Origin of the sequence: Flagellimonas sp. MMG031 (assembly GCF_040112705.1) — a bacterium.
In the GTDB taxonomy this organism is placed as follows: domain Bacteria; phylum Bacteroidota; class Bacteroidia; order Flavobacteriales; family Flavobacteriaceae; genus Flagellimonas.
This window is the reverse complement of the sequence record NZ_CP157804.1, coordinates 1,213,604-1,328,946: the sequence shown is the minus strand read 5'-3', so window position 1 is coordinate 1,328,946 and position 115,343 is coordinate 1,213,604. Positions and strand designations below refer to the sequence as shown.

Below are 115,343 nucleotides of genomic sequence, written 5' to 3'. Positions count from 1 at the left end.
CAAAAGGCCATTTTTCGCATTCAGCAAAAGGCAGGTTCCATCTTGGATATTTCCTCCGTTTATGAAAACCCGGCGGTCGGATTCGATGGGGAACCTTTCCTGAACATTGTCATTTCCGTTTTGACTCCCCTGCCACCAAAGGAATTACTGGATACCATTTTACAGATTGAACGGGATTTCGGTCGAATCCGAAATGAAGGCGGTGGGTACCGCTCCCGCACACTGGATATTGACATTGTTTATTACGGGTCGGAGGTCATTAACCATGAAGATTTGGTGGTTCCCCACCCCCACATGCAGCACCGGAACTTTGTTCTAAAACCTTTGGCCGATATTGCCCCGCAATTTTACCACCCCGTGCTGTCCAAGGATACGCGGAACCTATTGCAAGAATGTAGTGATCGAAGCCAATTCACCAAAACAAAGCACAAACTGTTCAAGGACAGGTCGGGGCTGTTTTCACAACTACAGCTCATCGCCATAGAAGGCAACATTGGTGCCGGAAAAACCACCTTGTCCAAGATGATCTCGGATGACTTCAACGCCAAATTGGTGTTGGAACGCTTTGCGGACAACCCCTTTTTGCCCAAATTCTACGAGGACCAAGCGCGCTATGCCTTTCCTTTGGAAATGTCCTTTTTGGCGGATAGGTATCAACAGTTTATGGATGACACCTCCCAGTTCGATCTTTTCAAGAATTTTATGGTAAGCGACTACGATATTTTCAAATCGCTGATTTTCGCCAAGGTCACCCTGCAAAAAGAGGAGTTCAACCTATACCGAAAGGTTTTTAGTTTTATGTACAAGGAGGTAAAAAAGCCTGAAATTTATCTCTATCTCTACCAAAATACCGAACGGTTGTTGGCCAATATCAAGAAAAGGGGGCGCGATTATGAACAAAACATTGCCCCTGAATATTTGGAGAAGATCAATCGTGGGTATTTGGATTTTATCAAAAGTAACCCCACACAGAACAGTATTATTCTGGATGTGGGCGAACTCGACTTTGTTAGCCATCCCGAGGATTACGAATTCATCATACAAAAACTGGAAGACCACATCCTTTCCTCAAACTTTTAAGAGAATTTTTAGAAAATGTTTGGATATAACGAATGGTTTTATTTTATTAGCACCCTCAAATTGAGAAACTAACTAACTCAGACTTTACATAGGGCCCTGTTTTGCAGGGCCTTTTTTATTTTTTGGCATTTTGTTTGGACCATAAATCCCATACCACCACCCCGGCACTTACCGAAATATTCAGGGAATGTTTGGTCCCGAACTGGGGAATTTCCAAAACGGTATCGCTAGCGTTGACCACTTCCTGTGAAACCCCCTTCACCTCATTTCCAAAAATCAAAGCAATGGTTTTCGTCGCGCCAACCTCAAAATCGTTCAACATAACAGCATTCTCCGCCTGCTCCACGGCAACAGTTTGTACTCCTTGCCGTTTAAGTTCCTGCACCACCTCCACAGTGTCCTTTCGGTATTCCCAATCCACGCTTTCGGTGGCGCCCAAGGCCGTTTTGCGAATATCCTTGTGCGGTGGGGTCGCCGTAATGCCGCAGAGATAGATCTTTTGGACCAAAAAGGCATCGGCCGTTCGGAATACGGAGCCAATATTGTTCAAACTTCGGATATTGTCCAAAATGATGATGATGGGTGATTTTTTTGCTTCCTTGAAACCATCCACATCCAACCGATCTAACTCACTATTTTCCAGTTTTCGACTCATTTTTTAAACATTGGGGTCAAAATATCAACAAAAATTTTTGATGGCTGATGAAAACTATATATTCGTTTGCAGCAGACACATGGCTTGGTCCTATTTGATTTCATCTTCAGTGAAGTCGAAAGATTGACAAAAACATCTCGACTGCGCTCGATGTGACAATGAATTCCATAATGATAAATTCCCAAGCAGGGCAAAAATAACAGAATTAAATCGCTTTGGCAGCCAAGAAAAAGAATACAAAGGTTACCCCGTTAATGCAGCAGTACAATGCCATCAAGGTAAAACACCCGGATGCGCTGTTGCTGTTCCGTGTAGGTGACTTTTATGAAACCTTTGGGGAGGACGCGGTAAAGGCCGCGAAAATATTGGGCATTATCCTTACCCACAGGAACAATGGGGGGGACAAGACCGAACTGGCCGGGTTTCCGCACCACTCCCTGAACACCTATTTGCCCAAATTGGTGAAAGCGGGACAGCGCGTGGCCATCTGCGATCAGTTGGAAGACCCCAAACAGACCAAAAGCATTGTAAAGCGTGGCGTCACCGAATTGGTGACTCCCGGAGTTGCCTTGAACGATGACATCCTCACCGCCAAGAACAACAACTTCTTGTGTGCCGTCCATTTTGGGCGGAATAAAATGGGTGTTTCCTTTTTGGACATTTCCACTGGGGAATATCTGTGTTCCCAAGGATCAGCGGAACAGGTGGACAAACTGCTCCAAAACTTTTCGCCGAACGAAATTTTGGTCTCCAAAAACCATAAAAAGGATTTTGTGGAGTGTTTTGGTAAGCATTTCCATAGTTTCTTTTTGGAAGATTGGATTTTTCAGGAAGATTATGCCCAAGAGCGCTTGAACCAACATTTTGGTACCAAAACCCTAAAGGGTTTCGGCATCGACCACCTCAACCAAGGCATTATTGCTTCGGGGGCGGTGCTACACTATCTTTCCGAAACCCAGCATAGCCAACTCAAGCATATCAACAACATACAGCGGATTGCAGAGGAGGAATATGTGTGGATGGACCGCTTTACCATCCGTAACCTGGAACTTTATCATTCCTCCCATCAAAATGCGGTGACCTTGTTGGACATTATCGACAAGACGCTGTCCCCCATGGGCGGACGCCTGTTAAAAAGATGGTTGGCCCTTCCGTTGAAAAATGTGGAAAAGATCCGGCAACGCCATGAAGTGGTCGCCCATCTAAAAAGCGAGGAGTCCCAATTGAACAGGATTCAGGGCCACATTAAACAGATGGGCGATCTGGAGCGTTTGATCTCCAAATTGGCCACGGGAAAAATCAACCCCAAGGAAGTGGTCCAACTCAAAAACTCATTGGAAGCGGTGGTGCCCATCAAACAATTGGCCCTCAACAGCTCCAACACCTCCCTACAACATATCGGGGAAAGTTTGGACGATTGCGAAGCCCTTCGGTCCAAAATAAAGGAGGTACTCAATGAGGAGGCCCCGGTGAACATTGCCAAAGGCAACACCATCGCCGAGGGTTATTCGGAAGAACTGGACGAATTGAGGGGACTGGCTTTTTCCAGCAAGGATTATCTGGATAAAATGTTGGAACGGGAAACCAAGGAAACTGGTATCACTTCCCTAAAAATCGCTTCCAACAACGTTTTTGGATATTATATTGAAGTTCGGAATACCCACAAGGACAAGGTTCCCGAAGCTTGGATTCGAAAACAAACCTTGGTCAATGCGGAACGCTACATCACCGAAGAACTCAAGGAATACGAGTCCAAAATCTTGGGTGCCGAGGAACGCATTTACCATTTGGAACAGCAGCTTTTTGAACAGTTGCTGGTCTGGATGCAGGAATATATTTCTCCAGTGCAGCGCAACGCCCACCTGATCGCCCAATTGGATTGTCTTTGTGGCTTTGCCCAGTTGGCCAAGGAGAACCACTATGTGGAGCCGATGGTAAACGATTCGACCACGATTGACATCAAGGAAGGAAGGCACCCCGTTATCGAAAAACAATTGCCCATTGGTGATGCTTATGTGACCAACGATGTACTGCTCAACCGCGAAGAGCAACAAATCATCATGATTACCGGGCCTAACATGAGCGGTAAATCTGCCTTGTTACGGCAAACCGCATTGATCATGCTCTTGGCCCAGATGGGCAGTTTTGTGCCCGCTACGGAGGCACACCTTGGTGTGGTGGACAAGATTTTTACACGGGTCGGGGCCAGTGACAATATTTCGATGGGCGAATCGACCTTTATGGTAGAGATGAACGAGACCGCTTCCATTCTGAACAACCTCTCGGAGCGCAGTTTGGTGCTCTTGGACGAAATTGGTCGTGGCACCAGTACCTATGACGGTATTTCCATCGCTTGGGCCATTTCGGAGTATTTGCACGAGCACCCCGCGAAGGCAAAAACGCTATTCGCTACGCATTACCACGAGCTCAACGAAATGACCAATACGTTTACCCGCATCAAAAACTATAATGTTTCCGTAAAAGAGTTGGAAGACAATGTCCTCTTTCTCCGAAAATTGATACCCGGGGGCAGCGAACACAGTTTTGGAATCCATGTAGCGAAAATGGCGGGAATGCCGCAACAGGTGATTCAAAAGGCGAACAAAATCCTTAAAAAACTGGAGAAATCGCACTCCAGTGAGGAGATGACGGACAAGCTACAGGCCTCCCAAAACGAGATGCAGCTGAGTTTTTTCAATTTGGACGACCCTTTGCTGGAAAGATCAAGGAAGAAATTTTGCACTTGGACATTGATACACTGACACCTGTGGAGGCATTGATGAAGCTGAACGAGATCAAGCGATTGTTGGGGAAAAAGAAAAAGGCATCTTCCTAAAAAAATTCTTTTATTTTAATAGAAATATTATAAATTTGCATCCGCGCTTGGGAAAAGTGAAGCGTTCTTTAAAAATGCGAAAATAGCTCAGTTGGTAGAGCATCACCTTGCCAAGGTGGAGGTCGCGGGTTCGAATCCCGTTTTTCGCTCGACTTCGACTCCGCTCAGTCACCACGGGTGGAGTTTTTTTTTTACATACAAGTCCTGTCATGCCTACGGCAGACAAGCTCGAGTGGTGTAACCTGCCTGCCGGCAGGCAGGTTGGTAGACAGATTTTGAAAATTGGGTGATGTTCTATACGTACGCTTTGAATAGTGTAAAAAGAAACTATATTTATGTCGGAATAACTTCCGATTTGGAAAGAAGGCTGGAAGAACACAACTCAGGTAGAAATAAAACAACAAGGGCTTATAGGCCTTTTGTTTTAATCTTTAAAAAAGAGTTTAAAACAAGGTCGGAGGCCAGGGTTGAAGAGAAGAAGTTAAAATCTGGGTATGGAAAGGAATTCTTAAAGAATTTGGTTCTTAGCCAGAGTGATGAAAATATTGAACGTTAAGTCCAGTCTTGCCTACGGCAGACAAGCTCGAGTGGTGGAATTGGTAGACACGCCGGACTTAAAATCCTGTGGGCATTTTGCCCGTGCGGGTTCAAGTCCCGCCTCGAGTACTCGAAACCCTGTTAATCTTTTGATTTTCAGGGTTTTTTGTTTTTTAAAACAGTACTGTCCCAAATTTTTAGTCATCCAACGGACTTCTAACATTTAATAAGTTGGGTTCTGAAAACCGGGTGTAAATCATTGCAGTTGATGGCTATATCTCTTCGAGTAATCGCCATCAACGGGCCTTGTACATTCCACCTCATGACCCATGAAAGTTTTTTCTATCTTTAACTAGGGCAATAGGCAAAAGCCAAAGCCATCAACTGCACTTATACCGAATGAGGCGAAACGATGGCTCCCCGTGAGGCACGCCTCACTCGCCATAAACAAGGCCCGTTACCACCAATTAAAACGAACAGAAAAAAAAGAATTAAATTGAATGAATAAACAACCAAAACCAGACTCGAAAAAATACACAGACTTAATATCCGAAATACAAAAAGGACAAATTAAGATTCCGAAATTTCAGCGAGATTTTGTCTGGAGCATTGATAAAACAGCCAAATTATTAGATAGTATCTTAAAAGGCTATCCAATTGGAACTTTTATACTTTGGGAAACAAATGAACGACTTAATGATATTAAAAATATCGGGAATCTTGAATTGCCACCAATTCCAGACGATATTAAAGTTCAATACGTTTTGGACGGACAACAAAGAATTACATCATTGTATGCCGCATTTTTAGGTGCTTCAATACAAAAAGAAGGCGAGAAAAAAATTACAAACTATGGTTCTATTTTTGTTGATTTAGAGGGCGACATTGACAATAATGATGAACAAATCATAGTTTCAGAACAACCAGAAAGCACTTTCATAACCTTGAATGAAGTTCTTAATTTCAACGATAATTTACTTGAAATAAAAGAGCGTTTTTCAGATGAACAATTCAAAAAAATTCATCAATATTCTCAAACATTTTCAACATACGACTTTTCAACAGTCGTACTTCGCAAAGAGGATATAGATTCTGCTATAGAAGTTTTTACTCGAATAAACACAGGTGGACAAACACTTACATTGTTCGAAATTATGTCTGCAAAGACATACGATGAAGAGCAGAAGTTCGATATGCAGGCAAAATTCCAAAAACTACTTAAAGAACTTGAGGTAAGTAAATACGATACGATTTCAAGTACGGTTATACTTAACGTATTGAGTTTGATTTTAAGCAAAAATAAAGAGTGTAAAAGAAAGGTTGTTTTACAACTGGACAAACAAAGCATAATAGACATTTGGGATGATGTTATTTCGGCACTAAAAGAGAGCATTGATTATTTACGCTCAGTGTACAGAATTCCTGTTTCCACTCTTTTGCCTTATGATGCTCTTTTAGTCCCATTTAGTTACTTCTTTTATTTCCAAAAAGAGAAACCAAAAGGAAAACAAATCAAGTATTTGGAAGAATTCTTTTGGCGTATTTCACTATCATACAGATATTCAAGTTCAACAGAGTCTAAACTTGCACAAGACATCAAGCGGATTGACCAAATTCTTCAAGAGCAAAGACCAAATTACGATGAAATAAAAGTCTTCTTAAACTCACCAAAAGATTTAATCGACACAGGGTTTAGTGCAGGAAATAGTTATTGTAAAGCTGTTATTTGTCTTTTAGCTTACTTTGAGCCTAAAGACTTTAGAGATAATGGTAAAGTCATTCTTGATAATTCTTGGCTCAAAATGGCAAACAGTAAGAACTATCATCATTTCTTTCCTAAATCGTATCTGCGAAAACGTGGTATTGGAAATGAAAACAGTATTGTTAATATCACTTTAGTTGGAGCGGATTTAAACAAAAGAAAAATCAGAGCAAAAGCACCTTCAATCTACATTCAAGATTTTATGGACGAGAATGAAGGTTTGAGGAAATCCATAAAATCCCACCTAATTGACAACATAGACGAATTTGGTATTTACAGCGATGATTATTCTGTATTTTTAGAAAAAAGAGCTAATTCGATTTTCAAAGCCTTAAAAAACCGTATCGAGCTTAAAAATGAAATCCCAGCAGAGGATACGGAATTAAAAGAATTAGTCTTAATTGGCGAAAACGAAAAGTTGGAATTGAAATCAACGTTGCGTTACGATATACGAGAAAACACAGTCAATAAAAAATTGGAGTTTGTAATTGCAAAAACCATTTCAGCTTTTCTAAATAGTGAAGGAGGTATTTTAATCATTGGCGTTGACGACGATGGAAATGCTTTGGGACTTGACAAAGACTGTGAAACTCTTTCAAAGAAAGACATTGACGGTTTTGAATTGCATTTAAGAAATATCATATCAAAATATTTAGGTTCAAGCTTCGAGAAATATCTGAAAGTTAGTTTTCCGACTATTGATGAAAAGACAATCTGTAAAGTTCAAATACTAAAAAGTGGGAAACCTGTCTTTGCGACTTTCGAGGGAAATGAGAACTTTTATGTTAGGATTGGAAATTCATCAGTTCCGAAAAACAGAGCAGAACAAAGCGAATATGAAAGACTACATTGGAATTAAATAACTGGTGGCCAAAAACATATAGAAATAATAGCGGTTTAATCGCTAAAACGAAAATGAATTTTATAAATCAAACGACAGTAACAAACAGTAAAGTAAGTGCATAAAATTCGCTACTATTCTTATACGTTACCATTACCTCAATTTATCAAAACCAATACAATGATGAACAACCGTAGAACCTTCCTTCAAAAACTGGGCGTTTTCTCGACCCTATGCCTTACGGGAATGCACAATTCATTGGGGGCAAATAATGCAATAAGAGACACCGATGGACTGATCATAAAAGCCAATGAAGGGGAAGTTCGCTATATAGGAAATACCCGTAAAGCCAAGGTGAACATTAAGGTTTCAAAAACACCTGATTATAGTCCTGAAATATCTTTACTTACCGAGTTAATCACTCCAGAAGATGGAATACCCACCCACAAACATCTTAATGAAGATGAATTCTTATTTGTTCAAAAAGGAACTGTAGAAATCACATTGGGAGATGATATTCAAACGGGTGAACACGGAGACCTCATTTATGTTCCAAAAAATACTTGGCATGGATTTAAGAATACAGGTAAAGAAGATGTCACACTACTTTTTGGTTATTCACCATCAGGTTTTGAAGACTATTTCAGACAAATTGGAACGGTGCGAATAGATGAGGAACTGGGCTTTACGAGTGAGGATTGGATACGAACAAACAAAAAATATGGCGTAGTTTACAAAAGTTAATAGTCACTAATACTCCAACCCATAATAATCGGCAACTTCATAAAAATCCGAAATATCCACCCCCGCCTTTTTTAGTTCCTCTTTCACAGTCATACCTTCTGAAGACACCCCTTCTTCGCCCTCGACCACCACAAACCTGAGGTTCACTGTGGTATCAAAAGTGGAAAACAAAACCGCTTCACCCAAGGCAATCCTCGAAATATTCAAGATATTAGTAGAGTTGTTATAAGGCATGGTCAACCAAGTGTCCACAGGCACCGTTACGTTTTTAAAATATCCGAAAACCACCCCATGATCCAAAATATCCTGAGTAATCCCTGGAACCGAAAAACTTTGGTACCCTTGTGTGATCTCTTGATCTTCAAATAGGTAACTTCTCACATTCGCATTCCCGTCTTCACCGGGTTCGCCCTGTATTCCTTGCTCTCCTTGTGGCCCCATGGCCCCATCTTCCCCGTCGCTACAGGCATAAATGGCAAATGCGGCAATACACACATATACTAATCTTGAAATTTTCATATCGTTGAGGTTTATGGTTTACTTCTTAGGTTCCGGTTGTACCTACCGCTACCTGTCTGAATTACAACGGTTTCAAGGACGATTTATTACCTTATTGTAAATCAAATGGTTACAATAACAACAATCCAAACCATTCCGTTTCAAAAACCGAATCGTACCTTTAGGTACAAAGAGGTTCCTTTTGTCCAAAACACACACATACGCCAACCGATTTCGACTCAAAGATTTCCCTTACCTACTTTGGGATACCTATACCGCGTGGAGCAAGGCCCGCCCGTGGCGTTTGAGTGCAGTAGTGGCCTATTGTGCGGTGCTTTCGTTGCCTGCGCTATTGGTCATCATCATCAACATTGTGGGTGCCATTTGGGGCGTGGACATCGTACAGGGCCGATTGACGGATGAGTTTTCCGTTGCGCTCGGGCCCAACGCTGCCCAAACCATTGAAGAAATTGTACAGGACACCCAAAACAAGGACAAGAATCTAATTTCTACCCTTATCGGTATTGCCACCCTCCTTTTTGGTGCCACCGGGGTCTTTTATCAATTGAAAATTTCGCTGAACGAGATATGGCGCATCAGGACATCCAAAGGATTCGACTTTTGGAAACTGGTCACCGAGCGGGCCAAAAGCTTTGCCTTTATCCTCGTCATCGGTTTTTTATTATTGATCAGTTTTATCGTCACCGCTGCCATTGCCGCTCTCAACGATTATCTAAAAAGCTTGATCAGCGAAGCGGCCATTTATTTGGCTTACACTGTCGATATTTTTTCGTCCATTGCCATTATTACGGTCATGTTTGCCTTGATGTTCAAATTCCTGCCCGATGCCAAGATCAAATGGCGGGCCGTTTGGTTCGGCGCCTTTATCACCGCCGTGCTATTTGTTATCGGGAAGTTTTTAATGGGGCTCTACTTTGGCGAAGCGAAACCTGGCTCTACCTATGGAGCCGCTGGCACCATAGTTTTGGTGTTGTTATGGGTTTCCTATTCCTGCCTTATTCTCTTTTTTGGGGCACAGTTTACCTATACCTATGCCAAAAAGTACCATATCTATTTTGAGCCCTACAACGAGTTGGACCCTTAAACCAACGCTAAGGGTTCCGTTTTCCTTCCACCACGATTCCCTTCCACCCCATCAGGGCATTATAGCTGCCCGAATCATTGGGGACAAATTCAAAAGATTCGGCCGCCTTTGGGTCCTCAAAGAAAACGGTCGGGCTTTCCGCCTGTAATTCCCCAACTTGTTCTCCCTCTTGAAATAATACCAGCTTTCCATTAGCGACCCTTACCTCCAATACCAACCCATCAAAATCGGCAAAGGTGTAGAAACCCGCATAAGGTTCCAGTACTTCTGGCTCCACTGCTATGGCTTTTCGGTTGATTTCCTGTGGAAAGGCAACAGGCTGCGATTTGAGCATCTTAGCCATGTCGTCGATAGCGTCAAAAAAAGGCATTTCGTCATAATTGGCCAGCAAAACAAAATCAAAATGGTTTTTCAGATCGGTGTACACCTGTGCCCGAATGCCTTTGGAACCGCCATCCTTGGCAATAACACCTTCTTCATTGGTTAAGAAAGAAGCTATAGGTTCCTGTTTGATATGATCCAGAAAGATCTTTAGATCTTCGGCCGTCGAAAAGATGCGTGCCGTCCGAAATTCATCCTTTTGGATATTGTCCACAGTAACCAATTCCCCGTCCTTGAGCATGTGGTTCTGTGCCATTTGATGGATGTTATGCTCCTCAACAAAAAAGTGTGCTCCACTGGAATCCATCCCCAACGGCTTGAAGATTTCGTCCACCAAACATTGCGCAAAGGGCTTGCCATACGTTTGGGAAATAATATGGCATATCAATTCGTACCCCACATTGGAATACTGCGCATCGGTACCCGGCTCAAACAAGAAGGTTTGCTGTTTTGACAGTTCAACAATATCCTCTGGCTCCAACTGGTATTCTTGCCCCTCGAATCCTACCAGTTCCCTAGGTAGTCCAGAGCGATGCTCCAACAACATGTTCAACGTAATCTCATCTCCTTTTGGAAAGTCGGGTATAAACTGATTCAAGGTCTGGTTTTTGGAGAGCTTGCCCTCCAATTCCAATTGCGCCAGCAGGTAATGGGCCATGAGTTTGGAAATGGAATGGATATCGAACTGGTAATCCGGGGCAACATATGAAGTACTGTTGGGTGACATCTTTAAATTGTAGGCTTTGTTCAGCAAAAGCGTATCGTTTTTGTACACCAACAGCACACCGTTAAATTGTTGCAGCTCCGTCAGCTTCGTGAAATAGGTATCCACCGAATCACGGACTCGCTCCATTTGGGGAGAAAGTACCACTTCGCCTTTCTCAGCGTGCTCGCCGCAGGCAGCCATCACCAAGATTCCCAAAAGCATCAAAATATATCTCATCATCACTTTTCTTTTGGGCAAAGAACCAAAAAACCAGCTTTCAAAAATTGTAAAAATGGAAACCTATTGATGGCGCAACAAAAACTCGGGCAAATTATTGAAAAACTCCAAGGGAGCCACGCCGCACACTTTTTTAAAATCGTTGATAAAGTGGGGCTGATCAAAATATCCATAATCATAACTGAGTTCAGTAAATGAAACCTCAGCATGCTTGGCCCTGTACTTTACCAAATCCAAGATGCGAACCGTGATAATGAACTTTTTGAGGCTGTACATCACCTCTTTTTTAAAGATTTTGCCCAAATACTGCCTAGACCGTTGAAACTGATCGCTCAATTCGTTCACGGTGACCATTCCCCTTTTTTCATAAATAGTTTCACAAATGGTACGCACCAGTTCCATGGACGGGGTAAGCTGCTCCAACGCATTTCGCATAAAAGCTTCGGCCATCTCAAAACGTTCTTCTTGCTTAGCGCTAAATATATCGTAGTGAAACGGTATCAAACCACTGTGCAGCTGCGAAACGTCGACAATCCCAACTTGTTCTACATTGGAAAAGAAATGTGCATTCGCCCATGGTTGCAGCTTAATGGTAAAAAAGGTTAGGGAGTTGGTTGCTTCAATTCGGTAAGGCGGATGGAGCTGATGGATGGTAAAAATGCTACTCTCAATGGGCTGGACGTGTTGGTCCGGTCCATGATAAAAAAGCCCCTCGGCCTCCTTGAAGAACACAAAATCATAACAGCAATCATCGATGATCGGAATCCGACCCGACCTTTCAGCCATATGGATGTAGTAGCTCTCCCTAAAAAGGGCATCCAAAGGGGGGTGGGGATGATGATTGGAGAGAATCAAGGATTAGTTTTTGAACATGTAAGATACGGACTATTTGATGCGATTTGCAACACCCAAAAAATGCATCCGTCAGATCAGAAGGGGCATCCGTCAGATCGGAAGGGGCATCCGTCAATTGGCGCACTAAAAAAATACTGTATTTACCTTTCTTTACCCCTTTAATCTTTAAAAATAATTTTATGAAAACAATGAGATTACTTAGCATGGGGCTTTTGGCCGTATGCATTTCGTTGACCTCCTGCACCCCTGAAGATGGAAAGGACGGTCTTCCTGGACCACAGGGTGAACAAGGAATTCAAGGGCCTCAAGGTGAACAAGGACCACAAGGGGAAGCGGGTCAAGACGGTGCCAATGGTGAAGGTTTTGATGAACTCACCAAATATGGAGAAATCACCGTAACCCTTCAAGGAACACGTCCAGATGGTGAGGCTTTTGAAGACACCAATACATTTAAGTTTACCAGTAATGAAGATTTTGTGGGTGGAAATTCTATAATTGAAAATCAAGAAGGAGATAATACGTACCATGAATTCAGAATGAGGCGATTTTTATCCTCTCCCGACCAAGATGTAAATCAATCCCTCTTCAGAATATACTTAAATATGGAAAATTTGGGTACCGAAAACGAAACCCATGTACCGACAACAAATGTAATTATACGTTACACAGTTGTTGGGAACGATAATAAGTATTTTACTTTAAATCACACTTTCCAGTTCGGACAACCAGGTATATCAGATTTAGAACTAACCGATTTGGTCTGGAATGATGAAACCAACAACCTTACCTTTTCATTTTCATTTACCGTGGATGCTGAATATAACAATTCAGATCATGAACTTACCGTTTCAGGTGATGTGGATGTGTTCCTATTGGAGCCAATCCAACCCTAATCGCATTTTAGCCTAAGCAACCAGTTAAGTTAACCAATTTATAAAAGAGGCTGTTTAAAAAGCTGTAACATTTGAACTCTGTCAGGTTAATCGATGCCGAAACCCATTGATTAATCAATGTGTCTAAAGTTCTCGACTGCGCTCGAACTGACATGTAAACTGCTTTTTGGAACAGCCTCTTTGTTTTTAGCTTAAAAATCTAGGTCAACAAATTACCGTCTTCATCCCATTCGGCGATGATGCCGCGCTTGCTTTGGTCCACACACTTGGCCAACCATTCCTCATCATAGGATACCCCATGCTGGTCCAAAACATCCTGGGGCACACCGTCCCACACATTGGGCTGGTTGCCTTTGTACCCGATTTCCTCTATCCCAATTTTGCTTGTATAAAAGCCTGTCATGGTCAGGTTGCGCACCAAGGAGAAAAAATTTACCTCAAAAGGACGCTCATTACTGGGAATTTCAGGGTCGTAGTAAGCAATTCCATCTAAAATTTCCTTTTGCTGTGCTTCCAAAGCACTTTTGAACTCCGTTCCATATTCGGTGTTGCTCTTGTGGTCCAGCCACATGATTCCGCCCCTCAAGTCGGGTTGCAGGGTCTCCTCGTCCTTGCTCATAAACTCGATAAAGCTCACCACATCCGCATCCGATGCACCTTTAAACTCATCCGAGGGTGGCAGTATCAAATCACAAAGGATCGTGAGCGTTTCCTTCTCGTGCGGATTCAAAAATTGCTCGTCCTGCAGTTCATGGATCAATTCGGTCTCCAACGGCACCCTTCCCGGGTAGGTGATCTTAGGTGCCTCTACCAATTCTGTTCCTTCCGTGGAAGGTTTGCATCCGTGAAGTGCCAATCCTCCGGCAACAGAACCCAATACAATCGATTTTAAACTCTTTCTTCTGTCCATTCCGTTAGATATTTTGTTGTTTGAGTTGTTCCACAATGTACTCCGAGGCACGCATCGAGAGTGCCAGTATCGTCCAGGTACAGTTCTTGTCTGCCTGCGACACAAAGGGCCCAGCATCTACGATAAAGACGTTGTCCACATCGTGCAGCTGTTGGTATTTGTTCGTCACCGAAGTCTTGGGATCGTCCCCCATCCTGGTCGTTCCCACCTCGTGGATGATGTTCCCCGGGTTGTGCAGTCCATAATTGGTATCCTTTCCGGGCTTCTTGCCCAGAGGTTCCCCACCCATATTGATCAAGATTTCCTCAAAGGTGTCCTGCATGTGTTTGGCTTGGTTGATCTCGTACTGACTCCATTTATAATGAAAGCGAAGCACCGGGATACCAAACTCGTCCACTGTGGTAGGGTCGATTTCGCAGTAATTCTCTTTTCTGGCAATGGATTCTCCACGACCTGCCATGCCCACAACCGCTCCGTAGTATTTTTTGGCATCACTTCGCAGCACATCGCCATAACCGCCTACTTTGGTCCCGAAGAACTTATTGAACTCGTTTACATTAAAGCCAAAACCATAACTAGGCATGCCCATACCGCCCCATACCTCGATATGGTACCCTCTTGGGAAGTCCAGTTTGGAATTATCGCCCCACCATGGCGAGTACACGTGCATACCACCTACCCCATCTTCGTTGTAGGACACTTTGCGGTTCATCAGGTCTGGAATAAAGGCTGCCCTATCCGCTCCCGTAGAGTCGTGCAGGTACTTGCCCACGATATCGCTGCTATTGCCCAGTCCGTTGGGATGCTGCTTGCTCTTGGAGTTCAAAAGGATACGGGCCGAACTACAGGCCGACGCTCCTAGCACAACCACTTTTCCTTTGAGTTTATATTCTTTTCTATCTTCTTTGTTGATGTAGGACACACCTGTGGCCTTGCCCTCTTCGTTGGTGGTCACTTCCCGCACCATGCAGTTTAAAAACAGGTCTATTTGACCACCATTTTTCTGAGCCGGGAAGATGAGACAAGTTCCCGCAGAAAAGTCGGCATACACTTGGCAAGCACGGTTACACTGTCCGCAGTAGAAGCATACCCCGCGTTCGTTATTGATTTTCTTGGTGAGCATGGACATTCTTGAAGGGTAGACAGGAATATTACTTTTTCTAGCTCCCTTAATATAGAACAGCTCATGCAACCTTGGTTTTGGGGGTGGCAAAAAGAAGCCATCCGGGTCGTTGGGAAGTCCTTCGTTGGTGCCGAATACCCCAATCAACTTGTCTACTTTATCGTAATACGGCTTTACGTCCTCATAGCTGATGGGCCAATTGTCTCCGTGCCCGTCTACATCCTTGTGTTTGAAATCCTGTGGGCCAAAGCGCAGCGAAATCCTTCCCCAGTGGTTGGTCCTGCCCCCGAGCATACGCGAACGGAACCATTCAAATTTAGTTCCATCCTTTTGCGTGTAAGGCTCGCCCTCAATGTCCCAGCCACCGTAGGCGGCATCAAAATCGCCAAAGGGACGGAAACGGGTACTTTTTCCTCGACGAGGACTTTCGTAAGGCCACTTCAATTGGGTTTGATGTTCGGGCATGGCAGGGTCATAAAAAGGACCTGCCTCAACTACAGCTACTTTCAGACCGGCCTCGGAGAGTACCTTGGCCGACATTCCTCCACCAGCACCCGACCCCACAATAATGGCGTCGTAGACCGTCGAATTCTCAATTATCTGCATTGGTTTTGTTTGGTTTAGTTAATTTTCTGTAAATCATATGATTGCCCAAAAAGGAAATGAGACCATCTGATTCAGGTTTCTTCTAGTTCGTTTTAAAGATACTTTTTCTCTACATAAAACAGCAGGCTTTTTTCGAATTTTCCGGTCAGTTCCCTTTGTGGCAATTGATTAAACAACAGCACACTTTCGTAAAAAAAACATATCTTCCAGCTTTGAAAAATTAACCAACAAACTGCATGAAGGCATTGCTCAAAGCACTTGGACCTGGTCTACTGTTCGCCAGTATGGCCATAGGTACTTCCCACTTGGTATTGTCTACAAAAGCCGGCGCACAATACGGATGGGTCATGATCATTCCCATCATCTTGGCTAATTTGCTCAAATACCCTTTTTTTGAGTTTGGTATTCGGTATACCACGGTTACGGAAAAAAGTTTGATCGAGGGCTATGCCAATCTGGGCAAAACCTATTTATGGATCTATGCCTTTGTCACCTTGATTTCCACCTTTACCATTTTGGCAGCACTTTATGTGGTTACCGCTGGGCTATTCATGAACCTATTTGATGTGACCTCAGTGGGCGCTGGGGCCATTTCGTTGGGACTGTTCGTTTTTATCAGTTTGATTTTGATTATTGGGAAATACCGTTTTCTGGAAAATTCCCTCAAAGCGGTCATTACCATTCTTTTTATTGCCTTGCTGGTCACCACCATCCTAGTTTTGCAGAAGGGCCCGGTACCGAATAGCGAATCCTATCAACGGCCAGAAATCTTCAACGAAGTGGGCATTCTCTTTTTGATAGGGCTTGTGGGATGGATGCCCACAGCCGTGGAAGCTTCGGGCTGGGTAAGCTTATGGGGCATGGAGAACTTAAAAACGATGAAACGAAAGCCTTCGCTCAAACTTGCCCTTCAAGAATTTAACGTAGGTTATATCCTGACCGCTGTTTTGGCCGTGTTTTTTATGATCATTGGTTGGATGACCCTTTATGGTACGGGTACGGAATTGAGCAATAATTCCGTTGTGTTTGCCGATCAGTTGGTGAATCTGTTTACCACCCACATTGGGAATTGGGCCTACTTCTTTATTGCCGTTGCTGCCTTCGCGACCATGTTCAGCACTTGTATGACGGCGCATGATGCCATTTCCAGAGTTAGCTTGGACGTGCTCCAAAAATTATATCCCCAAAAGAACATATACAATGCCAAACACGCGTTTGCCCTTATGGTGCTTGTAATGGCGTGGATCAACTGGATCGTTATTAGCCTGTTCAGTGCCAATATGGGCCAATTGGTCGCCTTGGCCACTTTTGTATCCTTCGTATTTGCGCCATTGCTCGGTTGGATGAACCTAAAAACCGTGACCGGAAAAGATATGCCTATTGCACACAAACCCAAATTGGGACTACGGGTACTCACCTACTGCGGTATGATTTTCCTATCCCTTTTTGCGCTGTACTATTGTTGGATGCTTTTGATGTAAACCTACCTAGTCGAACAATACATTATCGTTAAGGACCACGATAAGGGAACGTTGGTTCTTTTTGTGCAGGGATTCCAAACAGAACACACCATTGGTGCAATTGTTCAAAATGTTGTCCTCTCCGTAGCCTATCGAATAGAGAATGGTCGATGCGGGAACTCCCTGTTCCACCAGATATTTTTTGATGTTATCCGAACGTGCCTGGGTCAGTCTAAAATTGGTACTGCTTCCGCCACGACTATCCGTATAGGTTTCAATCCGGAGCTGGGCCTCTGGAAAGGCTTCCACAAATTCTACCACTTTATTAAGCTCGTTTTTGATTTCATCCGTCAACTGTGTGGAACTGGTGTTAAAGTAGAAATTGTCCAGTTTCACCACTTTTTGGCCTTCCCGTTCTTCCACCAAATCATCATAAAAGGCAAGGGGAACATCAAAAGTATTATTGGCCAAAGCATCAAGCTCCTCTTCCCCGAATTTTTTGATAAAACGTGAATAGCGTTCCCTGGATGCATCAATCACCAATTCGCTCTCATATGGAATTTCCAACCGATATTGCCCTTCTGCATCCGCGGTGGTTGCCGCCAACATTTCCCCGTTCATATCCCAGAGACTTACCGAAGCATTGGGAACCACTTGACCTTCTTTGCTGGAACTTACCACCGTACCTTTAAATGTTATGGTCTTTAATCCCGGCTTCTCGTCCACCTTAAAGCCATAAATATCATCCTTTCCTTTCCCTCCCGGACGATTGGATGCAAAATAGCCCAAGAGACCTTCCCCTTCGTTCCGAATGATCATACCAAAGTCATCAAACTCCGAATTGATGGGCTCTCCCAAATTGATGGGGATACCGAAACCTTCGCCCTCGATATTGGATTTGTAGATGTCCATCCCCCCTAGTCCGTAAAAAACGTCAGAGGCAAAATAAAAGCTGTTCTCAAAAATATAGGGTGCAATCTCGTTGCCGGAAGAGTTGATGCGCGGTCCCAAATTGATGGGTGCCGACATCACCTGTCCGTTGTTCGTATACACAAAATAAATATCGGTACCTCCGTAACCATCTTCAAAATCCGCCGAAAAGAAGAGTCGGCCACTGGCATCATCATAAAATGGATAATAAAACGAAGTGCTCAGGTCCTTCAGTAGCAATTGGTAGGAGCCCCCTATATTTTGCTTGGCGATGGCCAAGGCATTTTTCCCGTTGGCATCAAAAGCGAGTTCGCCATCTTGGGTGTTGGACAGTACGTAGAACACACTGTTCAGCTCCGCTGAAAAGGACGGTGTGGCCTCGTGATAGTCGGTTTCTTGCAGCGCTTGAAAAGATTGAACCCCAGTGATTTGACCCGTTGGCTGTATCTCGGATTCATAAATATTGAAATATCCCTCGTTGCCGGGTTCGTAGCGCAACTTTTTGTTGACCTGTCTACCACTGGAAAACAAAAGTTTATTCGAAAAGAAACTTGGCGCAAAGTCAGTCTGGGGGCTATTACCGTCCAGATTGAAGATTTCGTAGTCCAATTGGTCTTCGTTGGAACCATTTTGCAGCAGTTGATTGTTGAACTCCATGTTCTCCATCAGCTCTTTGGGGAAAGACGAAGAAATCTGGTTCAAAAAGTCCTTGGTTCCATCGGCTTCGGGAGTTTTGGAAAGGCTTTGCAGCATTTTGTTGTAATGATGGGCATCCATCACCGAGTCCTTTTCATAAATGGACTGGTAGGCGTTTGCAGCCTTCTGATAATTGTTCGTTTCAAAATAGGCATCGGCAAGATTGAGAAACTGTTGTTCGGTCAACGTTCCTTCGGATAACTGCTTTTCGTAGGCCGCTACTGCCTTTTGGTACTCGTACTGAAAAAAGAAAACATCGCCCTGGGACTTCTTTTTTTGACCGAAGCTGAAAAGCATGCCCAGTACAAAGGCCCAAAGTGTCAGTCGTATGTTTTTTGCCGCGTTCATGTTAGAAGAATCTAGGGGAATCAATCTGTTTTCCTTTATTTTTTGAGTTCTTGTTTTTTGATTTATTGTTTCCGGAGCCAAAACCGCCCCTTCCAATATAAAATTTTAGGATGGCCTCGTGGGAACCTCCACTGAATTCGCCCAAGCTATTGGTATTATAGTCGTAGGCATATCCGATAAACATACCGTTGGAAATCTGGAAACCGGCCAAACCGCTCACGGCATTGTCAATTCGGTAGGATGCACCTATGGTCAATGCATCGATAAATTGGAAATTGGCCGATAGGTTTACCGTAACCGGGGAACCTTGGAGGTAATTTACCAAAAATGCGGGTTTAAACTTCGTCTGTTCACCCAATTCGAACACATAGCCTCCAATGGCATTCACCTGCATATTGTCCTCTACAATGGTCGCCACTTCGTTATTGTAAAGGGCATTGGTCAAAAAGTTGGGCACGGACACCCCAAGGTACCAATCCTCTTCATGGTACATAAAAAGTCCAGCACCGACCGTTGGGTAAAAGCTATTGAAAGTCCCTCCCAAAATGGACCCATCGGAAGGGTTTTCAAAAGTCCCTTTGGAATAATCTATGTTGAGCGAGGAACCTCCAGCGTTCAGTCCGAACGAAAGTTTGGTCTCGTCGGACAATTGAATCTGATAGGAATAGGCAATATCAAAAAAAGTCTGGGTCGAAGGTCCTAGCTGATCATTTACGATATTGATGCCCAATCCCATCTTCTCGTTGTTGAAAGGAATATTGGCGCCTCCTCGAATGGTGGTCGGTGCACCGGGAATATCCACCCATTGCGCTCGATAGAGCCCGATAATCTCCGGACTTTCCACGGTACCCACATAGGCCGGGTTAAAACTCCCAATATTGTACATGTATTGGGTATACTGTGGTTCCTTTTGGGCAAAGGTTTGACCCAAGGCCATGCAAAAGGCCACAAAAGCTATGATATATTTTGACAAAGCTGTTGTATCTGGCATTTTAGTTGTCTCTTACAATTTGAATCCATCCTTTCACCACATCGGTACCATCACCATTGAGGTCCAGGATATAGAAATAGGTCCCTTTGGGCAAATCTCCGTTCTTACCTGTTCCGTCCCACGAACTATCGTAACCATCCATTTGGAACACACTGTTGCCGTAGCGATCGAAAATTTCTAATTTATTATTGGGATAAAGTCCTTCTGGGTCGACAAATTTCAACCTATCGTTTACCCCATCACCATTGGGTGAAAAAATATTACAGATGGTTCCCGGGTCCTCGCATTGACTTCGGTTCACCGTTACCGATACAGTGCTTGAATTATTATCGGGGACACCGTCATTAGGGAACGAAGATGCCAATATGGCTGTGTTCTCCAAGTTTCCGGCTTCCACTGTATTAACTGTGATTTCGAGCGTAACCTCCTCCTCTGCGGTTAATTCGTCAATCGTCCATTCGCCCGTATTCTCGTCATAACTTCCTTTGGAAGGTGTACTGGAACGGTATTCGAATCCGGCAACCAAAATATCGTTTACTACAATATCCAACACCCTGTCCATAGTTGTATTCTGAACAGTAATGGTAAAGATTACTTCAGCATTCAGCAATACTTCATTTCCATTGACCTCCTTTGTAATGGCCAAATCGATATCCACTGGGTTACAATCGGGTGTCAAGAAAGGATCACAAGCATCCAAAGGGTCGGTGGCGTTTTCTGGAACGGCCTCGGTGCTCGGGTCATCCACGACCAAAACTTCCTCTCCATCGGTTAGGCCATCGCCATCGGTATCTGCATCATTAGGATTGGTACCGAGCTCCGTTTCTTCACCATCCGTGAGTCCATCGCCATCGGTATCCACGGTACAATCGCTCACCGAAATGGTCACTTGTACCGAAGTAGGCGTACACGGAGCTTCAGCAGTTGTTGTGTATTCAAAAACATAGTTGCCTACGGGCAGTCCCGTAAAATCGACATTGTTTTCGGACCCAATACTGAGCGTACCGTTGGATGGGTCGGTAACCAAAGCCCATGTTCCCGGGTCGGCTCCCGTCAAGGTGTTGTCCAAATCAATCACATTCGGCCCTCCATTACCAGCTACATTGCACGCAGTTGTATTTGTAGGCGTTCCTGCATTGGGTGAGTCGGTTATGGTAGCCACCACTTCCACACGCTCCGATTCGCAACCATTGGCCCTAGCTGTGACGTAAAAAGAGGTGGTTTCCGATAGTGTATTGGTAGTGTAGGTAGCACTGGTTCCTACAATATTGCCGCCAGTTGGGGCATCGTACCAAGTATAGGTAATGGTGCTGGCATCAGCAACGGAAGCTGTTGCCGATAGCGTCAACTCCGCCGAACCACAACTGGTATCTCCAGAGGTGGTATCGATGGTCGGGGTAAAGTTGCGGACCAAGGTAATGGCCAATACCGGACTACCGCAATCGTTGGTTTCATCATAATAAAATCCGTAGTAGGTTCCAGGCTCCACCACAGTGCTGCTAATCAAATGGGCCCCTGTTTCCGAAGGAACATCGCTAGTACTCCACGTGAGCTCCGTGCCTGCTGGGGCCGTACCACTAACGTAGGTATCCAAATCGGTATTGACATCATCACAGAATTCGATGGTGGTATCACTTCCGTTGAACACGGGTGCCGTATCTCCTGCATTGCAGGGAAGGGAGCAATCGATTACTGTGATTGTCAACTCTACGGTATCATTTACGCAAGGCGCTACTGCGGTATTTGTGGTATAGGTAAATACATAGCTACCCAAAGGCTGACCATCAAAATTTATAGTATTATCTGGATTAATGGTGATGGAAGACCCTGTTTGTGAACTGGTCAACGCCCAAGATCCAGAATCCTGTCCTGTAATACGATTATCCAAATCAATGAGCGTACTTCCCCCGCTTTCCGTGGTGTTACACACATTACCTCCCGTGGTGGTACCCGCATTAGGGGCTTCGTTTACGGACAATGTTACCGTTACTGTATTTGGACTGGCACAATCATTCAAACTATCGTAATAAAAACCATAGTAGGTATCCTGATTGGCCACTTGTGTACCCGTTATGACACTGGACCCCAAATAATCCCCAGTTTGACCGGAATCGGGATTGGTACTCCAAACCAACTGGGTTCCCGCTGGTCCAGTTACATCCACATAATCATCCAGATCTTTGCTAAAATCGCTAAATAAATCGACACAGAATTCAGTACCGGAATCATTGAGGCTGGGTACTGATGAGCCAGCTGCACAAGCATCATCATTATTGATGGTTACCGTTGCCGTGTCCGAGATACCGACGGTCAATGTCGTATTTCCTAAATTGGCCATAGAAACCTGAAGCGTTTCGTTACCTTCAATGAGCGTATCTGGGGTTGGTGTTACTTCAAATGTCTGAATTTCTCCGGCTGTACCAGAAAACGTCAAGGTTTCATTAAGGACCGTGTAATCGGAGTTTGCCGTCGTGGCGGTTCCATCGGATGACAATACGTCTACTGTAAATCCGCCCGCAACTTCATTGTTTAAGGTGGCCGAAACAGTTATGGGTCCATCATCCTCGTTACCATTTGCATTGGAGATGGTTACTGCTGCGCTATCATCATCAATATTCTCTACAGAAACGGTTTGATCGGGAACACCCAAATATGAAATTGCGCTTCCCAAAGCTACGCTCACATCGACATCATAAGCTTGAATACCGTCTACAATGGCGTCGTCCACACCTGTTACCGTTACGGTCTGTGGTGTATCCCAATTCGCTGTGGTAAATGTTAAGGTAGATGGTGAAACCGTACCCTCCGTAACATCACTGGATGTAATATTAAAAACCACATTACTGATCAAGGTTCTACGATTAAGCACCACGGTAAAGGTGTCCGTGCTACCATCTTCAGAAGTGGATGTATCCCCATCAGATTCGACAATGGTAAATCCAGCCACATCATCATCCGAGTTTGTTACCGAAACTGTATCGGTTAAATTATCAAAAGCGTTATCACTGGCGCCATTATTTACGGTAATGTCAATATCGAAAGTTTGAGCACCATCTATAACAAAATCATCCTCCCCAGTCACCGTTATAATTTGTGGGGTATCCCAATTGGCCGGGGTAAACGTTAGAAGTGAAGGTGAAACGGTAGCCTCGCCAGTGTCCCCGGACACAATATCAAAAACTACATTGGATGTTGGTTGTACATCCAAAACCACGGAAAACGTATCCGTTGCCCCATCTTCCGAGGTGTTAGTAGTCCCGTCGGTCTCCACAATGGTAAAGCTCGCAGAATCGTTGTCGTTGTTGGTAACCGGAACGGTTTCCAAAAGCCCGTCAAAATCATCATCGCTAGCACCATCATTCACGGTTACATTCACATCGAAAGACTGGTTCCCGTCAATCACGGCATCATCGACCCCGGTAACGGTAACTTCTTGAGGGCTATCCCAATTTCCTGTGGTAAATGTCAAGGTTATTGGTGAAACCGTGCCTTCAGCAACATTGTTAGATGTGACATTCAAAACAACATCCGTTGCAGGTTGGGCATCCAAAACCACATTGAAGGTATCTGTTGTGCCATCCTCTGATGTAGTAGTATTCCCATCAGTTACTATAATAGTAATACCTGCTATATCGTTGTCCGTGTTTTGTGCATTTACAACTTGTGACAACCCATCAAAATCATCATCACTTGATGCATCAACCACGCTAATAGTGACAGTAAACGGTTGATTGCCATCAATAAGATTATCGTCCACTCCCGTAACCGTAACAATCTGTGGGGTATTCCAATTTGCATTGGTAAAAGTCAACTGGCTTGTATTGACAGTACCCTCGCCCAAATCGCCGGAAACAATATTTACCACTACATCACTTGCCGGTTGAGCTCCCAAAACGACGGTAAAAGTATCCGTTGTTGCGTCTTCTGACGTTATGGTGCTCTCGTCTGTTTCAACAACGATTAGCGAAGCGGTATCGTCGTCCACATTGTCTACGGATACCGTTTGGTCAGCCAAAAGATCAAAGGCATCATCGCTGTTCGCCGCATCGACGCCTATCGTTATATCGTAGGTCTGGTTACCATCCGCCAGTGCATCGTCCACACCAGTGACAGTGACCGTCTGCGGGGTATCCCAGTTTGCATTGGTAAAGGTCAGTGTCGCCAAATCGACCGTGCCCTCCCCCGGATCTCCCGAAGAAACATCAAAAACAACATCGGTAAGCGGCTGTGCGTCCAAAACCACCGTGAAGGTGTCAGTGGCACCCGCCTCAGAAGTGGCGGTAACGCCACCCTCTTCCACAATGGTGAACCCGGCCACATCGTCGTCCGCATTGTCGACGGATACCGTTTGGTCAGCCAAAAGATCAAAGGCATCATCGCTGTTCGCCGCATCGACGCCTATCGTTATATCGTAGGACTGGTTACCATCCGCCAGTGCATCGTCCACACCAGTGACAGTGACCGTCTGCGGGGTATCCCAGTTTGCATTGGTAAAGGTCAGTGTCGCCAAATCGACCGTGCCCTCCCCCGGATCTCCCGAAGAAACATCAAAAACAACATCGGTAAGCGGCTGTGCGTCCAAAACCACCGTGAAGGTGTCAGTGGCACCCGCCTCAGAAGTGGCGGTAACGCCACCCTCTTCCACAATGGTGAACCCGGCCACATCGTCGTCCGCATTGTCGACGGATACCGTTTGGTCAGCCAAAAGATCAAAGGCATCATCGCTGTTCGCCGCATCGACGCCTATCGTTATATCGTAGGACTGGTTACCATCCGCCAGTGCATCGTCCACACCAGTGACAGTGACCGTCTGTGGGGTATCCCAGTTTGCATTGGTAAAGGTCAGTGTCGCCAAATCGACCGTGCCCTCCCCCGGATCTCCCGAAGAAACATCAAAAACAACATTGGTAAGCGGCTGTGCGTCCAAAACCACCGTGAAGGTGTCAGTGGCACCCGCCTCAGAAGTGGCGGTAACGCCACCCTCTTCCACAATGGTGAACCCGGCCACATCGTCGTCCGCATTGTCGACGGATACCGTTTGGTCAGCCAAAAGATCAAAGGCATCGTCGCTGTTCGCCGCATCGACGCCTATCGTTATATCGTAGGTCTGGTTACCATCCGCCAGTGCATCGTCCACACCAGTGACAGTGACCGTCTGCGGGGTGTCCCAGTTTACATTGGTAAAGGTCAGTGTCGCCAAATCGACCGTGCCCTCCCCGGGGTCTCCAGAAGAAACTTCAAAAACCACGTCCGTAACTGGCTGAGTGTCCAGAACCACCGTGAAGGTGTCAGTGGTTCCCGTCTCTGAAGTGGTGGTAACACCCCCTTCTTCAACAATAGTAAAGCTTTGTCCAAACCCGATACCCGTACCGAGAAGTAAGAAAAAGAAAAATATTAAGCGACCACGACCCATATTGGAGCATGATAGCAATGAGGTTTTTTTAAGCAGCGATTGCATTATTTATTGCGTGCGTTTCAGTTATGTTCTTCTTGCCTGCGTGTAGTTGGTAGTTTGGGCGAATCAATATTACAAAAAAGGCGAGGAACAAGCCTCGCCTATTAGTTTAAATCTCTATTTATTCGGATGAAGTGTTTTCCAATTTTAGGAAACAGTTGCTGAACTGGTTTCGGCTTCCCTATGGATTTTTTTCACCAAACCTTGCAAAACCTTGCCCGGCCCAACTTCCACAAAGGAAGTAGCACCATCATTGACCATTTGTTGCACGCTTTGCGTCCATTTTACTGGGGCCGTTAATTGTAGGATCAAATTCTTTTTGATTTCCTCGGCATCCGACACCGCAGTGGTCGTCACATTTTGATAAATGGGACAGCTGGGCGACTTAAAATCCGTGGATTCAATGGCAGCTGCCAATTCTTCCCGTGCCGGCTCCATCAATGGCGAGTGGAACGCTCCGCCCACAGGCAATAACAGGGCTCTCCGTGCTCCGGCTTCCTTCATTTTCTCGCAGGCTACGTTTACCGCATCCACCTCACCGGAAATTACCAATTGCCCGGGACAGTTATAGTTGGCCGGAACCACGATACCTTCAACTTCGGCACATATCTTCTCCACTATCTCGTCGTCCAGTCCCAAAACCGCAGCCATGGTACTGGGCTGAATTTCACAAGCCTTTTGCATAGCAAGGGCACGTTGGGATACCAGTTTAAGGCCGTCTTCGAAATTCAAGGTGCCATTGGCCACCAATGCGGAAAATTCGCCCAAAGAGTGTCCGGCCACCATGTCAGGTTGAAAGGAATCACCCAATACCTTGCTCAAAATCACAGAGTGCAAAAAAATAGCGGGCTGCGTTACCTTGGTCTGTTTCAGGTCTTCATCGCTGCCCTCAAACATGATATCCGTAATGGAAAAGCCCAAGATTTCATTGGCCCTTTCAAACAATTCCTGTGCTTGGGAGTGATTTTCGTAGAGGTCCAAGCCCATTCCTACAAATTGTGCTCCCTGTCCGGGAAAAATATATGCGTTCATAGTTATCTAGTTTTTTGAGTGGGACAAAAATAGGGAATATTCTTTGATGCTTCTTTTCGAAGAGACCATGGTTTGTTCCCTCCCAAATTCAAGTTGACCATTATTCTTCCTTGAACCAACTGGAATATTTCACATAATTATTGGCAATCCTGTCTATTTCACCTTTGGATAGTTCTGGGCTGATATCCTTTAGTTTCCTTGCGGGCATCCCAGCATAAATACTTCCCGCTTCCACATGGGTCCCTTGGGTCACCACCGCTCCAGCGGCGATAATGGAATTGCTTTCCACCACACAATCGTCCATAATAATGCTTCCCATGCCCACCAGAACATTATCTTTTATAGTGCACCCATGCACAATGGCATTGTGGCCTATGGAAACATTGTTCCCGATGGTGGTCGGGGATTTCTCGTAAGTACAATGGATTACCGCACCATCCTGCACATTGACCTTGTTTCCCATTTTGATAAAGTGGACATCGCCACGTACCACGGCGTTGAACCAAACACTGCATTGGTCGCCCATACTCACCTCGCCTACAATGACAGCGTTTTCGGCAATAAAACAGTCTTTTCCTAACTGTGGGGATTTTCCCCTCACGGGTTTGATAATCATTGATTATAAATTTTACTCTTTAACAAAGAAACGCATCTCGACTGCGCCTGTCTGCCGACAAAGGCAGGCTCGATGTGACAATTTATTGAAAATACGATAATAAATCGGCCTTTTTGGATGCCGACACCGAAAGTTCCTTGCCATTGCTTAGGACTACACTCCCGCCCTTTCCCTTTTTGTATTTGACTACCTCGGAAACATTCACCAAATAGGATTTATGGATACGGGCAAAGGAATACGACTGCAGTGCATCCTCAAAATATTTCAAGGTCTTGCTCACTACAATTTTCTTCTTTTCCAGATAGATTTCGGTGTAGTTATCGTCGGCCTTACAAAAATAGATGTCGGATACTTCCAGCACCTGAAAGCCATCCTGTTGCGGCAAGGTGATTTTCCCTTCCGCCCTAACCGATCTGGCCTGAAGAACCTGTCCTTCTAGCGCATTCTCTTTTTCCTTGATGGCCCTCACATAGTCAACCGCCTTGACCAACTCATCAATATTGATGGGTTTCATCAAATAATAGGCGGCGTGGTGGTTCAGGGCATCCATGGCGTATTGGTTGTAGGCCGTCACAAAAACCGTTTCAAAGCTACGTTCGGGAAGCTGGTCCAAAAGGTCAAAGGCATTGCCAAAGGGCATTTCCACATCCAAAAACACCAAATCGGGCCGGTGTTTTTTGATTTGGGCCAAACCTTCTTCAATGGTAGCTCCTTCACCTAGCAGGGTCACATTTTCGCAATACTTGGCCAAATAGCTCCGAAGGATTTCCCTGCTATTGGCCTCATCTTCCACAATTACCGCTTTCAGTTCCATCATTGTTTTTTGAGTTTTAGCGATACCCTCGTGCCTGTTTGGTCCTTGTACAGATCGGAAATGGAAACCTCAACACGGTTTTTGTACATATCGTTCAAGATCTGGATTCTTTTTTTGATGTTCCCCATTCCCTTTGAATTCTGCTTTTTTTGATTGCTGGTCTTTAGTTCGGCGGATTTTTTTCTACCGATACCATCATCCTCGATACAGATTTCGAGCATATCCGAGGTGACCTGTTTTACCTTTATTCTTAGGGACCCTTTTTCTTCCTTATAGCGTAATCCATGCCAAATGGCATTCTCGATGTAGGGTTGCAACAACATCGGCGGAATCTGAAAAGCATCCACATCCACTTCCTTATCCACTTCAATGTCATAATCGAACTTATCGGCAAATCTGGAGTGCTCCAACTTCACATACAAACGCAACAATTCCAATTCCTTGGACAAGGGAATAAAATCCTCTTCGGAATTTTCAAGCACACTGCGCATCAACACGGAGAATTCGCTTAAAAAGCGATTGGCACTGCGCTCATCGCTTTTGGCAATGTACGTATTGACCGAATTCAGCGCATTGAAAATAAAATGGGGATTCATCTGTGTTCGGAGCGATTTGAGTGCCAACAGATTGTTCGCCAGTTTTTGCTGCCGATTGCTTCGGTAATATAAAAATGCCGTAAGCGCCATTAAGGCGATACCAAAGATCAAGGAATAAATGATCCACTTTTGTCGCTTGCTGGTCTCCTCGTACAACTGTTGCTCGGTTACGGCGAGACTGTATTTGCTCTGGCTGAGTTCCCGCTCCTGTTCCAAACTGCTGATACGGTTCTGGGTATTGGCGATCTCCCGATTGAAACGGGCCGCCCTCGATATTTCCTGTTCCTTGCGCACGTAGAGGCTATCCACCACCGCCACATAATCTTGATAGGACTCCAGCGCCTTGGTGTAATCGCCCTTATATTTATATACTTCGGACAATTTTCGTGTAGCATCCTTTTGCACGACCAAATCATCGTCCCTGTCAGCTTCCACAATACTTTTCTCCAGATAGGGAATGGCTTCGTCCAATTTATCCTGAGCGATGTAAGCATTGGCAATTTTGTAGTTGATGCGCTGCGAAGTAATGGTATCCCTAGTGCTGATGGCCTGACCAGCAGAGGCCACACTGGACCTTGGCATTTGTTTGAGTTCGTCCAGATTACGTTTTCGGATTTGGATTTCGTCGGCATACCGACTTTTTTGATTGTAGAAATCGGCCACTTTTTCGCTTTCTTGCACAAATCGTTCCGGTGCCATCTTCTTGGACAGGTCCAATGAATTTTGATAAAAGCCTTCGGCTTCCAAGGTCCTATCTTCCACCGCAAAGGCATCCGCCAATTTGGAATTAAGGTCAATCTCCTTTGGAGAGATCTGATTTTTTTCGGCAATGAGCAGCCCTTGTCGATAATACTCCTGTGCCAATTTTAGATTTCCCAATTCCATTTGAGCATCGCCTAAGGTCTCAAAAAGTTCTATCCTCTGATAAGGCACCATGTTTTTCGTCTCCACCAAAGGTTCCAAAATGGAAACCGCATTTTCAAAATTGCCATTGAGCACATAGGCTTTGCCCAATAATATTTTGGTTCGGTTGGATTCCTGGGCCTCCAAGGCATCCTTAAAGTTGGTAATGGCCAGATCATATTGTTCGTGAAACATATAAATCTCGCCCAATGTCCGAAGGGAGGAAGAAAATTCCTTTCTGTTTCCCATGCTTCCCAGAGGCTCCATGGAACGGGCAATAAAATCGATGCTTTTTTCCAAATCGGTTTTCTTGTAGGCTTCTGCAGAATCCAGAAAACGTTGATGGTCTGCAAGGTTGTTTCGGGAACTGACCGTTTCACGTTTTTGACGGGCTTGCCCCACGGCACCACCGTATCCTTCGACCAATATATCTATATCTTCGCCGGATTTGATTCTATAACGCACCGTTTCAAGTTCGGAACCTTCTACAATAAGCATATCCCCCACAGAGGCCCTGATGCTAAACTCCCCTATCCCATTGGTCGTGGTGTAAGCTCCCTTGTCCGTAGAAACCTGAACCCCTTGGATGGGGACACGATTTTCCATTCCCTTTACCGTACCCTTAATGAGCAGCTGACCTTGGGTATTGTTCGCCTGTGACCAAGCCGAAAGGGCTGTCATCAATACCAAAATGGATATGTAAATTCTTTGAAGCATAACTAAGGTAAACATACTGCTTCCCAAGCACTTTAAAAAATGCGTTACTTCAGATTTTGATCCAAAAAGAGCCGAATTCTACCTACTTACGAAACCACTGGTCCCGTTCCCTCAATTAAAGGGAACCTTCGCTCATTCCCGATTTTATTTGGAAAATGTTACGGATACATTTACCTCAACATTAAAATTATTGCATCATGAAACATATTAAACAGATGGTAAGCTCAGCCTTTTTGGTACTCTTAACAGGAACAACTTATGGTTGTAACCTAAAGGCACATACCCAAGAAACCACTACTTTGACCACTAGGTATGCGGAAGCACAACCCAAGGAACAATACGTTAAAATCGCACTTTTGCTGGATACCAGTAACAGTATGGACGGACTAATTAACCAAGCAAAGGCCCAACTGTGGGACATTGTGAACGAATTCACCCATGCCAAATGCGGCAATGATCTGCGGCCATCGTTACAAATTGCTTTGTATGAGTATGGCAACGACAATCTTTCTTCCCAAGAAGGCTACATTAGGCAGGTTCTAGGGTTTAGCAAGGATTTGGACGAAATCTCCGAAAAGCTTTTCTCACTGACCACAAACGGCGGGGAAGAATATTGCGGGCAAGTTATCCATACGTCGCTAAAGCAATTGGATTGGGGCAAAAATGCCGATGACCTTAAAATGATCTTTATTGCCGGCAATGAGCCCTTTACCCAAGGAAAACTCAACTTTGAGGATGCGGCTGCCAATGCCAAGGAAAAGGATGTCATAGTCAACACCATTTTTTGTGGCAACTACGAGCAGGGCATTTCCACCATGTGGAAACAAGGAGCTACCCTAACCGGTGGGGAATACATGGCCATAGACCATAATCGCCAAGTGGTGCATATCGCAACGCCATACGATGATGTGATCATCCGATTGAACTCTAAACTGAACAATACCTATGTTTCCTACGGAGCCATGGGCAGGCAGAAAAAAGAGCTTCAATCCGTCCAGGATGCCAATGCCGCCGCCTTGGAAGAAGTCGTAGTGGTAAAACGCGCGGTAAGCAAGAGTTCCCGATTGTACAAGAACTCACAATGGGACTTGGTAGATGCTGCCGAAGCGGATGCGACCTTTATTTCGGAACTGGAGGATGAGGAGCTTCCAGCAGAACTTCAAGGAAAATCCGAAAAGGAGATCAAGGCTTACATCAATCAAAAGAAAGCGGAACGGGAGGACATCCAAAAACAAATCCAGGAACTCAATGCCAAACGCGAAGCGTATATCGCCGAACATCAAAAAGAAGAGACGGGAGAATTGGAAAATGCCATGCTATCTGCCATTAAGGCCCAGGCTTCCAAGAAAAATTACCGGTGGGAAAATTAGGAGCAGCTCCCTTATCAAAATTATCAAATCAAGCGCAGTCGAGTGCCTATGCAGTTCTCGACTGCGCTCGAACTGACATTTGGCGATAGCCTTTCTAATTGTTGGCAGCGGGGCAATAGCAATCGTAACGTTTTCCTTGATCGCTCTGGCCAAAGTCGTACCCCAAGGTGATTTGATGGAACCCACCGTTATCAAAACGGATATCACCGGATTGGTACGAATAGTTGTAAGAAAACATAAATCGATTCACATTGACGCCGATAATCGGTGTGAACAACTGTAAGCGCTGTTCTCCGAACGTGCCGTTGGTCTGGAATTGGGCACCATCAAAACTGCGACGGTACGATAGCCCTGCCCATACGGTACCAAAACTCACATCCCGGTACACCTTGGCATTGAAATCCACCGTTTTTTCGCGGGTAAACTCCGTCATCTGAAACAATATGGAAGGTTCTATTCGGGTCGTGTTTCCAAAAACATAGCCCACGGAGAAGAGGTAACGTCGCAAATTATCGAACTCGGCCAAGGTGTATAAATCGCGTCCACTGCCCAAAACGTTCAAAATTGCGGCGTGGGCGTAAAACTCAAATAAATTATAGGAAACGCCAAGGTCCATGTTAAAGTAACTGGCCGTATTCTTCACCCCGGTCACCACTGGATCGGGGATTACCGATCTAAACTCGGTCTCGTCCAGACTGCTTAATATCACGCCAGCACTCAAACCAAAAGACAACTGGTTGAGCGTACGAAAATCACCTCCAAGCTGCAAATGATGCGCATAGGTGGCCTTGAACCCCGTTTGGGAGTGGTAACCGTTGGAATCATTAAATAGAATGCCCCCAATACCACTGCGCTCCCCTACCCTCGAATTGATGTTTAACGTTTGTAAGCTCGGTGCCTCATCTACATTGAACCATTGCTTCCTTGCCGTAAGACGAATCTTGGTACCCTCGGCAATACCGGCCATTGAAGGATACACCAGATAATAATTGTCCGATAAATAGTCGAAATATACCGGAATTCCCTCCTGTGCCTTTATGGTAGACCCAAAACAAAGGATGATTATAATTGAGGTTAAGATACGTCTCATGTGACGACTGGGGCTAATGGTTGTTGAATACAATAAAACAATAAGATAACGGAAAGCACCGTACATTATTATAATATTTTGCTGCGCATTCCAACTATTGGTATTTTTGCATAAAAGATAAAAGATGAAAGAGTACAATATTACGGTTGTCCCTACCAACAACCCCAAGATCATCAAAATGGAAGCCAACCATTTTTTGGTAAAGGGCAACTACGAATATAAGAACATCGATGAGGCCAAAGATTCGCCTTTGGCACAGCAGCTTTTCTATCTACCTTTCGTCAAAACCGTTTACATAGCCAGTAATTTTGTGGCCTTGGAACGTTTTGATATTGTGGAGTGGGACGATGTTAAGGACGAAGTGGCCCAACAGCTGGTGGAATACCTTAATGCGGGGGAACCCATTGTTAATGAGGTGGATGTAAAGAAAAAACAACCCATCACAGTATATGCCGAAGTTACGCCAAACCCGGCGGTGATGAAATTCGTTTCCAACAAGCGTATTGTTCCCTCAACCTACGAATTCAAAAATATTGATGAGGCCAAGGACTCTCCGTTGGCCAAAGAGCTTTTCCATCTGCCCTTTGTGAAGGAGGTATTTATGGACGAAAACTATGTCTCCATCACCAAATACGAAGTGGCCGATTGGGAAGAAATCAATATGCAGTTGCGTGAGTTCATCCGTGATTACTTGGCGGACGGCAAAGAAGTGGTGACGGCCGAAGCCATTCAAAAAAGCAGGGAAACGGTGGAACAAAAGAACACCCAGACCCAGTATGATGATACCTCACAGCAGATTATTGATATTTTGGAAGAATATGTAAAGCCTGCCGTGGCCAGCGATGGCGGAAACATCCTTTTCCAATCCTATGAGGAGCAAAGTGGAACGGTTAGCGTTATCCTTCAGGGGGCGTGCAGTGGTTGTCCATCTTCCACCTTCACCCTTAAAAACGGTATCGAAACCATGCTAAAGAACATGATGGGCGAAAAAATCAAGGAAGTCGTTGCCCTAAACGGGTAATTTCCAGTTAACACTCCTGTAATCCGTTCAATTTTTCCTATCTTAAAGGAAATCTAAAAATTATATTGACCATGGCAGTTTTAAAAGTTATCGAAGTATTGGCAAATTCCAGCAAAAGCTGGGAAGACGCAACCAACAAAGCTCTGGAGCAAGCCTCAAAATCAGTCAAAAACATTCGCTCCATTTACATTAATGAGCAAAGTGCTACAGTAAAGGATGGAAAGATTGACGACTACAGGGTAAACGTTAAGATTACCTTTGAAGTACAATAATTCCTTAAAAGGATCGGTAATGCGTCCAAAGTGGCGCATTTTTTTATGTGTTAAAATGCCCTAATAATGAAAAAAGTACTTTTCTTCATACTCATCGGAACCGTAGTACTGAGCTGTAAACCAAAAACTGAAGAAGTGAGCTACAAACATACCAACGCCCTCATCCACGAGACAAGTCCCTATTTGCTCCAACATGCGCACAATCCAGTCAACTGGGAAGCATGGCATCCGGATGTTCTAAAAAGAGCCCAAAAAGAGGACAAACCTTTGTTGATCAGTATCGGTTATGCGGCTTGCCACTGGTGCCACGTTATGGAAGAGGAATGCTTTGAGGATGAGGCAGTCGCCAAAGTGATGAACGAAAATTTCATCAATAAAAAATAGATCGCGAAGAACGCCCTGATGTAGACCAGATTTATATGGATGCTATTCAAATGATATCCGGTCAGGGTGGGTGGCCGCTCAATATTGTCGCGCTTCCCGATGGAAGGCCTTTTTGGGGCGCCACCTATGTACCCAAGGAAAATTGGATAAAATCCTTGGAACAATTGGTAGAGCTTTACAAAACGGACAAACCAAGAGTAATAGGATATGCATCCGACCTAGCCAATGGGCTAAATGCCATCAACTTAGTGGAAACAGATACCGATAGTGAACGGTATTCCCAAGAACAGTTGGACACTGCGGTGAACAATTGGACCCAGTATTTCGATACATTCTTGGGGGGGCACAAGCAGGCACCCAAATTTATGATGCCCAATAATTGGGACTTTTTATTGCACTACGCCACCACTGCACAAAAACCAGAAATTATGGACTTTGTGGACACCACCCTTACGCGTATGGCCTATGGCGGGATTTACGATCATGTGGGCTGTGGGTTTTCCCGATATGCAGTAGATGTGAAGTGGCACGTGCCCCATTTTGAAAAAATGCTGTACGACAACGGCCAACTCGTAAGCCTTTATGCGAAAGCCTACGCCGCCACCCAAAACCCATTGTACAAGGATGTGGTGACCGGTACCTTGGAATTTGTGCAAGAGGAGCTTTTGGACAACAGCGGTGGATTTTATTCTTCCTTGGACGCAGACAGCCTCGATGAACATGGCAACCTGGAGGAAGGCGCCTATTATGTTTGGACCGAAGCCGAACTCACCAAACTTTTGGGCAAGAATTATGACCTCTTCAAGGCATATTTCAACATCAATTCCTACGGGCATTGGGAAGCGGACAACTATGTTTTGATACGGGACAAAAGTGATCTTGAAATTGCGGAGCAATTCAATATTAAAATATCTGAATTAAAGACAACCATTAATGAGAGTCTTTCGGTTTTAAAAAAGGAGAGGGAAAAACGCTCAAAACCCCGCCTACGATAAAATCCTGACCTCGTGGAACGGATTGATGCTGAAAGGACTGGTAGATGCTTATCGTTATTTGGGGGAAGAGGCCTATTTGGACCTTGCCCTAAAAAATGCAGCTTTCATTCAACGGGAAATGGTTAAAAAAGATAATTCGCTTTACAGAAATCATAAAGAAGGAAAAAGTAGCATCAACGCCTTTTTGGATGATTACGCAACGGTAATCGACGCCTATGTGGCCTTGTACGAGGTCACTTTTGACGAACAGTGGCTCGGATTGGCCAAACGATTGCTCGACAATACCAAGGAACACTTTTTTGACAAAGCTTCGGGCATGTTCTTTTATACTTCTGACGAAGACCAATCCCTTATCCGAAGAACCATTGAGGTGGACGACAATGTGATATCCTCTTCCAACTCCATGATGGCCATCAATCTGTTCAAACTCCATAAACTTTACCCTGATGAAGGTTACGGCAGCTTGTCCGAACAAATGCTGAAAAACGTTCAAAAGGACTTTGACAGAAGAGCCCAAAGCTTTTCGAATTGGTTGCATTTGGTGCTGTTCCAGAATCATAATTTCTACGAAATTGCAGTAATTGGTGAAGACTACAGGACCATGGGAAGGGAACTTGCCCAAGCCTACTTGCCCCAAAGCATTTTGGCAGGGTCCAAGGGTGAAGGGAATCTAGAATTGCTGAAAAACAGGGATGTACCCGGAAGAACACTCACTTACGTCTGTATCGAAGGGGCCTGTAAACTCCCCGTGGATAGCGCGGGAAAGGCTTTAGAGCAATTATAAAAGGGTCTTAAGATTAACAATTGTTTAAAAACCTTTTCTTTTATTTCAGTTGAATATTAATTACGTTTCCATTTAAACAAAAAACCATTATGGAAGAACTAGAGAATTACCAAGATTACATTGATCAGGCCATGGAATGGGCCATAAGCATTTTACCGAGCCTTATTACGGCCATCATCACCTTTTTTATTGGTCTTTGGGTCATCAAATTTTTCAATCGGATGGTCCGCCGCTTTTTCGCGAAAAAAGATTACGATGAAACCTTGGAGTCTTTCTTACAAAGCTTTATCAGCATTGTTCTAAAGGCATTGCTCTTTGTCCTGGTCATTACCCAACTGGGCGTTAAAACCTCATCCTTGGTCGCTATCGTTGGTGCAGCAGGTTTGGCTATTGGTTTGGCCCTTCAAGGCTCTTTGGCCAATTTTGCGGGAGGAGTGCTCATACTCATCTTTAAACCATTTAAAGTAGGTGATTGGATTTCTGCCCAAGGTGTGGACGGATCGGTAAAGGAAATTTCCATTTTCAATACCAAATTGAGCACCTTCGGCAACCAGATTGCCATCATTCCAAACGGACAGCTTTCCAACGGAAACATTGTGAACTACAATATGGAAGATACCCGCAGGGACAAAATTGACGTGGGTATTGGCTACGGGTCCAACATCAAGGAAGCCAAGGAAATATTATTGAAAATCTGTGCGGACAACCCGAACATCAATACCGAGCCAGCACCGGAAGTTTACGTGGGTGCATTGGCCGATAGTTCGGTAAACCTAACGCTACGTTTTTGGGCTAACAACGATGTATTCTGGCCAGCACATTTCGATGTGATCGAACAAACTAAACTGCGCTTTGATGCAGCAGGAATCGAAATTCCATTCCCGCAACGGGTGATGCACAAAGCCATGGAGGATTAACCTTTCTTCTTTTGCTGGAGTACAAAGTCCTTGAGATAGTATGGCTCAAAATAGGCCACATCCTCAAATTGTTGCGACTTGAACTTCTCAAAAGCAATAGTGGCCATCTCCTTTGCAGATGGTACCACATCAGGATTAAAGATAAAATTGGGGTGTTGCAAGACACCCCTACATTTTTCCGCCCCACTTCCCACGATATGGACCTTGTTTTCGCTGACATAATCGGCGAATGAAGCTTCATCGATAATCTCTGCACGGGTTTCCCGCACTTCATGGTAACGATGGTCATACACACAGGAATACACTTCCATTCGCCTGGCATCCAGCACAGGAATCAACAATTCACCCGGATGCAGGTCTACTTGGCGGGCCATATTTTGCAGGGTCGGGGTCGAAATCAAGGGAACATCCAAAGAAAAACAAAGGCCTTTGGCCGCGGATACTCCAATGCGCAACCCAGTATAGGAACCCGGTCCTTTGCTTACCACTACGGCATCAAGGTCCATAAATGACAAAGAAGCCTCTTTCAAGGCTTCTTTTATGAATACGTGCAATTGCTCTGAATGTGAATAGTTCACCGCGTTGTTCTCTTTTAGGACGACAACTTGGTCATCCTTGGAAATGCCCACGGAGCAATTGGTGGTCGCTGTTTCTAAATGTAGTAGTATGGCCATAGCGGCCACAAAGATACTAGTTTAATGAGATTGGCATACCAAAGTAGAACTCCAATATCTTCAAACGAAAGATATAATCATACTTGGTACGGATCACATTGGCGCGCGCATCGTCCAATCGGGCTTGTGCCTGACCAAAGTCAAAAGCGTTCAAAAGTCCAACATCGAAACGGTCCTTGGAATATTGATACGCCACTTCACGGGCCTCAAGGGTCTTTTGGGCCGCCTCATAGGCTTTTGAAAACGTCCTTACATCCACATACGCCTGATTGATGGCTGTTTCCAGTTCCAATTTTGTGGATTCCATTTGCAATTGGGCTCGGTCCAAATCGATTTTAGCGCGTTTCACGTTGTTTCGAGTACTCCAACCATTAAAAATGGGAAGGGTTAACTGTGCGCCATACGAAATACCATCGTTGATCCATAACTGATCAATAAATCCAATGAACTCACCTGTAAGCGGATCCCTGTTTTGATCGGAATACCTTGTATTGTAGTTAAAGAACGCACCAACCGTTGGATAGTAAGCCCCTTTCGCAATTTGTACATCCTTCTCCGCAACCTCAATATTTGCCTCCGCCAATTTGATGTCATTTCTGAATTCAAGGGCTTTTGCAAAGATGGATTTTGGGGAATTGGACAAAATATCGGAAGGTGGAACTTCAAAAGACTCATCGGCCACATCGAAGTTATCATAGTCGGTAATCTGTAGTAGTTGTGCCAAATTGATCCTGGAGATGGTCACCAAGGCTTCATTATTGATTACTTGCTGTTCTTGGCTCGCTGCGGTTGCTTCGATTTCCAACAAATCTCCCCTCGGCACCACTCCAGATTCCACCAACTCCTTGGTTCGATTCATATCCTGCTCGGTAACCTTAAGTTGTGCTTCCGAAACTTTAAGGGCCTCCTTATTGCTAATAACCTGTAAATAGGCGTTTGCTACGTTCAATCGAATATCGTCCTTAAGATCGTCCAAACGGTATTGATTGGATATCGCATTCAACTTGGCACGATTTAAACGGTTGATGTTTCGCAAACCGTCAAAAAGGGTTACCTGTGAGGTTATATTCGCCGATGAGGAAAGGATGGTCCCCGTTACCAACTGGTTGGTGGTAGGATCTAGAATAAGACCCGTATTTCCAGAAATGTTGGTATTGGCAGTCAAGTTGGGCAATAAATTTCCCAATGCATCGGATTTGTCGATTTTCGCATTTTCCAAATCCAGCTCAAACTGCTCAATGGTGAGGTTGTTCTCAACAGCATAGGTGACACATTCTTCCAATGTCCATTTCTTGACCTGTGCGCTTATGGAAAAAACGGCACAAAAAAATAGTAGTATTGAAATTTTTGATTTCATTCGTTTTTTGATTTTGCTCATTAATATTGGTTGGCCTGTCTTATTCTTCGTCAGATCGCTTCTCCAACTTGTTCCAAACCTTGATTTTGTCATCCTCGGTAATACCCGATACAATTTCTACATCGATACCGTCGCTTACACCCAATTCCAAATCCCTGCGTTCAAACTCGTTCTCGGCCACCTGTACTTCTACATAGGGTTTCTCGGTTTCCTTATCGAACTGGAGCAATGCTTCTTTAATAGACAGTACGTCCTTCCGCTCTTCCAATACAATGGAAGCATTGGCACTATATCCGGCACGTACGTATGAGGTACTATCACTAGGCGTTACGTCAAGATCACCTTCTATCTTAAATTGAACGGCACCTTCTTCCTCAACACCTTTTGGGGCGATGAACTTTAACTTGGCGTCGAACTTTTGCTCTTCCAAGGCTCCCAAACTTATTTCCAAAGGCATGCCCACGCTCAACTTGCCTACTTCGGCTTCGTCCACCTCTCCCTCAAAGATCATTTTGGACATATCGGCTATGGTAGCAATGGTAGTACCTTCGTTAAAGTTGTTACTTTGGATTACCTGATCCCCTTCTTTTACCGGAATCTCCAAAATAGTTCCAGATACGGTAGCCCTAATATTGGTGTTGGCACTGGCAGAACCTCCTGCAGAACCTTTTCTAATAATTTGATAATCGGCCTGGGCGTTTTTCAACTCCTGCAGGGCTTGCTCGTAAGTCAGCTTTAAGTTGTTGTAATCTTGATTGGAAATAACACCCTTGTCAAAAAGAGTTTTGTTCCGGTCATATTCCAATTTGGCATTGTTCAGTGCCAACTCGGCGTTTCGAACCCTACCGGCCGCTTGGTTCAACGATTGTTCGTTGGGAACCACCTTGATCACGGCAATCAGGTCTCCAGATTTTACTTGGGCACCTTCTTCCAGCATTATTTTATCAATGATTCCGGAAATTTGGGGTTTGATGTTGATCTCGTCCTCGGGAATCACTTTACCGGTTACGATGACTTTATTTACAATGTCCTTCTTTTCTGCTGTTTCGGTTTTATACAGCTCTACAGGAGTACTGTTCTGCTTTAAAAAGTAGACTACAGCGGCCAAAATACCTATGACCACTACCCCTATTAATCCGTACTTTACATACTTGTTCATTCTTGCTTATTTGATTTCGTTATTTAATTGTATTGATGATTATTCTTCCCTTAATGCGTCTATGGGTTTAATTTTTACTGCACGGTTGGCAGGCAATAGGCCAATGAGCACGCTCAGACCTACCATTAAAATAAATGATACGATGAACTGCGGCACACTGATCATGGGTTTCACGAACGGGAAATCATCCCCGCTGCCAAACATGGCGTCCAACGCCGACAATACCCCTACTGCGATGGCAAAACCGACCAAGCCAGCAAATGCAGTCAACACAATGGCCTCTACCACAATCTGACGCTTCACAATGACCGGGGTTGCCCCTAGTGCCCTACGAACGCCTATTTCCTGGGTACGTTCCTTTACCGTGATCAAAAGGATATTACTGATGGCGATGACACCCGCGAGTAGGGTAAAGATCCCTACGAAAAATGAGAACCCTTTGAGCACCATGGTAAACCCGGTAATATTGTTGAATATTTCGGACATATCGAAGCTGCCTATGGCACGTTCGTCATCCGGATGTATATCGTATTTGGCTTTTAAAATGCTTTTGATTTGGGCCTCCACAAACGGCACAGGCGTATTCTCTTCAACGGCAATGGCCATCCACCCCATACGATCGCCTGAATTAAAGGCTTTTTGAAAGGTACTGAACGGGATGAACACCGCGTTCTCACCATCAATATTGATGTTGTTGTTGGGTTTATAGATGCCCACTACGCTAAAATATACCCCATTGATACGGATTTCCTCGCCAATTGCTTTTTCCCCTTTGTCGAAAAGGAGCTTATAGGTTTCTTCCCCTATGACACAGACTTTTTTGGAATCCTGAATATCGGTCTGGTTTAAAAACCGGCCTTCCACCAACTTCTTTTTGGTGATATTGTCAATTTCAGGGTAATCCCCATAGACCGCAGAACCACTAGTACGTCCGTTTCGGTAGACACTCACGGTACCTCTATGGCTAGCCAACTCAATACGTGGGGCAAGGACTTCGATTTCAGGAATCTGTCTTTTCAGGATGTCCGCATCCTCCAACTTGTATCGGATTCTTCTTCCACGCTCAAAGCCCTTATAGGGTTCGGAGGTGGATTGACCCCAAACAAACAAGCTATTTGAAGCTGTACCGGCAAAAAGTTTGTTGAACCCGTTGCTCATCCCGTTGGCAGAACCCAACAACAGCACCAAGATGATCATAGCGAAGATAACCCCCAACATGGTCAAAAAGGTCCTGAACATGTTCTTGCCCAGGGTATGAAAAATTTCTATCCACAAGTCTTTATCAAATAACCACATAACTATTTATCACTTAGTGCAACAATGGGTTTAACGTTTGCGGCCTTCATAGCCGGCAACAAGCCAGCCAATACTCCTGCAATGATCAATATGATAGTGGCCGTAACCACTACCGAAAGGCTTACGGATGGGTTACTGAAAGCGGGTGCTTCTATCATAGGTCCTATGGCAGCCAGAATCATCCAAGCAAAAGCCAATCCCACGAAACCAGAGATGGCCGTGATGAAAACAGATTCCAACAACACCAAATTTATAATCTGGCGCGGTCTGGCACCCAATGCTTTTCGCACCCCGATTTCCTTGGTTCGCTCCTTGATGGTAAATACCATAATGTTACCGATACCCACGATTCCAGCAACCAAGATCAAAAATCCAACACCAATACCAATAGCTTTGAGCACCGCGGTAAAACTGCTAATGTTATCATAAGCCTCGGCATAGTTCCAAACATAAAGTCCAGCTTGGTCTTCAGGAGCTATTTTGTAACGGCGTTTCATTAAGGTTTCCAATCGCTCCGAAAACTCCAATGACGTAGAAATATCATAGGTTGGATTATAAGTCAGGGCAATCATATTTATATTATTGGTATTCCCATATATTCTTTGATAGGTACTTATGGGAGCATAAATCATTCTCTCAGCATTGTCGTCCCCATCATCGGTAAAGATTCCAATGACCCTGAACGGCAATCCATTGAACTCCACAAATTTCCCTAAAGGGTCTTCGTCCTTAAAGAGGTCTTCAGCAACTTTTCTCCCGATAACGGCCACCTTGGCCTTATTCACAATATCGGCCTCGTTGATATACCTACCTTCCATTACCAAGGTTTTTTCTATAGCCTGATGATCGGGGTGGACGGCCTGGACGGAGTACGATCCTGTCTCATCCTTATATCTTGCTGTTGCATTGGCATAATATCTTGCGCTTATAAACTCAACATCGTTGGGAAAACTTTGCGTGATGTATTCCAAATCATCATTCTTCATTTGTATTCGTCTACCTTCCTCAAAACCGCCGTATGCTTTGGATGTGGTTCCTGGGCGAACAAAGATGGAATTGGTAGCGTCATCGTTGAACTGGTTGTAAAAACCATTTTCCATGCCGTTCACAGAGGCAAGGAGCATTACCAAAATAAAGATGGCCCACCCCACAGAGAAACCTGTCAAAAAGGTTCTCAGCTTATTGGTCTTCAGCGTGTTGAAAATTTCCTGCCAAACGTCGCGATCAAACATACTGTTCCGCTCTTACTTGTTCTACTTTTTTATCTTCCACAATTACCCCATCCTTTAGGTGCACAATACGTTTGCACATGTGGGCAATATCTTCTTCGTGGGTTACCACCAAAATGGTGTTTCCGTCGTCGTTAATTTTTTGGATAAGGTCCATTACTTCGTAAGACGTTTTACTGTCCAAAGCACCGGTGGGCTCATCCGCCAAAAGGACTTTGGGTTCAGCAGCCATGGCACGGGCAATGGCCACCCTTTGTTTTTGACCTCCGGAAAGCTCACTGGGCAAATGTCCTGCCCATGGTTTTAGTCCTACGCGCTCCAAATATTGCATGGCTTTTTCTTGTCGCTCCCTTCTGGGTACCTTTTGGTAGTACAACGGAAGGGCAACGTTCTCCAAAGCGCTCTTATAGTTGATTAGATTAAATGACTGGAATATGAATCCCAAGAATTTGTTTCGGTATTGGGCTGCCTTGGTCTCGCTCAGATTTTTGATTGGCACGCCATCCAAGGTGTACTCCCCTGAGTCGGCTCCGTCCAGCATTCCCAAAATGTTCAACAAGGTGGATTTACCTGATCCCGAAGATCCCATAATGGCCACAAGTTCGCCTTCCTCTACTTTAAAATTGATTCCCTTTAAAACATGAAGGGAATTGCTTCCCATTTTATAGGATTTATGAAGATCTTTGATTTCTATCATGATTGATGATGTTAGCTATCTTACGTTTACCTCTGCAAGTAAGACATTAAAGTTGTTAAAATGTTACAAGATTTTTTACTTTTTTTTCGAAAGGGTGGTTTTTAATGCCTATTCCTTGGCCAATGCGTTCCATACCTTGACCTTGTCACTGGCTCCCAAACCTGACTTGACCTCTACGAATATGCCATCGCTCACGCCAAGCTCCACCTCTTTCCTTTCGAATTGCTGGTCGGCTGTTTCCACTTCAACATACGGTTTTTTGGTCTCATCATCAAATTGCACCAAGGCCTCCTTTACGGCCAACACGCTATCGGCCCTTGCCAAAATAATGGAAGCGTTTGCACTTAGTCCAGCGCGAATAAAAACGGTATCATTCTTCCTGAGGGTTCCTTTGATCTCAAACTGAATGGCTCCATTTTCCTCCTTGCCTTTAGGAGCAATATAGTCGAGCACAGCGTTGAACACTCGGTTTTCAATGGCACCTACCGTAATTTCCAAGGGAAGGTCTTCCTTGATTTTCCCCACCTCCGATTCGTCTACCTTTCCTTCGAAGATCATTTTGTCAACATCGGCTATGGCTGCAATCGTGGTACCCTCATTAAAGGTATTGCTTTCGATGACCTGATTGCCCACTTCCACGGGCACTTCCAAAACCATTCCGCTTACGGTGGCACGTATCAAGGTATTGGCCGAATTGCTCAAACCGCTGGTGGTACCCGTCTTTACAATATCATATCGCTGATTGGCCGCGGCATAGGCTTGCTTGGCCTGGTCGTAGGACACTTCCGCCCTTTCCAGGTCCGCTTTTGGGATAACGCCCTTGCCAAATAGATTGGATTGGCGCTCGTAGTTCCGTTTTTGATCGTCCAAATTGATTTTGGCCTCGTTAATGGCGTTCTTGGCATCATTGAGTGCAGAAAGATTGGGCACTACCTTGATTTTTGCCAACAGATCACCAGATTTGACGTAATCGCCACCTTCCACATAGATTTCCTCGATTACGCCCGAAATATTAGGTTTGATCAATACCTCTTCCAAAGGAAGGATGCTTCCCGTAGCCACGGCCTTTTTCACAATGGTCTGTTTGGACGGTGTTTCGGTTTCGTACACCACAGGGTCTTCCGCATTTTTTTGATAGAGATAGTACATGGAGCCACCGAACACTATTACGATGAGCAACAAGATGACAATGGTTACCGATTTTTTCATTTTACGTATTGTTAATTGATTGATTCTTATTTTTTATTCTGTTCGCAATGCTTCAATAGGCCGGACCTTTATGGCGCTCTGTGCAGGAATGAACCCGGCCAGAAGCCCTGATACCATCAAGATGGTGAGAGCACCCGTTACCACGCCCACGCTTACACTTGGATTCATGAACATATCCACGGGCCCTACGCTATCCAATAGTGAGTTGATACCAAAAATGACCAACGAGCCAAAAATAATCCCTACCATCCCCGAGATCAGGGTCAGGAAAATGGACTCCATTAAAATTTGCTTTTTAATGGACCATGGCTGTTCTCCCAAAGCCCTTCGGATACCAATTTCCTTGGTACGCTCCTTTACCACGATGAGCATTATATTGCTTACCCCAATAATTCCGGACAGCAGCACCATGATGCCCACAATGTAGGCGACTCCTTTTAATGCTCCGAAGAGGCTCTCCACACGATTGTATTGCTCGTACAGATCAAAGTAACCGACGGCACGGGTATCTTCAGGATGGACTTTGTGGCGTTTTTTCATAACATCCACAATCTTATCCTTTAGTTGGGAGATGGAGCTACCATCGTTCGCCGTAATCGCCATCCAACCTACATCCTCTCCGCGGTTGAATGCCTGAGAAAAAGAGGTAAAAGGCACGAAAATCTCCTTTTGGCCCTCTTCGCCCCCATCACTGGTGTTCTTTTTATAAGTACCGATGACCATAAAGTTGACTCCCTGTATCTTGATGTAGGTGCCCAGTGCCTCCTCGTCCTTATCATAGAGGTCGTTCTTTACCCCCTGACCTATAATGGCCACTTTTCTTTTTTCCTTGATGTCGTTATAATTCAAAAACCGGCCCGAGGTAACTGTCATGGGATCCTGATTGATAATTTCCGGATAATCCCCATACACATTGAACGCTCCGGTTCGGGTACCGCGCACCACATTATTATTACCGCCAAACCCACCTAATTGATTCCGCGGTGAGATAAACCTAAGGTTGGGCACATTGTCCCGCAATGCCTGCACATCGCCTATCTTAAACTCAAAACGTCGCCCCTTGGGCAAGCCCTCGTGGCCCTTGGTGGTGGCACGGGTCCACATAAACATGGTGTTGGTGGCAATGTTCCCAAAATCCTGTTTGATACCATTTTCCAAACCCTTGCCGGCCGCCAACAGTACGATAAGGATAAAGATGCCCCAGCAAACACCAAAGGCCGTAAAAATGGTACGCCACACATTGGTGGTGAGCACCTCTATAATTTCACGCCATCTATCTTTATTGAACATATCGGTTAGGTTATTCGTCCCTCAAGGATTCGATTACTTTTACTTTTGCAGCGCGGTACGCGGGCACAAAACCGGCCAAGGTTCCAGCCACGATGAGCACAATTACGGTAGAAAAGGCCACATTGAAATTGACGGAAGGGTTCATGATGTAGTCCACTTCGATATGGGGACCTACAAGTTCCAACAATGCCATGCTGAAGATTAGTCCACCAAAGCCCGAAATTGCGGTCACAAAAATAGCCTCATGCAGAATCATGGCAATGATTGACCATGGCTTGGCACCCAAGGCTTTTCGAATTCCTATCTCGCGGGTACGCTCCTTCACTACAATCATCATAATATTGCTTACCCCAACCACCCCAGCGATAATGGTGCATACGCCCACGAACCAGAAAAACAGTTTTATATTATTGGTAAGGCCGTAGTAACGTTTGGCCTCTTCCATGGCGCTCCATACCTCAATAGCACCTGTATCGTCTGGAGCCACCGTATGGGTCTGCTGTAGGTATTGTTTTAGGTCATCCTTAAAATTTACTGCCTGGGCCACCGCAGCATCAAAATTATCCACCGGAGGCAAGGTAAAGGACATATTATTGATTCTGTTGCCACCATTAAAAGTGCGTTGCGCCGTAGAAATGGGTATGAATATATTCTCTTCTTCCCGCTCGCGCATTTCTTTAAAGACGCCAACAATTTTAAAAGGAATGCCAGAGATATCGATAAACTCCCCGATAGGCGTTTCGACGTTGCCAAAAACATCTTTCTTTATTTTGTTCCCGATGACGGCCACTTTTCCATTGGAAATTTCATCTTGGTAATTAATGAACCTTCCCTCGGCCATTTGGGCATTATCAATAAATTGAAAGTCGGACCCTACACCTTGGACGCCATAAATCAAGGCTTCCTTTCCGTAGTTCACGCTGACGCCCCGAACAAATATCCTTCCAGAGCTGTACTCAATATCATCGTTGAACATGGCACTGGCCTTGTCGTAATTTTCGTTGACCAGCTGAATGCGCCTTCCGGGATTGAGTCCTTTGTATTCCTTTGAAGTCACTCCAGGCCATACCCATACGCTGGTGGAGGCATCTTGTTTGAATTCGTTTTCGATACCATTGCGCATGCCTTGCCCAAATCCCAAAAGAATGACCAAAATAAAGATACCGGAGGCTACGGAGAGACCGGTCAAAAAGGTACGTAGTTTGTTCTTTCGTATGGTGTCAAATATTTCTTGCCACCGCTCCAAGTCGAACATAGGTCAGTGATTTTGATTGATGAACGCCTAAGCGTATATCTATAAGACAATCAAAGTCGCAAAATGTTACAGTTCGGGTCGAAATTTATGGGAATAGAGCGGGTTAGGCCCGCATTTTTCGGTAAATGAAGTAGAAAAGTCCGGCTACCAGCACATAAGGCACCGCCATCAAATACACGATACCATTGTTGATACCTTCGGCCGTTCTGCCATCGGCCTCACTTTCCACCACTGCGCGACACATAGCGCACTGGGCATCCGCTACGGTAGGGAGTGCCAATAGAAGGATAATGATGAGGAAGAATCGTGTTTTCATAACAAATCAATAGGGATAATAAGGTGAAATCATCAGATAGACCAAAACCCCGGTTACTGCCACATAGAGCCAAATAGGAAATGTAAACTTTGCCCATTGCCTATGGCTTTCAAAATCATCCAAATACACTTTGGAATAGGTGATGAGCACCAACGGTATTACGGCAATGGATAGCACAATGTGGGTCATCAATATAAAATAGTAGATGTATTTGATCGGGCCCTCACCACCAAAAACGGTCGATTCCGATGTCATGTGATAGGCTACATACATTACCAAAAACAAGGCTGAAAGCACTATGCAAGTGGTCATTAATTTTTGATGCGTCCCTTTCTTACCATTTTTTATGGCTATGACCGCTACAATTAAAAGAATGGCGGTAAGTCCATTTATGCCCGCGTAGACCGGCGGAAGAAATGACAAGGGTTCTGCATCGGGAATTTTATATCCGAACAATAGGGCAACCACCAGGGGGATTGCAATGGAGATAACGGTAATCCATTTGTTGAACCGTTTTTCCTTTAGGGTAAGTTCATCGGTCATTCTGCCAATAGTTTTTTAATGTCCTCTTTCAAAATGCTTATCTGCTGGGTCTCTCCATCAGAGTTGACTCCTTGCTCCTCGGTTATGGTTCCACGATAATAGATCAATGGGTTACCAAACTCATCTTCCCGCGAACGAATATACCCATTTTTGTCAACCAACGCGAACATCCCAGAGTGCTCAAAGCCGCCTGGCGCCTCTTGGTCCTCGTTTGCAAAAATGTAGAATCCTTGCTGGGCCAATTCGTATATTTTGTCCTTATCACCAGTCATCAAATGCCAGTCCTTATCCGTGATTCCGAATTTGTTGGCATACGCGGTCAGTACGGTGGGCGTGTCATATCTTGGGTTGATGGTAAATGAGGCTACGCCAAAATCTTCACTGTCCTTGAAGGTTTCCTGCAATTCTACCAAGTTCTTGGTCATAATGGGGCAAATCGTAGGGCAAGTGGTAAAGAAAAACTCGACTACGTACACTTTTCCCAGATAATCCTTATTACTGATCAGGACACTATCTTGATTATAGAACTCAAAATCGGGCACCTTGCGTTTTTCCCCTTGATTGACCACAAAACCTACTTTCTTGTTCTTGGAAATACTGCTCATACGGTCGTTCTCGACCACTGTACCACCTTTTACCCGTTTTGTGATTTCGTAGACCGCAAAGGTCCCGAAAATCAATATGATGGCGGATACCCAGATATACGTATACTTCTTCTTACTATTTGATCCTGTCGGCATTGTTCTTTTTTAAGGCCAAACGATATTCTGCCAAGATAATCTTGACATCGTCGACCATTTTGTTATTCAGTTCCGCAACGGACGAGGTGTCGAACCCATATTTGGTCCCTTCATCCTCATCATCCGTTCTACCCCTTAGCTTTAGGTCTTTGTCGATAATAAATACATAGGGGGTGGACAACTGGTTGTCCAATTCAATATTGCTGTCCAAGGAGCTAAAAAGACTCTTGATCTCCGCTTCTGAACCGTAGGCGAAGTACCATTTATCCACATTGGAGAGTTTGCCCAATTCCGCCTTCAATTCTTCCACTTGCTCCTGTTTGCCTTTTGGCACCACCATCACCATTTGAAAATCGTTGAACTCCCCAAATCTTTTGTAAATTTTTTGGTTCAGGTTAAAGGCGTTCCCTTGCATGGCCCCGATGTCCGTACCAAAAAAACCAAGAACCGTTATCCTGCCTTTCATTTGATGCGTCGGGTCCATTTGGGAAACATCCATCACATTTTCGGTAAGAATGGGCAGGCGGCCAAAGTTATTCACTCCGGAAGCAAAAAAGAGATAAACCACCACGGGGAGTATAAAAAGTATCCCTAAAACTATTTTCTTTTTCATAGTATTTCAGCCATACAAAAATAAAAAAAGACGGTTGGAAAACCGTCTTTTAAATTTGTTAAATACTTGTTTAGAAGTCCCAAGTCACGAATCCTTCTGTGAAAACGTTATGGATATAATCCGCCTCGAAAAGCAAAATGAATATCAAATAACAGATAAGGAAAACAGGGACCCAAACAATTACCCTTCTCAATGAAGTTTTTTCATCCCTTAGGTGCATAAAGTCCCATGCAATGTAATAGGCCTTTACTAATGTGAGGATAATGAAAATCCAGTTGAGCAACTTCATCCCAAGGAAGTAGTTGTCCGTTAAAAACGCTGGCTTAACAATACCCAATGCCACCTCAATGGCGGTCACAATGGAAAGGAAGATAAGTACGCCCCAAATCTTTTGGGTATTCGACTTAAATTTTACCAGTCCTCTAAAAATCTCAAGTTTATGTTCGTGTGCCATTTATAATCAATGTTTTTATACCAAGTAAAAGAATGTAAATACGAATACCCATACCAAATCCACAAAGTGCCAGTACAGTCCAACCTTTTCTACCATCTCATAGTGGCCTCTGCGTTCGTAGGTTCCCAAAATCACATTAAAAAAGATGATAATGTTGATCACTACGCCCGAGAATACGTGAAAGCCGTGGAATCCGGTGATAAAGAAAAAGAAATCGGCAAACAGTCGGTGTCCGTATTCGTTATGGATCAAATTGGCACCTTCCACCACTTGATTGGCTTCCAATATTTTCGCCAAGGATTGCTTTCTATCCAAAACTGTTTTTTCGCCTTCTTCGTTCAATATTTCGGTGCGGATCAGAATATTGGGGGTTGCCTTGAATCCTTCCACAACTTCGTTTAAGGAGTAGGACGTTCTATATCCCTCTGATTGATACCAAATTCCCTCGCTGGCCTCGTGTTTTACCCTTTCCTCTGGTAAGGTTTTTGCAAAATCCGCCAATGCTGCTCTCTTACCGGTTTCGGCATTTACAAACTGAAGGATTCTACCTGAGTTGGTCTCAACCGCTCCGTAATCCCCCTTGATAAAGGTTGCCCATTCCCAAGCCTGTGAACCAACGAAGATGGCACCACCAATAATGGTCAGGAACATATAAAGAATGACACTTTTTTGTTTCATCTTGTGCCCTGCATCCACGGCCAATACCATGGTTACGGAAGACATAATCAGAATAAAGGTCATAAAGGCTACGTAGTACATGGGCGCTTCTACACCATGCAAGAACGGAAAGTGGGTGAACACTTCATCGGCTATGGGCCACTGTTCAATGAACTTAAATCTAGAGAAACCATACGCTACCAAAAACCCAGAAAAGGTCAAGGCATCCGACATGATAAAGAACCACATCATCATTTTTCCATAGCTAGCACCTAGGGGCTGATTTCCGCCTCCCCAAACGCTGTCTTCTGTACCGGTACTTACCGTTGCATCCATAAAAAAGGTCGTTTTATTAAAACTTTCACAAATTTACATTTTTTGATGTATTGTAAAAGACAAACTTGAGTGAAAACTGCTCCAAACAAGTTTTATTTCACGAAATACATAAATAGAATTAGATATACCCAAATAAAATCCAAAAAATGCCAGAAAGTGGCGCCAAGCTCCAATCCCAACATATTTTCCGGGGTATACTTATTTCTGAGTTGCTGCACCAATACCACCGAAAGTGATATGAGACCTGCCACTACGTGGGCAATGTGCACTGCTGCCAACAAAAATACGTAGGACATCTTAATATTGCTCGTTGGACCCGTAAAATAATATCCATTTTCCAGCATCTGGGAAAACCCGACAAACTGGAGGGATATAAACGCAATCCCCAGGACAAATGTGACCACCAAGAAGAGGGTTCCCATTTTTTGATTGTCCTTTGAGACAGCCTTTTTTGCCAATAAATAGGTAATGCTGCTCAAAACTATGATTGCCGTACTAATGTAGAAGGCGCTTGGCAAATCCAAATCGCTTACCCAATCCTCCCGTTTGCTGCTGACAATATAGGCACTGGTCCAACCAGCGAAGCCCATGATCAAACTCACAATACCGAACCAGAGCATCATTTTCTTTGCCCTTCTGTTCTTTTCCTTTGCTGTTCCTTGGGTTAAATCCATTATTAACTTATAAACTTATCTATTACGTATACAACTTGAATCAATGATATGTAGGTGACGCTGGCCAACATCAACTTTCTTGCCGAGGCATTGTCCCGGTTTTCATACAGTTTGAAAGCGAAGAACAACATCACCAAACCAGATAGCAATACAATGACGGCTGCAGGTATGGAGAGATGCAATCTTCCCGTGAATCCGAAAACGGGGATAATGGAAATCACGATCATCCAAATGGTATATAGAATGATTTGCAATGCGGTTCCTTTATCCTTGTTCCCTGTGGGCAACATTTTAAATCCAGCTTGCTTGTAGTCCTCATCCAACATCCAGCCCAATGCCCAGAAATGGGGAAACTGCCAAAAAAATTGAATCATGAACAAGGTGCCAGGCTCTATGCCAAAATCGTCCGTGGCGGCCACCCATCCCAACATAAAGGGTATAGCCCCGGGGAAGGCTCCCACAAAAACCGCAAGAGGCGATTTCGTTTTTAGGGGCGTGTACACACTGGTATACAAGAAAAGGGATATGGCACCGAACATGGCTGTCTTCGGACTAAGTGCCAAAAGGGACAGCACGCCGAGAACCGTCATTAAAATGGCAACCACCAACGCGGTCCGTACCGACATTCGGCCAGAGGGTATGGGCCTATTTCGGGTGCGTTTCATAAGGGCATCCAAATCCCGCTCTATAATTTGGTTATAGGCATTGGATGCACCCACCATGCAATATCCTCCGAACATCAGTAATAAGAGAGACAACAAATCAATCTGATAGGCCCCCAAGAGATATCCTGCAATGGAAGAGAACACCACGCTAACGGCCAACTTGGCCTTGGTAATCTCCTTAAAATCGGAAAATAGTAAGGAAAGCGTGTTATTTTTTACGGAACCTACGGCAGACTTCATCCACAACTATATTGGCTGGCAAAGATAACGCCAGAGCCTATCTTTTGCAACCAAAGCTCACGTTTTATGATTCTTATAGCAATTGAACAAAAAAAAAGCCCGAACAGCAAACTGTTCGGGCTTTTTCCATTCCTGCCTCAACAGGAATTTATAAAGTTTTATTGCAACTTAAAGGTAATTGGAATACTGAATGGCACTTTAACCGGACGACCTCGTTGTTTTCCAGGGGTCATCTTTGGCAATTTTTCAATGATTCTTCTTGCCTCGGCTTCCAAGTTTTTATCTGGACCACGCATTCTAATGTTACCGATGCTTCCATCTTTCTGAATCACAAAAATAACACTAACCCTACCTTGAACTCCCATTTCTTGGGCGATTTCTGGGTAGCGGAAGTTTTTACGAATGTGGTTCTGCATCATTTCTTGGAAACATGCCTTTTTATCCTTGGCGTTCTCACAACCTGGAAAAACAGGCACATCCTCAATTACGGCGAAGGGTACGGAAATGTCTTCTTCCACTTCTTCCACTTCAACCTCTTCGATTTCTATAACTTCTTCTTCTTGGCTTGTTTCGGTAGACTCGATTACGGTCTCTTCCACTTCTTCTTCATCCTCTACAACCTCGATAACTTCGGGGGCAGCAGGTGGCGGTGGTGGCGGTGGAGTCTTTATCTGCTCTGTCATCGGCACTTCTTCGTCCAACTGATCTTCAACATTCATCGAAATGTCGTAGTTATTGGCCTTGTCGTACTTTTTCCACTCCATGGCTCCGTAGACCAATGCCAAAACAGCAGCCAATCCTATAACAAAGTACAGGGTACTGTTTCTTCCTACGTCTGCTTTCGGGTTCTTTTTTGGTTCCATCCTTTTTCTCCTTTTCTAAATTTAGTGTTTGCTAATTTAATTATTAATTGGTTAAATAAACAATTAAAATTTCCATTTTAACGGGTTTTTCTTGGAAAAAACCCACCGAATTAGTCCTATTCCTGCAAATGCTCCCAATGTATTTGCAAAAACATCGCCCAACTCGGCCATACGATCTGTGGTCAGTGTGTACTGTAATATCTCAATAAGTATACCATATATAATGGCCAAAACCAAAACAATCCTAGTGGTTTTGACCAGACCAAGGTTTCCCATGGTTCTTTCCCTTACACTCATGCATCCTACAAAGGCGAACACCAAATAGAATATAAAGTGGGTGATTTTATCGGCATAGGGAACATTAAAACTCCCCGGGTCCAAGTCCATGGCTGGGAAAGAAAATAAGCTGAGCATGGTGATGACCACTACCCAGCTTATAAATAATAAGGTATATCCAATTGTTTTACGCACCGATCAATTCCTTGTAGTCGTCGGCACTCATCAGACCGTCGACCTCCGAAGGGTCACTTATTTTAATTTTGATCATCCATCCATCACCATAAGGGTCGGTATTCACCTTTTCAGGTTCGTCTTCCAAGGACTCATTGAACTCCACGATTTCCCCACTTAGTGGCAAAAACAAATCGGAAACGGTTTTAACAGCTTCCACAGTTCCAAACACTTCCTCTTTGTCCAAGGTTTCGTCCAAAGTCTCCACTTCCACATAAACAATGTCACCCAATTCACTTTGGGCAAAATCCGTGATTCCTACGGTAGCGGTATCTCCATCTATCTTGACCCACTCGTGGTCCTTGGTGTACTTTAATTCTGATGGTATGTTCATTACTCTATTTTTGAATTAGTAGATGGGCAAATGTAACTGATTGCCGAAAGCTTTTCAAGCAAACATGTGGACAAAATACGAGAAAAATGGATTCTACCGGTAATTAGTTGCCAAAGTTGTACCGCAGGGTAAAGCCTGCATTGATCGTGGTCTGTGGAAATGCGGTGGAAACGGCAAATTCCGAGAAAGCATGATCGTAAAAGAAAAGGGCATTCAAACTTTTGCTCAAGGCGTAGTCCGCGGTGAACTTTACGGACATCAACCGTTGTCCGGAAGTAATCTGGTTGTTATCGATATCCAAATTGCGGATGATGGTAATGTTATCGCGAAGCGAAACGTCCGCCTTCAAGTTAAGGTCGCCTTTGAGCCTTGTCTTTTCACCTCCAATATTGGTCACAAACTTGACATCCTTGAAACGATATCCCAGTCCCACGGTGTATTCGTCACCGTTGATTTCCGTTAGAAGATTATTGTCGAAACTTAAGGACAAGGTTCGGCTGGTGCGAATCTCTCCCAAAAAGCTAAAGGAATTCTGCATTTCAAAATCCACTCGAATCAAAGGACTGAACTCATCGGTCAGCACCACATTGTTGATGAGCGTCTTTGGAAGCAAGTCCCCATTTTCAGGGTCAAACGTGGTATTCTGTCGTTCCAAATTGGTCTGGAAAGAGTTTACACTGTAGGCGGCACGATACCCATGGCTCAAGGAAAAACGCTTGAATTTCTTTTTGAACCATCTGTTCTTCATCAAACCGGTGTACTTTACATTCCAGTTGGGAATCGGGATTTCACGAAAGGCATCCATATTTACCCGGTTTACATCCTGACCCGTATAGGCTGCAAAGAATGCAGGCAATAATACATCTTGTTGTGTTTTGCCGTAGCGTTCAGGGAAACCATCCTCATCCAAGGTTCCAGGTGTTTCTCCCCTATCCGATACCAATCGGTTCGCTATGGTTATTCTATTTTGTTTGAATTGCTCAAAGGTTTCAGAGTCAAACTCATCGCTCTTTCGGAATACGGTACCGATCATGACCGTTGAAATACTGAAGTTGCCCATTTCGTTGATCAGACCATCTTGTCCATTGGCCCATTCCCCGGGGCTATAACTTTCCTGCAAGGAGCTCATAAAGTTTCTATCCGCATTCAAATCGATGGTCAAATCCTGAGTGGGCTGTGCGGTTGCCGTAATATTGAGCTGCTTGTTGGTATTTTGCATAAACTGGCGGCTATATTCGGGGTAATCCGTCAACCATCCATTACGCGCGGCCTCGAACCGGACATCGGCCTGACTTCCGAAAACAAAGCCCAAGGTAGGCCTCGTGGTACCAATAAATCCGATGGATTGGGTGTATCCGGGCAATACGGTTCCGCGGTTTTCACTGTAATTCACATTGACCCGCTTTACCATAGTAAGCACATCCACCAAGGTATTGAAGCCTTTACTGGTCTTTTTGGGAGCATTGTCATCCTCACCGTTGGCGGGATTTCCTGCTTTGTCCCTTCGCACTGCAGCTTGCGTAGCGGTTACCTTCCCGTCGCGTTTTTTAAGTCCCAAGAAATCGTACAGTCGCTGCATGCTCATGTTGGCCGTGAGGCTATGGGTACTTGCATTTTGCACCACATTGATGTCCTCGTTGGCCACTTCGCGCAATGCATCACCACCACGCTGCCAGTCAAAATTACTGGTGTAGGTATATTGAGCGTTGATAAAATTGAGGAACGGTATTTTACTAAAGGGCAGTTCGTAATTCAATTGCATCTGTTGGGCGTGCCTGTTGGGTTCACCTACATCAAAAAATCCGTCCCAAAGATTTAGGGTTTGGTCGATTCCAGAATCAGGGTCGTCATCCACATTAAAGTAGTTCCGGACGATGTTATTGTTGGACGCGGTTAAATTCAACCGCAAGGATTTCGTCAAACTGTAGTTAAGGGCATATTGCCAATTGAAGAGATAATTACGCTGTTGCAATAAGGGCAGTTCCAACGCTTCAACCCCTGGCTCCAATACATCCCTGTATCGCTGTTGATTAAAGGAACGGTTGTAATTGGCGTTTACGGACAAACTTGTGGGCAGGGCATTAAAGTTCAAATCCTTGAGCCATTGCCAGTACTTGCCCGTGAGTACAGAATCTTTTTTGGCAAAGGGCGCTACAGGTGCGGGTTTAAAGTTATGGTTGTACACAAAACCCGTGGTCACGTTTTGGTCCCTAAGTTCGGCCACCTCAAAATCTCGATGGTCGGTCTCGTTGTAGGAATAATTAAAGGTGAAGTTCTCCACATCGAAGAAATTCTCCTCGGCTTCTTCTCCCCTATTTTTCCTTACCCCGATAAGGTTGATGCTGGTCCGCTTGGTATAATCTTCCGCCTGCTCTTTGATGGTCTCGGCCTCTTCGGCGGTTGCGGCTGCCGCAATTCTGTCATCCAAACGCAGATCATCGTATACCGGGTCAAATTCCGGCGTGATCAAGGTTTCTGAAATCCCGTAGTTGAAGGGCAATTGCAGGTTCCACTTTTTAGGAAATAATTGGCCTACGTTCACGTTGGTCACCACGTCATACGAAATGGCATCCTCCAAGGCACGTTCAATCGGGGTTTGGTCGATGGAACCAAAACCTGAAGTGCTTCGGCTTCCGGTTGCAGTGACGTTGGCAAAATCGGCCATATTGGCGTCCAAGGCAGCGGTTGCGGCCCAACCTCCGCTGTTCTGAAGACCGGCCAAACGCAATTCGTTGAACCAGACTTCGCCACGGGCCGGAAGGTCGTCAATGTTCTTGACACCTACCATCATGCCCCGGATACTTCCCAGCGACGGATTACCTCGAATCCCGATCCTGATTCTTCCCAAGGTACGGGGCGCAAATTCGTCAACCAGAACGGCTTCGCCATCCACAATTTCATAATAGTTGATGTCATCCAAAGTTTGATCGGATATCCCCTTTGACTTTACCTTGTTCAAATCGCTGAGGGCGACATCTATCTCATTGACATCGGGCCAAATTTCCTCGGCCGATGTGGAACCAAAGGGCGTAAATTGAAGCGGAAGCTCTATCTGATAAAAATTTTCCGTGAAATCGGTACCTATTCGTAAGAAACCGACCAAAGGCGTATCGCTATCGGAATAATCCGTATTGAATATTTTTTCGGCGTGCATGAACATTTTTAAGCGCTCGTACTGGCGGACATCAATGTTCACATTTTTGAACACCCCACGGGAATCCTGGGACTCCAAATTCTCCACCACAAAGGAAAGGGATTGCTCGTTCTGACGGATGATGGTGTTATTGTTGTTCAATTGCTCGCGGATAACACCTGGAGGCAAAACGTAGGGAATAGGCTGTCTACCAAAATTCTCCTCAATATTCACCGTGTTCACATCGGTTACCGTTGCATCATCGGAAGGGTCGTTGTCCACATCGGGTTGCAAAGATCGGGTGAATGTCCTCCAATCACCACGAACCAAATCCAAGGTGGCAAATCGCAGTACTACATCATCCGAAAAGCCGGTAAGATACATCCGCATGAAGCTGATGGACCTAAAATCGGAGATTCCGCCTACGGCATCGGTGAAGTCGCTCAGCGGGATTTTATACTGGATCCATCTGCGGTTCAATTGGGTCCCATTGGGCAATGTTGGGGTCAAACCTTCGCGGATATCGGTCACGTACTTATCATCAACCGTGGTATTGGGTTTTATCTGGATGCGATACTCGTAATAACTGTTTACGGTATTCATGGTCAAATCGCGGTCAATATCCTCCACATCGGGCAAGGTGGTGGAACCTCGATTGGTATTGGTTACGGCAACGGGTGAGTTTCCTTCCGTATTGTTAAAATCCAAATACCGCTCCAAGATGCTACCTTCCCTATTCAAATAGTAGCGATAGTTATCCAAGGCAGGGTCTTCTGCTGGGCCATTGTAGATGGTGGCCTCGGCAGCGTCATCATACCCATCCAGACCAAGGTCTTGGGCGGCCCTGTTGGTTTCATCGGCATCAAAGGCATACACCAAGGATTGGGTAGAGGGCACTTGACCCCAAATGGTTTCCCTCGGAATCTCATTATTGGTGCTCGCGGGCAAACCGTTTTCGTATTGTTTCCTTCCGTCCCTTAGGATGTCCTCCGATATATTACCCAAATTGAGCACCAGTTCACCCACGTTGGCATCGGTAGTTTCCCCGTCTATGTAGGGATCCAATACCCAAAACTGGACAAATTCCACGTTGGATTGCTCAAAATTGGTACTGCTCAAAGGCCGCATGATTCCACCCCATTTTGCATCAGGGGTTTCGGTTTCAAAACTTGGGTTGGCATTGTACGGTCCTTTTTGATTGGGATAGTACACAATATCCAAAGTACTCTGCACCTGGGTCTGCCCTTGGGCAATATCGGTTTCGGTAAAGACCTCATCAATAAATACGCGACGCGTAGCGTTTGAGGAAATATCGTTATCGGACATTCCAGTAGGGCGTTGGTTCGTGTAAAAAATAGGGTCGATGGTGTACCAGGCCATTTTTGCCCTTTCAAAACCTACATCTATTCCAGTTCTATCATTGATAAATTCCACTGGCGGACTCGCCAAGCTCCATCCCAAGGAAGAACGGATATCAATCAGTGCCTGGGCTCCTTCAAAATCATCCAAATACGTGGTGGTCTCACCTCTAAAATCGGCATTCTTTGGTGAATTGGGCCTTAAGAAAGCCACTTCGCCCCTCAAAGATAAATTGGAGGGCACATCGGTATCAATGTTCGGTAATTTATTGGCCAATCGGGTCAGAAATGGTATTTCCGTGCTAAAATTACCATTCAGCCCAAAAATGGTATTGTTGACTGGCTCAATGCCATAGTTTGATTTTTGGGTCAACGGGCGTTCGTTCAAATTGAGAAGGGTTCCGCCCAAAACAAAGTTCTCGTTGAACTTGTGCTCCACATTTACCCCGGCAAAACGTCGGGTCTGCTGACCAAACACTGCATTGTTCTCCACAGAAATATTGATGGGTGTATTGGATGCCTCCAAACTAGGGTCCAAAAGCTGAACCGTTCCTGCCTGATAGTTCACGGTATAATCGATACCCTCCTGCAATTGACGCCCACCTGCCGTAACCGTAACGGAACCCTGCGGCACGTTGAACGCTCCAATGGGAATTCCGTTGTTGGATTGTGAGGTGTACCGACCCTTGATCTGGAATCGGTTTTTTTCCGCATCTTGTAACGATGCCGCCTTGGTCTTGGCATACATATTACGGAACACATATTTTCGTTGGTTCGGATTGTACCCTTGATCCTCTTCCACATCGTAGACCCCACCTCCCAAACGTTCAAAAAGGTATTCCCCGAACGGTTCCACCTTGGTAAAAATAATCCGTCCCGATTGGGAATCTACGGTAATGCCTTCCACATAATCAAAAAATCCGTCTCCGCCGGCCTGCACATCGTTGTAAATGTTCAAACGGTCCAAATTGAAAACGTTGAGCAAAATTTGGTCTTCTAACCCGGATGGCCAACCTGCGTTGGGGTCAACAGGGGTGATATAGTTTCTTGGCGTTGGATCGGAGTACAGGATGTTGAGTTTAAAATCTTCTTGGCTCAATTGATAGGCTCCTGTGGAATAGATATTTTTCATCATCAAATCCCAAATGGGATCTTGAACATTGGTAATGTTACTTTTGAGCAACTTCAATACCAATGCATTGTTTTCTATCAAATTGGAATTGGGCGGTACGGTGGTGGCGTCCACCCCACCATTGGCAAATTCCCCCACTTGAAATACCTGCCCACCAAAGGTGTATTGAAAGGCTACACCCAACACCTCATCGTTGCTCAAACTTTGACTAAGCGAGATATATCCCAATTGAGAGTCGAACTCATAATCCCGTCCGGGTTCCAGCTTTCGGGCATTTTCCAGAATGGCATAATCAAATCCTTCGTTTACACTGTACCCGGGAACATTGAAACCGGATGCTGCGGTGGCGATATCCCGTATGGCAGGTGTTAGGGCACCGCTCCCGATTTGATTGGGATCATACGCGTTGGCCGCATTCTGTGGAAGTCCTGTTGCTACCGCCGAACCATTGAAAAAGCCTGCTGGGTCTCCGTTGTTGATACCGATACGGGTATTATCGGAAAGGGCCTCTCCCAAATCTTGGATGGCCACTACATTTCTAACATTCTGTGTCTGCTGGTTTCGGTTGGTTACCCAAACCTCCAAGCGGGTAATCTGCACCTGGGTCTGGATAAAGGGATAGAATTCCAAGGCCCTATCGTAATTATCTCGAAAATAGTGCGCCAAGAAAAAGTGACGGTCCTCGTCATAATCCAAAGCGGTCAGGGCAAATTCGTTGACCGTGCCACCGCCCTGTGCTACCACGGTATTGTTTTGGGAACGCTGTTCGGAAAAGACGGCCGTAACCGTAGTTTTTCCAAATTGAAGTTGTGTTTTAACCCCAAAAAGACTCTGAGCCCCAGTGATCAGGGAACTGTTGAGTGGCATGTTCACGTTACCGACTTCAATTTTACGTAGGATATCGTCCTCGGTCGGGGTGTAATCCAGTTTTACCAAGTTCTGAAAATCGAATGTAGCCTCTGTGTCATAATTGGCGGTCACCTGAAGGCGCTCCCCTACTTTACCGAGCAAACTCAAACTGATGCGCTGATCAAAGTCAAAAGAAAGGTTGGTCCGGTTTCTGGGCGAAAGCGCTGGGTTGTCATTTTTTTGCCATAAAATTCCAAGATCCATGGCAACGGACCCTTGGGGAATCACCTCAATGGTGTTTCCGCCAAAAATGGTCTCAAAAAAGTTATTGTTGACATAGAAATTGGGCAGCAAGTTTTTACGTGCTTCATCACTTCCGGCCTTTTTGCCGGAATAGGCATCGGCCTTTTGTTTGAAATAGGCTTTCATTTGCTCCTTTTCCACCAAATCGTAGTACTGTTCTGGCGTAAGGATTACTGGGTAATTTACATTGAAATCGCCAACACTTTCCGTGTACACATAGGTATTGGTCTTGGGGTCGTAGGTATACTTGGCAACAATGCTGTCCGGATTCTCCAAAATAAGGCGGCCAAGCTCAACTCCAGTTTTTGTGGAATCCTGAGCTTGTTCATTGGTTTCCTGTCCCAGCAAAGTGGAAATGGACAGCAAACAAACAACAAAGAAAATGTACTTAAAACGTGTTGGTTTAAGTATTGGTTTTGCCCCTTTTTTCAAACTAGTTACAAATTTTTCAGCGCCAGTTTAATAATGTTCTCTACGCTTAGCGAGGCATCTTGGGAAACTACCTTGTCGACCACCTTTTCGGATTGCTTTCTGGTAAAACCTAGAACCTCTAATGCAGATAACGCTTCTTCTTTATTTGTATTGTTTGATTGTTGTGAAACTTCGCCCATGTCGTACACCTTCAAAATCTTGTCCTTAAGGTCTAAGATGACACGCTGGGCCGTTTTGGCTCCAATCCCTTTTATGGACTGGATTGTGGGCACATCGCCATTGGCTATGGCATCCCTTACTTCGGATGGGGACAGGGAGGACAACATGGTACGTGCCGTACTTGCTCCGACACCTGAAACGGAGATCAATAAACGGAACACATCGCGCTCTGCCCTTTCGGCAAAACCGAACAAGGTATGCGAGTCTTCCTTCACCAGTAAATCGGTATAGATAAATATACTTTCCTCATCCTTGAGCAGGGAGAAGGTATGCAATGAAATATGCAAAAAATACCCCACTCCATTGCATTCCACAATGGCATATGTTGGATTCTTCTCTACGAGCTTCCCTCTTAAGTGGGTAATCATGGGCGGTTTATTTGGTTATGGTTATTCTCCTTGCATTTTTGCTTTCCTTCTTTTTTCTCGTTCTTGGGCATCTATCACCGCGACTGCGGCCATGTTCACCATTTCATCCACACTGGCACCCAATTGCAAAATATGCGCTGCACGGGTCAAACCCACCATAATCGGACCAATGGAATCGGCATTGTTGAGGCCTTTCAACAATTTGTAGGTGATGTTGGCAGACTCCAAGTTGGGAAATACCAGGGTATTGACCTTTTTGCCGGATATTTTGGAGAACGGAAAGTTCTTGCTGCTCATCTCTGGATCAAGAGCAAAATCGGTCTGGATTTCACCATCGACCACTAAATCTGGATTTCTTTCATGCAGGATTCTAACGGCTTCTTTCACCTTTTGCGCGTTGGGATGGCTCGATGAGCCAAAATTGGCGTAGGAAAGCAGGGCCATTACGGGATTAAAGCCAAAGGTCTGGGCCACATTGGCCGTCATCTGGGCAATTTCTGCCAATTCCTCCGCATTGGGATCTATGTTAATCGAGGTATCCGCCAAAAACAGGGGTCCCCTATCGGTAATCATAATATTTACCGTACTGGCATTTTTTACATTCTTGGCCCTCCCCAGCACTTCAAAAACGGGTCGTAGCACCTTGGGATATGATCGGGAATAACCGGAAATCATCCCGTCGGCATCACCTTCCTTGAGCATCATGGCGCCAAAATAGTTGCGCTTACCCATGTTCACCCTAGCGCTGTATTTGGTCTCTCCCTTTCGTTTACGGAGCTCCCACAATTTTAACGCGTACTTGGTGCGCATTTCACTGAATTCGTCGGAACGTGGGTCAATGATCGGAACTTCGGCATCGAACTCCAATTCGTCCTTGAGTTTTTCAATGGTAGGCTTGTGCCCCAATAGAATCGGGGTCGCAATACCTTCATCGTGCACGATCTGTGCGGCCTTCATCACATCCAAGAGCTCTGCTTCGGCAAAAACTATGCGTTTTGGATTGACTTTGGCCCTGTTGTGGAGCAGTCGGACCACCTTATTGTCGTTGCCCGATCTTTGGTACAATTCTTCTTCGTATCGGTCCCAATCCTGAATGGGAAGTCGGGCCACCCCGCTTTCCATAGCAGCCCTTGCAACCGCAGGAGGTACATGGGTAATCAACCTTGGGTCAAAGGGCTTGGGAATGATATAGTCCCTACCAAAAGTCAATCGGGTGGTGTCATAGGCAATATTCACCTGTTCCGGCACCGGTTCTCGGGTCAAATCGGCCAAGGCACGTACTGCTGCCATCTTCATTTCTTCGTTGATCTTGGTCGCCCGCACGTCGAGTGCTCCCCTAAAAATGAAGGGAAAGCCCAAAACATTATTTACTTGGTTGGGATGATCGGAGCGTCCTGTGGCCATGATAATATCCTCTCGGGTATCCATCGCCAAGTTGTATTCGATTTCTGGATTTGGGTTGGCCATGGCAAAAACGATTGGGTTCTCCGCCATGGAGTTCAGCATTTCTGGAGTGACAATATCTGCAATGGAAAGCCCGATGAACACATCCGAATCCTTCATGGCCTCCTCCAAGGTGTCTATTTTTCGGTCTGTGGCAAATTCCTCCTTTTCCGAGGAAAGATTTTCCCTATCCTTTCGAATGACGCCCTTGCTGTCCAACATCACAATATTTTCCGCTCGAGCTCCGAAGGATTTGTACAAACGGGTACACGAAACAGCTGCTGCTCCCGCACCGCTCACCACAATCTTGACGTCCTCCATTTTTTTGTCGGCTATTTCCAATGCATTCAGCAAGGCTGCCGCCGAAATAATGGCGGTTCCATGTTGGTCATCGTGCATTACGGGAATATCCAACTCCTCCTTCAAACGGCGTTCGATTTCAAAAGCCTCCGGTGCCTTGATGTCTTCTAGGTTGATTCCACCAAAGGTGGGGGCGATGGTCTTTACGGTTTGAATAAATTGCTCCACATCGGTAGTGTCCAGCTCGATGTCGATACCATCAATATCCGCAAAAATCTTGAAAAGCAAACTTTTCCCCTCCATCACTGGCTTGGATGCCTCCGGACCAATATTGCCGAGTCCCAAAACCGCAGTTCCGTTGGAGATGACCGCAACGATGTTTCCTTTGGCGGTATACTTGTAAACATCGTCCTTGTTCTTTTCGATTTCCAAACAAGGCTCCGCTACTCCTGGAGAATAGGCAAGTGCCAAATCCCGCTGGGTGGAATAGGGTTTGGTGGGTACAATCTTTATTTTTCCGGGTTGTGGCTTTGCGTGGTACAGTAATGCTTCGCGTCTTTGCTTTTCCTTGCTCATATATTCAAAAAATGAATAGGTAAAGTTAGGGTATTCCATGGTTTTAAAGGAACATCCCCAATATCAATTTTAGTCTGGCCCTAAAATTTATGAAATTGGTTCCAAGTCAAACCAATCCATCGAATCAAGCATCCAACGGATACTCCTCCTTCGCCTTTTTCACGTTGAGGCGCATGGCAAGAACCGAGGCAATCACAAAACAGGTTCCTGCGAACAACATGGCGTTCACCGAATTGGCTCCCAACAAGTTTTTAAAGATAGGCCCAAAAGAGAGGGTCTGTATACCCATAGGTATTACGATCATCATATTTAAGATTCCCATATAAACGCCCCTTCGTTCTTGTGGAACAATTTTAGAGACCATACTGTACGGTATTCCCATCATGGCCGCCCAACCGATTCCGAAGAGCACCATGGGAAACAGTACATATACCGGATCTTGGATGTAGGGTATGGCAAAAAGAGCGATTGCAGTTCCGAACAAACTAAGTGCGTAAATTTTCTTGCCCCCAAAACGCATCGTCAATGGCACCAATACCAATGCGACCACCGCGGTGACCACGTTATAGGTGGTACTCATTTTGGCGGCCTGTGCAGCTGCTTCCGAGGTGTCATATCCTAATGAAACCCTGAACAAAGGCGTAATAAACTGCCAGTAGACAAATAACGCGTACCATTGGAAAAGGTACACAGCAGAGAGCTTCCACATAAACTTGGGCATATCCTTTACGGCGTGGGCTATTTCCACAAAAGGCACCTTAAAGCGTTCCGCAAATGGCAGGGCCTTATGCTTGTTGATATCTGCCAACTCCTCATCGGTAGGGGGTATTTCCGGTGTTTTTGCGACCGACCATAAAATGGTGGCTATGGAAAGAAAGGAACCAATAAAGAATGAATAGTACAGCCATTTGGGCACTGCACCTTCCACTTCTTGACCGCCTCCAAACCAATCTTGGAACAAAAAGATAGAGGCATTGGCCAATAGAATACCGGCACCTACAAAAAGGCTCTGCATTTGATATCCGATACTGAACTGTGATTCCGGCAATTTATCACCGACAAAGGCTCGATAGGGTTCCATGGCCATATTGTTCCCCACATCCAAAATCCATAATAATCCTACGGCGAACCACAGGGCCGGACTCAATGGAAACAAGAACAGACATAAACTGCCCATAATCGCACCTATTAGGAAAAACGGTTTCCGTCTTCCCCATTTTGGCGACCAAGTTTTATCCGAGATAGCACCAATAATGGGCTGTACAATCAAACCCGTTACTGGGCCAGCTATATTTAAAATGGGCAACAATTCCTCTTTGGCACCCAAAAAAAGAAAGATAGGGTTGATGGCACTTTGCTGTAATCCGAAACTGTACTGGATTCCAAGGAACCCAACATTCATATTGAAAATTTGCCAAAAACTGAGTTTGGGCTTCTTGATTTTGATCATACTATCCCTTTAGTTAGTCTGCAATATCACCTTTGAAAAAATGTGAATCCTTCAAAAATATTGCTCAATATAGCATTTTTTATCTTTCAGAAAGCCTAGTTTTTGAATTTGATTGGGCGTGAAATGTTATTCTTTGAGAAAGTCGATGTTTCGCCGAAGCCCAGATAGCTTTGTTCGCTTTACTGCAGATTTCTGAAACACCTTTTTAAAAACATCTTCCGTAATTTCCTCCCAATCCTTTTTGGTGAAGGACAACAATTCGGTATTGGGGTCAAACAAAGGTTCACGGTGCGATTTGGAAAAACGGTTCCAAGGACACACATCCTGGCACACATCGCAACCGAACATCCACTCGTCCAATTTACCCTCAAATTCGGAAGGAATTTCATTTTTGAGCTCAATGGTCAGGTAGGAGATACACTTGCTGCCATCCACCACGTACGGCTGCACAATGGCTTCGGTAGGGCAAGCATCAATACAGGCCGTGCAGGTTCCGCAATGGTCGGTAACGGGAGTATCGTACTCCAATTCCAGGTCCACGATAAGCTCGGCCACAAAATAAAAGGAGCCCACCTGCTGGGTAAGGAGGTTACTGTTTTTCCCGATCCACCCCAGACCACTTTTCGCTGCCCAAGCCTTATCCAAAACCGGGGCTGAATCCACAAAGGCTCTTCCGTGCACCTCACCTATTTCTTCTTGAATGAAATGAAGAAGATTTTTCAACTTATCCTTTATCACATAGTGATAATCCATTCCGTAGGCATACTTGGAAATCTTATAGGAATCCGGATTTTGCCGTTCGGATGGAAAGTAGTTCAGCAAAAGGGATATCACGGATTTGGAGCCTTCGACCAATTTGGTGGGGTCCAATCGTTTATCAAAATGGTTTTCCATGTACTGCATTTCGCCATGCATGTTTTGGTTGAGCCATTTTTCCAAACGGGGCGCTTCCTCCTCCAAAAATCCTGCTTTGGAAATACCGCACGACAAAAATCCGAGACGCTTGGCCTCAGCTTTGATGAGTTGGGTATGTTTTTGGATACTCACGTCACGAAGATAGGAATAGTTTTACGCTGCCCGAACCAAATTTATTTGGTTTTGACAATGTTATATTCCTCCTTGTAAAAGTCCATGATGGGTTGGAACGGCCCTAACTGATGTTGTTCTTCACTAAAGCTATCGGTATAGGGACCATAGGGTGTAGAAACAGGTTTTTTGATCAAATCAGGAAAATCCACTTCCCGATTGGGTTTTGTTGGCCGCAATTTTTGATTAATGTATCCGGCAACATCATATGCCTCCTCATCGGTCAGCACAGGATTGTCAAAAGTGGTTCCGTAGGACATATTGCTTTTGATGAATTGTGCCGCAGTGATCACTCTCGTCATACCCGCCCCGTTGTTGTACGAATCATTTCCCCATAAAGGAGGATAAAGATAGCTGCCGTCCTCCTGGGTCTGTCCTTGCCCGTCCAGACCGTGACATTCCACGCAATGGTGTTGAAAAACAGTTTCACCATGGTCCAAGTCCACCGCCCTATTGGGTATTTCGATGGCTAAAAATCCTTGCCCCTTTATGTTTCCATCGATTGGAACCGCCCTGCCTAACCATTCCAGATAGGCCAATAATGATGTCATTTTATCACTATCCTCGGGCATTACCCTTCCGTTCATGCTACGTTCCAAACATCCATTGATGCGTTCTTCGATGGTTCCCATAGTGTTTTCGCGCCCTCGATATTGTGGAAATCTTTTTACCACTCCTATCAAGGGTGCGGCGTAGGGTTTTGTACCTGCATTTAAGTGGCAACTTGCACATGCCAGATTGTTCCCAGCAAATCTTTGGGTGGAATCTAGCTGTTTGGGGCCAATATGGGCCGAGGTATTCCTGAATATTTCAAAGCCTTCCCTGATTTTTTGATTTTTGTCGGAATTGGAAAGATTGTAAACATTATAGTCCAAGTAATAGACATCGTCGGGAAGTTTCACATATCTATTGCTTTCAAGTATTCCCCCGAATCCAAGGAGCACGATCGAAAATCCCAATCCTAGCATTAAAAACATACCAATGCCAAGTTGCCAACACAACTTCCTTATTTGCTTGGCAGTGCTCTTGAATGCACCTGAATGCATCGGGTCGGAATGTGAAGCGTTTCGCATGGTTTGTTCCAAATCATGTTGGCAGGCATGCAGACTAAGGTTTGGGCACTGTACGACTTTTGGAGAATGCCAATGCACCGCTCCGTAAAACCGAACAAGCTAGAAAATTACGAAAAGATTTAAAAAAGTTAAGCGATGAGTCAAAACAATCCGCCTTGGGTTCCACCTTTCATCTTGCCCAAGTGTTTGTAGGCAAGCTCGGTGACCTCCCTCCCCCTTGGCGTGCGCATAATAAAGCCTTGTTGTATCAAAAATGGTTCGTATACCTCTTCCAAGGTCTCGGCACTTTCGGATACTGCTGTGGCCAATGTGGTGATTCCTACCGGGCCGCCTTTGAATTTATCAATGATGGTGGTAAGTATCTTGTTGTCCATTTCATCCAGACCATGGGCATCCACATTGAGCGCTTTGAGACCAAACTGCGATATTTCGAGGTCAATATTGCCATTCCCTTTAATTTGTGCAAAATCGCGCACCCTTCGCAAAAGGGCGTTACATATTCTGGGGGTTCCCCGGCTTCTACCTGCAATTTCAATGGCCGCATCGGTGGTGATGGGCACTTTTAATATTTCAGCACTGCGCTCCACGATGGTAGACAGCAGTTCGGTATTGTAATATTCCAGTCGGCTCTGAATCCCAAAACGGGCACGCATCGGTGCGGTAAGTAAGCCCGAACGGGTAGTCGCCCCGATCAAGGTAAAAGGACTGAGGTTGATTTGCACAGAACGAGCATTGGGGCCCGTTTCGATCATGATATCAATCTTATAGTCCTCCATGGCCGAGTACAGGTACTCCTCCACAATGGGACTCAATCTGTGGATTTCATCAATAAAAAGCACATCACGCTCATCCAGATTGGTCAACAATCCAGCCAAATCCCCTGGTTTATCCAGTACCGGACCCGAGGTCACTTTGATGTTTACGCCCAGCTCGTTGGCCAAAATATGGGCCAAGGTCGTTTTTCCCAACCCTGGAGGACCATGAAATAGGGTATGGTCCAATGCCTCTCCCCTTAAGTTGGCCGCTTGCACAAAAACCTTTAGGTTTTCCAATACCTGTGCCTGTCCCGTAAAATCATCAAAACTGACGGGACGCAACGCTCTTTCAATATCGAGCTCTTCTGGCGAAAAGTTTTCTGCGGATGGGTCTAGATTCTCGTTCATGCTTCAACAAATATAATTGAAAACAAAGCGACCCGAAACGATCCTGATAAAAATACACTGGCAGTGGGTTCTTTTGTTTCTATGGCTTATCTTAGAAAAAGCACAAATCTATCAAGTTACAACTATGTTGACTACTACCTATTCCGAAGGAATTCTACAATACATCCCATTTTTTTATGTCATTTGGTCGGACGACCTGCTTTCGGCTTCAGAAGTATCCGTAGTCCAGAATGCCATTGAGCGCGATGCTTCCATTAGCGCTAAGGAAAAGCAACAGTTGAAAAAGTGGTTGATCAAGGATAAGCCGCCGAAGGACAATGAAATCAAGCATTGGAAGCTTACCATTGACCATTCGGAAGTAAAACTTATTGAAAGTGACACCTACCCGCTGACTTCACTTTGCCAACGTTTGGTGGGTACAAAGGACATCAACGAACAACTAAAGCACATTGAGGTTCATTTGGGGATACAACCCAACCATTACAACCATCTTTTTGATGTGGAGGTGGTGCACGAAAAAACTTCTGATGAATACAAGCCCGATATGTTGGATGGTATTTTAAAAGGGACCCATGCGGATGTTGTGGATGAATTTAGGCGTTTTTTGGACCAACCTGATTTTACATGGCAAATCATAAGGGATAAGGACGACTTCAGAAAAAGGGTGTTGCACCAAGTCCAGTTGTTGGGCGAAGCTGGCTACGGGGCCATGGCCTACCCCAATGCCTACGGCGGAACAGGTAACATGCTAGCCTATGCGGCCATTTTTGAGCACTTGATGTTCGTGGATGGGAGTTTGGCCGTTAAGTTCGGTGTGCAATTTGGGTTGTTTGGCGGAAGTATCCAGAAACTGGGAACTACGAAGCACCACGACCAATATTTGACGGATGCGGGCAGCACCAAACTTTTGGGGTGCTTCGCCATGACAGAAACCGGTCACGGTTCCAATGTACGAGGCATTAAAACTACGGCCACCTACGAAAAAGAATCGGATAGCATCATCATACAAACCCCGGGCAAAAATGATAACAAGGAATATATCGGCAACGCACTGCACTCCAAAATAGCCACGGTTTTTGCCCAATTGATCGTCAATGGAAAAAATGAAGGTGTCCATGCCATCTTGGTTCCGCTCCGAAATGAAAAACACGAGTTGCTTGAAGGCGTGACCATTGAGGACAACGGCTACAAACTGGGCTTAAACGGCGTGGACAATGGGAAAATATGGTTCAACAGTGTGAAGGTCCCTAGGAAAAACCTGCTGGACAAGTACGGAGAGATACAGGAAGATGGTTCCTACTTTTCATCCATCAAGAACCCGAACAAACGATTTTTTACCATGTTGGGCACTTTGGTCGGCGGACGCATCTGTGTGGCTCGCGGTGCCTTAGGAGGTAGCAAAATGGCGCTTGCCATTGCCGTAAAACATGCCTTGAACCGCAGACAGTTCAATGATAACGTCAAAGTGCAGGAAGATTTGATCATGGATTATCCCACCCATCAGATCAGACTCACGCCCGCTATTGCAGCTGCCTATGTGTACCACTTTACCTTGGATGAAATGATGGAACGCTACAGTGATGAGTCGCAACCCGACAAAAGGGTCATCGAGACACAGGTGGCTGGATTAAAGTCCATTATCACTTGGTTTGCCAACGAAACCATTCAGGAATGTCGCGAGGCCTGCGGAGGAAAGGGCTATCTTTTGGAAAACCGGATCGCGGACTTAAAAGGGGATGTGGATATTTTCACCACTTTTGAAGGGGACAACACCGTATTGCTTCAGTTGGCTGCCAAAGGCATATTATCCGATTTTCGTGCTGAATTCAATAGTGCGGGATTTGCATCTGTCCTTAAACTGTTACAGACCCAGCTTTCGGACAAGTTAACGGCAATCAATCCCTTGTATTCCAATAAAGTGGATGCCGAGCATCTGTACAATCCCAAGTTCCATAAGCATGCGTTCGACTATCGCACCCGAAGATTGACCTATACTTTGGCCATGCGCATCCGCAATTACATTAAAAAAGGAATTCCATCATACCAAGCATTTTTAAAGGTACAGACCCATTTATTGGCCTTGGGCAAGGCGTACAGTGTGGAGTTGGCCTATAGTATCTACTGTGAACGGTATCAAAATGTGACGGACGTTAAGTATCGCGGACTACTGGAGAAACTCGGATGCCTGTATGCTTTGGACCAAATCAATTCGGATGCACGATGGTATCTGGAGCAAGGTTATATTGGCAGTACTAAATCCAAGGCGATACGCCAACGTGTGGAGCGATTATCCACAGAATTGAGGCCGCATATCGAAGTTTTGGTAGATGGCTTTGGCATTCCAAGTCATTGCCTTACCGCGCTCATTGCCCAACAGGGCTAGTCTTCCTTTTTGATCAATTGGGACCTTCCCAAAAACTCTTCAATAGTGATTTTTGGAGTTCCATATAAGTAAATACCCGAATCCCCGGATGACTTGATGCTGATATCGCCAAAGGCGTACACCCTGGCATCGGCGTTTCCAGCAATCTCTAAACGACATGAACTGATTTGCATCGTTTCGCCCTTGTACTTGGCATAATCCATAGCATTGATCTGTATCTTATCCGAAGTACCTTCCATGGCCAGAGACGCATTGCCTTCCAGATCCACTATTCCTGAATTGATCTGTGCATACACGTAGGCCTGTGCCCTTTTGTTCAAATTGATGTTCAAAGAATCGACCTCGGTGTGAAAATCACCACTGCTCGTGTCTTCCAAATTGATGTCCATCACGGCGGCATTGGCCTTAATATCCATTTTGGCATTGTTAAAGCCATCCACAAACAGCTCATTGGATTCAATGATATCCTTGGAGACCATACTTCCATTTTTTACGGTGATGGCCTTCAATTCGGTATAATCTACCATTATTTCCAGCTGCTTTTTGGCTGTGATGTTGTAATAAGAACTAATGACCAACGTACCGTCCTGTACTTCAAATTTGAGAACATCGATAAGGTTATCATCCGCAATAAGATGAAACCCGGTACCCAAAGATTTTTTCAAATTGATTTCGAGGTCGTCATTCAGTACTATGGCATCAAAAGGCGGTAGTTCCTCACTGACCTGCGTGACAATGCGGCTGCCCTTGATTTTAGGTTTACGCTGGGCCTGCATCCAAAGTGGAGATGCTATCAACAATAGAATAAGCAACTTTTTCATGATAGATTGTTTCATTTATGGGGGAAATGCATTTAAAGATATACAATTCACCTCAAAGAATGTCATCATAAAAAAAGCCCGTCCAATATGGAACGGGCCTTTTAAAATCTATTAATCTATATCTTAATGGTTGAGTTCTTCCTCATTTGCCTGCAGCGGTACGTTCTGTGGTACAAAATCCTGCCCTGCAATGATGTACTCCCCATTTTCGTAAGTTTTACTGTAATCGTATGCCCAACGGTACACGTGAGGAATTTCTCCTGGCCAGTTTCCGTGGATGTGCTCCTGAGGTGTTGTCCACTCCAACGTATTGGAACTCCAAGGGTTGACCGGACCACGCTTTCCGTAGAAAATACTGGAGATAAAGTTGTATACAAATACCAACTGTGCCAAACCTGCTATGATGGCAAATACGGTCATCAAGACCTGTACGTTGGTCAATTCATCGAACATTGGGAAGGCGGTGTTCTCATAGTAACGACGTGGCACCCCTGCCATGCCCACAAAGTGCATCGGGAAGAATACCCCGTAGGCACATACTGCGGTAATCCAGAAGTGTACATAACCCAAGTTCTTGTTCATCATTCGGCCTTGGAACATTTTGGGGAACCAGTGGTATACCCCGGCGAAAAGTCCATAAAGAGCCGATATACCCATTACCAAGTGGAAGTGAGCCACTACGAAGTAGGTATCGTGCACGTTGATGTCCAATGTACTATCCCCAAGGATAATCCCTGTAAGACCTCCTGTAATGAAGGTAGAAACCAAACCAATGGAAAACAACATCGCTGGGTTCAGCTGCAGGTTACCTTTCCAAAGGGTAGTGATATAGTTAAATGCTTTTACGGCTGATGGTATCGCGATCAATAGGGTTGTAAATGTAAATACCGAGCCCAAGAATGGGTTCATACCGGATACGAACATGTGGTGACCCCATACGATAGTGGACAAGAAAGCGATTGCGAGAATCGATGCTACCATCGCCCTGTATCCAAAAATCGGTTTTCTTGCGTTTGTTGACATTACCTCCGAGGTAATACCCAAGGCAGGCAACAATACAATATATACCTCTGGGTGACCCAAGAACCAGAACAAGTGCTCGTAAAGTACTGGGGATCCACCCTGATAGTGCAATACCTCTCCTTGGATAAAGATATCCGACAAAAAGAAGGAGGTTCCAAAACTTCTATCCATGATTAACAGCAATGCTGCAGACAACAATACTGGGAAAGAAATCACACCAATGATCGCAGTCACGAAAAATGCCCAAATTGTCAACGGCAAACGAGTCATGGACATTCCTTTGGTCCTAAGGTTGATTACCGTTACGATATAGTTCAAGGACCCCAACAAAGAGGATGCAATAAAGATGGCCATGGATACCAACCAAAGGGTCATACCCATACCTGAACCAGGTTGCGCCATTGGCAATGCACTCAATGGAGGATAAATAGTCCATCCGGCGGCAGCAGGTCCTGCTTCCACGAACAAGCTGCAAATCATAATCACAGACGAAATGAAAAACAACCAGTACGACACCATGTTCAAGAATCCGGATGCCATATCCCTGGCTCCGATCTGCAATGGAATCAATAGGTTACTGAACGTACCGCTCAAACCGGCCGTTAGCACAAAGAACACCATGAGCGTTCCATGGATGGTAACCAATGCCAAATAAATATCGGCATCCATTACGCCATCAGGTGCCCATTTGCCCAAAACTGCTTCAAAAATGGCGAAGGATTCCCCTGGCCATGCCAATTGCATTCGAAACAATAGGGACATTGCAATTCCGATGAACCCCATAATAAGACCTGTGATAAGATATTGCTTGGCAATCATCTTATGGTCCTGACTGAAAATATATTTCGTTATGAAGGTTTCCTTATGGTGATGTCCGTGATCATCGTGATGATCATGGTGACTTTCATGAGCTTCAGACATAATCCAATTAATTTTTCGTTATTTCTTTTTTTTTGTTTTTTACTCTACCGATGCGGTTTCCATTTCCTCAGCACTGGTTTCCGTTTCAGCAACCTCTGCCCCTTCAGTATCGTCCACCATTACGGTTTCCTTGAAGGTTTTTTGCTCGGCCAACCACTTGTTGTATTCTTCCTCTGTCTCTACAACAATCCTCATCTGCATGTTATAATGTGACTTTCCGCAAATCTTATTGCACAATAGTACATAATCGAACTCCCAAGGCTCGCTGTTGGGTTTGCCTTCAGCAGCCCATTCGGCCCTCAGGGCATTGGTCCTTTTTACCTTATCCACTACTTCAGGATTCAAACGCATTTCTTCCGTGGTCACGGTAGGCGTGAACGAAAATTGGGTGATCATCCCGGGAACACAGTTCATTTGAGCCCTAAAGTGTGGCATGTAAGCGGAGTGCAATACATCCTGCGACCTCATTTTAAAGTTTACTTTTCTTCCTACGGGCAAATGCAATTCCTTAACAATAATATCGTCCTCGGCGTTGGGATCGGACTCGTCCAATCCAAGAACATTGGCTCTGTTGATATCGATCAATCGAACATTGGCCTCTCCAAGAACATTGTCCTCCCCTCCGTATCTGGCGGTCCAGTTAAACTGTTGGGCATAGAGTTCGATGACCAATGGGTCGTCGTCCTCGTTGATATCCATAATATTGGTCCAGGTATACAGTCCCCAAAGAATCAAACCTGCCAAAACAATTACTGGAATAATGGTCCAGATGAACTCCAATCTATCGTTGTCTGCGAAAAAGAGCGCTTTTCTTCCCTTTTGTCCGCGGTATTTATAGCCGAAATAGTGCAATAGTGCCTGTGTAATGGTCTGCACAAAGAAAATGATGGCAAAGGACACCCACATCAACTGATCGTATTCCCCGCCATGTTCCGATGCAGCATCTGGCAAAAGCATCTTGGAATATTTGGCAAAACTGAAAATGGTGATTCCGTAGATGAATATCAAGAACGCAAACAACAGGTAACCATTGTTTTTGTTATCGGAATCGTTAGCTATCTCAGCGCGTTCTGTCTTAGTCTGCGACAATTCAAAAATCTTGGTCATTTGCCAAATGGCTATGGCAACCAGAACTAAAACAGTAAATGTTAATAATGCAGTCATCTTTATATCTATCTAAGACTTAAATCGTATTCTATTAATAATGAAAATGTCTACTCTCTTCAATAAATGGGTTTCGTTTGGGCTGCAATGGCGCCTTGGTCAAAGCGGTGAACACCCAGAAAACGAACAAACCACCAAAGAACAGGATACCACCAATCTCTGGAAGACCAATGAACCACTGGTCGCCTACCGTTGCAGGCATTACCATATTGAATATATCCAAATAGTGGCCAAAAAGTACCACGATACCCGTCATGATCACAAACCAGTTGACCCTTTTGTAGTCGCTGTTCATCAATACCAACAATGGGAACACAAAGTTCATCACCAACATTCCGAAGAAGGGCAATTTGTAGTCCTCAAAACGTGCGATGTAGTAGGTTACCTCTTCAGGGATATTGGCATACCAAATCAACATGAACTGTGAGAACCACAGATAGGTCCAGAAAATACTGATACCGAACATAAACTTGGCCAAATCGTGGATGTGGCTATCATTGACTTGCTCTAAATATCCTTTTGATTTCAGGTAAACGGTCACCATGGCAATCACGGTAATCCCGGATACGAACATGCTGGCAAATACATACCATCCGAAAAGGGTACTGAACCAGTGTGGATCCAAACTCATGATCCAATCCCATGACATCATGGATTCGGTCACCAAGTAGAATACCAAGAAACCGGCAGACCATCTAAAGTTTTTTACAAAGTTGCTATTGTCATCGGCTTCATCCTGTGCCAAGGACAGTTTTCTTGAATACTGACGGTAGAAAATCCATCCACCCAAGAAAATGGCGGCCCTGATCAAAAAGAAGGTCGGATTCAAATAACCAGCTTTGCCTTGCAGCAATTCATCGTGTGCCACAGTTTCGGCATCCATCCAAACAAACATATGGTTGAAATGCAATGCGGAAAGCAACAAGATTACAAATACAATTATTCCACCTGGAACCAAGTATGCGGTTATACCTTCCATGACACGGAACAACAATGGGGACCAACCCGCTTGTGCGGCACGTTGGATGGCATAAAATGCCAAAACGCCCAATGAAATCATAAAGAAAAAGAAGGCGGCTACGTAAAGTGCGGACCAAGGTCTATTCTGCAATTGGTACAACAAATGCTCATCGTGGGAAGCATCGTGGGCTTCGCCATGAGCGGCCTCACCATGTCCTTGCTCCTCGGCATGGCCAGCACCGGCTTCCTCTGCATGCCCTCCACCATGGCCATCATCGTGCACTGCTACCATGGCCTTGGCCTCTTCCACAGTTGATGGGGCAGACATAAAACCAATTACAAGGAATATAAATCCAAGCCCCATGGCTATGAAAGATCCTAGTCTAAGTTTGTTTGAAAAGGTATACATAGTTTCTTCTTATCCTATTATTTTGTTAGGTCTTCCTTTAACTTCATCACGTATTCGGATACTTGCCACATTTCTTCCTCATTGGCGAACTGCGAAGCATACGAGCCCATAGAGTTCAGACCATAGTAAATGGTGTGGTAAGTTGATCCTACAGTAATGTTTCTAGCTGCATCAGCGTAGCTGGGAACACCTAATATTTTTTCTCTTTTTACAAGGGTACCTTGTCCATCACCTTTTACGCCATGGCAAATTGCACAATAGATAGCATACAGTTCTGCTCCCCGAGCTAAATTTTCTTCTTGGTTAAGGGAATCCAACGGACTGGTATCCATCCTTGCGAGCTCCTTGCCTTCTGGAGTGTTTTCGAACTCATAGGGCATGTATCCTCTGGAAATGGTTCCTTCGGCAGGCAACAGGGCAGATGTTCCATCAGGAAACAATCCATTGTCCACACCTTGGTAGGTTTCATATCCTACGGGTTCGTACATGTTTGGCATGTATTGGTAGTTTGGGCTGTTCTTGTCCGCGCAAGATGCTGCAAACAAAACCAACACCAAAACAACACTTATTTTACCTAATTGCTTCATATTCTTAAGACTCCTTTTCTGTAACTTTTACTTCCACTGCTCCTGTTTCCCACAACAGGTCAGCAAGTTCCTTTTCATTATCCTGTACACCAATCTCCATCAAGAAATGGTCGTCGGTGGTACGCTTATCCGGGTTCTCTGCTTTTTTGAAGGGCCACATTTTACTTCTGAGGTAAAACGTGATCACCATCAAGTGGGCCGCAAAGAAGACCGTAAGCTCAAACATAATCGGAACAAAGGCAGGCATGTTCTCCAAGTAGCTAAAGCTTGGCTTACCACCAATGTCTTGGGGCCAATCCTCTATCATGATATAGTTCATCATAACTATGGCGACCGTCAATCCCAAACATCCGTAAAGGAAAGAGGTAATGGCGATTCGAGTGTCCTCCAACCCCATGGCCTTATCTAGACCGTGAACTGGAAAAGGAGTGTACACCTCTTCGATATGATGTCGCTCTGCCCTAACCTTTTTTACAGCATGCATCAACACATCGTCATCGTTGTAAAGTGCTTGTATAACTTTTGATGCCATAATTATTTTTTATCGTTTAACAACTTTGCCTGACCCGCCCAATCGTCGCGCTGTGCACGTCCTGGGAACCTTCCGGTGATGGAGTCCAACAAATCATACTCTTTTTCGGTCATTCTAGCGACCTGTGCATAGGTAAAAATACCTATCTCGTTCAAAGTGCGTTCCATCTCGGGGCCCACTCCTTTAATTTTCTTTAAATCGTCCGGGGTTTCGGTGGCCGCATCGAAGGTTCCAATAGAACTCAACAACTCAGACACACCAACCTTATCGCCAACGGTAGGTTTTGCTTCCCCCATCAGTACGTCATCCGTAACGGGTTCGTCGTAACTCACCACTCTATTCACGCCCTGTGGCATTTCGTACATTGGCTTACCGGCCTCCCTTAGTTTTTTGTATTTCTCTCCAGAAGCCTTCAAAATGGATTTTACCTCCGCTTGCGCGATGACCGGGAACGTTCTTGAATACAATAGGAACAATACGAAGAAGAATCCGATGGTTCCAATAAATATTCCGATATCCACAAAGGTTGGGGAGAACATGGTCCATGAAGATGGCAAGTAATCCCTGTGCAAAGAGGTTACGATAATTACGAAACGCTCAAACCACATTCCTATGTTCACTACAATGGAGATGAAGAATGAGAACATGATACTGGTCCTCAATTTTTTGAACCACATAAACTGTGGCGAGAACACATTACAGGTCATCATGGCCCAGTATGCCCAAGCGTATGGTCCTGTTGCCCTGTTCAAGAAGGCATATTGCTCGTACTCTACACCAGAATACCATGCGATAAACAGCTCGGTGATATAAGCACATCCAACAATAGAACCCGTAATCATGATTACGATGTTCATCAACTCGATATGCTGTACGGTAATGTAGGCTTCGAGGCTACATACCTTTCTCATGATGATCAAAAGGGTGTTTACCATGGCAAAACCAGAGAAAATCGCTCCCGCAACAAAGTAAGGCGGGAAGATGGTGGTGTGCCATCCTGGAATTACCGAGGTAGCAAAGTCAAACGATACAATGGTGTGTACGGAAAGTACCAAAGGCGTGGCCAAACCTGCCAATACCAAGGAAACTTCCTCAAAACGTTGCCAATCCTTTGCACGTCCTGTCCAACCGAAGCTCAACAGGCTGTATATTTTCTTTTGGAACGGTTTTACGGCCCTATCGCGGATCATGGCAAAATCTGGCAACAAACCTGTCCACCAGAACACCAAGGATACGGAAAGATAGGTTGAAATCGCGAACACGTCCCAAAGCAAGGGCGAGTTAAAGTTTACCCATAGTGAACCAAATTGGTTGGGAATGGGCAACACCCAATATGCCAACCATGGCCGTCCCATGTGAATGATCGGGAACAATCCGGCTTGAACAACGGAAAAAATGGTCATCGCCTCAGCGGAGCGGTTGATCGCCATTCTCCATTTTTGACGGAAGAGCAATAATACCGCTGAAATCAGGGTACCTGCGTGACCGATACCTACCCACCAAACGAAGTTGGTAATATCCCAGGCCCAGTTTACGGTTCGGTTAAGACCCCAAACCCCAATACCTGTAGAAATGGTATAAATGATACATCCTAGACCCCAGAGGAATGCCACCAAGGCAATGGAGAATACTATCCACCATTGCTTATTGGCCTTTCCCTCAACCGGACGGGCAATGTCCACTGTTACATCGTGGTATCCTTTGTCTCCGACCACTAAGGGCTTTCGAATAGGTGCTTCGTAATGCGACGCCATAATTTATCTTCTAGTTACTTCTTTTTTTATTGATTAAGCCTCGTTGGTGTTTCTCACTTTTACATGATAGAACACGTTCGGTTTGGTACCCACATGCTCCAACAGGTGGTACATTCTCTTGTCCTCTTTAAGTTCGGCCACTTTGCTATCGTGATCATTGATATCACCGAAGACCATGGCACCACTGTTACATGCTGCGGAACAAGCTGTTTGGAACTCTCCGTCCTTAATGACCCTGCCGTCCCTCTTGGCATCCAAGATGGTTTTCTGGGTCATTTGGATACACATGGAGCATTTTTCCATTACACCTCTAGAACGTACGTTAACATCTGGGTTAAGAACCATTTTACCCAAATCGTTGTTCATGTTAAAGTCGAACTCGTCATTGTTGTTGTACAAGAACCAGTTGAACCTACGAACTTTATATGGACAGTTGTTGGCACAATACCTTGTACCTACACAACGGTTGTAAGCCATATGATTTTGACCTTGTCTACTGTGTGATGTAGCAGCTACCGGACATACCGTTTCACAAGGGGCATGATTACAGTGCTGACACATTACAGGTTGGAAGGCCACTTGTGGGTTGGCAGATGGGTCTTCCATCTCCCTGAAACCTCCAAGAGATCCTTTGTCTCCCCAAAGACCGTCCATTTCCTCTTTCTTCTCGTTATCTCCCTCAAAGGTATCCTCAGAAGAATAGTAACGGTCAATACGCAACCAGTGCATATCCCTTGAACGACGGATTTCGGTTTTTCCGACCACTGGAACGTTGTTTTCTGCGTGACAAGCGATCACACAGGCACCACATCCCGTACAGGCGTTAAGGTCGATGGACAAATTAAAATGATGCCCTATACTTCTATCAAACTCTTCCCAAAGATCGGCATCCGGTGAGGTCACAGGAATTTCCTGATGGTTCAACGATACATGCGGCATTGGATTCCATTCCGCGCGGTCTTTGGTATTGAAAATTTCGAGTGTAGTTTCTTTGATGATGTCCCCTCTTCCCATTAAGGTCTTTTGGGACTGTACACAGGCAAACTCGTGAGTTCCGGAAGCTTTTTCAACGGAAACAGCTTGTACATCGGAGAAGTTTGAATACAATTTGTACGCATTTACTCCAGTCGCCATCTCCGCTTGCATACCAGCCTTTTTGCCGTATCCAAAGGATAGGCCAATAGTTCCGACAGCCTGACCTGGCTGAACGATTACGGGAACATTTTCCAGCACCTTACCATCAACAGTCAAGTTGGCATAGCTACCATTAAGTCCACCATCGGCAACAATAGTGTTTTCCAGTCCCCAAGATTCAGCATCCGCTTTGGACACGGTCACGTAGTTGTCCCAAGATACCCTTGAAATCGGATCAGGGAACTCTTGCAACCATGGGTTGTTGGCCTGACGACCATCACCCATCCCAACTTTGGAGTACAGCACCAATTCGGTACCGGGACTTGTGGAGTTCACCAAAGCACGGATAGCAGAGGCAATCGGAACGATTTCCGGTTGCACCTCTTCGCTTTCTACATTAGCAGCAGGCTCGGCGGCAGCGGCAGCGTCCATCATCATTGGCGCTTCGTACACCCCATCCTGCAATGCCTTGTTCCAAGAACCACCTTGCAACACATCGGTTGCCCAAGTTTCCTTAAGGTATTCGTAATATGTTTTTTCAACGCCCATCCATGTCAAAAGTGCAGTTTGAAACTGTTTTGTATCAAACAACTCACGGATAGCCGGTTGCATTAAACTATAATGCCCTTTCTTAAACTGTGTATCGCCCCAAGACTCCAAATAGTGCGAAGCCGCAGCGACATAAGTCGACGCTTGGGCAGTCTCATCGTTGGTATAGGCAAAATCAACGGACAAATCAACTTTTTCAAGTCCGGCCAAGAACTCTTCTGCATTGGGCAAGGTATAAGCTGGATTCACTCCATCCATAATCAAAGCACCTACGCGCCCTGCATTCATATCCGCCACCAATTTGTTGACTTTGGCAGCATCTCCTTGGCGTACGTATTTTGGCTTTTCAGGGTCAAAAGCTTCGCTGGCCAACAATTTGTTGATAGCCAACACTACCGTTTGGGCGTTTTCGTCGTTAAGACCACTCACCACAACCGCTTTTCTACCGGCTTTCTTGATTTCGGCAGCGACTTTATCAACGGCCTCGTCTACATCGGAAGTTCCTCCGCCCACATTGCTACCGTTCAATTTGCCGTATAATTTGGCCAGTGCAATTTTCTGTTGGGTCGGGGTCATCGGATATCGCTTGTCGGCATTGGCGCCGGTCAAGGACATGTTCGACTCCATTTGGATGTGGCGGGACATTTTCCCATTCTTTGGCACACGCCCTTTAGCGTATCCTGAATCATAACCCCCACCTTGCCAATCTCCCAAGAAATCAGCTCCGAAGGAAACGATCAAATCAGCTTTCTCAAAATCGTAATCAGCCAAGGCTCTTTCGCCATAGGCTTTCTGATATGCATTGAGTGCGGCATCTTCGGAAATGGCGTCGTAAACCACATGGTTCACGTTATCTCCGTAGGCAGCTTTAAATTCAGCAATCAATTTTGTGGTGGAAGGACTTGCATAGGTCTGCGTCAACAGCACTACTTGCTGGCCGCTACCTTTTAAGACATTCAACTTGGCTTTTACCGTAGCGTCTAACACATTCCAATCCACAGGCTCGCCATTGGCCATCGGCCCTTGAACCCTCTTGCTATCATACAAGGTCAATACGGAAGCTTGCACCCTTGCGTTGGCTCCACCATTGACTTTGGCATCGGTATTGTTCTCGATTTTGATAGGTCTTCCTTCCCTTGTCTTTACCAGAATACTGGCAAAATCGAAACCATCCGCGATGGTAGTGGCGTAGTAGTTAGCCACCCCAGGGATAATACTATCGGGCTGAACAACGTAAGGAATAGACTTATTGACAGGCCCTTCACAAGCGGCAACCGTAGCTGCTGCGGTACTGAAACCTACATATTTTAAGAAATCCCTACGGGAAGTGTTCGAGGCAGACAAGGTTTCCTTGTCACCCAAAAAATCATCAACGGGAATCTCTTCAGTAAACTCGTTGTTTCTTAGCGCCTCAACAATGGAATCGTTCGGATTCAACTCCGCTTCACTTTTCCAATATTTTTTGTTTGATGCCATACGATATATCTGAGATTATCTTCTTTTAATTAATAGTGACATTTTCCACATTCCAAACCACCCATCATAGCAGCGGTAAGTTCCTCCACACCATATTTTTTGGACAATTCTTCGTGAATTGCTTCATAATACTCGTTGCCCTCTACCTTAACATTAGTTTCACGGTGACAGTTGATACACCATCCCATGGTCAATGGCGCATGCTGATACATGATCTCCATCTCCTCTACGGAACCATGACATGTTTGACACTCAATACCTGCCACAGACACGTGCTGGGAGTGGTTGAAATATGCAAAGTCAGGCAAGTTGTGAATTCTCACCCATTCCACTGGTTGGGTCTCGCCAGTATAGCTTTGGTTTTCCTCATCCCATCCAACGGCCTTGTACAACTTTTTGATTTCACCAGTGTAGAACTCATTGGTGTAGCCATTGGCCAAATCTTCTGCAGATGGACCTTCTGGGTTTCCAGTGTATTCGTAAATGGATTTGTGACAGTTCATACAAACATTAAGGGAGGGTATTCCTGAGTGTTTGGACACCCTAGCGGATGAGTGACAGTATTTACACTCAATTTTATTGTCACCAGCATGGATTTTGTGGGAATAGTGTATCGGCTGCACAGGGGCATAACCTTGATCTACACCTACCTGCATCATCCAACCGTATGCGAAATAAGCACTTGCCAACAATAGGAAAACAACGCTGACCAAAACCAAAAACTGGTTTTGAACAAATGCCTTCCACAGCGGCAATCGCTTTTCTTTTTCTTTTTCAAGCATTACACCATTGGCTTCCGCAATTCTGCGCAGGGTCTTGTTCACCAAGATCAACATGACCACCAAAAGACCGAAAACCAGGGCCAAGGCACCAAGAATCATCTCGTTGGAGATTCCTGAAGCGGAACCGCCTGTTCCCTCACCTCCTGCAGGAGTTGCCGCAGCTGTTTGGGCAGGAGCCGGTGGCGGAGCAGCGGTATAGGCCAAAATATTGTCGATATCCTCATTGGACAAGGTAGGGAATGCAGTCATTGCCGCTTGGTTGTACTCCGCGTAAATTTTGTTCGCGTAAGCATCGCCAGAAGCAATCATACCAGCACTGTTCTTGATCCAAGAATAGAGCCATTCCTTATCCAAACCTTCTTCCTCTGCCAATCGGGTCTCAACATTGGCCAAAGCGGGACCGGTCATTTTTCTATCCAAAGCGTGGCACGCAGCACAGTTCTGGTTAAAGAGCTGTTTCCCTTTTACGGGATCCCCACCAGTAGCTTCAGCTGCTTGTTCGGTAGCTGGTTCGGCAGAAGCCTCAGCTTCTTCCTGTGCGTAAAACGATGATGAAAATAATAGGAGCGATAAGCCTAAAACCTTAGAAAATAAATGACGGTATAAAACCTTTTTCATATTCGTGAAATTTCTATCGAAATCTTTGGCATGATTGTTTCTATTGAGTTTGAGCGCAATAGCATTTTACCCTGCCAAGAATGAGCACAAAAGTAAGACATAAAGGTATTTTTTGAAATCTTAAGGTATTCATAACTCATAATTTATAAAGATTCTAAATAACTGAAGTTCGACTTGTTTAATCTTTAATCATCTACATTTGCAACAAGCATTCATCATACAATACAAAAACCACATGAAAACTGCTGTATTTACTGTTATTTTACTAGGTCTGGCATCCCAGGTTTTGGCACAGGACGGACAAGTGACCATTCAACAAGACCCTAAAATAAACGAGCTGGTTAAGCTATACACCAAGGCGAACGCAAACACGGGATTTTATCAAATTCAGGTGGGTTTCGGCAATTATCAAAAGGCCCAGGACCTATTGAACCAAGTAGAGGTGGATTTCCCGGATTGGTACTCCAAAATAGAGTTTGAATCACCTACCTACAGAGTAAGGCTGGGAAGGTTTAAAACCAAACTGGAAGCAGAGCGAAAATACTTGGAGGTCCGAAAAAAATATCCGGATGCCATGCTCTTAAAACCCGAGGAAAGGGCAACCAAATCATAAATAAATCCCGCTAAAAGCGGGATTTTTTTTACTAGAGTTATAATCGTTACAGCTTTTTCTTCACTGCTACTTCTTGGAAGGCTTCTACAATATCGCCCTCCCTTATATCATTATAATTTTTGATCTGCAATCCACAGTCATATCCTTTGGATACTTCCTTCACATCGTCCTTAAATCGTTTCAAGGATGCCAACTCTCCGGTGTAGATGACCACTCCATCCCGAATCAAACGGATACGTGAGTTCCTAAAGATTTTACCACTGGTGACCATACAACCTGCAATGGTTCCAACCTTGGAAATCTTGAAGGTTTCCCTGATCTCCGCATTTCCCGTGATTTCTTCCTTCATTTCTGGGGACAACATTCCTTCCATCGCATCCTTCAAATCGTTGATGGCATCGTAGATGATGGAATACGTCCTGATATCGATTTCTTCCTTATCGGCGATGGATCGGGCATTGCCCATAGGCCTTACGTTAAACCCAATAATAATCGCATCGGAGGCACTGGCCAACAATACATCGGATTCGGTAATGGCTCCTACGCCTTTATGGATGATGTTTACTTGGATTTCGTCAGTTGACAATTTTTGGAATGAATCGGTCAACGCCTCCACAGAACCATCCACATCACCCTTAAGGATAATGTTCAGCTCTTGGAAGTCGCCCAAAGCGATCCTACGTCCAATCTCATCCAACGTAATGTGACGCTGTGTACGTACAGACTGCTCACGCTGCAACTGCGAACGTTTGGCTGCAATCTGCTTGGCTTCACGCTCATCTTCGAGCACGTGGAACCTATCACCAGCTTGTGGCGCCCCATCCAATCCCAAGATTGAGATTGGGGTAGACGGTCCTGCACTCTGAACGCTTTTACCTCGTTCATCCTGCATGGCCTTTACCTTACCACTGCAAGTCCCTGCCAACACATAATCTCCGATATTCAAGGTACCTGCCTGCACCAAAATGGTGGCAACATACCCTCTACCCTTGTCCAAGAAAGCTTCCACTACGGTTCCTGTGGCCAATCGTTTTGGATTGGCTTGCAATTCCAACAATTCGGCCTCCAAGAGCACTTTTTCCAAAAGCTCCTTAACGCCCTGGCCTGTTTTGGCAGAAATATCGTGTGACTGTACTTTACCGCCCCAGTCTTCTACCAACAAGTTCATCCCAGCAAGTCCTTCCTTGATTTTATCAGGGTTGGCCGTTGGCTTATCCACTTTGTTGATAGCAAACACAATAGGCACTCCAGCTGCCTGAGCGTGGCTGATGGCCTCTTTGGTCTGCGGCATAATATCATCGTCCGCAGCGATTACAATGATCGCAATATCGGTAACCTGTGCACCACGGGCCCTCATCGCAGTAAACGCTTCGTGACCGGGTGTATCCAAGAAAGTTATCTTTTGTCCGTCTTCCAACGAAACCCCATAGGCACCAATGTGCTGGGTAATTCCTCCACTTTCCCCGGCGATTACATTTTCCTGTCGGATATAATCCAAAAGAGATGTCTTACCATGGTCCACGTGCCCCATCACAGTAACGATAGGTGCACGAGGCTTCAAGTCTTCCGGACTGTCTTGGACCTCTTCAATGGTCTCCTCTATTTCAGCCGTTACAAATTCAACTTCGTAACCAAACTCATCGGCAACAATGGAAAGGGTCTCCGCATCCAAGCGTTGGTTCATCGTCACCATAATGCCCAAGGACATACAGGCAGAAATGATCTGGGTTGTGGAAACGTTCATCATGGTGGCAAGTTCGTTCACGGTAACAAATTCGGTTACCTTAAGAATCTTGCTCTCCAATTCTTGTTGCTCAAGATCTTTTTCCGTTTGCTGACGGTGTTGATCTCGTTTTTCCCTACGGTATTTGGCACCACGGCCCTTACTGGATTTCCCTTGAAGTTTTTCAAGGGTTTCCCGTACTTGTTTTTGTACTTCTTCTTCGGTAGGCTCCACTTTTGGTGCAGAAGAACGTTGTCCTTTCCTTCCTGCTGGCCCCCTGGTATTTCGCCCACCACCAGCTTGTGGACCGTTTTTAACTATCCGCTTCCTGCGCTTTTTGCGCTCACCACTATCGGAAGCCCCTCCTTTTCCTGAGGTTTTTTCCTCTGCCTTCTTCTTTTTGGGCTTATTGAATTGGGATAGGTCGATCTTATCCCCGGTGATTTTGGGTCCGGAAAGTTTTTGGTAATTCGTTTTTATGGTGTCTGATGGAGCCTCTTCAGCACTTTCGGTAGCCTCTTCAACCTTGGGTTCTTCTGCCTTGGTCGCTGGTTTTTCTTCCTTCACCTCTTTCGCCGGAGTTTCCTCAACCGCTTTTTCGGGCTCCGCTTTTGGAGCTTCTTCCTTAGGCTCTTCTGCTTTGGGCTTTTCTGGCTTTTTGTCCAGGTCGATTTTGCCTACGGTCTTTGGTCCGGAAAGCTCTGCTTTGGCCTTCACCACTTGCTGTTCGGCCTCCTTTTTCTCTTTGGCCAGCCTGCGCTCCTCCTGCTCTTTCTCCATTCGGATGCGGATAGCCTCCTTTTCCTTGCGCTTTTCCTCGCCAACTTCCTTGGAAGCGACCTTTTTGCTCTTATCTGTTTGAAACTCATCCAACAGAACCTGATACACTTCATTGGATATCTTAGTGGTAGGCCTAGCCTCTACCTCATGCCCCTCCGAGGCCAGGTAGTCGACCGCCCTATCCAGTGAAATGTTCAATTCTCTGAGAACTTTATTAAGTCGTATTGTTGGATTATCTGCCATAAATTAATTTACTTGCCCTAAATTTTCGCTGCTAATATAAGCCTAATCTTCAAATTCTTCCTTGAGGATGCGAACCACCTCTTGGATTGTTTCTTCTTCTAGATCGGTACGCTGTACCAAATCGTTTACATCCTGTTCCAAAACGCTGCGCGCGGTATCCAATCCAATCTTCTTGAATTCTTCGATCACCCAGCTTTCGATCTCGTCCGAGAACTCGGTCAATTCCACATCTTCCTCAACACCTTCACGGAACACATCTATTTCATAACCAGTCAATTGACCAGCCAATCGTATATTATGACCTCCCCTACCGATAGCCTTGGAAACTTCCTCTGGCTTAAGGTATACTTGGGCGGTTTTTTTCTCATCGTTCAGTTTTACCGAGGACACACGCGCCGGACTCAACGCCCTTGTTACCATCAATTGGGGGTTGTTGGTCCAGTTGATCACATCGATGTTCTCATTGCCCAATTCGCGGACAATTCCATGAATCCGTGATCCCTTCATACCTACACAGGCACCAACTGGGTCGATTCTGTCATCGTAGGAGTCCACGGCCACTTTGGCCTTCTCTCCTGGGATACGAACCGCTTTTTTAATGGTAATCAATCCATCAAAAACCTCCGGGATTTCTTGGAAAAACAATTGTTCCAAGAATTTGGGGGAGGTTCTCGACATAATGATGGCCGGTTTGTTCCCTTTGAGCTCTACGCTCTCAATGATCCCGCGGACGTTGTCTCCCTTGCGGAAAAAGTCCGATGGTATTTGTTTTTCTTTTGGAAGGATGATTTCGTTTCCTTCATCATCCAACAAAATTACGGCACGGTGACGGATATGATGTACCTCAGCCGTGTATATTTCACCTTCTAAATCCTTGAATTGCTTGTAGATGGTGGTATTATCGTGCTCATGGATCTTGGAAATCAGGTTTTGGCGCAATGCCAAAATGGCCCTTCTTCCCAAATCGATAAGTTTCACCTCTTCCGAAACATCTTCGCCCACTTCAAAATCGGGCTCGATCTTACGCGCTTCGGACAACGAAATCTCCTCGTTTGGATCTTCCACTTCACCATCTTCGACAACCACACGATTCCTCCAGATTTCCAAATCCCCTTTGTCCGGGTTGATGATGATATCAAAATTGTCGTCAGAACCAAACTTCTTTTTGAGCGCACTTCGGAACACTTCTTCCAAAATCGCCATAAGGGTAACCCTGTCAATAAACTTATCGTCCTTAAATTCCGAAAAGGATTCGATGAGCGCTAGGTTTTCCATTTTCTACTACAATTAAAATTTTAATTTAACTTTTGCCTGTTGAATATCAGAAAATGCGATTTCCTGCTTTTTCTGTACCGTAACTTTTCCTTTACCCACGGGTTTCGGCTCACGTGCCTTCCACTCCAGGGTAATGCTATTTTCCGAGGCTTCCACCAATGTTCCCTCCAGTTCCCCGGAGGTGGTTCTCACCTGTAACTTTCTTCCAATATTTTTGTTGTACTGACGCGGCAACGTTAAAGGCGATGTAGCTCCTGCCGAGGTCACTTCCAAGGAGAAATCCTCCTCTTCACGGTCCAAATTGTGCTCAATGGCACGGCTAACATCCATACAGTCCTGCAAACTGACACCCTCATCGCCATCCAAAACCACCTTGATGCTGTTGTCAGCACCTATGGTGAGGTTGACCAAGAACAAGGACGGGTTTTCCTGCAACGCCTTGTTCAGCAACAATTCCACTTTATCCTTCAACATAAATGAGAAATAAGTAATAAAAGAGGGGACTCAAGGTCCCCTCATGAATACTTTTATATCCGTTCAGTTTTGCAAATATACAACAAATAATATCGCCCGTGCAACCCATTCCAAAACAAAAATAAGGCCGACCCCACTATTTTTCAGTGTATTACCATTTGCATGCTTCGTGATTCATCTCTTGGCCAAATCTAGGCAACCAATACATTTAAATGTTTAACACCCGATTTGGGACAGTTCACAACAAATATTTTCCATCGAATCGTTGAAATGTAAATTTATACCTTAATTAATGGAGTACATGGCCTCAACCTCTTTCTTCACTAACAAGAAGAATCATTATCCCATAAGATGGATGCTCATTTTTGCACTCTTTCTTTTAGGAACCACATTATCTTTTGCACAGACCACGCTTTGGAGTGAAAATTTTAACAGCTATTCCAACGGTACCGAAAACGGAGCAGCCACTGGGGCATCCGGCAGCAGCTGGAGCACAAATCGTGGCAACAGGCTATCCACCAGAAACAATGCCCTAAGAGCTCGCAACTTGGATGCAGAAGGTATATGGCAAACCAGCACCATCAATATTTCTGGATACGATGTTATCAGCTTCAGTATGGATACCTGGGTGGACGATGAGGACGAGATGGACAATGGTAACGATTATTTGATTGGGGAATACCGCGTCGACGGAGGCTCATGGCAGCAATTTGTGAACGCTTCGGGTTCAGATTCCGATCCTTTGGCACCATCCTACTCCTTTATCATACCTGTCACAGGAAACTCCGATTTGGAAGTTAGGGTACGGATGGACAATGACAATAACGACGAACAATACTTTATTGACAATGTTCTCGTGGAAGGCACTTCTGGAATATGCAACGGTGAAGTTGACTTCGAGTTTTACGATAGCACTCCCTCTGGCAACACAGTTGATAATATTCCCACCTCAGGTTTCTTGGGCTCGGGCACCTATACCAGTTTTGATGTGGACGCCCTCCAAAACCAAGAAGACCCTGGCGACAACAACACTTTTAGTATTCGGTATAGCGGCTTTATCCAAATAGATACACCCGGAACTTATACGTTTTTCACCACTTCGGATGATGGCTCCAAACTCTACATCAACGGAACAGAAGTGGTGGACAATGATGGACTTCATGGATCACAGGAACGGTCGGGCACTATTTCCTTAACCGCAGGACTGCACGATATTACCGTCCTATTTTTTGAAAATAGCGGTGGCGAGACGCTTACCGTTCAGTATCAAGGACCATCCATTTCCAAGCAAAACATCCCATTTTCCAAACTGTATTCCACTTGTAGTGTTGGCAGTGCGGACCTCGATGGCGATGGTGTGGATGATGTTGCCGATGTGGATGATGACAACGATGGCATCTTGGATATTGACGAATGTGGAGGCGCCAGCGGAAATTTTGTGCAAAACGCCACCAATCTGCAATTCTTTACCAATCCGTCCAATGCCGAAGGTAACCCTGGCACTTCCTTTGCCGCCAATGCGGTTTCTACCTACCAAGGACAATCCGAAATACTCTTACAATTTGCCCAACCTGTTCCGGTCGGAACTTCCGTAAGCGTTTTTCTTGGGGCAGACCCGGCAGTGTCCAGCACTGATATGCAAATACAACGCTCTTCGGCAGGTGGAGGAAATGACGGCTGGCTGGCCGGTGCCAATGGCACTACCCCAGGCTCCATTCGTGAAGTCACCTTTACCGTAAACGGAACTAGTTTACAATATATAAAGGTAATTGCTTGGCAGGTCGGTGCCCGGGTCTATGGCGCCAGTTATGGCGGTTCGGTGGATTGCACCACCGTGGATACCGATGGCGATGGAATCCCTAACTACCAAGACTTGGACAGTGACGGTGATGGGATTCCCGATAATTTGGAAGCCCAAACATCTTTGGCCTATACAGCTCCTTCGGGCAGTGACTCCAATGGCAATGGTCTCGATAACGCCTACGAGGGAAGCGGGCTTTCCCCAGTGGATACAGATGGGGACGGCACACCCGACTTTATGGACACCGACAGTGATAATGATGGTACACCAGACACTACCGAAGCAACCCTGACTTTAGCCGGTTCCGATAGCGACGGTGATGGACTCGATAATGCGACAGATACCACCACAGGATACGATGATCCAGGAGGTACCATTGATAACCCTTTGAACACCAATGGAGGCTCAATATTACTACCAGATTCCGATGGGGATGTTGCCTCAGGGGGCGATTTGGACTTTAGGGACGATACCTTTGATGACAACGAACCTCCATCCATCACCGCTACTGGAAATCAAACCTTTTGCCCAGGCGACACCATTCCTGTGGTTGAAAGCGTGGAAATCACTGACCCGGACAGCAGCACCTTGGATGCAGTATATGTTCAAGTGACCTCGAACTACGATGTTTCGGGGGATGTCCTTAGTCTAACGGGCACCCATCCGAACATTTCAGCCACTTGGGACACCTCCGAAGGAAGGCTTTTGCTCAACGGACCCGCAACTTTGGCCGAATTTGAGGCGGCCATCAGTGCAGTGGTGTTTGAAACGACTGCAACCGTAACCGCTGGTGAAACAAGAACTTTCTCCATAGTGATGAACGAAGCCAATTATCTGGAATCTACAGGCCATTATTATGAGTACATACCCTCCGAGGGCATTACTTGGACTGCTGCCAGGGATGCAGCAGCATTACGCACGTTTTACGGACTTCAGGGCTATTTGGCGACTATTTCCGTTCAGGACGAATCCGACCTTTTGGGATCGCAAGCTCCAGGGGCAGGATGGATTGGAGCCAGTGACGCTGCCCTCGAAGGCGATTGGTATTGGGTAACAGGCCCTGAAGCAGGCACGTTATTCTGGAGAGGCGGCGCAGGCGGAACCGCGTTTAGTTATGAATTCTGGAACTCTGGAGAGCCCAACAACTCAGGAAATGAAGATTATGCACATATTACAGCACCGGGTGTGGGACTCCCTGGATCCTGGAACGACCTTTCCAATACAGGTGCCAATAGTGGGGTGTATCAACCTAAAGGTTACTTAGTGGAATATGGAGGAATGCCCGGAGATCCGCCTTACCCGGACCTTGCCGCCACCACGACCATTACCGTAGAATCTGTTGCCCCTACAGCCAGCGCCCCAGCACCTGTAACGGTACATTGTACGGATGACATTCCAACGTCTGATATCAATCTGATTACCGATGAAGCGGACAATTGCGACCCAAATCCAACGGTTACCTTCGTAAGTGACGTTAGTGATGGCGGAAGCAACCCAGAGACCATCACAAGAACATATCGCATTACCGACGCAGCGGGCAACTCCCTCGACGTGGAACAAACCATTACTGTTGCTCCTTTCACAATCGACACCCAACCCACCAACCAGACCGTGGTCATTGGAAACAATGGTAGCTTCACCGTATCCGCGAGCAATGTGGACACCTATCAATGGGAAGTGAGCACCGACGGCGGAAGCAACTTTGCACCTATCATTGATGGGTCCGAATACTCGGGCACCCAAACGGCCACATTAACGGTGCTTTCACCCGACAGCAATAAAGATGGATACCTGTTTAGGGTACTTGTTTCCAACAGTAGTGGGAGTTGTACTCCGTTGACCTCCGACGAGGCCACCTTGACCATGAAAGCGGGGAGAGTGATCACTAACAGGGGCGTTACCTATCGGGTAAACAAGAACTAGGAATCCAAAATCATCTTATCTTTAGCGGATGGATGTCTTTCGAAACCCGAAAACCCTTCATCACCTAAAGCGCATTTTGCCCTTTGGCATCATTTGGCTGGTCCTGAGCTGGTTTATCCTGCTCATAGAATCCATGGCCACAGGCTACGAGAACCAACGCCCTGAAACCGACATCACCGTAACATGGAGCATTTTGCTCTTCGCTTCCTTGGCTGTATTTCTGGTTGGCATTTTGATGGGTTCGGTAGAAGTACTTTGGATGGGCAAACGGTTCAAATCCAAAAGCTTCGGACAAAAAATCCTGTATAAAATGGGATTCTACATTTTGTTCATGTTGCTCATCAACTTGATTACCTTCCCCATTGCCGCCAGTATCGAGTCCAATAGCTCCCTCCTGGACCATCAAGTCTGGGAAAAATTTGCCAACTACATCTCCAGCACCACCTTTCTGAGCACCATGGTATCCTTGTCCTTCAGCATTTTTGTATCCCTCATTTATGCTGGAATCAGCGAACACCTTGGCCATAATGTATTGCTCAATTTTTTCTCCGGAAAATACCATAAGCCCAAGGAGGAATCCAGAGTTTTTATGTTTTTGGATATGAAATCCTCCACCTCGCTTGCAGAGCAATTAGGACACAAAGCCTATTTCCGGTTTTTGAGCGATTATTATAACCAACTGTCAGATGCCATTATCCAATTCAGAGGCGAAGTGTACCAATATGTGGGCGATGAAATCGTAATCACATGGAAGGAAAAGGATGGATTGCACAACCAAAACTGCATCCGCTGTTTCATCGCCATGAAGCTCAGTCTGCAACAAAAATCGGATTATTTTAGCACTACTTATGGTATGGTGCCATCTTTCCGGGCAGGCCTACATTTGGGAAAAGTGACCACGGGTGAAATCGGCGCGCTTAAAAAGGAAATTTTCTTTACTGGTGATGTACTTAACGTTACTGCACGCATCCAAAAGTTGTGCAAATCCCTTGAGCAGGACCTTTTGGTTTCTGGCGACCTTGTGGGGGAACTGCCAAAATCAGATGCACTTACATTTACATCCTTGGGAAAAATGGAACTCGAAGGAAGACAGGAAGTGGTTGAACTTTTTGCCCACAACAATGGCATTTTTTAGACCTGATTTTCAGCCTTTGATTTTTTAAAAAATATTTTTACCGCGTATCGAAATATGATATAATTTCGGTGCCGCAAAATGACACTGGAACAGAAAGTCCGATCGGTCGAACGGTTGTTCGATCAATTGGAGAAAGAAACCGAACAATTCCAAAAAAATTCGGGAATTGGTTGTGTTTCGGGTTGTGGAAAATGTTGTACCTACCCCAATATCGATGCTTCGCCCTTGGAGTTTTTGCCTTGGGCCTTCCATCTATTTTTATCCGGCAAGGCGGAAGATGCCTTGATCAGTTTGACCGAAAATCCCGGAGCGACCTGTTTTATCCTCAATCCGGTCTCCATCATCGGAAAGGGTCATTGCGGCAGTTACCGTCATAGGGGGCTTATCTGCAGATTGTTCGGCTATGCGGCCAACCGCGACAAGCACGGAAACCTACGGTTGGCTACCTGCAAGGTCATCAAGGAAAATCAGGAGGAAAATTACTTGGCCACCCAAAAGGCCATTTCAGAAGGGATGTACGTGCCTGTTTTTACGGACTACTACATGCAATTGGGACAAATAGATTTTCAACTGGGAACCAAAGTGATGCCTATAAACAAGGCGCTTAAAATGGCTTTGGAAGAAGTGCTCCAGTATTACACCTATAGGCCCATCCCCAGTTCGGACAAACAGTGCGTCTAGGTAGCCGAGTACTTTTCGTTTCAGCACTACCATATTTCCTTTAAGCTATTTGTGATTTAACTCGGGCTTCAATTGAATTCGCAAAGACGTTTGCGGACAGTACTTGTTAATGTTTCATAAAAAGAAAATAGGTTCGCCTACTTTTTCCTACTTTGTCCCTTTTGGAATTTAAATTGAAACCGACCATGATTAAAAAACTCCTGATTTTTGGACTCTTTTCGCTTGTATTGACGCATAACGCCCAAGCACAACTTTTTGGCAAGAAAAAGAACAAAAACAAAAAGGAAGCCACCGCAGAAAAACCTAAAAAAGACAAAAACGGCATCAAAAAATACGGTGATGTCATCACGGAAGATGCGGTGACCGACGACGGCCTGTTCAAGGTACACCAAATGGAACAGGATTATTTTTACGAAATTCCCTTCGATCTCTTGGAAAAGGACATGCTTTGGGTAAGCCGGATAGCCCAGATTCCCGACAACCTCGGGGGAGGCTATGTAAATGCCGGCTCCAAGACCAACGAACAAGTGGTCCACTGGCAACGCTACCAAAATAAGATCTTACTTAGGGTCAAATCGTACACCAACATCGCGGACAGCACTAAGGCCATTAGCAATTCCGTAAAGGTGAACAACTTTGAACCGATTTTGTTCGCTTTTGACATCAAGGCATTTAATGCCGATTCTACCGCCGCGGTCATTCAGGTGGATAAACTCTTCACCACCGATGTGGCAGCCATCAGTGGTTTATCGTCACGGTTAAGACAACGTTACAAGGTCAAAAAGTTGGACCAATCCCGTAGTTTCATCAACAGCATCAAAAGTTTTCCAGAGAACATAGAGGTAAAACAGGACTTCACTTACGATGCTTCGGAACCACCTTCTTTTTCGGACACGGGCTCCATCAGCCTGCAAATGAACCAATCCATGATTTTGTTGCCCGAAGAACCGATGACACCCAGGTTAAACGACCCTAGGGTAGGTTTCTTCACCGTATCACAAATCGATTATGGAAGCCCTAAATTGAAGGCCGACCAAAAAAGGTATATCCGCCGTTGGCGATTGGAGCCCATGGACCCCGAGGCCTACGCTAGGGGCGAGTTGGTTGAACCTGTAAAACCCATCGTTTACTATTTGGACCCGGGAACCCCCGAAAACCTGCAAAAATACATTAAGCAAGGTATTGAAGACTGGCAAAAGCCGTTTGAAACGGCCGGATTCAAAAATGCGATCATCGCCAAGGATGCCCCGACCCCAGAGGAAGACCCAGAGTTTAGCCCAGAGGACATCCGTTATTCCGTGGTACGTTATGTGGCAAGCACCACGCGAAATGCGGTTGGCCCCAGCGTATCCGACCCTAGAAGTGGCGAAATTATTGAAAGTGATATTATATGGTACCACAACCACTTGCGCAGCTATCGTAACCGATATTTATTGGAGACAGGTGCCGCCAACCCCTCCGCACGCACCTTGGACACGCCAGATGAGGAAATCGGTGAAATGATGCGAATGGTCATTGCCCACGAAGTGGGGCATGCATTGGGTTTTCCGCACAATATGGCGGCCAGCTATGCCTATCCCGTGGACTCGCTTCGCAGCGGTAGTTTTACACAAAAGAACGGTATCGCAGCAAGTATCATGGATTACGCCCGGTACAATTATGTGGCACAGCCCGGTGATGAAAATATCCGTTTCATTCGCCAAATGGGTCCCTATGATCACTACGCTGTTAACTGGGGATACAGATGGCTGCCCAATATCCAAGAACCTGAAGATGAAAAGGCAACCTTGAACCAATGGATTTTGGAAAAGGCGGACGACCCCAAGTTCAAGTATGGCCGTCAGTCCAGCTATTTTGATCCGCAGTCGCAAACGGAGTGCATCGGTGACGACCCCATAAAAGCGAGTACCTACGGCATCAAAAATTTAAAATATGTGATGACCCAGCTTCCTTCCTGGACCTCGGACCAAACCAACGATTATGATGATTTGGAGGAACTTTATGGGGAACTTTTAGGAGTTTTCAATCGATATGTGCGGCATGTGGCCCGCAACGTGGGTGGTGTGTATGAAAATATCAAGACACCGCAACAAGAGGGTACGGTCTATACCGCCCTGAGCGCAAAGGAACAGCGCAAATCGATGGAATGGTTGCACAAAAATATTTTTGAAACCCCAGAATGGCTTTTGGACACTTCGGTATTGCAGAACATTGACCATACCGCGTACTTTGAAAATGTGAGAAGAGTACAATCTTCGCAACTCAACCAGTTGATGGGATTGGAAACCTTGGGCAGGTTAATCAATTCCGAAACGACCCAAGACGACAATTACAGCGCCTACGAAATGTTGAGCGATTTGCGAAAAGGGCTTTGGAGCGAAGCCTATCGAAGCAGGAATGTAGAACTGTACCGTAGAAATTTACAGAACACCTATTTGGACTATATGGCGGATTTGCTCACGGATAACGATGCTTCCAATTATAATGTGGAAACTTCCGATGTACGAACATTGGTACGCGGAGAACTGACTACGCTAAAAAGGACCCTGAACAGGGCCAAAAACGCAAACGTAAATACGATGACGAAGTATCACTACGAAAATGCCATCGCCAAAATCGATGAGCTTTTCGATAGCGAATAGTCAATAAGGGTATCACCCAAAAGAAAAGCCCCGCAAACTTTCATTTGCGGGGCTTTTTCGTTGGCCTACAAGGACTCGAACCTTGAACGACTGAACCAAAATCAGCTGTGTTACCAATTACACCATAGGCCAGTACCATAAAAGCTAAATGCTATCAGCTTTTGAGCGTGCAAATTTAAAACAAACTTTGGTATCAACAAATATTTTTGAAAAGAATACACGCGATTTTTATCCCTTTCCCGTGTTAAAGGTTTTCCAAAAAGGGCTAGGCTTCTGTTCGAGATTTACTAAATTCGCCACAATTCGGTTAACAACCAACTACTATGTTTGCAAAAGACTTCAAAAAATGGGATACCATCCTTGGGTGGGTTTCCTTCGCCATAGCCTTTATTGTGTATGCCCTAACGGTAGAACCCACAGGAAGTTTTTGGGATGCAGGGGAATATATTTCCACCTCCGCAAAATTGCAGGTTGGGCACCCACCGGGAGCTCCATTGTTGCAAATGATCGGCGCTTTCTTTGCCATGTTCGCCTTTGGCGATGAAACCAAGATTGCGCTCATGGTCAATGCAGTATCCATAGTTTCCAGTGCCTTTGCGGTATTGTTCACCTTTTGGACCATTACTAACCTAGCGGGCAAATTGGTCGGTAAAAAAGCTGAAATCACCAACAGCAAGGCCATTGCCATTTTAGGGAGCGGATTGGTCGGTGCACTGGCCTTCACCTTTTCAGATAGTTTTTGGTTCAATGCCGTGGAAACGGAAGTGTACGCCATGGCAAGCTTGATCATGGCATTGTTGCTTTGGCTGGGACTTAAATGGACGGACAACTTGGACGACCCTCGGAGTCACCGCTGGCTCATGCTCATTTGTTTTGTGATCGGTCTTACCTTCGGAATACAGTTTATGGGCTTTTTGGCCATTCCATCCATCGGATTGCTCTATTACTTTAAAAGATACAAGACCACGACCGTAAAAAACTTTTTGCTGGCCAACATCATCGTGGTCGGCATTTTGATTTTAGTCTATAAATTCTCTTTGACCTACGTATTGGAACTCTTTGGTTGGAGCGAGGTATTCTTTATCAATGAGATTGGACTGCCATTTAATTCGGGATCCATCATCATGGGACTGCTCTTTGTGGCCGCTTTCTATTTTGGATTGAAGTACACCCGAAAGCACAACTATTACAATGCCAATATTGTGGTATTATGCCTGATGTTCCTCATCCTTGGGTTTTCCTCTTGGTTGATGCTTCCCATCCGTGCAAATGCCAAAACCGTTGTAAACGAAAACAACCCGGCCGATGCACGTGCCCTTTTGGCCTACTACAATAGGGAACAGTATCCTGGAGTGGACAGCCCAGTGTATGGTGCCTATTATTCGGATGCCTTTGCACCCTCGGGAGAGGACCGGGACGATAGCCCCAAATATGAAAAGGACTTGGAGCTCGGTAAATATGTGGTGGTCAACCATTACAAAGGCGCCATACCCGGACCCAACGAAAAACACGTAGGATTTTTACCGAGGATGTGGAGCGACCAACATGCCGAGAACTACATGAAATATTTTGGCGCACTGGATTTCCGAATCAAATCGGAGTACATCTCCAACAACGACCTACGGGAAGCCGTCAACCAATTTAAAACAGCCTACTCCCAAGGAGAACTGGACACCGATCAATATATCCGCTTTTTAAGGGAGTTCGGGGAATATATCGAGGTACAGCCACCAACATTGGGGCAAAATTTGGAGTACCTATTTGATTTCCAGTTCAGCTATATGTACATGCGCTACTTTATGTGGAATTTTGTGGGGAAACAGAACGACGTACAGGGCAGATACGATGAAAACGGAAACTGGCTGAGCGGCATCAATTTTATGGACAGCATTAGATTGGGAAGTCAAGAAAATCTTCCCAGCGATTGGAAGAATAACAAAGGGCGCAACACCTATTTCTTTTTGCCCTTGCTGTTGGGTATTTTGGGTATTGTCTTCCAAATATCACGAAACCCCAAACAGTTTTGGGTCCTCTTCGTGTTCTTTATGTTTACCGGTCTCGCCATTCAATTTTATACCAACCCTTACATCTTCCAGCCACGGGAAAGGGATTATTCCCTCGTGGGTTCGTTTTATGTCTTCTGTATCTGGATCGGTTTAGGGGTGTATGGCCTTTTTGAAGAGTTTAAAAAGTTGATATCGGCCAAAATTGCCGCACCTGCGATCACTACGATTTGCCTGTTGGCCGTACCGTTGTTAATGGCTTTCCAAAACTGGGATGATCATGATCGTTCTGGCAGATATACCGCCCCGGCAACCGCAAAGGCCTATTTGGATTCGTGTCAGGAAGATGCCGGAGCCATACTGTTTACTATCGGGGATAATGACACCTTCCCGATTTGGTACGCCCAGGAAATTGAAAATTATAGAACCGATGTCCGTGTAATCAATACCAGCCTCTTTGCTACCGACTGGTACATCGACCAGATGAAGCGAAAGGCCTATGAAAGCGACCCCATCCCATCACAATTGACGCACGACAAATACAGCTATGGAACCCGCGATGCGGTCTACTATCAAGGTATCACCGATAATAGGTGGAACATCAAGGATTTTGTCAACTGGATAGGCAGCGACAAGCCTCAGACCAAGTTTAGGCATATCTTGACCAATCAAGGAGCCGATCTGAGTCAATATTCTGAAAGCACTCTGGACATTGTGTACTATCCTACCAATAAAATCAGGATTCCGGTCAACAAGCAAAATGTGTTGGAAAGTGGGTTGGTCAAGGAAAAAGATTCGGCCCTCATTGTCGATTATATCGATATTGACCTACCGCAAAGCGCCTTGGCCAAAAACAGGATCATGATGCTGGACCTCATTGCCAACAATGATTGGAAACGACCCATTTACTTCTCTGGCGGAAGTTTTGACAGTGCAGAATACATTTGGATGAAGGATTACCTTCAACTGGATGGCCTTGTTTATAAACTGGTACCCATAAAAACCCCGAACCGCAATTCTTTCGAAATGGGACGCATCGACTCCGAGTTGATGTACGACATCGTAAAAGATTGGGATTGGGGTAACTCTGGCAGTGATGATATTTACCACGACCCCCAGACCCGCTCACAAGGACTGTCCTTCCGAAGCAATTTGGCCCGATTGATGGAAACCTTAATTGCCGAGAACAACATTGACAAGGCGAAGGACGTCATCAATATTGCCATGGACAACATGCCTGTGGACCACTATGGTTTCTATGCCTTTGTAGAACCCTTTGTGGACGGCTATTACAAAGTGGGCGAGACCGAAAAGGCGCGAGAGCTGTTCGGCAAACTCAAGAAAGTATATCAGGAACATCTGGAATACTACGCCAACATTCCTTTGGATGAGCAGTACGATAAAATAGACGACATCCTCTCCGATATGCAGGCCTACAGAAGAAACATTGACATCTTAATTGAAAACGGGGACAAAGAACTGGCCGAATCAGAAACCATCATCTTCAATGAATATATTGACATGTTCTCCCAATTTGTAGATGAGGAAGAGGATGTGTTGGACGAACCCATCCCCATAGATCCAGATATGGAAGACACAGTTCTATTGGATGCACCCGATACCATTCCGGAATCCATTATCCCGGATGAGGAACAATAGCATAAAAAAAGCGAGGCCAACACCTCGCTTTTTTTATTTGATATATTCGTTTAGGATTCCTATTAACGTATTGGCGTCCTGCTCGCCGCTCTGTCGCCATACCATCTCCCCTTTTTTGTAGATCATCAAAGTGGGCAGCCCTTTAATCCTTAGGGCTTGGGATAGTTCTTTATTTTTGTCCACATCAATCTTTATAACCTTGCCTTTATCACCAAGGGCAGCGGCCACATCGCTCAGCACAGGGTGCATGGCGGTCGATTGCTCGTTCCATTCTGCATAAAAGTCTAACAATACTGGGACCTGTAAATCTATAAGTTCTCCGAATTTGGACATGTATTCTAAGGTTTACAGTCAAATGTAAGAAAAAATGTGAATGTTTTTTACAGCCTGTGAAGTTTAGGCCATAAGAGGAAATCCATTTAAGCCAATCCCTTCTTTTTTAATGTGATTACCGAAATCTCTGGATAGATACCAAAGCGACCGGGATAACCGATAAATCCAAAACCTCGGTTCACATTGATAAATTGATCTAACTCTTTGTAGATACCAGCCCAATATTTGTAGCGCCATTTTACCGGGCTCCACTTAATCCAACCTGGAATCTCCACACCAAACTGCATGCCGTGGGTATGTCCGCTTAAGGTCAAATGAAAGTGGTAATCATCATGGAGCACCACATCTTCCCAATGGGAGGGATCGTGGCTCAACAATATTTTAAAATCCTCTGGGGAAACACCTTCCTTCGCCTTTTGCAAATCGCCGGCTTTCTTGAAGCCACCTCTACCCCAATTCTCCACACCTACCAAGGCAATTTTCTGTCCATCTTTCTCCAAAAAACGGTTGGAGTTCAACAAGAGGTCAAAGCCCATTTCCTTTTGCATGTTCTTAAGATCCTCCATATTTTGTGCCTTTTGCTCTTCCGTATCCCACACGGCATAATCCCCGTAATCGTGGTTGCCCAAAATGGAAAATACACCATCCTTGGCCTCCAAACGGGAAAAGACATCTTTCCAAGGTTCCAACTCCGTTGAGCGATTGTTTACGATATCCCCTGTAAAAAAGATGACATCACTTTGTTGATCATTGATAAGATTTACTCCGTATTCCACCTTTTTATAATCATCAAAACTGCCACTGTGCACATCGGAAATCTGTGTAATCTGATAATTATGGAAGGCGTCCGGAAGGTCATCAAACTCTAGCTCGTATTTCAGTACCTGATAGTTGTATTTGCCACGGTACATGCCATATAGCAACGCCCCAAAGGGCAATGCCGCCAAACCTAGTGCAATACCACTGATGAACTTCCTTCGCGAAGGAAAGTAACCTGCATCCGATTCCGAAATCCCAACGATTTTGTTGTATCCGTAGCCTATCAAACGGACCACATCCTCCAACAATAAAAAGAAACCCAATACCAAGGCCAACAGAAAGAAAGCGGCAAAAATGGTCCCCGCGATGGCAGCAGTACCCTTAAAGCCATCTCCGGGGTCGTAGGTCATTACCTTAACAGTCAAGAAAATCAAGGCAGCCAAAAAGAGCACAATGTAACTCCATTGCATCAAAGGGCTTTTAAAAAGCGTTCGGAAGGCCTGAAAGCCATAAACGGCCAACACCACATAAAGAACTGCCAAAACAAGAAATCGGGACATACAATTTTTTTACAAAATTAGGGCTAATCTGCTATTAAACAGTGGTTTTTAAATTTATTTAACGGCACGCACGATGGCTTTTAGGGTATCTACATTGGAAACGGCCACCTGATGTTCCACCAAATGCTTGGAAGAATTCATACTGATTTTTCCGCTCAGCTTCAATTCCTTCCCAAAAGAAGTACCGGAGCAATGGATAGCCTTGAGTCCGATATCCTTGAAGTTTGATGCGTTTTGGGGTGACACCCCTCCCCCGGGCATTAGGGTCATCGAGGTTTTTTGTTGCCAAGCCGCCAAATTTTTGATGCCTTCTGTTGCAGCGGTTTCACCTCCGGAAGTCAAAATCGTTTGTACCCCCAATTCTTCCAACTGCTTGATGGCCTCCAAAGGCTCTGCTACCCAATCGAATGCACGGTGAAAGGTAAAGTGCAACGGCCTTGCCAGTTCCACCAACACCTTCATTCGTTCTACATCCACCGTAAAATCTTCCATCAAAATCCCAGAAACAATGCCCTGCACTCCTAGCGCCTTGCACGCCAAAATATCGCCCCTCATCACCTCAAACTCAGCATCGGAATAGGTGAAATGTCCACCTCTGGGACGTATCAACACATGAACAGGAATGGTCAGCTCCTTTTTCACCAATTGAATAAGCCCTACGGATGGGGTGATGCCACCCACTCCCAGCTCCGAACAGAGTTCAATCCGGTCCGCCCCTGCCCTTTCCGCATTCCTTGCCGATTCCAACGAATTGGCGCAAACTTCTACCAGCATATTGTATCTTTAAACTTCATAAAAGTAAACATACCAACCCATGGAACGACGCAAATTCCTCAAAAATTCCAGCCTTTCCGCCGCCGGATTGGTTGCCGCTTCCAATTTGGTCGCTTGTAAAACCGAAACAAAACCCGAAGTAGCTCCTGCTGCAACAATTCCAACTCCCAATCCCATCAAACCCATTGTGGTGTGTACCTGGAACTTTTTCAACGCTACCGAGAAAGCTTGGGAAGTACTAAAATCGGGTGGTAATGCCCTAGATGCCGTGGAGCAAGGTGTTAGGGTCGAGGAAGCGGACGAAACCAACGAGACCGTGGGCAAGGGTGGCCGACCCGATCGTGACGGAAACGTGACTTTGGACGCCTGTATTATGGACAAAGATGGGAATTGTGGTTCGGTGGTGTGCATGCAAAATATTGTGCACCCAGTTTCCGTGGCCAGAAAAGTGATGGAAGTAACCCCACACATCATCCTAGCGGGAAAAGGGGCAGAGAAATTTGCTTACGAACAGGGCTTCCCAAAAGAGGATTTACTCACCGAAAGCACACGAAAACAGTACGAAGAGTGGCTAAAAACCTCCCAATACGAGACCACCATCAATATAGAAAACCACGATACCATTGGCATGCTTGCCATTGATGGAAATGGAGATATTGCCGGCGCTTGCACCACCAGCGGAATGGCCTACAAAGTAGCAGGGCGTGTTGGCGACTCCCCTATTATTGGGGCAGGACTGTTTATCGATAACGAAGTGGGCGGTGCAACAGCAACGGGTGTCGGTGAGGAAGTCATTCGCACGGTGGGCAGCTTTTTGATTGTGGAATTGATGCGACAGGGCAAAAGTCCGCAAGAAGCCTGTGAAGAAGGCGTAAAACGCATCATGAAGAAAAATGCGGGCCGAAAGGATTTCCAAATTGGGTTTTTGGCCATCAACAAAAATGGGGAAACGGGCGGCTACTGCGTGCATCCCGGGTTTACCTATAGGGAATATTCTGCCAATGGACATGAAAACCGGGAGGTGACCAGTTTTTATGAGTAGCAGTTAGACCGCTGCGCTGATAGACAAAAGACTTAAGACCGCTTTGCTTTTGGATTCAAGAATCAGGACGGCTGGTTTTATCCGTCTTGTCTCTTGTTTCTTGTCTCCTGTCTCACGTCTCACGTCTCACGTCTCACGTCTCACGTCTCTTTAAGCTAAACCCAAATCCTCTCAAATCTAATATCTCAATTCTCATATCTTTTAAACGCAATTCGTACATTTAATCCCTACCCCATTTCGGGTGCTATTATTTTTTATTGAACATTGATATCTGAATAAAATGTCTGACCAAAAAAGACTGTTTCTTTTAGACGCCTACGCGCTAATTTTCCGTGGCTACTATGCCCTCATTAAAAACCCACGAATCAACTCCAAAGGGATGGACACCTCGGCCATTATGGGGTTCATGAACTCCCTTTTTGATGTGATCAAACGGGAACAGCCTGACCATTTGGCGGTGGCCTTTGACAAGGGAGGTAGCGTGGAGCGGACCGAAATGTTCGAAGACTACAAGGCAAACCGGGATGAAACTCCGGATGCCATCCGTATAGCAGTGCCCTACATCCAGCAAATTTTGGAGGCCATGAAGATTCCCGTAGTGGAGTTGGAGGGGTATGAGGCCGACGACCTCATCGGCACCTTGGCCAAACAGGCCGAAAAAGAAAACTACAAGGTGTTTATGGTGACTCCCGACAAGGATTTTGGGCAATTGGTGAGCGAAAATATTTTTATGTACCGACCTGCACGAATGGGAAACGGCATCGAAATTTGGGGCATCCCCGAAGTGCAAAAACGATTTGGCGTGAAACGCCCCGAACAGGTGATTGATTACCTCGGAATGATGGGCGATGCCAGCGACAATATTCCCGGACTGCCGGGCGTAGGTGATAAAACGGCCAAAAAGTTCATCGAACAGTTCGATTCCATGGAAGGATTGTTGAGCAATACCGACAAGCTGAAGGGCAAAATGAAGGAAAAAGTGGAGGAACATGCCGAGTTGGGCCGTTTATCCCGAAAATTGGCCGAGATCAAAACGGATTGTGACGTACAATTCCATGCGGAAGACTACGAAATGTGTCCGCCTGATGCCGAGAAGGTCCAAGAGATTTTTGAGGAACTCGAATTCCGAAGACTAAAGGATCAGTTCATCAAATTATTCACCGAAGAAGCGGAAGCGACCACTCAGGTAACCAGTACCCAAACCGCCAAGGAAGAGGCCAAGGTGGCAGGCAGTGGTCAGTTTACCCTATTTGGTGGCGACCCTTCGGAGGCCGCGGCCACCATCAAGGATGTAAACAGCCGATTGACCATTGGCGACGTACCCCATTTTTATCAGAAGGTTCAGGATGGCAAGGGCATGGAACTTTTTCTGGAAATGCTGATGAAGCAACCCTCCGTCTGTTTTGATACCGAGACCACTTCCCTGAATCCGTTGGAAGCCGAATTGGTGGGTATTGCCTTTAGTTGGTCGCCCGGCAAAGGGTTTTATGTGCCCTTCCCCAACAATCAAAATGATGCACAACCATTGATTGAAAAATTGCGCCCCTTCTTTGAATCGGAAACCATTGAAAAGGTGGGGCAAAACCTCAAATATGACATCAAAGTGATGCAAAATTATGGTGTAGAGGTCAAAGGAAAATTGTTCGATACCATGCTGGCCCACTACCTCATCAACCCCGATATGCGTCACAACATGGATGTGCTGTCCGAGACCTACCTCAACTATACGCCCATTTCCATCACCGAACTCATTGGAAAAAAAGGCAAAAACCAACTCAGTATGCGCGATGTTCCTTTGGAAAAGCAAACAGAATATGCTGTGGAAGACGCCGATATCACGTTTCAACTGGGGCTAAAGTTTACTCCAGAACTCAAGGAAGCCCATACGGACAAATTGTTTGATGAGATTGAAATTCCGTTGCTCCGCGTGCTGGCGGATATGGAGCTGGAAGGTATCAATCTGGACAAGGATTATCTAGGTGGCCTTTCGGAACAATTGGATAAGGACATTGCGGAACTGGAAAAGAAAATCTATGCTGATGCCGGCGAAGAATTCAACATTGCCTCCCCCAAACAGTTGGGCGACATCCTTTTTGGCAAGTTGAAATTGGTGGACAAACCGAAAAAAACCAAAACAGGTCAGTTTTCCACTTCGGAAGATGTGCTGTCCTACTTGGCCAAGGACCACGAAATCATCAAAAACGTGTTGGACTACCGTGGATTGGCAAAACTAAAAAGCACCTATGTGGATGCGCTGCCCAACGAAGTCCAGCAAAAAACAGGTCGGGTACATACCGATTATATGCAAACGGTGGCTGCAACGGGGCGTTTGAGCAGCAACAATCCGAACTTGCAAAACATCCCCATCCGTACCGAGCGTGGACGGCAAGTTCGCAATGCCTTTATCCCAAGGGACGAGAATTACGTCCTCTTGGCGGCGGATTACTCCCAAATTGAGCTGCGCATTATTGCCGCCCTGAGTGAGGAGGACACCATGATTTCTGCCTTTAAAAATGGGGAGGACATTCACGCTTCCACCGCATCCAAAGTTTTTAATGTACCGATTGAGGAGGTGACCCGCGAACAGCGTAGCAACGCCAAAACGGTGAACTTCGGCATTATTTATGGGGTGTCGGCCTTCGGGTTGAGCAACCAAACGGATTTGAGCCGTTCCGAAGCCAAGGAATTGATCGACACCTACTACAAGACCTATCCCAAATTGCGCAATTACATCAGCGAGCAAGTGGATTTTGCCCGTGAGCACGGCTATGTGCAAACGGTGTTGGGCCGTCGCAGATATTTAAAGGATATCAATGCGGGGAACCAAGTGGTGCGTGGCGCAGCGGAACGTAACGCCGTAAACGCTCCCATTCAAGGAAGTGCAGCGGATATTATTAAGATCGCGATGATCAACATCCATAAAAAGCTTTCCGAAGGAAAGTACAAGACCAAAATGCTGCTGCAAGTACACGATGAATTGGTGTTCGATTGCTACAAACCGGAATTGGACAAGATGAAACAACTCATCAAATCGGAAATGGAGAATGCCTATAAACTCTCCGTACCGCTAGATGTGGAAGTGGGTATTGGCGAGAATTGGTTGGAGGCGCATTAAGGCATATTTTTTGATTTCTCTTTTTTTATGGAAAAGCATTTTGCAATATTCTTACTTGTTTGCTTCACTGCACTTTTTTTTAGTTGTAATAATTCACTGGAGAATAACCAAGATGACAAGTTGAGTAAGTTGACTTCTTCAAAGATATTTTCAGATAAATTTTTAGAGTTTCAAGGTGACCCTGATTTTGAAGTAATTAATCTTGAAAACGTTGCAAATTTTAACACCTTGATTGATCGAATGCAAACATTATCCTGTAAGAATAAATATACAGGCATCACTTATCAGTTTAATGATACAATATATAATCAATATGGGTATACAGAGTGCCCAACTAGTGGAGTCATTTCATGCTTCATGAATTCAAATCAAATACACATAAAAAATGATTCCTTAAGGAATTATCGAATTTCCTCGGATAAATTTTATTCAATCGAGTCACTTACAGACCAATTGAAAACAATGAACGCTGTAGATTATTATGATTCAGGTGGTAAAACAGTCTTAAAACAGATTTTAATTTTTCTACACATCGAAGAGCACTATCCTATTTCGAAAACTAAAGAGGTGCTTGCTGAGATTCAAAAACAGTTTGATAAGGCAAACGAAACAATGGGAAATAAGTATTATCGGCATTTGATTTTTTTTGAGAAATATGACTACACAGATATTCCTCCACCTCCTCCACCGCCCGAGTTTCTAGATTAGCAAAATTTTTATCTCAAAAGCAAAACCAATAATTTTAGCTTTTAACCTTTGATTGATGCTTGGACAAGTACGAACACAATAGTGGTTATAAAATTTAAAAAATGAAACCCTCCAACCACATCCTCCCCATCATCGTGCTATCGCAATTCTGCTGCACCTCACTTTGGTTTGCGGGCAATGGGGTGATGCGCGATTTGGTTGCCACATTTGGGTTAAGTGAAAGCGCTGTGGGACATTTGACCTCAGCGGTGCAGTTTGGGTTTATCGTGGGTACTTTGGTATTTGCCATTTTATCCATTGCCGATCGGTTTTCGCCATCCAAGGTATTTTTTGGCTGTGCTGTTTTGGGTGCACTCTTTAATTTGGGTGTGGTTTGGGATGGTAACGGACTGGCGAGCATCTTATCCTTTCGTTTTTTTACGGGCTTTTTCCTCGCGGGTATCTACCCCGTAGGTATGAAGATAGCCGCAGATTACTACGAAAAAGGATTGGGCAAATCCCTTGGCTATTTAGTGGGAGCACTGGTGGTTGGCACCGCATTCCCTCATTTACTCAAGGAAATGACCCATACCTTGCCTTGGAACACCGTGCTGGTGTCCACTTCCGGCTTGGCCGTTTTGGGTGGCAGTCTAATGATAACGCTCGTTCCCAATGGTCCCTACCGAAAACGCAGCCAACAGTTTCAATTATCCGCCTTTATCCAAGTGTTCCAAAACCGAAGTTTCCGCTCGGCAGCCTTTGGCTATTTTGGACACATGTGGGAGTTGTACACTTTTTGGGCCTTTGTCCCGATTATGCTTCAAACCTATGCGCTGGTCCATCCAAATACCCACTTTCCCGTTCCCTTATTGTCCTTTGTCATTATTGCGGTTGGTGGCTTGGCCTGTGTAATGGGTGGTTATCTGTCGCAAGTGGCCGGAACCAAACGCGTGGCCTCGATGGCCCTCCTGCTTTCCGGGCTTTGTTGTTTGATTTCTCCCCTACTTTTCATGCAAGGTTCAGCTACTCTCTTCATCGCCTTTTTACTGTTCTGGGGCATGGTGGTGATTGCCGATTCCCCGCTCTTCTCCACCTTGGTGGCCCAAAACGCTTCTGCAGAAATCAAAGGCACTGCTCTGACCATTGTAAATTGTATCGGCTTTGCCATAACCATTGTTAGCATTCAATTGGTGAACGAGCTGCGGATATGGTCCAACTCCAACATGGTTTACATGGTTTTGGCCCTAGGTCCCCTTTTTGGACTTATGGCTTTGGCTTCGAAGAAAAAGGGCTGAAACGACACCAAGACCAACAAAACCTCATCGAATTAATCCGTATCTTGGGGCATCCATTTAAAAACCAAACTAGGCTACATGAAGACTATCAAACTACTATTGGCATGCCTCATCCTGGCAAGCTGTGGCAACCCAAAAACTGAAACCGAAGAAACTACCCAATCTCCAGAGACCGCATCAAACCAACGCGAATTCTATCAACTAAAAATCTACACCTTCAGCTCCGAAGAACAAGAGGCCACGGTGGACCATTACCTGGAAAACGCTTTTATACCCGCTGTAAAAAGACAGGGTATTGACAAGGTCGGGGTTTTTAAATCACGTCCAACCGAAACAGATACGGTACAGAAAACCTTTGTGCTGTTACCTTTTGAAGACTTGGAACAATTTCGGGCGTTGGAGGAAAACATTATGAATGACAGCACCTACGCAAGCACTGTAAGTACATATATCGATGCGAACTACGATAATCCCCCTTATGATCGTATCCAATCCATCCTGATGCGAGCCTTTCCCGATATGCCCCAAATGAAAACACCCAATTTGGACAGTCCAAGGTCGGAACGGGTCTATGAACTCCGTAGTTATGAATCTCCTACGGAAAAATATTATTGGAACAAGGTGGATATGTTCAATGCTGGTGGCGAAATACCACTTTTTGACCGATTGGACTTTCAAGCTGTGTTTTACGGTGAAGTGCTCTCCGGACCCAAAATGCCCAACTTAATGTACATGACCACCCATGCCGATATGGATACCAGAAACCAACATTGGGATGCCTTTGTAAACTCTCCCGAATGGAAAGAGCTCATTGCCATGCCCAAATACAAGAACAATATGTCGCATATTGATATGTGGTTCCTCTACCCTACCGAGTATTCCGATTATTAGTTAAACAAAACTGGTATCAGATGACGGAATTGATTTTTTTCACCAGTAAAACCTGCGGGGTTTGCAAGGTCCTGAAGCCTAAACTCCTTGAAGCGGTTCAAGCAAACTTCCCAAAAGTGAGCATCCGTTTGGTGGATGTGGAAGAGGAAGAGGAGTTTACCGGGCAGTCCATGGTGTTTACCCTTCCCGTGGTCATCATTAAGGTCGATGGCAGGGAAATGTACCGCTTTGCGCGAAGCTTTTCGGTCTACGAAGTATTGGAAAAACTGAAACGGTTGAGTGCCGTATCCTCTTAAATCAGATTTATACCTTGGTCGGATACCTTCATCGTTTTATGTATTTTTAAGGCACTAGGAAAGTATCCCAATAATTAGTTAGTAACCTCAAACCAATCCCATGAGAAAAATATATATTTTAGGAATTGCATTATTGGCAACGGCACAACTACTGTCCCAAGAAGGCACGTTATTGTTGCGCGAGCCCACCTTGAGCAACAATTCCGTGGTGTTTGTGCACGCCAACGACCTTTGGAAGGCCTCCCTTAGCGGTGGCGAAGCCCAACGACTTACGAGCGGGGTAGGCAACGAATCCGATCCCCGTTTTTCCAAGGACGGAAAATGGATCGCTTTTACCGCAGAATACGACGGCAACAGCGATGTGTACGTGCTACCTTCGGATGGGGGCACACCCAAACGGATCACCTTTCATCCTGCCATGGACGAAGTCCAAGGGTGGACACCAGAAGGTAACATCCTATTTCGTTCAACACGAAATGCAAGGCCGACCATGACCAGTCAGTTTTTTACCGTTTCACCAAACGGAGGACTGCCCAAAGCCTTGGAAATTCCCAGAGGGGCCTATGGCAATATTTCTGCGGATGGTTCACATATCGCCTACACTCCCATCACTTCGTGGGATCCCGAGTGGCGAAACTACCGTGGTGGACAGGCCATGCCCATTTGGATCGTGAATTTGGACACCTACGAACTAATGACCACCCCTCAATTGGACCAAGAACGCCATTTGTACCCCGTGTGGTCGGGCAACAAGTTGTATTATCTATCGGAACGAGACTATACCAGCAACGTATGGAGCTACGATATCAATACCAAGACCGAGGAACAGATCACATTTCACAAAAAATTTGATGTGAAGAATTTGGATGTCCGTGGCAACCAATTGGTCTATGAGCAAGGAGGTCGCTTACACCTTATGGACCTAAACTCAAGGCAAAGCAATCCTTTGACCATTACCGTGAAGGGCGATCTGAACTTCAGCCGTGAGCGATGGGAAGAGGTCTCTGCGAATTCGGTGCGAAACGCCAACATTTCTCCCAATGGAAAAAGGGCCATTTTTGAACATCGTGGCGATATTTTCACCTTCCCGAAAGAAGAAGGTAGCTGGAGAAACCTAACCCAATCCTCCGGGGTAGCGGACAGGTATCCCGTGTGGTCGCCAAAAGGCGATAAAATTGCCTGGTTTTCTGACCGGAGCGGGGAATATCAACTGGTAGTATCCGATCAATATGGGAACGACCAGAAATCCTATCCTTTGGAAAACCCTACCTTTTACTTTCAGCCCGATTGGTCCCCGAACGGAAAACTGATTGCCTATACCGATACGGATTACAATATGTGGTATGTGAATATTGAATCCGGAAAAGTGGTCAAGGTCGATACAGACCGGTATGCCCACCCAAACAGGACCATGAATCCCGTTTGGTCGCCCGATAGCCGCTGGATAACCTACGAAAAACAACAGGACAGTCATTTTAAAGCTGTTTTTATTTACGACACCCAGACCGGAAAAACGGTTCAGGTTACCGAAGGAACGGCTGATGCCACAAGCCCCATTTGGGATGTATCCGGCGAATACCTATACTTTTTGGCCAGTACCGATTACGGTCTGGCATCGGGTTGGTTGGACATGAGCTCCTACGATCCAGGCGTAACCCGTAGTTTGTACGCCTTGGTATTGAGCGCTTCGGGCAAGGCACCGAATCTTCCCGAAACAGACGAGGAAAGCTCCGAACCGGAAAAAGACACCTCGGATAAGGGTGGTAAATCCAAAAAAAAGGACAAAAAAGAAGAAGGGCCTGCTTCAAAGCCCGTAGTAATCGATTTTGCCAATATTCAAGATCGGGTAGTGGCACTGGAACTTCCTGCAAGAGACTATCAATTTTTGCAGCCTGGTCCCGAAAAACAAATTTTTGTGGCTGAATCGGTTCCCAATACCTCTGGCCTAAAAGTGCATTCTTATGATGTTGCCAAAGAAAAAGCCACTGATTTTGCCGAAGGCGTCAATTTTATGCGAACCTCTACGAATGGAGCTCATGCATTGGTCAAAAATGCAGGCGGTTGGATGATTACCGATACCAAAGCCTCCCCAAAACCAGAGGATAAGCTCACCATCAATGCCCAAATAAAAATTGATCCCCAAGCGGAATACGCACAGATCTTTAAGGAAGGTTGGCGCTACATGAGGGATTTTCTTTATGTCGATAACGTCCACGGTGCACCCTGGGACAAAGTGTACAGCTGGTACCAACCATGGATCAAACATGTAAAGCACCGAACCGACCTTAACTATGTGGTCGATATTCTGAGCGGAGAGGTGGCCATTGGACACTCCTACGTTTCTGGTGGAGACATGCCGGATGTGGACCGAGTTCCCGTGGGTCTTTTGGGAGCGGATTTTGAGGTGAACAACGGCCACTATCAAATCAAAAAAATATACACGGGCGAACACTGGAATCCAGAATTGCGCGCTCCCTTGGCCATGCCAGGCTTGGACGTTCAGGAAGGGGATTATCTAGTGGCCATCAACGGCAAAACGCTCTCCGCGGACCAAAATATGTATGAATTGCTGGCACAGACCGCAAACCGCACCATTAATATCAACGTAAACAGCAAGCCAAGCATGGACGGTTCCCGAATGCTTACGGTGAAACCCGTCGCCAACGAGTACCAACTGCGTTATATGGACTGGGTGGAGGAAAACCGTAGGAAGGTGGACGAACTGTCGGACGGAAAATTGGCCTATGTGTACATCCCGAACACCAGCGGAAATGGTTTCCGTAGTTTCAACAAATACTACTTCTCCCAACAGGATAGGAAAGGGGTTATTTTGGATGAGCGGAACAATGGTGGCGGTTCGGCAGCCGATTATATGATCGATATTATGGCCAGGGAACCTTTTGGGTATTTCAACAGTAAAGCCAATGACAACCGCCCTTGGACCAGTCCCATAGCAGGTATTTGGGGACCCAAGGTGATGATCATCAACGAACGTGCCGGTTCTGGAGGGGATTTATTGCCCTATATGTTCAAGGAAAAAGGATTGGGACCTTTGGTAGGAACCCGAACCTGGGGCGGACTGGTAGGCACATGGGACACCCCGCCCTTTATTGATGGAGGACGAATGGTAGCTCCCCGAGGTGGCTTTTACAACAATGATGGCGAATGGGATGTGGAAGGCAAAGGGATTTCCCCGGACATCGAAGTGATCCAATCGCCAAAAGAAGTGGTTGCTGGAAAGGACCCCCAATTGGAACGTGCGGTACAAGAAGCATTGAAACTCCTGGAAACCCAAGAATTTATAATGAAGCCAGAACCGGATGCCCCAGTGCGATGGAAGCGGCCCGCCGGCTATGATGGAGAAGGCAATCAATAATTAGGAACACAAAACACACTTCAAATTAAAAAAGGCACCAACTGGTGCCTTTTTCATTCTTTCTCATAACTTGGTGATCAATTGCCAAAACTATTGGCCAATCGTGGTCTTTGACTTTTGCTCCCCATAAACAAATCCGTAAGCGGTTTAAAGTGTCGCTTCCACTGGTAGGGAGCAAAGTCAAACCATAACTTTACTTCTGGGGTTTTTCCGTTCTCTACCACAAATCCGTTCTCAATGTGGAAATCCAAACGGTTGAACGCATTGGCAGATTCTTCCATCCCATCTTCGTAAATAAAGTGGTTGCCCCAGTCCGCCAAATAAAAACGTAGTGCCTTATACGAGCCTTCAGGAAGGGAAAGCACGCTTTTGGAATGAATGAAATTTCCTGACGCAACTCCCTTAAGGTTCACCGGGTTCTGACCTGGAAAATCCAAGATGAAATGTTCTTTCCCCTGCTCATCAATGGCAGAGAATCGCGTTATATTCAGGTTCATTTCCGAAACCTTGAGGTCGTTTACGACATCGTTCTTCAAAATCAATTCAGCTACTTGGGTACTCCTTTCGTACCAGCCCGCCATCACACTCGGTGTGTAATAGGGTGTAGCCCATATAGTTGGATAAACATTTGTTGTCTTCATAGCTATGTATATCTATAAGTTATACGGGTACAAAGTTGCGGTGGTTTTATACGCCCTACGTCCATTAGATTATCCAGTTTATATGCTGAATTAACCTAAAATCCATTTTTTAAGATTTCTTTAGGGTAAAATGGCATAAAACTGTCTTCCATATGCAATACCTCACTATCTTTCTGCAGTATGAAAATCAACTATATTTTTCTGTTGTTGGCATTGGTCGCCGAAATCATCGGGACCATTGGAGGCTTTGGTTCTTCCGTCTTCTTCGTGCCCTTGGGCAACTTTTATTTTGATTTTTATTCGGTGCTCGGAATGACGGCCATTTTTCATCTCTCCAGCAATGTGAGCAAGAT

Annotated in this window: 86 protein-coding genes, 3 tRNA genes and 1 pseudogene (2 of these 90 running past the window's edge); 32 read left to right on the top strand and 58 right to left on the bottom strand. The window is 45.2% G+C overall.

Annotated elements, in window-relative coordinates; translation table 11 throughout:
- Positions 1-1,080, top strand: the 3' portion of a protein-coding gene (folK, locus tag ABNE31_RS05890; protein WP_349352709.1) for a 2-amino-4-hydroxy-6-hydroxymethyldihydropteridine diphosphokinase. 66 nt of this gene lie to the left of the window's left edge; the window shows 1,080 of its 1,146 coding nt (coding positions 67-1,146); its start codon lies off the left edge, out of view; the stop codon is at positions 1,078-1,080.
- Positions 1,081-1,195: 115 nt separating this feature from the next.
- Here the strand turns inward: folK and ABNE31_RS05885 are convergent, their stop codons facing one another.
- The gene (locus ABNE31_RS05885; protein WP_349352708.1) at positions 1,196-1,735 is read right to left on the bottom strand and encodes an RNA methyltransferase; all 540 of its coding nucleotides are present in this window, start codon (positions 1,733-1,735) and stop codon (positions 1,196-1,198) included.
- Between the two features lie 254 nt (positions 1,736-1,989).
- Here ABNE31_RS05885 and mutS point away from each other — a divergent pair.
- From mutS to ABNE31_RS05855, 6 genes and pseudogenes are all read left to right on the top strand, one after another.
- Positions 1,990-4,571 (top strand): annotated as a pseudogene (gene mutS, locus ABNE31_RS05880) (DNA mismatch repair protein MutS).
- 76 nt (positions 4,572-4,647) lie between these two features.
- Positions 4,648-4,720, top strand: a tRNA-Gly gene (locus tag ABNE31_RS05875).
- A gap of 140 nt (positions 4,721-4,860) precedes the next feature.
- Complete coding sequence (locus ABNE31_RS05870; protein WP_349352707.1) at positions 4,861-5,127, top strand: GIY-YIG nuclease family protein; 267 nt, start codon at positions 4,861-4,863, stop codon at positions 5,125-5,127.
- 25 nt (positions 5,128-5,152) lie between these two features.
- Positions 5,153-5,237, top strand: a tRNA-Leu gene (locus ABNE31_RS05865).
- 371 nt (positions 5,238-5,608) lie between these two features.
- Positions 5,609-7,729, top strand: coding sequence for a DUF262 domain-containing protein (locus ABNE31_RS05860; protein ID WP_349352706.1), 2,121 nt, complete (start codon positions 5,609-5,611; stop codon positions 7,727-7,729).
- Positions 7,730-7,828: 99 nt separating this feature from the next.
- Positions 7,829-8,455 (top strand): cupin domain-containing protein, encoded by a 627-nt coding sequence (locus tag ABNE31_RS05855; RefSeq protein WP_349352705.1) that lies wholly within the window; start codon positions 7,829-7,831, stop codon positions 8,453-8,455.
- Positions 8,456-8,461: 6 nt separating this feature from the next.
- On the opposite strand, the gene ABNE31_RS05850 is transcribed toward ABNE31_RS05855, so the two are convergent.
- Positions 8,462-8,974 carry a collagen-like protein gene (locus ABNE31_RS05850; protein ID WP_349352704.1) on the bottom strand — a complete coding sequence of 171 codons (513 nt, stop codon included), beginning with the start codon at positions 8,972-8,974 and terminating at the stop codon, positions 8,462-8,464.
- A gap of 181 nt (positions 8,975-9,155) precedes the next feature.
- Between ABNE31_RS05850 and ABNE31_RS05845 the strand changes: the two genes are divergently transcribed.
- On the top strand, positions 9,156-10,058 hold the full coding sequence (locus ABNE31_RS05845) for a YihY/virulence factor BrkB family protein (RefSeq protein WP_349352703.1): 903 nt from the start codon (positions 9,156-9,158) through the stop codon (positions 10,056-10,058).
- Positions 10,059-10,065: 7 nt separating this feature from the next.
- Here the strand turns inward: ABNE31_RS05845 and ABNE31_RS05840 are convergent, their stop codons facing one another.
- Complete coding sequence (locus tag ABNE31_RS05840) at positions 10,066-11,385, bottom strand: serine hydrolase domain-containing protein (RefSeq protein WP_349352702.1); 1,320 nt, start codon at positions 11,383-11,385, stop codon at positions 10,066-10,068.
- 60 nt (positions 11,386-11,445) lie between these two features.
- Positions 11,446-12,237: a helix-turn-helix transcriptional regulator gene (locus ABNE31_RS05835; RefSeq protein ID WP_349352701.1), complete on the bottom strand. Its 792-nt coding sequence runs from the start codon at positions 12,235-12,237 to the stop codon at positions 11,446-11,448.
- A 179-nt stretch (positions 12,238-12,416) separates the two neighbouring features.
- Between ABNE31_RS05835 and ABNE31_RS05830 the strand changes: the two genes are divergently transcribed.
- Positions 12,417-13,130, top strand: a complete 714-nt coding sequence (locus ABNE31_RS05830) for a collagen-like protein (RefSeq protein ID WP_349352700.1) — start codon at positions 12,417-12,419, stop codon at positions 13,128-13,130.
- A gap of 199 nt (positions 13,131-13,329) precedes the next feature.
- Here ABNE31_RS05830 and ABNE31_RS05825 read toward each other — a convergent pair whose 3' ends face one another.
- Both ABNE31_RS05825 and ABNE31_RS05820 read right to left on the bottom strand, forming a co-directional pair.
- Positions 13,330-14,040 (bottom strand): gluconate 2-dehydrogenase subunit 3 family protein, encoded by a 711-nt coding sequence (locus ABNE31_RS05825; RefSeq protein ID WP_349352699.1) that lies wholly within the window; start codon positions 14,038-14,040, stop codon positions 13,330-13,332.
- Positions 14,041-14,044: 4 nt separating this feature from the next.
- Positions 14,045-15,769: a GMC family oxidoreductase gene (locus ABNE31_RS05820; protein ID WP_349352698.1), complete on the bottom strand. Its 1,725-nt coding sequence runs from the start codon at positions 15,767-15,769 to the stop codon at positions 14,045-14,047.
- A 236-nt stretch (positions 15,770-16,005) separates the two neighbouring features.
- Between ABNE31_RS05820 and ABNE31_RS05815 the strand changes: the two genes are divergently transcribed.
- Positions 16,006-17,250, top strand: a complete 1,245-nt coding sequence (locus tag ABNE31_RS05815) for a divalent metal cation transporter (protein ID WP_179383715.1) — start codon at positions 16,006-16,008, stop codon at positions 17,248-17,250.
- 6 nt (positions 17,251-17,256) lie between these two features.
- On the opposite strand, the gene ABNE31_RS05810 is transcribed toward ABNE31_RS05815, so the two are convergent.
- From ABNE31_RS05810 to ABNE31_RS05780, 7 genes are all read right to left on the bottom strand, one after another.
- Positions 17,257-19,203 carry an OmpA family protein gene (locus tag ABNE31_RS05810; protein ID WP_349352697.1) on the bottom strand — a complete coding sequence of 649 codons (1,947 nt, stop codon included), beginning with the start codon at positions 19,201-19,203 and terminating at the stop codon, positions 17,257-17,259.
- Between the two features lies 1 nt (position 19,204).
- Positions 19,205-20,194, bottom strand: coding sequence for a type IX secretion system membrane protein PorP/SprF (locus ABNE31_RS05805; protein ID WP_349352696.1), 990 nt, complete (start codon positions 20,192-20,194; stop codon positions 19,205-19,207).
- A gap of 1 nt (position 20,195) precedes the next feature.
- On the bottom strand, positions 20,196-25,652 hold the full coding sequence (locus ABNE31_RS05800) for a gliding motility-associated C-terminal domain-containing protein (protein WP_349352695.1): 5,457 nt from the start codon (positions 25,650-25,652) through the stop codon (positions 20,196-20,198).
- Positions 25,653-25,796: 144 nt separating this feature from the next.
- Positions 25,797-26,681, bottom strand: a complete 885-nt coding sequence (gene fabD / locus ABNE31_RS05795) for an ACP S-malonyltransferase (protein WP_349352694.1) — start codon at positions 26,679-26,681, stop codon at positions 25,797-25,799.
- A gap of 100 nt (positions 26,682-26,781) precedes the next feature.
- On the bottom strand, positions 26,782-27,297 hold the full coding sequence (locus tag ABNE31_RS05790; RefSeq protein WP_349352693.1) for a gamma carbonic anhydrase family protein: 516 nt from the start codon (positions 27,295-27,297) through the stop codon (positions 26,782-26,784).
- Between the two features lie 82 nt (positions 27,298-27,379).
- Positions 27,380-28,111 (bottom strand): LytTR family DNA-binding domain-containing protein, encoded by a 732-nt coding sequence (locus tag ABNE31_RS05785; protein WP_349353029.1) that lies wholly within the window; start codon positions 28,109-28,111, stop codon positions 27,380-27,382.
- Entirely contained in the window at positions 28,111-30,327 is a 2,217-nt protein-coding gene (locus tag ABNE31_RS05780) for a histidine kinase (RefSeq protein ID WP_349352692.1), read from the bottom strand. The genes ABNE31_RS05785 and ABNE31_RS05780 overlap by 1 nt, the downstream gene beginning before the upstream one ends.
- Before the next feature lie 197 nt (positions 30,328-30,524).
- Between ABNE31_RS05780 and ABNE31_RS05775 the strand changes: the two genes are divergently transcribed.
- A complete protein-coding gene (locus ABNE31_RS05775; RefSeq protein WP_349352691.1) occupies positions 30,525-31,697 on the top strand; it encodes a vWA domain-containing protein in 1,173 nt (390 codons plus the stop codon).
- A 94-nt stretch (positions 31,698-31,791) separates the two neighbouring features.
- Here the strand turns inward: ABNE31_RS05775 and ABNE31_RS05770 are convergent, their stop codons facing one another.
- Complete coding sequence (locus ABNE31_RS05770) at positions 31,792-32,787, bottom strand: type IX secretion system membrane protein PorP/SprF (RefSeq protein ID WP_179383707.1); 996 nt, start codon at positions 32,785-32,787, stop codon at positions 31,792-31,794.
- A gap of 124 nt (positions 32,788-32,911) precedes the next feature.
- Between ABNE31_RS05770 and ABNE31_RS05765 the strand changes: the two genes are divergently transcribed.
- From ABNE31_RS05765 to ABNE31_RS05740, 6 genes are all read left to right on the top strand, one after another.
- Positions 32,912-33,808 carry a NifU family protein gene (locus ABNE31_RS05765; protein ID WP_179383706.1) on the top strand — a complete coding sequence of 299 codons (897 nt, stop codon included), beginning with the start codon at positions 32,912-32,914 and terminating at the stop codon, positions 33,806-33,808.
- A gap of 71 nt (positions 33,809-33,879) precedes the next feature.
- Positions 33,880-34,080: a dodecin family protein gene (locus ABNE31_RS05760; RefSeq protein WP_127136558.1), complete on the top strand. Its 201-nt coding sequence runs from the start codon at positions 33,880-33,882 to the stop codon at positions 34,078-34,080.
- A 66-nt stretch (positions 34,081-34,146) separates the two neighbouring features.
- A complete protein-coding gene (locus ABNE31_RS05755; protein WP_349352690.1) occupies positions 34,147-34,464 on the top strand; it encodes a DUF255 domain-containing protein in 318 nt (105 codons plus the stop codon).
- A gap of 35 nt (positions 34,465-34,499) precedes the next feature.
- Positions 34,500-35,459 carry a DUF255 domain-containing protein gene (locus ABNE31_RS05750; protein WP_349352689.1) on the top strand — a complete coding sequence of 320 codons (960 nt, stop codon included), beginning with the start codon at positions 34,500-34,502 and terminating at the stop codon, positions 35,457-35,459.
- Position 35,460: 1 nt separating this feature from the next.
- Complete coding sequence (locus ABNE31_RS05745; protein ID WP_349353028.1) at positions 35,461-36,243, top strand: glycoside hydrolase family 76 protein; 783 nt, start codon at positions 35,461-35,463, stop codon at positions 36,241-36,243.
- 89 nt (positions 36,244-36,332) lie between these two features.
- Positions 36,333-37,160 (top strand): mechanosensitive ion channel family protein, encoded by an 828-nt coding sequence (locus tag ABNE31_RS05740; protein WP_179383704.1) that lies wholly within the window; start codon positions 36,333-36,335, stop codon positions 37,158-37,160.
- On the opposite strand, the gene tsaB is transcribed toward ABNE31_RS05740, so the two are convergent.
- From tsaB to ruvB, 27 genes are all read right to left on the bottom strand, one after another.
- Positions 37,157-37,834: a tRNA (adenosine(37)-N6)-threonylcarbamoyltransferase complex dimerization subunit type 1 TsaB gene (gene tsaB / locus ABNE31_RS05735; protein WP_349352688.1), complete on the bottom strand. Its 678-nt coding sequence runs from the start codon at positions 37,832-37,834 to the stop codon at positions 37,157-37,159. The genes ABNE31_RS05740 and tsaB overlap by 4 nt on opposite strands.
- A gap of 16 nt (positions 37,835-37,850) precedes the next feature.
- Positions 37,851-39,191, bottom strand: a complete 1,341-nt coding sequence (locus ABNE31_RS05730) for a TolC family protein (RefSeq protein WP_349353027.1) — start codon at positions 39,189-39,191, stop codon at positions 37,851-37,853.
- 40 nt (positions 39,192-39,231) lie between these two features.
- A complete protein-coding gene (locus ABNE31_RS05725) occupies positions 39,232-40,350 on the bottom strand; it encodes an efflux RND transporter periplasmic adaptor subunit (RefSeq protein ID WP_179383702.1) in 1,119 nt (372 codons plus the stop codon).
- A gap of 39 nt (positions 40,351-40,389) precedes the next feature.
- Complete coding sequence (locus ABNE31_RS05720) at positions 40,390-41,646, bottom strand: ABC transporter permease (protein ID WP_349352687.1); 1,257 nt, start codon at positions 41,644-41,646, stop codon at positions 40,390-40,392.
- A 2-nt stretch (positions 41,647-41,648) separates the two neighbouring features.
- Positions 41,649-42,878 carry an ABC transporter permease gene (locus ABNE31_RS05715; RefSeq protein ID WP_349352686.1) on the bottom strand — a complete coding sequence of 410 codons (1,230 nt, stop codon included), beginning with the start codon at positions 42,876-42,878 and terminating at the stop codon, positions 41,649-41,651.
- Positions 42,871-43,572 (bottom strand): ABC transporter ATP-binding protein, encoded by a 702-nt coding sequence (locus ABNE31_RS05710; RefSeq protein ID WP_179383699.1) that lies wholly within the window; start codon positions 43,570-43,572, stop codon positions 42,871-42,873. The genes ABNE31_RS05715 and ABNE31_RS05710 overlap by 8 nt, the downstream gene beginning before the upstream one ends.
- Before the next feature lie 108 nt (positions 43,573-43,680).
- A complete protein-coding gene (locus ABNE31_RS05705; protein ID WP_179383698.1) occupies positions 43,681-44,781 on the bottom strand; it encodes an efflux RND transporter periplasmic adaptor subunit in 1,101 nt (366 codons plus the stop codon).
- Between the two features lie 33 nt (positions 44,782-44,814).
- Entirely contained in the window at positions 44,815-46,071 is a 1,257-nt protein-coding gene (locus ABNE31_RS05700; protein WP_349352685.1) for an ABC transporter permease, read from the bottom strand.
- Positions 46,072-46,081: 10 nt separating this feature from the next.
- The gene (locus ABNE31_RS05695; protein WP_293284270.1) at positions 46,082-47,326 is read right to left on the bottom strand and encodes an ABC transporter permease; all 1,245 of its coding nucleotides are present in this window, start codon (positions 47,324-47,326) and stop codon (positions 46,082-46,084) included.
- A gap of 103 nt (positions 47,327-47,429) precedes the next feature.
- Positions 47,430-47,642 (bottom strand): hypothetical protein, encoded by a 213-nt coding sequence (locus ABNE31_RS05690; protein WP_306013683.1) that lies wholly within the window; start codon positions 47,640-47,642, stop codon positions 47,430-47,432.
- Positions 47,643-47,648: 6 nt separating this feature from the next.
- Positions 47,649-48,185 (bottom strand): DUF420 domain-containing protein, encoded by a 537-nt coding sequence (locus ABNE31_RS05685; RefSeq protein WP_349352684.1) that lies wholly within the window; start codon positions 48,183-48,185, stop codon positions 47,649-47,651.
- Positions 48,182-48,925 (bottom strand): SCO family protein, encoded by a 744-nt coding sequence (locus ABNE31_RS05680; RefSeq protein ID WP_349352683.1) that lies wholly within the window; start codon positions 48,923-48,925, stop codon positions 48,182-48,184. The genes ABNE31_RS05685 and ABNE31_RS05680 overlap by 4 nt, the downstream gene beginning before the upstream one ends.
- Positions 48,906-49,538: a hypothetical protein gene (locus ABNE31_RS05675; RefSeq protein ID WP_349352682.1), complete on the bottom strand. Its 633-nt coding sequence runs from the start codon at positions 49,536-49,538 to the stop codon at positions 48,906-48,908. Before ABNE31_RS05675 ends, ABNE31_RS05680 begins: the two co-directional genes overlap by 20 nt.
- 70 nt (positions 49,539-49,608) lie before the next feature.
- Positions 49,609-49,992, bottom strand: coding sequence for a cytochrome C oxidase subunit IV family protein (locus ABNE31_RS05670; RefSeq protein ID WP_179383691.1), 384 nt, complete (start codon positions 49,990-49,992; stop codon positions 49,609-49,611).
- Between the two features lie 15 nt (positions 49,993-50,007).
- Complete coding sequence (locus ABNE31_RS05665) at positions 50,008-50,985, bottom strand: cytochrome c oxidase subunit 3 (RefSeq protein ID WP_179383690.1); 978 nt, start codon at positions 50,983-50,985, stop codon at positions 50,008-50,010.
- A 92-nt stretch (positions 50,986-51,077) separates the two neighbouring features.
- The gene (locus ABNE31_RS05660) at positions 51,078-51,659 is read right to left on the bottom strand and encodes a heme-copper oxidase subunit III (RefSeq protein WP_349352681.1); all 582 of its coding nucleotides are present in this window, start codon (positions 51,657-51,659) and stop codon (positions 51,078-51,080) included.
- Between the two features lie 2 nt (positions 51,660-51,661).
- Entirely contained in the window at positions 51,662-52,564 is a 903-nt protein-coding gene (gene cyoE / locus ABNE31_RS05655; protein ID WP_293284260.1) for a heme o synthase, read from the bottom strand.
- A gap of 158 nt (positions 52,565-52,722) precedes the next feature.
- On the bottom strand, positions 52,723-53,427 hold the full coding sequence (locus ABNE31_RS05650) for an energy transducer TonB (RefSeq protein ID WP_127142294.1): 705 nt from the start codon (positions 53,425-53,427) through the stop codon (positions 52,723-52,725).
- A 63-nt stretch (positions 53,428-53,490) separates the two neighbouring features.
- The gene (locus ABNE31_RS05645) at positions 53,491-53,898 is read right to left on the bottom strand and encodes a VanZ family protein (protein WP_349352680.1); all 408 of its coding nucleotides are present in this window, start codon (positions 53,896-53,898) and stop codon (positions 53,491-53,493) included.
- Positions 53,891-54,271, bottom strand: coding sequence for a glycine cleavage system protein GcvH (gcvH, locus tag ABNE31_RS05640; protein ID WP_127142292.1), 381 nt, complete (start codon positions 54,269-54,271; stop codon positions 53,891-53,893). Before gcvH ends, ABNE31_RS05645 begins: the two co-directional genes overlap by 8 nt.
- A 103-nt stretch (positions 54,272-54,374) precedes the next feature.
- The gene (gene sprA / locus ABNE31_RS05635) at positions 54,375-61,478 is read right to left on the bottom strand and encodes a cell surface protein SprA (RefSeq protein ID WP_349352679.1); all 7,104 of its coding nucleotides are present in this window, start codon (positions 61,476-61,478) and stop codon (positions 54,375-54,377) included.
- Between the two features lie 5 nt (positions 61,479-61,483).
- A complete protein-coding gene (gene ruvA, locus ABNE31_RS05630; protein WP_293284255.1) occupies positions 61,484-62,065 on the bottom strand; it encodes a Holliday junction branch migration protein RuvA in 582 nt (193 codons plus the stop codon).
- 21 nt (positions 62,066-62,086) lie between these two features.
- On the bottom strand, positions 62,087-64,384 hold the full coding sequence (locus ABNE31_RS05625; RefSeq protein WP_306013816.1) for an NADP-dependent malic enzyme: 2,298 nt from the start codon (positions 64,382-64,384) through the stop codon (positions 62,087-62,089).
- A 124-nt stretch (positions 64,385-64,508) separates the two neighbouring features.
- Positions 64,509-65,831, bottom strand: coding sequence for an MFS transporter (locus tag ABNE31_RS05620; protein WP_293284330.1), 1,323 nt, complete (start codon positions 65,829-65,831; stop codon positions 64,509-64,511).
- A gap of 129 nt (positions 65,832-65,960) precedes the next feature.
- Positions 65,961-66,881 carry a tRNA epoxyqueuosine(34) reductase QueG gene (queG, locus tag ABNE31_RS05615; protein WP_349352678.1) on the bottom strand — a complete coding sequence of 307 codons (921 nt, stop codon included), beginning with the start codon at positions 66,879-66,881 and terminating at the stop codon, positions 65,961-65,963.
- 41 nt (positions 66,882-66,922) lie between these two features.
- Positions 66,923-67,888: a c-type cytochrome gene (locus ABNE31_RS05610; RefSeq protein WP_349353026.1), complete on the bottom strand. Its 966-nt coding sequence runs from the start codon at positions 67,886-67,888 to the stop codon at positions 66,923-66,925.
- Between the two features lie 245 nt (positions 67,889-68,133).
- Positions 68,134-69,156, bottom strand: a complete 1,023-nt coding sequence (gene ruvB / locus ABNE31_RS05605; protein ID WP_179383683.1) for a Holliday junction branch migration DNA helicase RuvB — start codon at positions 69,154-69,156, stop codon at positions 68,134-68,136.
- A gap of 124 nt (positions 69,157-69,280) precedes the next feature.
- Between ruvB and ABNE31_RS05600 the strand changes: the two genes are divergently transcribed.
- Positions 69,281-71,539: an acyl-CoA dehydrogenase gene (locus ABNE31_RS05600; RefSeq protein ID WP_349352677.1), complete on the top strand. Its 2,259-nt coding sequence runs from the start codon at positions 69,281-69,283 to the stop codon at positions 71,537-71,539.
- On the opposite strand, the gene ABNE31_RS05595 is transcribed toward ABNE31_RS05600, so the two are convergent.
- The 9 genes from ABNE31_RS05595 to ABNE31_RS05555 form a co-directional block, all read right to left on the bottom strand.
- Positions 71,536-72,360 (bottom strand): DUF2807 domain-containing protein, encoded by an 825-nt coding sequence (locus ABNE31_RS05595; RefSeq protein ID WP_349352676.1) that lies wholly within the window; start codon positions 72,358-72,360, stop codon positions 71,536-71,538. The genes ABNE31_RS05600 and ABNE31_RS05595 overlap by 4 nt on opposite strands.
- Positions 72,361-72,483: 123 nt before the next feature.
- The gene (locus tag ABNE31_RS05590; protein WP_179383680.1) at positions 72,484-74,304 is read right to left on the bottom strand and encodes a cbb3-type cytochrome c oxidase subunit I; all 1,821 of its coding nucleotides are present in this window, start codon (positions 74,302-74,304) and stop codon (positions 72,484-72,486) included.
- A 39-nt stretch (positions 74,305-74,343) separates the two neighbouring features.
- Positions 74,344-75,468 (bottom strand): cytochrome c oxidase subunit II, encoded by a 1,125-nt coding sequence (locus ABNE31_RS05585; protein WP_349352675.1) that lies wholly within the window; start codon positions 75,466-75,468, stop codon positions 74,344-74,346.
- Positions 75,469-75,502: 34 nt separating this feature from the next.
- Positions 75,503-76,837: a quinol:cytochrome C oxidoreductase gene (locus tag ABNE31_RS05580; RefSeq protein ID WP_349352674.1), complete on the bottom strand. Its 1,335-nt coding sequence runs from the start codon at positions 76,835-76,837 to the stop codon at positions 75,503-75,505.
- A gap of 17 nt (positions 76,838-76,854) precedes the next feature.
- A complete protein-coding gene (locus tag ABNE31_RS05575; protein ID WP_179383677.1) occupies positions 76,855-77,424 on the bottom strand; it encodes a cytochrome c in 570 nt (189 codons plus the stop codon).
- Between the two features lie 4 nt (positions 77,425-77,428).
- On the bottom strand, positions 77,429-77,956 hold the full coding sequence (locus ABNE31_RS05570) for a DUF3341 domain-containing protein (protein ID WP_349352673.1): 528 nt from the start codon (positions 77,954-77,956) through the stop codon (positions 77,429-77,431).
- Between the two features lie 2 nt (positions 77,957-77,958).
- Positions 77,959-79,710 carry an NrfD/PsrC family molybdoenzyme membrane anchor subunit gene (nrfD, locus tag ABNE31_RS05565; RefSeq protein WP_349352672.1) on the bottom strand — a complete coding sequence of 584 codons (1,752 nt, stop codon included), beginning with the start codon at positions 79,708-79,710 and terminating at the stop codon, positions 77,959-77,961.
- 33 nt (positions 79,711-79,743) lie between these two features.
- Complete coding sequence (locus tag ABNE31_RS05560) at positions 79,744-82,869, bottom strand: TAT-variant-translocated molybdopterin oxidoreductase (RefSeq protein WP_349352671.1); 3,126 nt, start codon at positions 82,867-82,869, stop codon at positions 79,744-79,746.
- A 29-nt stretch (positions 82,870-82,898) separates the two neighbouring features.
- Complete coding sequence (locus ABNE31_RS05555) at positions 82,899-84,269, bottom strand: c-type cytochrome (RefSeq protein ID WP_349352670.1); 1,371 nt, start codon at positions 84,267-84,269, stop codon at positions 82,899-82,901.
- 235 nt (positions 84,270-84,504) lie between these two features.
- Between ABNE31_RS05555 and ABNE31_RS05550 the strand changes: the two genes are divergently transcribed.
- Positions 84,505-84,882, top strand: coding sequence for an SPOR domain-containing protein (locus tag ABNE31_RS05550; RefSeq protein WP_179383672.1), 378 nt, complete (start codon positions 84,505-84,507; stop codon positions 84,880-84,882).
- Positions 84,883-84,928: 46 nt separating this feature from the next.
- Here ABNE31_RS05550 and infB read toward each other — a convergent pair whose 3' ends face one another.
- Genes infB through rimP form a run of 3 tightly spaced genes read right to left on the bottom strand, consistent with a single transcriptional unit; the run spans position 84,929 to position 89,377 of the window.
- The gene (gene infB, locus ABNE31_RS05545; protein WP_349352669.1) at positions 84,929-87,628 is read right to left on the bottom strand and encodes a translation initiation factor IF-2; all 2,700 of its coding nucleotides are present in this window, start codon (positions 87,626-87,628) and stop codon (positions 84,929-84,931) included.
- A gap of 42 nt (positions 87,629-87,670) precedes the next feature.
- On the bottom strand, positions 87,671-88,903 hold the full coding sequence (gene nusA, locus ABNE31_RS05540; protein ID WP_127142276.1) for a transcription termination factor NusA: 1,233 nt from the start codon (positions 88,901-88,903) through the stop codon (positions 87,671-87,673).
- 12 nt (positions 88,904-88,915) lie between these two features.
- Positions 88,916-89,377, bottom strand: a complete 462-nt coding sequence (rimP, locus tag ABNE31_RS05535) for a ribosome assembly cofactor RimP (RefSeq protein WP_293284214.1) — start codon at positions 89,375-89,377, stop codon at positions 88,916-88,918.
- A 355-nt stretch (positions 89,378-89,732) separates the two neighbouring features.
- On the opposite strand from rimP, the gene ABNE31_RS05530 reads away from it, so the two are divergent.
- The 4 genes from ABNE31_RS05530 (at position 89,733) to ABNE31_RS05515 (ending at position 97,559) form a co-directional block, all read left to right on the top strand.
- Positions 89,733-93,101: a PA14 domain-containing protein gene (locus ABNE31_RS05530; RefSeq protein WP_349352668.1), complete on the top strand. Its 3,369-nt coding sequence runs from the start codon at positions 89,733-89,735 to the stop codon at positions 93,099-93,101.
- A 28-nt stretch (positions 93,102-93,129) separates the two neighbouring features.
- The gene (locus ABNE31_RS05525) at positions 93,130-94,236 is read left to right on the top strand and encodes an adenylate/guanylate cyclase domain-containing protein (RefSeq protein ID WP_349352667.1); all 1,107 of its coding nucleotides are present in this window, start codon (positions 93,130-93,132) and stop codon (positions 94,234-94,236) included.
- Positions 94,237-94,314: 78 nt separating this feature from the next.
- On the top strand, positions 94,315-94,917 hold the full coding sequence (locus ABNE31_RS05520; protein WP_293284208.1) for a YkgJ family cysteine cluster protein: 603 nt from the start codon (positions 94,315-94,317) through the stop codon (positions 94,915-94,917).
- Between the two features lie 185 nt (positions 94,918-95,102).
- A complete protein-coding gene (locus ABNE31_RS05515) occupies positions 95,103-97,559 on the top strand; it encodes a zinc-dependent metalloprotease (protein WP_349352666.1) in 2,457 nt (818 codons plus the stop codon).
- Positions 97,560-97,619: 60 nt separating this feature from the next.
- On the opposite strand, the gene ABNE31_RS05510 is transcribed toward ABNE31_RS05515, so the two are convergent.
- Positions 97,620-97,691 (bottom strand) — tRNA-Gln (locus ABNE31_RS05510).
- Positions 97,692-97,882: 191 nt separating this feature from the next.
- Between ABNE31_RS05510 and ABNE31_RS05505 the strand changes: the two genes are divergently transcribed.
- Positions 97,883-101,221, top strand: a complete 3,339-nt coding sequence (locus ABNE31_RS05505) for a DUF2723 domain-containing protein (RefSeq protein ID WP_349352665.1) — start codon at positions 97,883-97,885, stop codon at positions 101,219-101,221.
- A 33-nt stretch (positions 101,222-101,254) separates the two neighbouring features.
- Here the strand turns inward: ABNE31_RS05505 and ABNE31_RS05500 are convergent, their stop codons facing one another.
- The 3 genes from ABNE31_RS05500 to ABNE31_RS05490 all read right to left on the bottom strand — a co-directional run bounded on the left by ABNE31_RS05500 (position 101,255) and on the right by ABNE31_RS05490 (position 103,647).
- On the bottom strand, positions 101,255-101,554 hold the full coding sequence (locus tag ABNE31_RS05500) for a thioredoxin family protein (RefSeq protein ID WP_127142270.1): 300 nt from the start codon (positions 101,552-101,554) through the stop codon (positions 101,255-101,257).
- A gap of 86 nt (positions 101,555-101,640) precedes the next feature.
- Positions 101,641-102,873 carry a metallophosphoesterase gene (locus tag ABNE31_RS05495; protein ID WP_349352664.1) on the bottom strand — a complete coding sequence of 411 codons (1,233 nt, stop codon included), beginning with the start codon at positions 102,871-102,873 and terminating at the stop codon, positions 101,641-101,643.
- Between the two features lie 54 nt (positions 102,874-102,927).
- Complete coding sequence (locus ABNE31_RS05490) at positions 102,928-103,647, bottom strand: copper homeostasis protein CutC (protein ID WP_349352663.1); 720 nt, start codon at positions 103,645-103,647, stop codon at positions 102,928-102,930.
- Positions 103,648-103,687: 40 nt separating this feature from the next.
- On the opposite strand from ABNE31_RS05490, the gene ABNE31_RS05485 reads away from it, so the two are divergent.
- The 7 genes from ABNE31_RS05485 (at position 103,688) to ABNE31_RS05455 (ending at position 114,349) form a co-directional block, all read left to right on the top strand.
- Positions 103,688-104,689, top strand: a complete 1,002-nt coding sequence (locus ABNE31_RS05485) for a N(4)-(beta-N-acetylglucosaminyl)-L-asparaginase (RefSeq protein ID WP_349352662.1) — start codon at positions 103,688-103,690, stop codon at positions 104,687-104,689.
- Between the two features lie 280 nt (positions 104,690-104,969).
- Positions 104,970-107,804: a DNA polymerase I gene (gene polA, locus ABNE31_RS05480; protein WP_349352661.1), complete on the top strand. Its 2,835-nt coding sequence runs from the start codon at positions 104,970-104,972 to the stop codon at positions 107,802-107,804.
- A 27-nt stretch (positions 107,805-107,831) separates the two neighbouring features.
- Positions 107,832-108,512, top strand: a complete 681-nt coding sequence (locus ABNE31_RS05475; RefSeq protein ID WP_349352660.1) for a hypothetical protein — start codon at positions 107,832-107,834, stop codon at positions 108,510-108,512.
- Between the two features lie 101 nt (positions 108,513-108,613).
- A complete protein-coding gene (locus ABNE31_RS05470; protein WP_349352659.1) occupies positions 108,614-109,786 on the top strand; it encodes an MFS transporter in 1,173 nt (390 codons plus the stop codon).
- Between the two features lie 78 nt (positions 109,787-109,864).
- Positions 109,865-110,677: an NIPSNAP family protein gene (locus ABNE31_RS05465; RefSeq protein ID WP_349352658.1), complete on the top strand. Its 813-nt coding sequence runs from the start codon at positions 109,865-109,867 to the stop codon at positions 110,675-110,677.
- Positions 110,678-110,697: 20 nt separating this feature from the next.
- Positions 110,698-110,973 (top strand): thioredoxin family protein, encoded by a 276-nt coding sequence (locus ABNE31_RS05460; protein WP_349352657.1) that lies wholly within the window; start codon positions 110,698-110,700, stop codon positions 110,971-110,973.
- Positions 110,974-111,073: 100 nt separating this feature from the next.
- Positions 111,074-114,349 carry a PDZ domain-containing protein gene (locus ABNE31_RS05455; RefSeq protein WP_349352656.1) on the top strand — a complete coding sequence of 1,092 codons (3,276 nt, stop codon included), beginning with the start codon at positions 111,074-111,076 and terminating at the stop codon, positions 114,347-114,349.
- Positions 114,350-114,426: 77 nt separating this feature from the next.
- On the opposite strand, the gene ABNE31_RS05450 is transcribed toward ABNE31_RS05455, so the two are convergent.
- Positions 114,427-114,990, bottom strand: a complete 564-nt coding sequence (locus ABNE31_RS05450) for a hypothetical protein (RefSeq protein ID WP_349352655.1) — start codon at positions 114,988-114,990, stop codon at positions 114,427-114,429.
- Between the two features lie 180 nt (positions 114,991-115,170).
- Between ABNE31_RS05450 and ABNE31_RS05445 the strand changes: the two genes are divergently transcribed.
- A protein-coding gene (locus ABNE31_RS05445) for a sulfite exporter TauE/SafE family protein (RefSeq protein WP_349352654.1) crosses the window boundary here: on the top strand, positions 115,171-115,343 show its 5' portion. 577 nt of this gene lie beyond the right edge of the window; the window shows 173 of its 750 coding nt (coding positions 1-173); its start codon is at positions 115,171-115,173; its stop codon lies off the right edge, out of view.

Coding starts and splice junctions, on each gene's coding strand:
- ABNE31_RS05765 (WP_179383706.1), top strand. CDS start 32,912: ATGAAAGAGTACAATATTACGGTTGTCCCTACCAACAACCCCAAGATC.
- ABNE31_RS05550 (WP_179383672.1), top strand. CDS start 84,505: ATGAAAACTGCTGTATTTACTGTTATTTTACTAGGTCTGGCATCCCAG.
- ABNE31_RS05830 (WP_349352700.1), top strand. CDS start 12,417: ATGAAAACAATGAGATTACTTAGCATGGGGCTTTTGGCCGTATGCATT.
- ABNE31_RS05755 (WP_349352690.1), top strand. CDS start 34,147: ATGAAAAAAGTACTTTTCTTCATACTCATCGGAACCGTAGTACTGAGC.
- ABNE31_RS05790 (WP_349352693.1), bottom strand. CDS start 27,297: ATGATTATCAAACCCGTGAGGGGAAAATCCCCACAGTTAGGAAAAGAC.
- ABNE31_RS05840 (WP_349352702.1), bottom strand. CDS start 11,385: ATGATGAGATATATTTTGATGCTTTTGGGAATCTTGGTGATGGCTGCC.
- ABNE31_RS05590 (WP_179383680.1), bottom strand. CDS start 74,304: ATGTCTGAAGCTCATGAAAGTCACCATGATCATCACGATGATCACGGA.
- ruvA (WP_293284255.1), bottom strand. CDS start 62,065: ATGATTACCCACTTAAGAGGGAAGCTCGTAGAGAAGAATCCAACATAT.
- tsaB (WP_349352688.1), bottom strand. CDS start 37,834: ATGGCCATACTACTACATTTAGAAACAGCGACCACCAATTGCTCCGTG.
- infB (WP_349352669.1), bottom strand. CDS start 87,628: ATGGCAGATAATCCAACAATACGACTTAATAAAGTTCTCAGAGAATTG.
- ABNE31_RS05515 (WP_349352666.1), top strand. CDS start 95,103: ATGATTAAAAAACTCCTGATTTTTGGACTCTTTTCGCTTGTATTGACG.
- ABNE31_RS05665 (WP_179383690.1), bottom strand. CDS start 50,985: ATGGATGCAACGGTAAGTACCGGTACAGAAGACAGCGTTTGGGGAGGC.
- ABNE31_RS05485 (WP_349352662.1), top strand. CDS start 103,688: ATGGAACGACGCAAATTCCTCAAAAATTCCAGCCTTTCCGCCGCCGGA.
- ruvB (WP_179383683.1), bottom strand. CDS start 69,156: ATGAACGAGAATCTAGACCCATCCGCAGAAAACTTTTCGCCAGAAGAG.
- ABNE31_RS05870 (WP_349352707.1), top strand. CDS start 4,861: ATGTTCTATACGTACGCTTTGAATAGTGTAAAAAGAAACTATATTTAT.
- ABNE31_RS05580 (WP_349352674.1), bottom strand. CDS start 76,837: ATGTATACCTTTTCAAACAAACTTAGACTAGGATCTTTCATAGCCATG.
- ABNE31_RS05600 (WP_349352677.1), top strand. CDS start 69,281: ATGTTGACTACTACCTATTCCGAAGGAATTCTACAATACATCCCATTT.
- ABNE31_RS05470 (WP_349352659.1), top strand. CDS start 108,614: ATGAAACCCTCCAACCACATCCTCCCCATCATCGTGCTATCGCAATTC.
- ABNE31_RS05475 (WP_349352660.1), top strand. CDS start 107,832: ATGGAAAAGCATTTTGCAATATTCTTACTTGTTTGCTTCACTGCACTT.
- ABNE31_RS05720 (WP_349352687.1), bottom strand. CDS start 41,646: ATGTGGTTATTTGATAAAGACTTGTGGATAGAAATTTTTCATACCCTG.
- ABNE31_RS05465 (WP_349352658.1), top strand. CDS start 109,865: ATGAAGACTATCAAACTACTATTGGCATGCCTCATCCTGGCAAGCTGT.
- ABNE31_RS05505 (WP_349352665.1), top strand. CDS start 97,883: ATGTTTGCAAAAGACTTCAAAAAATGGGATACCATCCTTGGGTGGGTT.
- ABNE31_RS05660 (WP_349352681.1), bottom strand. CDS start 51,659: ATGGATTTAACCCAAGGAACAGCAAAGGAAAAGAACAGAAGGGCAAAG.
- ABNE31_RS05770 (WP_179383707.1), bottom strand. CDS start 32,787: ATGAGACGTATCTTAACCTCAATTATAATCATCCTTTGTTTTGGGTCT.
- ABNE31_RS05725 (WP_179383702.1), bottom strand. CDS start 40,350: ATGAACAAGTATGTAAAGTACGGATTAATAGGGGTAGTGGTCATAGGT.
- ABNE31_RS05700 (WP_349352685.1), bottom strand. CDS start 46,071: ATGTTCAATAAAGATAGATGGCGTGAAATTATAGAGGTGCTCACCACC.
- ABNE31_RS05760 (WP_127136558.1), top strand. CDS start 33,880: ATGGCAGTTTTAAAAGTTATCGAAGTATTGGCAAATTCCAGCAAAAGC.
- ABNE31_RS05690 (WP_306013683.1), bottom strand. CDS start 47,642: ATGAAAACACGATTCTTCCTCATCATTATCCTTCTATTGGCACTCCCT.
- ABNE31_RS05560 (WP_349352671.1), bottom strand. CDS start 82,869: ATGGCATCAAACAAAAAATATTGGAAAAGTGAAGCGGAGTTGAATCCG.
- ABNE31_RS05785 (WP_349353029.1), bottom strand. CDS start 28,111: ATGGAACTGAAAGCGGTAATTGTGGAAGATGAGGCCAATAGCAGGGAA.
- ABNE31_RS05680 (WP_349352683.1), bottom strand. CDS start 48,925: ATGCCGACAGGATCAAATAGTAAGAAGAAGTATACGTATATCTGGGTA.
- ABNE31_RS05800 (WP_349352695.1), bottom strand. CDS start 25,652: ATGCAATCGCTGCTTAAAAAAACCTCATTGCTATCATGCTCCAATATG.
- ABNE31_RS05530 (WP_349352668.1), top strand. CDS start 89,733: ATGCTCATTTTTGCACTCTTTCTTTTAGGAACCACATTATCTTTTGCA.
- ABNE31_RS05805 (WP_349352696.1), bottom strand. CDS start 20,194: ATGCCAGATACAACAGCTTTGTCAAAATATATCATAGCTTTTGTGGCC.
- ABNE31_RS05850 (WP_349352704.1), bottom strand. CDS start 8,974: ATGAAAATTTCAAGATTAGTATATGTGTGTATTGCCGCATTTGCCATT.
- ABNE31_RS05815 (WP_179383715.1), top strand. CDS start 16,006: ATGAAGGCATTGCTCAAAGCACTTGGACCTGGTCTACTGTTCGCCAGT.
- ABNE31_RS05555 (WP_349352670.1), bottom strand. CDS start 84,269: ATGAAAAAGGTTTTATACCGTCATTTATTTTCTAAGGTTTTAGGCTTA.
- ABNE31_RS05780 (WP_349352692.1), bottom strand. CDS start 30,327: ATGCTTCAAAGAATTTACATATCCATTTTGGTATTGATGACAGCCCTT.
- ABNE31_RS05460 (WP_349352657.1), top strand. CDS start 110,698: ATGACGGAATTGATTTTTTTCACCAGTAAAACCTGCGGGGTTTGCAAG.
- ABNE31_RS05860 (WP_349352706.1), top strand. CDS start 5,609: ATGAATAAACAACCAAAACCAGACTCGAAAAAATACACAGACTTAATA.
- ABNE31_RS05570 (WP_349352673.1), bottom strand. CDS start 77,956: ATGGCATCAAAAGTTATACAAGCACTTTACAACGATGACGATGTGTTG.
- ABNE31_RS05740 (WP_179383704.1), top strand. CDS start 36,333: ATGGAAGAACTAGAGAATTACCAAGATTACATTGATCAGGCCATGGAA.
- fabD (WP_349352694.1), bottom strand. CDS start 26,681: ATGAACGCATATATTTTTCCCGGACAGGGAGCACAATTTGTAGGAATG.
- ABNE31_RS05675 (WP_349352682.1), bottom strand. CDS start 49,538: ATGAAAAAGAAAATAGTTTTAGGGATACTTTTTATACTCCCCGTGGTG.
- ABNE31_RS05825 (WP_349352699.1), bottom strand. CDS start 14,040: ATGGACAGAAGAAAGAGTTTAAAATCGATTGTATTGGGTTCTGTTGCC.
- ABNE31_RS05730 (WP_349353027.1), bottom strand. CDS start 39,191: ATGAAATCAAAAATTTCAATACTACTATTTTTTTGTGCCGTTTTTTCC.
- ABNE31_RS05820 (WP_349352698.1), bottom strand. CDS start 15,769: ATGCAGATAATTGAGAATTCGACGGTCTACGACGCCATTATTGTGGGG.
- ABNE31_RS05455 (WP_349352656.1), top strand. CDS start 111,074: ATGAGAAAAATATATATTTTAGGAATTGCATTATTGGCAACGGCACAA.
- ABNE31_RS05695 (WP_293284270.1), bottom strand. CDS start 47,326: ATGTTCGACTTGGAGCGGTGGCAAGAAATATTTGACACCATACGAAAG.
- ABNE31_RS05670 (WP_179383691.1), bottom strand. CDS start 49,992: ATGGCACACGAACATAAACTTGAGATTTTTAGAGGACTGGTAAAATTT.
- ABNE31_RS05610 (WP_349353026.1), bottom strand. CDS start 67,888: ATGCTAGGATTGGGATTTTCGATCGTGCTCCTTGGATTCGGGGGAATA.
- nrfD (WP_349352672.1), bottom strand. CDS start 79,710: ATGGCGTCGCATTACGAAGCACCTATTCGAAAGCCCTTAGTGGTCGGA.
- ABNE31_RS05585 (WP_349352675.1), bottom strand. CDS start 75,468: ATGACTGCATTATTAACATTTACTGTTTTAGTTCTGGTTGCCATAGCC.
- ABNE31_RS05520 (WP_293284208.1), top strand. CDS start 94,315: ATGACACTGGAACAGAAAGTCCGATCGGTCGAACGGTTGTTCGATCAA.
- nusA (WP_127142276.1), bottom strand. CDS start 88,903: ATGGAAAACCTAGCGCTCATCGAATCCTTTTCGGAATTTAAGGACGAT.
- ABNE31_RS05495 (WP_349352664.1), bottom strand. CDS start 102,873: ATGTCCCGATTTCTTGTTTTGGCAGTTCTTTATGTGGTGTTGGCCGTT.
- ABNE31_RS05810 (WP_349352697.1), bottom strand. CDS start 19,203: ATGAACGCGGCAAAAAACATACGACTGACACTTTGGGCCTTTGTACTG.
- ABNE31_RS05710 (WP_179383699.1), bottom strand. CDS start 43,572: ATGATAGAAATCAAAGATCTTCATAAATCCTATAAAATGGGAAGCAAT.
- ABNE31_RS05705 (WP_179383698.1), bottom strand. CDS start 44,781: ATGAAAAAATCGGTAACCATTGTCATCTTGTTGCTCATCGTAATAGTG.
- ABNE31_RS05525 (WP_349352667.1), top strand. CDS start 93,130: ATGGATGTCTTTCGAAACCCGAAAACCCTTCATCACCTAAAGCGCATT.
- ABNE31_RS05715 (WP_349352686.1), bottom strand. CDS start 42,878: ATGTTTGATCGCGACGTTTGGCAGGAAATTTTCAACACGCTGAAGACC.
- ABNE31_RS05450 (WP_349352655.1), bottom strand. CDS start 114,990: ATGAAGACAACAAATGTTTATCCAACTATATGGGCTACACCCTATTAC.
- ABNE31_RS05625 (WP_306013816.1), bottom strand. CDS start 64,384: ATGAGCAAGGAAAAGCAAAGACGCGAAGCATTACTGTACCACGCAAAG.
- ABNE31_RS05490 (WP_349352663.1), bottom strand. CDS start 103,647: ATGCTGGTAGAAGTTTGCGCCAATTCGTTGGAATCGGCAAGGAATGCG.
- cyoE (WP_293284260.1), bottom strand. CDS start 52,564: ATGAAGTCTGCCGTAGGTTCCGTAAAAAATAACACGCTTTCCTTACTA.
- ABNE31_RS05575 (WP_179383677.1), bottom strand. CDS start 77,424: ATGAAGCAATTAGGTAAAATAAGTGTTGTTTTGGTGTTGGTTTTGTTT.
- ABNE31_RS05650 (WP_127142294.1), bottom strand. CDS start 53,427: ATGGAACCAAAAAAGAACCCGAAAGCAGACGTAGGAAGAAACAGTACC.
- ABNE31_RS05775 (WP_349352691.1), top strand. CDS start 30,525: ATGAAACATATTAAACAGATGGTAAGCTCAGCCTTTTTGGTACTCTTA.
- ABNE31_RS05500 (WP_127142270.1), bottom strand. CDS start 101,554: ATGTCCAAATTCGGAGAACTTATAGATTTACAGGTCCCAGTATTGTTA.
- gcvH (WP_127142292.1), bottom strand. CDS start 54,271: ATGAACATACCATCAGAATTAAAGTACACCAAGGACCACGAGTGGGTC.
- ABNE31_RS05750 (WP_349352689.1), top strand. CDS start 34,500: ATGGATGCTATTCAAATGATATCCGGTCAGGGTGGGTGGCCGCTCAAT.
- ABNE31_RS05685 (WP_349352684.1), bottom strand. CDS start 48,185: ATGACCGATGAACTTACCCTAAAGGAAAAACGGTTCAACAAATGGATT.
- polA (WP_349352661.1), top strand. CDS start 104,970: ATGTCTGACCAAAAAAGACTGTTTCTTTTAGACGCCTACGCGCTAATT.
- ABNE31_RS05885 (WP_349352708.1), bottom strand. CDS start 1,735: ATGAGTCGAAAACTGGAAAATAGTGAGTTAGATCGGTTGGATGTGGAT.
- rimP (WP_293284214.1), bottom strand. CDS start 89,377: ATGTTGAAGGATAAAGTGGAATTGTTGCTGAACAAGGCGTTGCAGGAA.
- ABNE31_RS05595 (WP_349352676.1), bottom strand. CDS start 72,360: ATGAAAAAGTTGCTTATTCTATTGTTGATAGCATCTCCACTTTGGATG.